Raw genomic sequence first — 108,425 nt, forward strand, 5'->3', positions numbered from 1 at the left:
CGGTCCCGGCGCACCGGGAGACGATCGAGCCGCTGCTGTACCCGCTGTCCGAGGTCACCCTGCACCTGCCCTTCGAGGTGGCGGACTACGTCGACTTCTACGCCTCCGAGAACCACGCCCGCAACGTAGGACAGATCTTCCGCCCGGACGCGGAGGACTCCCTCACCCCCAACTGGAAGCACCTCCCGATCGGTTATCACGGGCGGTCCGGCACGGTCGTCGTGTCGGGGACCGACGTGATCCGTCCGTCGGGCCAGCGCAAGGCACCCGCGGACGCCGCGCCGGTCTTCGGTCCGTCCGTCCGCCTGGACATCGAGGCGGAGGTCGGCTTCGTCGTCGGGGCGCCCTCCGAACCGGGCACCTCCGTCCCCCTGTCGGCGTTCCGCGACCACGTCTTCGGCCTCTGCCTCCTCAACGACTGGTCGGCGCGCGACATCCAGGCCTGGGAGTACGTGCCGCTCGGCCCCTTCCTCGGCAAGTCGTTCGCCACCTCGGTGTCGGCGTGGATCACCCCGCTCGACGCGCTGGAGGACGCGCGGGTGGCACCGCCGGAGCGCACGCACCCGCTGCTGCCCTACCTGGACGACGCCTCGGAGGACCCCGGCGGCTACGACCTGCGGATCTCCGTCGCGATCAACGGCCACCAGGTCTCCGAGCCGCCGTTCTCCAGCATGTACTGGACGGCGGCGCAGCAGCTGACGCACATGACGGTCAACGGGGCGTCCCTGCGGACCGGCGACCTGTACGGCTCCGGGACGGTGAGCGGTCCCGCGGAAGGCGAGCGCGGTTCCCTGCTGGAGCTGACCTGGAACGGCCGCGACGCCCTCGAAGTCCCCGACGGCAACCGGACGTTCCTCCAGGACGGCGACGAGGTGACCCTCACGGCCTGGGCGCCGGGGCCGGGCGGGACCCGGGTGGGCCTCGGCGAGGTGACCGGCAGGGTCGTACCGAGGAACTGACCCGGGCCGGTCGCGGTGGGGCGCGTCCTGCCCCGCCCGCCGCCGCTACATCCAGTCCTCCGGCTCGGGCTCGAACCCCTCGTCCATCTCGGGCCAGTCCGGGTCGGGGGCACCGGCGGAACCGGAGCCCCGGCCGGAGTCAGGGCCCGGCGCGGAACCGGAGCGCCGGCCGGAGTCCGGGCCGGGTTCCGAACCGGAGTCCGGGCCCGGTTCGGCAGCGGCGGCCGTCGCACCCGGGCCGGGTTCGGCGGCCGGAGCACCGCTCACGGACGCGAGCGCCGCGAGGACTCCCTCCCCGTACGTCGCCAGCTTCTTCTCGCCGACGCCGCTGATCCCGCCCAGCTCCGCGACCGAGGCCGGCGCCGCGGTGGCGATCTCCCGGAGGGTGGCGTCGTGGAAGATGACGTACGCCGGGACGCCCTGCTCCTTCGCCTGGGCCGCGCGCCAGGAGCGCAGCGCCTCGAAGACGGGGACCAGCTCGGCGGGCAGCTCGGCCACCGCGGCCTTGGACTTCCTCTCCCCCCGGCCCGACCCGGACCGGGACGTGACCGGCTTCGGCGCCTCCTTGCGCAACGGCACCTGGCGCTCGCGCCGCAGCACCGTCCCGCTGGCCTCGGTCAGCACCAGCGTGCCGTAGTCCCCCTCGACCGCGAGCAGGCCCTGGGCCAGCAACTGCCGGACGACACCGCGCCATTCGGACTCCGAGAGATCCTCGCCGATGCCGAACACGGACAGCTGGTCGTGGTCGAACTGGATCACCTTGGCCGTCCGCCGGCCCAGCAGGATGTCGACGATCTGGACCGCCCCGAACTTCTGCCCCCGCTCCCGCTGCAACCGGACGATCGTCGAGAGGAGCTTCTGCGCGGCGACCGTCCCGTCCCAGGTCTCCGGCGGGGCCAGGCAGGTGTCGCAGTTGCCGCAGCGGTCCGCCTGGGGGTCCTGGCCGAAGTAGGCGAGGAGCTGGGAGCGCCGGCACTGGACGGTCTCGCACAGCGCCAGCATCGAGTCCAGGTGGGCGGCCGCCCGGCGGCGGAACGCCTCGTCGCCCTCGCTGCCCTGGATGAGCTTGCGCTGCTGCACCACGTCCTGCAGCCCGTACGCCATCCAGGCCGTGGACGGCAGTCCGTCGCGGCCCGCGCGGCCCGTCTCCTGGTAGTACCCCTCGACGGACTTGGGGAGGTCGAGGTGGGCGACGAACCGCACGTCCGGCTTGTCGATGCCCATGCCGAATGCGATGGTCGCGACGACGACGAGCCCCTCCTCCCGGAGGAAACGCGACTGGTGCGCCGCGCGGGTGCCCGCGTCGAGCCCCGCGTGATAGGGCACCGCCTCGATGCCGTTGCGCGAGAGGAACTCGGCCGTCTTGTCGACCGAGTTGCGCGAGAGGCAGTAGACGATGCCCGCGTCGCCCGCGTGCTCCTCGCGCAGGAAGGACAGCAGCTGCTTCTTGGGGTCGGCCTTGGGGACGATGCGGTACTGGATGTTGGGCCGGTCGAAGCTCGCCACGAAGTGACGGGCGTCCGGCATGCCCAGACGCTGGGTGATCTCGCGGTGCGTCGCGTCGGTGGCCGTCGCGGTCAGCGCGATGCGGGGGACGTCGGGCCAGCGCTCGCCCAGCAGGGAGAGGGCCAGGTAGTCGGGGCGGAAGTCGTGACCCCACTGGGCCACGCAGTGCGCCTCGTCGATCGCGAAGACCGAGATCTTGGCACGCGACAGCAGATCCAGCGTGCCCTGCAGTCGCAGCCGCTCCGGAGCCAGATAGAGCAGGTCCAGCTCTCCGGCCAGGAACTCCGCCTCGACGACGCGCCGCTCGTCGAAGTCCTGCGTGGAGTTCATGAACCCGGCCCGCACGCCGAGCGCCCGCAGCGCGTCCACCTGGTCCTGCATCAGCGCGATGAGGGGGGAGACGACGACCCCCGTGCCCGGTCTGACCAGGGCCGGGATCTGGTAGCACAGGGACTTGCCGCCGCCGGTCGGCATGAGGACGACGGCGTCACCGCCGTCGACCACGTGGTCGATGACGGCGCCCTGCTCGCCGCGGAAGGCCTCGTACCCGAAGACCCGGTGGAGCGTGGCCAGTGCCTCGCTCGCCGCCGGTCCCGCCGTCACGTCCGCTCCGGTCACCACAGCTGTCCCGCCCATCCCGCTCATCGCCCGTCGTCCCCCGTATGTCGTGCTTCGCCCACGACAGCCACCATAGGGCTACGCACCGACAGCCCCGGGAGTTGTCCACAGGCTGCGACCGTTCCGTTCCGTTGCGCCACGCACATGTGTTCCACGAACACCGCGGCGCGGCGCGCGCGGGCGGCTCCGGTCCTCCGTCCTTCCGTACGCACGCGGGCGGGGCAACCCGTACGCCGCGCGGGCCCCGGTCCTCCGTACGCGCGCGGGCCCCGGTTCTCCGGGGGGAGGCCGGGGCCCGGCACGTACGCGGTCGCTCTAGCGGACGAAGACTCCCGCCTGGCCCGCCAGGTCCAGGAAGTACTGGGGCGCCACACCCAGCACCAGCGTGACCGCCACGCCGACCGCGATCGCCGTCGTGGTCAGCGGCGACGGCACGGCGACCGTCGGGCCCTCCGGGCGCGGCTCGCTGAAGAACATGAGCACGATCACCCGGATGTAGAAGAAGGCCGCGATCGCCGACGAGATCACACCGACCACGACGAGCGCGCCCGCGCCGCCTTCCGCCGCCGCCTTGAACACGGCGAACTTCCCGGCGAACCCGGAGGTCAGCGGGATACCGGCGAAGGCCAGCAGGAAGACCGCGAACACGGCCGCCACCAGTGGGGACCTGCGTCCGAGGCCCGCCCACTTGGACAGGTGTGTGGCCTCGCCGCCCGCGTCCCTGACCAGGGTGACGACCGCGAAGGCACCGATCGTCACGAACGAGTACGCGCCCAGGTAGAAGAGCACGGACGAGACACCGTCGGGCGTCGTCGCGATGACACCCGCGAGGATGAAGCCCGCGTGCGCGATGGACGAGTACGCGAGGAGCCGCTTGATGTCGGTCTGGGTGATCGCGACGATCGCGCCGCCCAGCATGGTGACGACCGCGACGCCCCACATGACCGGCCGCCAGTCCCAGCGCAGGCCCGGCAGGACCACGTACAGGAGGCGGAGCAGGGCGCCGAACGCGGCCACCTTGGTCGCCGCCGCCATGAAGCCGGTGACCGGGGTGGGCGCGCCCTGGTAGACGTCCGGGGTCCACATGTGGAACGGCACCGCGCCGACCTTGAACAGCAGTCCCATGACGACCATCGCGACGCCGATGAGCAGCAGCGTGTCGTTGCCCATGGTGCCGGCGAGCGCGGGATCGACGTTCTGCACGGTGCCGTCGACGACCTGCGCGACGGTCGCGTACGACACCGAGCCCGCGTAGCCGTACAGCAGGGCGATGCCGAACAGGGTGAACGCGGAGGCGAAGGCGCCGAGCAGGAAGTACTTGACCGCGGCCTCCTGCGACAGGAGCCGCTTGCGGCGGGCCAGGGCGCACAGCAGGTACAGCGGGAGCGAGAAGACCTCCAGGGCGACGAACAGCGTCAGCAGGTCGTTCGCCGCCGGGAAGACCAGCATGCCGCCGATCGCGAAGAGCAGGAGCGGGAACACCTCGGTGGTGGTGAACCCGGCCTTCACGGCGGCCTTCTCGCTGTCGCTGCCGGGCACGGACGCGGCCTGCGCGGCGAAGGAGTCGACGCGGTTGCCGTGCGCCTCGGGGTCGAGCCGCCGCTCGGCGAAGGTGAAGACGCCGAGCAGTCCGGCCAGCAGGATCGTGCCCTGCAGGAAGAGGGCGGGGCCGTCGACGGCGACCGCGCCCATGGCGGCGATGTGCGCCTTCGTCGTGCCGTACCCGCCGGCCGCGAGCGCCACGACCGCGGCGAAGGCGGCGGCGAGCGCGACGACGGACAGGAACACCTGCGCGTAGTAGCGGGACTTGCGAGGCACGAACGCCTCGATCAGGACCCCGGCGACAGCCGCCCCGATGACGATCAGGGTGGGGGACAGCTGCCCGTATTCGATCTTCGGCGCGTCGATCTTCGAGATCGGGTCGGCCGCGGTTGTCCACAGGCTGTGGACGGCTACTGCGCTCACTTGGCCGCCTCCACCTCGGGCTTGGGGTCCTTCTTGTGTACATCTGACATGGTCTGCTGCACCGCCGGGTTCACGATGTCGGTGAGCGGCTTCGGGTAGACGCCCAGGAAGATCAGCAGCGCGATCAGCGGGGCGACGACCAGGAGCTCACGCACCCTGAGGTCGGGCATCTCGGCGACCTCCGCCTTCACCGGGCCCGTCATCGTCCGCTGGTAGAGGACGAGCGTGTAGAGCGCGGCGAGGACGATGCCGAGGGTGGCGATGATGCCGATGACCGGGTAGCGCGAGAACGTGCCGACCAGGACCAGGAACTCGCTCACGAAGGGCGCGAGTCCGGGCAGCGAGAGGGTCGCCAGGCCACCGATCAGGAACGTGCCCGCGAGCACCGGGGCGACCTTCTGCACTCCCCCGTAGTCGGCGATCAGGCGCGAACCGCGCCGCGAGATCAGGAATCCGGCCACCAGCATCAGGGCGGCGGTCGAGATCCCGTGGTTGACCATGTAGAGCGTCGCACCGGACTGGCCCTGGCTGGTCATCGCGAAGATGCCGAGGATGATGAAGCCGAAGTGCGAGATCGACGCGTACGCCACCAGCCGCTTGATGTCCCGCTGGCCGACCGCGAGCAGCGCCCCGTAGATGATGCTGATCAGCGCCAGTACGAGGATGACGGGCGTCGCCCACTTCGAGGCCTCCGGGAACAGCTGGAGGCAGAAGCGCAGCATCGCGAACGTGCCGACCTTGTCGACCACCGCGGTGATCAGCACGGCGACCGGGGCCGTGGCCTCGCCCATGGCGTTCGGCAGCCAGGTGTGCAGCGGCCACAGGGGCGCCTTCACCGCGAACGCGAAGAAGAAGCCGAGGAACAGCCACCGCTCGGTGTTCGTCGCCATGTCCAGCGTGCCGGCGGCCCGGGCCTCGGCGATCTCCTGGAGCGAGAAGTTCCCGGCTACCACGTACAGACCGATGACGGCGGCCAGCATGATCAGGCCGCCGACCAGGTTGTAGAGGAGGAACTTCACGGCGGCGTACGAGCGCTGCGTGGCCGCCGCCGCGTCGCCGTGCTCGTGGGCCCGGTCCCCGAAGCCGCCGATGAGGAAGTACATCGGGATCAGCATGGCTTCGAAGAAGATGTAGAAGAGGAAGACGTCGGTGGCCTCGAAGGAGAGGATCACCATCGCCTCGACGGCCAGGATCAGGGCGAAGAAACCCTGGGTCGGCCGCCAGCGGCTGCTTCCGGTCTCCTGCGGGTCGGCGTCGTGCCAGCCGGCCAGGATCACGAACGGGATCAGCAGGGCGGTCAGCGCGACGAGCGCCACCCCGATGCCGTCCACACCCAGCTCGTACCTGACCCCGAAGTCGGCGATCCAGGAATGGGACTCGGTGAGCTGGTACCGGTCGCCGCCGGGTTCGAAACGGACCAGGACGACCGCGGCCAGGACGAGCGTGACGAGCGAGACGAACAGCGCCAGCCACTTGGCCGCGACGCGACGCGCGGCCGGCACCGCGGCCGTGGCGATCGCCCCGAGGGCCGGGAGCGCCGCCGTCGCTGTCAGCAGGGGGAAGACTGTGTTGGATCCAGACATTCGGTATCAGACCGCCCTCATCAGCAGGGTCGCGGCGATGAGGACCGCCGCACCGCCGAACATCGAGACCGCGTACGAGCGCGCGTAGCCGTTCTGCAGCTTGCGCAGCCGTCCGGAGAGGCCGCCGACCGAAGCCGCCGTGCCGTTGACGACGCCGTCGACCAGGGTGTGGTCGACGTACACCAGGGAGCGCGTGAGGTGCTCCCCGCCGCGCACCAGCACGACGTGGTTGAAGTCGTCCTGGAGCAGGTCGCGCCGGGCCGCCCGGGTGAGCAGGGACCCGCGCGGGGCGACCGCCGGGACGGGCCGGCGCCCGTACTGCGCGTACGCGACGGCGACGCCGACGACGAGCACGGCCATCGTGGCGAGGGTGACCGTCAGGGCGCTGACCGGGGAATCGCCGTGGTCGTGCCCGGTGACCGGCTCCAGCCAGTGCAGGAAGCGGTCGCCGATGCTGAAGAAGCCGCCCGCGAAGACCGACCCGAAGGCCAGCACGATCATGGGGATCGTCATGGACTTCGGCGACTCGTGCGGGTGGGGTGCACCCGTCGCGGCAGCGGCATGACCGGAAGCGGCCTCGCCGCTGTGCTCCGCCACGGGTTCCACGCTCGGCTCGGCCGGGGACGGCGTCGGCGCGTCGCGCCAGCGCTCTTCACCGAAGAACGTCATCAGCATCACGCGCGTCATGTAGTACGCGGTGATGGCCGCGCCCAGCAGGGCCGCGCCGCCGAGGATCCAGCCCTCGGTGCCGCCCTTGGCGAACGCCGCTTCGATGATCTTGTCCTTGGAGAAGAAGCCGGACAGGCCGGGGAAGCCGATGATGGCGAGGTAACCGAGGCCGAACGTGATGAAGGTGACCGGCATGTACTTGCGGAGGCCGCCGTACCTGCGCATGTCGACCTCGTCGTTCATGCCGTGCATGACCGAACCGGCACCGAGGAAGAGCCCGGCCTTGAAGAAGCCGTGCGTCACCAGGTGCATGATCGCCCAGACGTAGCCGATGGGGCCGAGGCCCGCGGCCAGCACCATGTAGCCGATCTGCGACATGGTCGAGCCGGCCAGCGCCTTCTTGATGTCGTCCTTCGCGCAACCGACGATCGCACCGAACAGGAGCGTGACGGCACCGACGACGGTGACGACCAGCTGCGCGTCCGGCGCGGCGTTGAAGATCTCTCCGGAGCGGACGATCAGATAGACGCCCGCGGTCACCATGGTCGCGGCGTGGATGAGGGCGGAGACCGGGGTCGGGCCCTCCATCGCGTCGCCCAGCCAGGACTGGAGCGGCACCTGGGCGGACTTGCCGCAGGCGGCGAGCAGCAGCATCAGGCCGATGGCCGTCAGTTTCCCCTCACCGGAGTCGTCCACGCTGTTGAGCACCGGCCCGAAGGCGAAGGTCCCGAAGGTCGTGAACATCAGCATGATGGCGATCGACAGGCCCACGTCACCGACGCGGTTGACCAGGAAGGCCTTCTTCGCGGCGGTGGCGGCGCTGGGCTTGTGCTGCCAGAAACCGATCAGCAGGTACGAGGCGAGGCCGACGCCCTCCCAGCCGACGTACAGCAGGAGGTAGTTGTCGGCGAGGACGAGCAGCAGCATCGCCGCGAGGAACAGGTTCAGATAGCCGAAGAAGCGGCGGCGGCGCTCGTCGTGCTCCATGTACCCGATCGAGTACAGGTGGATCAGCGAGCCGACACCGGTGATCAGCAGCACGAACGTCATCGACAGCTGGTCGAGCTGGAAGGCGACGTCCGCCTGGAAGCCCTCGACGGGCACCCAGCTGAACAGGTGCTGGGCCATGGCCCGGTGCTCCTCGTCCTGCCCCAGCATGTCGGCGAAGAGGACCGCGCCGATCACGAAGGAGGCGGCCGCGAGGGCCGTGCCGATCCAGTGCCCGACGGCGTCCAGCCGCCGGCCGCCGCACAGCAGGACGGCCGCTCCGAGCAGCGGCGCCGCTACCAGCAGCGCAATCAGATTCTCAGCGTTAGACACGGTTCAGCGACCCCTTACAGCTTCATCAGGCTGGCGTCGTCGACCGAGGCCGAGTGGCGGGAACGGAACAGCGACACGATGATCGCGAGCCCGACCACGACCTCCGCGGCGGCGACGACCATCGTGAAGAAGGCGATGATCTGGCCGTCGAGATTGCCGTGCAGCCGGGAGAAGGCGACGAACGCGAGGTTGCAGGCGTTGAGCATCAGCTCGACGCACATGAACACCACGATCGCGTTGCGCCTGATGAGCACGCCGGTGGCGCCGATCGTGAACAACAGGGCGGCGAGATACAGGTAGTTGACCGGGTTCACTTGGGCCCCTCCCCTGTCTTCGTGCGCTCCAGGCGCTCTTCGGCACGCTGCTCCAGGGCCTTCAGGTCGTTCAGCGCGTCGGTCGACACGTCCCGGATCTGGCCGCGGTCCCGCAGCGTCTTGTTGACCGTCAGCTCGGACGGGGTGCCGTCGGGCAGCAGGCCCGCGATGTCCACCGCGTTGTGCCGGGCGTAGACACCGGGCGCCGGCAGCGGCGGCAGGTGCTTGCCCGCGCGGACGCGCTCCTCGGACATCTCGCGCTGGGTCCTGGCCCGCTCGGTGCGCTCGCGGTGCGTGAGCACCATGGCGCCGATGGTGGCCGTGATGAGCAGCGCGCCGGTGATCTCGAAGGCGAACACGTACTTCGTGAAGATGAGGGAGGCGAGGCCTTCCACGTTGCCGTTCGCGTTGGCCTCGGCGAGGCCGTTGAAGTCCTTGACGGAGGCGTTCCCGATGCCCGCGAAGAGCAGGATGCCGAAGCCGAGGCCGCACATCAGGGCCAGCCAGCGCTGGCCCTTGATGGTCTCCTTCACAGAGTCCGCCGCGGTGACACCGACGAGCATGACCACGAAGAGGAACAGCATCATGATCGCGCCGGTGTAGACGACGATCTGCACGACGCCCAGGAAGTACGCCCCGTTGGCGAGGTAGAACACCGCCAGGATGATCATGGTCCCGGCGAGGCAGAGCGCGCTGTGCACGGCCTTCTTCATGAAGACGGTGCACAGGGCGCCGAGCACGGCGACGGTGCCCAGCACCCAGAACTGGAAGGCCTCTCCGGTGGAGGTGGAGTAGGCGGCGAGAGGCATCATGGGCGGATCACCTTCTCCGACGCCGGCTCGTCCGCGCCGAAGGTGGAGGCGGCCTCCTGCGGCACCTCGCCGCGGGAGACGGCCACCTGGCGCTCCGTACCGGGTGCGGCCTCGGTGACCAGTCCCCGGTAGTAGTCCTGCTCGTCCGTGCCGGGGAAGATCGAGTGCGGGCTGTCGACCATGCCCTCCTCGAGTCCGGCGAGCAGCTGCTCCTTGGTGTAGATGAGGTTGGCGCGGCTGCTGTCGGCCAGCTCGAACTCGTTCGTCATCGTCAGCGCGCGCGTGGGGCACGCCTCGATGCACAGGCCGCACAGGATGCAGCGGGCGTAGTTGATCTGGTAGACGCGGCCGTACCGCTCGCCCGGCGAGTAGCGCTCCTCGTCGGTGTTGTCGGCGCCTTCCACGTAGATGGCGTCGGCGGGGCAGGCCCAGGCGCACAGCTCGCAGCCGACGCACTTCTCCAGGCCGTCCGGATGGCGGTTGAGCTGGTGCCGGCCGTGGAACCGCGGAGCGGTGGTCTTCGGCTGCTCCGGATACTGCTCGGTCAGCCGCTTCTTGAACATGGCCTTGAACGTCACGCCGAAGCCGGCGACGGGGTTCTGGAAACCGGGTTTGGTCTCCTTCGGCTCCTCAGCCATCGGACCCCTCCTTTCCGTCACGAGTCCCGCCAAGTGATCCGTCACTCGCAGTATCGGACCCACCACTGACAATCAACTCCCGCTGGCGCGGGCGGCGCCGCGGAACCGGCGGCAGTTCCTGGCCGGGCAGCGGCGGCACGGGGAATCCGCCGGCCATCGGGTCGAAGGCGACGGGCTCGGCCTTCGCCTCCTGCTCCTCGGCGCCCCGGTCGCGGAAGACGTCCGCCACGAACGAGAGCAGCAGCAGGACAAGGACACCGCCGCCCACGTACAGGGCGATGTCGGCGAAGTCGTAGTTCTCGTTGCGCAGGGTCCGTACGGTCGCGACGAGCATCAGCCAGACCACGGAGACCGGGATCAGGACCTTCCAGCCGAGCTTCATCAGCTGGTCGTAGCGCACCCGCGGGAGGGTGCCGCGCAGCCAGATGAAGAAGAACAGCAGCAGCTGCACCTTCACCGTGAACCAGAGCATCGGCCACCAGCCGTGGTTGGCGCCCTCCCAGAAGGTGCTGACCGGCCAGGGGGCCCGCCAGCCGCCCAGGAACAGCGTCGCGGTGACGGCCGAGACCGTCACCATGTTCACGTACTCGGCGAGCATGAACATCGCGAACTTGATCGACGAGTACTCGGTGTTGAAGCCGCCGACCAGGTCGCCCTCGGACTCCGGCATGTCGAACGGGGCCCGGTTGGTCTCACCGATCATCGTCACGACGTAGATCACGAAGGAGACCGGCAGCAGCACGATGAACCAGCGGTCGTGCTGCTGTTCGACGATCGTCGACGTCGACATCGAACCGGAGTACAGGAAGACCGAGGCGAACGCGGCGCCCATGGCGATCTCGTACGAGATCATCTGGGCGCACGAACGCAGACCGCCGAGCAGCGGATACGTCGATCCCGAGGACCACCCCGCGAGCACGATCCCGTAGATGCCCACCGAGGCGACCGCGAGGATGTAGAGCATCGCGATCGGCAGGTCGGTGAGCTGCATCGTGGTGCGTTGGCCGAAGATCGAGATCTCGTTGCCCGCGGGCCCGAAGGGGATCACCGCGATCGCCATGAACGCCGGGATGGCGGCGACGACCGGCGCGAGGACGTAGACCACCTTGTCCGCGCGTTTGACGACGAGGTCTTCCTTGAGCATCAGCTTGATGCCGTCGGCGAGCGACTGGAGCATGCCCCAGGGGCCGTGCCGGTTGGGGCCGATGCGCAGCTGCATCCAGGCGACGACCTTGCGCTCCCACACGATGGAGAAGAGCACGGTGATCATCAGGAAGGCGAAGCAGAAGACCGCCTTGACGACGACCAGCCACCAGGGGTCGCGGCCGAACATCGACAGGTCTTCAGCGGCGAGGTACGGAGTCATGCCTCCACCTCCTTGGGGGCCTCGGCGGCGAGCGTCGCCGGGCCGATGTGGACGAGTGCGCCGGGCAGCGCCCCGGTGTCGGAGGCGACGCCCCCGCCGGTGGAGTTCAGCGGGAGCCAGACCACACGGTCGGGCATCTCGGTCATCCGCAGCGGGAGTTCCACGACTCCGGAGGGTCCGGTGACGGCGAGGAGGCCGCCCTCCGCGACGCCCGCCTCGGCGGCCGTCGCGGCCGACACACGCGCGTGTGCGGCGTGCCGGGTCCCGGCGAGCGCCTCGTCGCCCTCCTGGAGGCGGCCCAGGTCGAGCAGCAGCCGGTGGCCCGCGAGCACGGCCTCCCCGGCGGCGGGCCGCGGCAGCAGGGCCGCCGTCTCCAGCGGGTCGGTGGCCCGCGGCCCGTCCCAGGCGCCGAGCCGGTCCAGCTCGGCGCGCGCGGTGCGCAGGTCCGGCAGCCCGAGGTGGACGTCCATGGCGTCGGCCAGCATCTGCAGGACGCGCGCGTCGGTGGGCGCCAGCCGGCGGGTCATCTGGTCGGGCTTGAGCGCCGCCTCGAAGAGCCGGGCCCTGCCCTCCCAGTTGAGGAACGTGCCCGCCTTCTCGGCGACCGCCGCGACCGGCAGGACGACGTCCGCGTGGTCGGTGACCTCGCTCGGGCGCAGTTCGAGCGACACCAGGAAGCGCACCTCGGCGAGTGCCGCACGCGCGCGTACCGGGTCCGGGAGGTCGTTGACCTCGACGCCGGCCACCAGCAGGGCCTGCAGCTCACCGCCGGCCGCGGCGTCGACGATCTGCCCCGTGTCACGGCCATGGCGGTGCGGGAGCTCGGCGACGCCCCAGGCGGCCGCGACCTCGTCCCGCGCGCGCGGGTCGGTGGCCGGCCGGCCGCCCGGCAGCAGCGACGGCAGCGCGCCCGCCTCGATCGCGCCGCGCTCCCCGGCCCGGCGCGGGATCCACACCAGCCGGGCGCCGGTCGCGGCCGCGGCCCGGACGGCCGCGGTGAGGCCGCCCGCGACGGCGGCGAGCCGCTCGCCGACCGCGATGACCGCGCCCTCGGTGCGCAGCGCCTCGGCGGCCAGTGCGCCGTCGCCCTCGAGGCCGGAGCCGTCGGCGAGGGCGTCGAGCCACTCGGTCTCGGTGCCGGGCGCGGCGGGCAGCAGCGTGCCGCCCGCCTTCTCCAGGCCGCGGGTGGCGTGCGTGGCGAGCGCGAAGGTCCGCTGGCCGTGTCCCCGCCAGGCCTTGCGCAGCCGCAGGAAGACGCCGGGTGCCTCCTCCTCGGACTCGAAGCCCGCGAGCAGGACGGCGGGTGCCTTCTCCAGCGAGGTGTAGGTGACACCCGTGCCGTCGAGATCCCGCCCGCGTCCGGCGACGCGGGCCGCCAGGAAGTCGGCTTCCTCGCCGCTGTGCACGCGCGCGCGGAAGTCGATGTCGTTCGTGTCGAGGGCCACGCGCGCGAACTTGCTGTACGCGTAGGCGTCCTCGACGGTGAGCCGGCCGCCGGTCAGCACGCCGGCCCGGCCCCGGGCGGCCGACAGTCCGCGCGCCGCCGCCTCCAGCGCCTCCGGCCAGGACGCGGGCTCCAGCTCGCCGGAGGCGCCGCGCACCAGGGGGGTGGTGATGCGGTCGGGCCGCTGCGCGTACCGGAATCCGAACCGGCCCTTGTCGCAGATCCACTCCTCGTTGACCTCGGGGTCGTCGGCGGCCAGGCGCCGCATGACCTTGCCGCGCCGGTGGTCGGTGCGCGTCGCGCAGCCGCCGGAGCAGTGCTCGCACACGGACGGCGAGGAGATCAGGTCGAAGGGGCGGGAGCGGAAGCGGTAGGCGGCCGACGTCAGCGCGCCCACCGGGCAGATCTGGATCGTGTTCCCGGAGAAGTACGACTCGAAGGGGTCGCCGTCGCCGGTGCCGACCTGCTGGAGCGCGCCCCGCTCGATCAGCTCGATCATCGGGTCGCCCGCGATCTGGTTGGAGAAGCGGGTGCAGCGCGCGCACAGCACGCACCGCTCGCGGTCGAGCAGCACCTGGGTGGAGATCGGGACCGGCTTCTCGTACGTCCGCTTCCTGCCCTCGAAGCGGGACTCGGCCTGTCCGTGGGACATGGCCTGGTTCTGCAGCGGGCACTCGCCGCCCTTGTCGCAGACCGGGCAGTCCAGCGGGTGGTTGATGAGCAGCAGCTCCATCACCCCGTGCTGGGCCTTCTCGGCGACGGGCGAGGTGAGGTGCGTCTTGACGACCATCCCGTCGGTGCAGGTGATCGTGCAGGACGCCATGGGCTTGCGCTGGCCCTCTACCTCGACGATGCACTGGCGGCAGGCGCCGGCCGGGGCGAGGAGGGGGTGGTCGCAGAACCGGGGGATCTCGATGCCGAGCTGTTCGGCGGCCCGGATGACCAGGGTGCCCTTGGGCACGCTGATCTCCACGCCGTCGATGGTCAGGGAGACCAGGTCCTCCGGCGGGATCGCCGCCTCGCCGCCTCCGGAGGGAGCGCTGGTGGTCACTGTCATGCGTTCACCTCCGTGTGCTTGTCCGCCCAGGCGGTCGACTTGGCCGGGTCGAAGGGGCAGCCCCGGCCGGTGATGTGCTGCTCGTACTCCTCGCGGAAGTACTTGAGCGAGGAGAAGATCGGTGAGGCGGCGCCGTCGCCGAGGGCGCAGAAGGACTTGCCGTTGATGTTGTCGGCGATGTCGTTCAGCTTGTCGAGGTCGGACATGGCGCCCTTGCCGGCCTCGATGTCGCGCAGCAACTGCACGAGCCAGTACGTGCCCTCCCGGCACGGGGTGCACTTGCCGCAGGACTCATGGGCGTAGAACTCGGTCCAGCGGGTGACGGCCCGGACGACGCAGGTGGTCTCGTCGAAGCACTGGAGCGCCTTGGTGCCGAGCATGGAGCCGGCGGCGCCGACGCCCTCGTAGTCCAGTGGGACGTCGAGGTGCTCGTCGGTGAACATCGGGGTCGAGGAGCCGCCCGGTGTCCAGAACTTCAGCCGGTGTCCGGGGCGCATCCCGCCGCTCATGTCGAGGAGCTGGCGCAGGGTGATGCCGAGCGGCGCCTCGTACTGGCCGGGGCTCGCGACGTGGCCGCTGAGCGAGTACAGCGTGAAGCCCGGGGACTTCTCGCTGCCCATCGACCGGAACCACTCCTTGCCCTTGTGCAGGATGGCGGGAACCGACGCGATCGACTCGACGTTGTTCACGACGGTGGGGCACGCGTAGAGACCCGCGACGGCCGGGAAGGGGGGACGCAGTCGCGGCTGGCCGCGGCGGCCTTCGAGCGAGTCGAGCAGCGCGGTCTCCTCACCGCAGATGTACGCGCCCGCGCCCGCGTGGACGGTGAGTTCGAGGTCGAGTCCGCTGCCCAGGATGTTCTCGCCGAGGTACCCGGCGGCGTAGGCCTCGCGGACGGCCTCGTGCAGCCGCCGCAGCACGGGGACGACCTCGCCGCGCAGATAGATGAAGGCGTGCGAGGACCGGATCGCGTAGCAGGCGATGACGATGCCCTCGATGAGGCTGTGCGGGTTCGCGTACAGGAGCGGGATGTCCTTGCAGGTCCCCGGCTCCGACTCGTCGGCGTTGACGACCAGGTAGTGCGGCTTGCCGTCCCCCTGGGGGATGAACTGCCACTTCATCCCGGTGGGGAATCCGGCGCCGCCGCGGCCGCGCAGACCGGAGTCCTTGACGTACGCGATGAGGTCGTCCGGGGACATGGCGAGCGCCTTGCGCAGCCCCTCGTACCCGTCGTGCCGGCGGTAGACGTCCAGCGTCCAGGACTTCTCCTCGTCCCAGAAGGCCGACAGCACGGGGGCGAGGAGCTTCTCGGGGCTGCTCCCGCCGCCTGCCTCGGGCTGGGAGGTGCCTCCGTACTGAGTGGACAAGGTCATCACTCCCCCTCCTCGGCGACAGGACCCGCCGGGTGGGCCGGGTCGGAGGCCGACGTGTCCTGCGGCGCGTCGTGCGAGCTGAGGTGTTCGGACGGCGACGGCTCGTGCGGGGTTCCGTCCTGGGGTCCGCCGGATCCGCCGGAGCCCCGCGGGTGCACCACGCGGGCGGCGCCGGTCTCGCCCTTGGCCAGCCGCAGGCCGGTCAGTGACGCGGGGCCCGCGCTGCCGCCGGCCTCCACGGCGCCGTCCCGCTCGTCGGGGAAGCCCGCCAGGATCCGGGCGGTGTCCTTGAACGTGCAGAGGGGGGCGCCGCGGGTGGGCTCGACCTGTGCTCCGGTGCGCAGGTCGTCGACGAGGCGCTTGGCGGAGGCGACGGTCTGGTTGTCGAAGAACTCCCAGTTGACCATCACGACCGGGGCGAAGTCGCAGGCCGCGTTGCACTCGATGTGCTCCAGGGTGACCTTGCCGTCGTCGGTGGTCCCGCCGTTGCCGACGCCCAGGTGGTCCTGGAGGGCCTCGAAGATCGCGTCACCGCCCATCACCGCGCACAGGGTGTTGGTGCAGACGCCCACCTGGTAGTCGCCGCTCGGCTTGCGGCGGTACATGGAGTAGAAGGTGGCGACCGCGGTGACCTCGGCGGTGGTCAGGCCGAGCACGTCGGCGCAGAACCGCTGTCCGGTACGCGTGACGTGGCCCTCCTCCGACTGCACGAGGTGCAGCAGCGGCAGGAGCGCGGACCGGGAGTCCGGGTAGCGGGCGATGATCTCTCGCGCGTCGGTCTCGAGCCGGGCCCGGACGTCGTCCGGGTAGTCGGGCGCGGGCAGTTGCGGCATGCCCAGGCTGACGCCCTCGGGAGTGGTGGTCACCGGTCGACGCCTCCCATCACGGGGTCGATGGACGCGACGGCGACGATGACGTCGGCGACCTGGCCGCCCTCGCACATCGCCGCCATGGCCTGGAGGTTGGTGAAGGACGGGTCGCGGTAGTGGACCCGGTAGGGGCGGGTGCCTCCGTCGGACACGGCGTGCACGCCCAGCTCGCCCCTGGGCGACTCGACGGCCGCGTACGTCTGTCCCGGCGGGACGCGGAAGCCCTCGGTCACCAGCTTGAAGTGGTGGATGAGGGCCTCCATGGAGGTGCCCATGATCTTCTTGATGTGGTCGAGCGAGTTGCCGAGACCGTCGGGGCCGAGCGCGAGCTGGGCGGGCCAGGCGATCTTCTTGTCGGCGACCATGACCGGGCCGGGCTGGAGCCGGTCCAGGCACTGCTCGACGATCCGCAGGGACTGGCGCATCTCCTCGAGGCGGATCAGGAACCGCCCGTAGGAGTCGCAGGTGTCGGCGGTCGGGACCTCGAAGTCGTAGGTCTCGTAGCCGCAGTACGGCTGGGCCTTGCGCTGGTCGTGCGGCAGGCCCGCCGAGCGCAGCACCGGGCCGGTGACGCCGAGGGCCATGCAGCCGGCCAGGTCGAGATAGCCGACGTCCTGCATACGGGCCTTGAAGATGGGGTTCCCGGTGGCGAGCTTGTCGTACTCGGGAAGGTTCCTGTGCATCTTCTTCACGAACTCACGGATCTGGTCCACCGCGCCGGGCGGCAGGTCCTGGGCGAGTCCGCCGGGGCGGATGTACGCGTGGTTCATCCGCAGGCCGGTGATCAGCTCGTAGATGTCGAGGATGAGTTCGCGGTCACGGAAGCCGTAGATCATGATCGTGGTCGCGCCCAGCTCCATGCCGCCGGTGGCGATGCACACCAGGTGGGAGGAGATCCGGTTCAGCTCCATCAGGAGCACCCGGATGACCGAGGCGCGGTCGGGGATCTGGTCCTCGATGCCGAGGAGCTTCTCGACCGCCAGGCAGTACGCCGTCTCGTTGAAGAACGGCGTCAGGTAGTCCATGCGCGTCACGAACGTGGTGCCCTGCGTCCACGTCCGGTACTCGAGGTTCTTCTCGATGCCGGTGTGCAGGTAGCCGATGCCGCAGCGGGCCTCGGTGACCGTCTCGCCGTCGATCTCCAGGATGAGCCGGAGCACGCCGTGCGTGGAGGGGTGCTGCGGCCCCATGTTGACGATGATGCGCTCGTCGTCGGACTTGGCCGCGGCCCGGGCGATCTCGTCCCAGTCCCCGCCGGTGACCGTGTAGACGGTCCCCTCGGTGGTTTCGCGGGGGGAGGCGGCTGATGCCCCGGAAGGGGTCTGCGTGCTCACGAGTACGACCTCCGCTGGTCCGGAGCCGGGATCTGGGCGCCCTTGTACTCGACGGGGATGCCGCCGAGGGGATAGTCCTTGCGCTGCGGGAAGCCCGGCCAGTCGTCCGGCATCATGATCCGCGTCAGCGCCGGGTGACCGTCGAAGACCAGCCCGAAGAAGTCGTACGTCTCGCGCTCGTGCCAGTCGTTCGTCGGGTAGACGGAGACCAGCGAGGGGACGTGCGGATCGGCGTCCGGGGCGCTGACTTCGAGGCGGATCAGCCGGTTGTGGGTGATCGAGCGCAGGTGGTAGACGGCGTGCAGCTCGCGGCCCTTGTCCTCGGGGTAGTGCACGCCACAGACGCCGGTGCACAGCTCGAAGCGCAGGGCCGGGTCGTCGCGCAGGGTCCGGGCCACGCGCAGCAGGTGCTCGCGCTCGATGTGGAAGGTCAGCTCACCCCGGTCGACGACCGTGCTGCCGATCGCGTTCTCGGGGACGAGTCCCTGTTCCTCCAGGGCGCCCTCCAGCTCGTCGGCGACCTCGTCGAACCAGCCGCCGTAGGGGCGGGTGGCCGGGCCGGGCAGCCGGATCGAGCGGACCAGCCCGCCGTAGCCGGAGGTGTCGCCGCCGTTGTTCGCGCCGAACATGCCGCGCTGGACGCGGATCTCCTCGCCCTGGTCGCCGCGCTGACCGGGCAGGTTGGACGCGCCGAGGTCCTTCTCCGGGTTCACGCCGTTGCCGGCGCCGTTCGCGTCGCTCACCTCAGCAGGCCCTTCATCTCGATGGTGGGAAGCGCCTTCAGTGCCGCTTCCTCCGCCTCGCGGGCCGCCTCCTCGGCGTTCACGCCGAGCTTGGAGGTCTGGATCTTCTGGTGGAGCTTGAGGATCGCGTCCATCAGCATCTCGGGCCGCGGCGGGCAGCCGGGCAGATAGATGTCGACCGGGACGATGTGGTCGACGCCCTGCACGATGGCGTAGTTGTTGAACATGCCGCCCGACGAGGCGCAGACCCCCATGGAGATCACCCACTTCGGGTTCGGCATCTGGTCGTAGACCTGCCGCAGCACCGGCGCCATCTTCTGGCTGACCCGTCCGGCGACGATCATCAGGTCGGCCTGGCGCGGTGATCCGCGGAAGACCTCCATGCCGAAGCGGGCCAGGTCGTAGCGGCCCGCGCCGGTCGTCATCATCTCGATGGCGCAGCAGGCGAGTCCGAACGTGGCCGGGAAGACGGACGACTTGCGCACCCAGCCCGCGGCCTGCTCGACGGTGGTCAGCAGGAAGCCGCTCGGCAGCTTTTCTTCGAGTCCCATGGCTTAAGGCCCCTCAGTCCCATTCCAAGCCGCCGCGCCGCCATACGTACGCGTACGCGACAAAGACGGTGAGCACGAAGAGCAGCATCTCCACGAGCCCGAAAACACCCAGGGCGTCGAAGGTGACGGCCCAGGGGTAGAGGAAGACGATCTCGATGTCGAAGACGATGAAGAGCATCGCCGTCAGGTAGTACTTGATGGGGAAGCGCCCGCCGCCGGCCGGCGTGGGGGTCGGCTCGATGCCGCACTCGTATGCCTCGAGCTTGGCGCGGTTGTACCGCTTCGGACCGATCAGCGTGGCCATGACCACGGAGAAGATCGCAAAGCCTGCCCCGAGGGCTCCCAGTACGAGGATGGGCGCATACGCGTTCACCGCTCCTCGCTCCTCTCAGTCGGCACTGACTGCTGGCGGTTGCGTCGGACGAGCCTCCCGCCCCACCTGTCCCACGAACCCCGTGCGTCCCGACGAAGATCGCGTACATGTGAAGCAGGTCACAAGCCCAACTGCCCCGCATCTTATGCCTGCCGGTCTGTGATCTGCGACACGGGGGTCACCAAGTACTTTGTGATCTCCACCACCAGGCGAAGGATCATGAAGTCGGATGAGCGGTGATCTTCGTACGCGAAGCAGTCGAGTGATCACCAAGAGGTGACATTTTCACTCGTCACCGCTGGTCGGAGCGTTGGCGCATTATCAAGCCACGGGCGTGGCGGGCAAATTGGCGCTGGACCAGATCCCTTGATAAAGGGGCCCGTTCACACATCAGGGGGACCGGGGCGGACGGATGTGGACACGTGCACCCGTTCACGAGCCGGAGGCCGTCGCGACTCCCGCGCGGGACGCGCTCGCCGAGGCCGCCGTTCCGTGACGTGCGCCACACCGGGGCAGGCTCCGAAAAAGCGGGGCTTGGCCACTGGCCTCAACCAGTGGTAGGCGCGGGGCAATTCGGGCGTAATTCGGATAACCCATGATCACAGCTGTGATCAACTTCGCCCACAATGCCCGTTACGGCGTCAATAGGCGGCGACGCGCCCGAGATTCGGGCTCCCATTGAACAACTGTGGCGCACCACACGTTTCTTGAAGGTATGGAGGAGCCCCTGGTACCGGTTGTACCCATGTCCCACACCGCTCACATACGCAGCCACCGGAAGCCCCGCCGCAACGCGTCGAGTCTCGCGATGCGCGCCGGAGTTGCCGGTGGCGTTCTCAGCACCCTGGCCGTGGCCGGGGCGTCGGGTGCGGCGCAGGCCGCCGAGCCCGTGACGCAGACCCTCGAACTGCCGACCCTGACGGCCGATCTGGCCACCCAGGTCGCGCAGTCCGCGGACGCCACCCAGCAGGCCGCGGCGAACTACGAGCTGCAGGCGGAGCGCGACGCGGCCGCAGCCAAGGCGGCCAAGCAGGCCAAGGCCGACCTGGCCGAGGCCAAGAAGAAGGCGGAGGCCAGGAAGAAGGCGGAGGCCGAGCGCAAGGCCGCCGCCACCCAGGCGGCCTCGCGGTCGTCCCAGCGCACCACCCTCGCGGCGCCCGCGACCGCGGACGCCCCCGTTCCGGCGGCCAGTGGCAGTGTCGGCACGGTCATCGCCTTCCTGAAGGCGCAGGTCGGTGACGCCTACGTCATGGGCGGCACCGGCCCCAACGCCTGGGACTGCTCCGGGCTCGTCCAGGCCGCGTTCAAGCAGGTCGGCGTCGACCTGCCGCGCGTCTCGGAGGCCCAGTCGACCGCAGGTACGCCCGTCCCGCTCTCCAGCGTGCAGGTGGGGGACATCCTGTACTGGGGTTCGGCCGGCTCGGCGTACCACGTCGGCGTGTACATCGGCAACGGCCAGTACCTGGACGCCGCCAACCCCTCCAAGGGCGTGGTGATCCAGGACCTTTCGGGCTACCCGGCCACCGGAGCGGTGCGGGTGCTGTAACCCGATCACGCGTGCGCCGAGGGCCACCTTCCGGGCGGGAGGGTGGCCCTCGCGCGCGTCCGCCCCGCCCGGCACAGCCGCCTCATGGGCCTCAGACGGCCCTCAGCGGGCCCTCAGCCGCTCCCGGAGCCGACGAAGGGGACGGGTGCCCTCCCGGGCGTACACCGTCCCCTGGGCCCTGTGGGCGGCCCGCGCCCGCAGCCGCCCCGGCTCAGCCCTGCGTCACGCCTTCGGCGCGACCTTCGACAGGCCGTTGATGATCCGGTCCATCGCGTCGCCGCCCGTCGGGTCGGTGAGGTTGGCCAGCATCTTGAGCGTGAACTTCATCAGCATCGGGTGGCTGAGGCCGCGCTGGGTCGCGATCTTCATGACCTTCGGGTTGCCGATGAGCTTCACGAAGGCGCGGCCCAGGGTGTAGTAGCCGCCGTAGGTGTCCTTCAGGACGCGCGGGTAGCGCTGGAGCGCCAGTTCGCGCTGGGCCGGGGTCGACCGCGCGTGCGCCTGGACGATGACGTCGGCGGCGATCTGGCCGGACTCCATGGCGTAGGCGATGCCCTCGCCGTTGAACGGGTTCACCAGGCCGCCCGCGTCACCGACGAGCAGCAGGCCCTTGGTGTAGTGGGGCTGGCGGTTGAAGGCCATGGGGAGGGCGGCGCCGCGGATCGGGCCGGTCATGTTCTCCGGGGTGTAGCCCCAGTCCTCCGGCATCGAGGCGCACCACGCCTTCAGGACCTCGCGCCAGTCCAGCTCCTTGAAGGAGTCGGAGGTGTTCAGGACGCCGAGGCCGACATTGGAGGTGCCGTCGCCCATGCCGAAGATCCAGCCGTAGCCCGGCAGCAGGCGGTCCTCGGCGCCCCGGCGGTCCCACAGCTCCAGCCAGGACTCCAGGTAGTCGTCCTCGTGCCGGGGGCTGGTGAAGTACGTACGGACGGCGACGCCCATCGGGCGGTCCTCGCGGCGGTGCAGGCCCATCGCGAGGGACAGCCGGGTGGAGTTGCCGTCGGCCGCGACGACCAGCGGTGCGTGGAAGGTGACCTCGCGCTTCTCCTCGCCGAGCCTGGCGTGCACGCCCGTGATGCGGCCCGTGCGGTCGTCGAGGACCGGGGCACCGACGTTGCAGCGCTCGTACAGCCGCGCTCCCGCCTTCTGCGCCTGCCGGGCCAGCTGCTCGTCGAAGTCGTCCCGCTTGCGGACGAGTCCGTAGTCGGGGAAGGAGGCGAGATCCGGCCAGTCGAGCTGGAGCCGGACCCCGCCGCCGATGATGCGGAGGCCCTTGTTCCGCAGCCAGCCGGCTTCTTCCGAGATGTCGATGCCCATCGACACGAGCTGCTTGGTGGCACGCGGGGTCAGACCGTCACCGCACACCTTCTCCCGCGGGAACGCGGTCTTCTCGAGCAGCAGGACGTCGAGTCCGGCCTTCGCCAGGTGGTACGCCGTCGCGGAACCGGCTGGCCCGGCCCCGACGACGATGACATCGGCGGTGTTTTCGGAGAGGGGCTCGGTCACGGCGGGTTCTCCCCAAGGTTCGGAATCTGCGTGCTGACGGGCATGGGACATGGGCAGTCTATGCAGCGGTACTGATCACCCGGATGAAGGGCTGCCCCCCGTGAACCGAGCTCTCCCCGCAGTGCAGCTGCGCGTGCCCACCGACGAGGACGCCTTCGCCTGGCACCGGATCTTCGCCGACCCGGAGGTGATGGAGTTCCACGGAGGCGGAGCGGCCGAACTGTCGGTGTACGAGGAGCTCACCGCGCGGCAGCGCCGGCACGACGCCGAACACGGCTTCTGTCTGTGGACGGTGACCGGCGCCGACGGCGAGGTGCTCGGCTTCACCGGCGCCCAGCCGTGGCCGCACCCGTGGGGACCGGCGGGGGAGATCGAGATCGGCTGGCGGCTCGGCCGGCGGCACTGGGGGCAGGGGTACGTCACCGCCGCGGCGCGCACCACGCTCGACCGGCTGCGCGCGGCGGGCGTACCGGGCGTGGTCGCCCTGGTCCACGCCCGCAACGAGCGGTCCATCGCGGTGACCGGCCGCCTGGGCATGGAACTCGCCGAGCGGTTCACGACCCCGCGCTCGCGGCAGGAGGCCCACTGCTACCGGCTGGCCCTGTGACGGTCACCGTGCGGTGACCGCCACCGCACGGTGCGCGAACGGGACGGACCGGGCGTCCCGTTCGCGGCGACGCTCAGGCGAGTTCCCAGGACTCGAGGGCGACCTGGAAGGTCTTGGCGAGGTCGCCCTCCCACAGCTCGTCGTGGCCGACGATCATGATCGCGTACTCCGTGCCGTCGTCGGCGACGTAGCCCTGGTCCTTCGCGTGGACCGTCCGGCCGGACTCGTCCGTGTACGTGTACTCCCAGACCGCGCCCGCGCGCCCCTGGAAGGTGTTCCGCTCCAGCTTGATCCGGTGGTAGCCGGTGTCCTTCCGCTTCGCCGTCTTCTCCAGGGTCACGAAGTTGTCGTACGAGGTGTAACCGGCGTTCGCGATCACGCCGACCTGGAGGTGCTCGATGCCGGTCGATCCCGCGTACGTCACCTGCGTGCCGTTCTTGACGCCCTCGCGTGCCCACACGTCCGGGACGGCGAAGGAGAAGCCCATCGGGTCGGCCAGCCGGTGGTAGCCGTCCGGGAGTCCGGAGGCCGCCGCGGCCCCTTCCGTGGGTCCACCGGACGGCTCCGGGTCGCCGGTGACCCCAGGGGACGGAGTGCGGCCGTCGGCCGTCGGTGAGGATGCGGGCGTGGGCGTCGCCCTGCTCCGTGCCTTGTTCGACGTGCCGTCCGACTCCATGTCCTGCCAGGCCAGCACTCCGGCCGCGGCCCCGCCCCCGACGGCGAACGCGGCCACGAGCGTGACCACCCAGACGATCGCCCGGCTCCGGGGCTTCGCGGTGACGGCCGGGGCGGCGGGGCTGTACGCGGGCGCGAGGGCGGGGGCGTACGGCGGTGCGGGGACGGGGGACGAGTCCGGAGCGTGCGGAGGGGCGGCGGGAGCGTGCGCGGGGGCGGCCGGTGCCTCGTGTCCGAGCCGCACGGTGTGGGGGTCGCCGGCGGCGGACGCGTGCGGCCGGGGAGCCGGATGTCCGGCGGGGGTGTTCGGCATAGGCGGGACCGGCGGTGCGATCACCGCCGTCCGCGCCCCGGCCAGCTGGAGGAGGTATGGCGCGAGAAGCGCCGCGGCGAAGATCCACAGCAGCCCGAGGAGCAGCGCGTCAGGGACGCTCACCCCGATGCCGAAGCTGCCGGTGAGGGCGTCCCCGGAGCCGGAGCCGAACCCGTGGCCGGACCCCTCGGACGGGCCGCCCGCCACCTCGAAACGAAAGCCGCCGGTCCCGGCCAGCAGCAGGAACAGCCCGAAGAAGATCCCCGCCGCCAGCAGCCGCTCGCGCCGGTCGGCCGAGCGCCGTGCGGCCGACAGCCCCAGGGTGAGCGCGCAGACCAGGCCGAGGGCCAGCGCGCCCACGACCGCCCAGGAGTCGGCGGCGTCGCCGAGTTCGGAGAGGCCGAAGGCCTGGTGCTCGTACCCGCCGCCGTAGGGCGTGCTTCCGCGGGCCTCCACCTCGACGGGTGCGCCCCAGGACAGGCCGAGGGCCAGCACCGCCAGGTTGGGCAGCAGGAGCAGCACGATCAGGAAGGGCGACACTCCGGAAGCGTCCAGGTCGGAGGTGTCACCGCGATCGTCGCCCAGCGCGTAGCAGACGAGGACGACGAGGGCGCAGAGCACCAGGACGACGGCGAGCGCACGCAGCGCGGTGCCCGTCGCCCGTACGCAGGCCCGCGCGCCCGGCCGGGCGGCGAGCCACTGGCTCAGACCGTCGCGGTGCAGCACCCCGCAGGCGACGGCGAGGCCGAGCAGCAGCGCGCCGAGCGCGGCGAGCCACGGCGAGGTCGAGATCTCGACCTCGTCCGCGACGGTCGGCTGCGCGAACAGCCCCGTCACGAACACGGCGCCGGTCATCAGCAGCGCGACCCGCACGGCCGCTTCGAGGCCCGCGGTCGTGCCGTGCGGTGCCCGCGGGGCCGACCGGGTGCGCAGCATCCGTACGCCGGCGTAGCACGCGGCGATCCACAGCGCGGTGACGGTCAGCGGGATCAGCGACAGCTGTCCGCCGCCGCCGAACTCGGAGGCGAAGCCGCCGCCGTCCCCTCCCCCGAACACCGAGTCGGACGCCTCCTTCACCTCGAAGCCGCCGCCGAGCGCCTGGAGCAGCACCGCCAGGGCGATCCGCATCCGGTCGGCGAAGCCGACGACCACCTCGTCGTCCTGCCCGTAGGACGGGATCGCCAGCGCCACGGCCGTGACCAGCAGCAGTCCGACCGGCCAGAGCGCGGCCTTCGCGGCCCCGGCCCAGTCGCCCCGGAAGGTGCGGCCGAGGAAGGCGCCGAAGGGGGACGGCCCGGCGGGCACGGGCGCGTGGACGGGCGGGGGCGGCGGCCCCGGCGGCAGGGCTCCCGGCGGCGGAGTGCCGGGCGCGGTCACCGGCGCCGGGGCGGGCGGGGCGGGCGGCGGCTGCGGGGGCCTTCCCGGCAGGGCCGGTTGCCCCGGTGCGGCGCCGGGGGCGGCCGGGCCCTCCGGAGCCGATGGGACCTCGGCGGCGGGCGCCGGGACCCGTTCCCGGCCGCACGTCATGCAGAAGCGCGCCTCGTCGGGGGCGGGGGCTCCGCAGTGCGGGCAGTACGACGCCATGGGAACGCTCCGTCAATGAGAGAACTCGTGCCGTGACCGGACGAAGTCAGGCGTAAGGAACGGACACGAGTTTCCCATTGACCGGTTCCGGACAACGCCCCCTTCGTACGGGTGAATTGGCGCGCTGCCGGCCGGCCGGGCGTGTCAGCCCTGCTTGCGGCCCCGGTGCAGGGCCACGACGCCGCCGGTCAGGTTCCGCCAGGCGACCTTCGACCAGCCAGCCTTCTGCAGGCGTTCGGCGAGGGCGGGCTGGTCGGGCCAGGCGCGGATGGACTCGGCGAGATAGACGTACGCGTCGGGGTTGGAGGACACCGAGCGGGCGACCGGCGGCAGCGCCCGCATCAGGTACTCGGTGTACACCGTCCGGAAGGGCGCCCAGGTGGGATGCGAGAACTCGCAGATCACGACCCGGCCGCCGGGCTTGGTGACCCGGTACAGCTCGCTCAGTGCCGCGTCCGTGTCCTGCACGTTGCGCAGCCCGAAGGAGATCGTCACCGCGTCGAAGGTGTCGTCCTTGAAGGGCAGCTTCGTCGCGTCGCCCGCCGTCAGCGGCAGCCAGGGATTGCGCCGCTTGCCGACCTGGAGCATGCCGAGCGAGAAGTCGCAGGGCACCACGTAGGCGCCGGTGCGGGCGAAGGGGAGGGAGGAGGTGGCGGTGCCGGCGGCCAGGTCCAGGATCTTCTGGGCGGGCCGGGCGTCGACCGCCTTCGCGACCTCCTTGCGCCAGAGCCGGGCCTGGCCGAGTGACAGCACGTCGTTCGTCAGGTCGTACCGTTCCGCCACGTCGTCGAACATCGAGGCGACTTCGTGCGGCTGCTTGTCCAGGGATGCGCGGGTCACGGTCCCATTGTGGCAGTACGGGCCGGGCTCGTGCCGGGCGCCCGGCCCCGTACACCGGTCAAGAGGCCGCCGCTCAGGGCAGCAGCTTCGGTTTCTTCTTCGCCGCCATGTCCTCCACCCACCCCGCGAGCGGGAGCGCGATCCAGACCAGCACCCAGCCGACGGCGAACATGAACCACTGGCTCTGAAGCGGCAGATACGCCTCGAAGGCGGGCACCTTCCAGAACTGGTCGATCAGCGGGACCGCCAGCACCAGCGCGATCTCGTGCCAGAGATAGATCGTCACCGCCCGCCCGTTGAAGACCGTCACGATCCGGTCGAGCCGCCTGAACCGGGCGAGCCGGGCGAAGTCGACGCCGTAGTACGCCTTGAAGTACATCAGCAGGGTCACGAACCCGGCCGACCAGAAGGCCTGGGCGAGCGGGATGTCGTCCAGGTCGTACGTACCGGTCTCCGCCTGGTGCGCGAGGGCGTACCAGCCGCCGTACACCAGGGCGGCCAGTGACAGCAGGACCACCGCGGCCGGTTTCAGCCGCTGGAGGACGCCCTCGCGGTGCGCGAAGCCGCACAGCCAGCAGAACGAATAGGTGGCGAGGTCCGTCAGCGCGGCGCCGAACCGGTCGCCCGGCGGCTGCCAGGCGTACTGGAACACGACGATCGGCGCGAGGGACAGGAGCAGCACCGCGACGGGCGCCGTGCGGAAGATCCGCAGCAGCACCGGCGACAGGAGGACGAACCAGAGGTACGTGCGCAGGTACCAGAGGATCTCCCAGGCCTGCTGCCCCCAGGCGTTGCCCGGCGGGTCGCCGAGGGGTACCACCCAGAACACGATCTGCCAGCCCGGCATCCAGCCGTGGACGAGCATCGCCACCACGACGAACGCGCCCCAGAACCAGAACGGCGGCAGCAGCCGTCGCACCCGGCTCCTGACGACCTGGAGCGCGGGCCGTTCCAGGGACTTGGCCATCAGGGTGCCGGCGAGCGCGAACATCACGCCCATGGACGGGAACACCATGCCCGCCCAGGCCCAGCCGAAGGTGTGGTACGTCACGACGCGGACCAGCGCGACGGCCCGCAGCGTGTCGAAGTACCGGTCCCGGCCGCCGGCCGCCGCCGGTCCGGACCCCCGGTTCTCCGCGGGCGGGGCCGCGACCGGGCCGGGCTCCGGCGGCGCGGTGGCCGGCGCGGACGTCGGCTCCCCGGGAGCGGGATGCCCCGGGTACCCCGGCTCCTGCGGGTACTCCCAAGGCCGCTGCGCGTACGCATCCGGCGGCTCGGGGTGCGCGTACGGCTCGGGCGGCTCGGGCGGCTCGGGCGGCGCGTACTGATCCGGCGGCACAGGCGGCGCGTACGGCTCGGGCGGCGCGAACTGATCCGGCGGTGCGGGCTGCGCGTACGGCTCGGGCGGCGCGTACTGATCCGGCGGCACAGGCGGCGCGTACGGCTGCGGCGGCGCGTACGGCCCGGGCTGCGGGTACCCGTGGTCGTACCCGTGGCCCTGCTGCTCCGGGCCCCAGCTCATCGGCCCGCTCCCGTCGGGGTGCCGACCTCACCGGTGCGCTTGAGCTTCTGCCAGCGGAGGCGGCCGCCGGTGAGGGCCGTGACGCAGGAGTGGATCAGGACCAGGTACATCATCTGGCGGTACGCGAGCTGCTGGAGGGGCAGCATCGCGAGGTAGCGGTACTTCTCCCGGTCCAGCCGGAACGCGTACGCCGCGCAGACGAGCTGGACGGCGAGGACGGCCAGCCAGGCGAGCAGCGCCGCCCAGAAGTCCACGAAGAGCATCGAGTAGACGGTGAACACGTCGATGAGCGGGGCGAAGACCGGCGTGAAGACCTGGAAGAGCACGACCAGCGGCATGCCCACGCGGCCGAAGCGGCCCGAAGGCCCCTTGTCCGTCAGGGACTTGCGGTGCTTCCACAGCGCCTGCATGGTGCCGTAGCTCCAGCGGTAGCGCTGGCTCCACAGCTGCTTGAGCGAGCCGGGCGCCTCCGTCCACGCCCTGGCGTGCTCCTGGTAGACGACCCGCCGGCCCGCCCGGTGCATCGCGATGGTGATGTCGGTGTCCTCGGCGAGCGTGTCCTCGCTCATGCCGCCGACCTCCAGCACCGCGTCCCTGCGGAACGCGCCGATCGCGCCAGGGATGGTGGGCATGCAGCGCAGCAGGTCGTACATACGGCGGTCGAGGTTGAAGCCCATCACGTACTCGATGTGCTGCCAGGCGCCGATCAGGGTGTCGCGGTTGCCGACCTTGGCGTTGCCGGCGACGGCGCCGATCTCCGGGTCGGCGAACGGCTGCACGAGCTGGTGCACGGCGTCCGGTTCGAAGACGGTGTCGCCGTCCATCATCACGACGATGTCGTGACGGGCGTTGCGCACACCGTTGTTGAGCGCGGCCGGCTTGCCCGCGTTCTCCTGCCGGATGACGCGGACGTTCGGCATGCCGAGCGACTCGGCGATCTCGGAGGTGTTGTCGGTCGAGCCGTCGTCGACGACGACGATCTCGATCGGATGGGTGCTTCTCGCCAGTGATTTCAGGGTGTTGGCGATGCATTCCTTCTCGTTGTAGGCGGGCACGATCACGGTCACCGGCCGGGTGACCGCAGGACCCCAGCTGAACTTCCCGCCCCTGCCGCGTTTCCTGTTGCGCTGCCTGTGATGGCGGCGGGCGAGGACGAGCATCATTCCGAAACGTCCCAGGACGGCGACGCCCACGACGGCCAGGAACCAGGCGAGGCCGGGCACCACCCACTCGGCCACCGCGACCGCCGCGACGAGGGCCCTGCCCTCGTAGAGCACGGCGCCGGAGGCCGTGCGGTGGGCCGCCTGTTCCGCGTTCGCGGCGGCCGTTTCGCCCGCGCCCGGGTTCTGCTGCCCCTGCGGAGCGCCGGACGGCTGCGGTCCGGTCCCGGCCGCGCCGGTCTGCCCGGTGTCCTTCTGCGCGTTCTGCCGGGCGAGTTCGGCCCGGGCGCCGCTGACCGTGGTGAAGGTGTAGCCCTTCGCCTTCATCTTCTTGATGTACGTGTCCAGCGCCTCGACCGTCTGCGCGCGGTCGCCGCCCGCGTCGTGCATGAGGACGACGGCGCCCTTGTTCTTCTTCGGCGTCGCCCACTGGACGATCTTCGAGACGCCCGGCTTCTTCCAGTCGTCGCTGTCGGTGTCGACGAAGACGCTGGTGTAGCCCAGGCCGCCGACCTCCTTGTAGACGGGCCAGCTGTAGTTGTCGACGGCGTTGATCTCCGAGGAGTACGGGGCGCGGAACAGGGTCGTGGTGATCCCGGCCGCGCCCGCCAGCGCGAGCTGCGTCTGCTGGAGCTCGCGCCGGAGCCGGGCGGTGCTCTGGTAGGAGAGGTCGACGTGGGTGAAGGTGTGGATGCCGACCTCGTTGCCCTGGTCGACGAGGTCGTCCACGACACCCGGGTAGCGGGTGACCATCGAGCCGACCACGAAGAAGGTGCCCTCGACGTCGTTGTCCTGCAGCACCTTCAGAATCTCGGGCGTCCAGGTCGGGGTAGGGCCGTCGTCGAAGGTGAGCGCGATGGTCTTCTCCGGCATCGACCGGGTCGTCGCCCTGCCGCCGTCGAAGGTGAGCAGGGGTCCGCCGTCGAGGATCTTCTGGGGGACCTTGTCGTAGGCCGCGCCGTCGCGCACCCGTGCGTCGTTGCCGATCTCGGAGCGCAGATAGCCGTCGAGCAGCATCACGCTGATGAGGCCCAGCAGGATCAGCAGGGCGAGGATCACGCGGGGTTTCTGGAGGGCCGCGGCCTTGCCGGCCGCCCGCTCCATCCTGGTGGGGGCGCGTCGGCGACCGCGCGAGGACGTCGTCGTAGTCATGAGGGTGGGTGTGTTCCGTCAGTTGGCGCCGGTGGAGGCGGACACGGAGGGGGACGGGGACGCGCCGGTGGCGGTGGGCGTAGCCCCGCCGGGCAGCGCGGGCGGGGTGCCGAGGCCGCCCTCGGGGCGGGCGCCGCCGGGGCCGGAGTTCCGGGTGCCGGCCGGGCCGCCGCCGAAGGGCAGCAGCGAGGACGGGGTCAGCGAGGTGCCCCAGCCCATGAAGGCCATGCCGAGCACGACCGCGTACCCGAGACAGACGACACCGACGAGCATGCCGATCCGGCGCAGCAGGCGTGCTCTGCGCCCGGAGCTGTCAACGAACACGGGGCCCTCGGCGGGCCCGTCGCCGCTCTTGCGGCGGCGGGCGCGCGAGGAAGTGCGGTTTTCGATGGCGGACTCGGATTGCATTCCCCGGACATTAGAACTTCTCCATGTGCCGAGAACTCGGTTTCTCATGTGAGGACCCCATGAGAACGCGCCGACCCTGTCCTTTCCCTGAGAGAATTCCGGCCCGCCCGTCGCACGAACCGCCACCGCTTGTGGGACGTTCGTCCCGAATTCGTGACCGATTGGCCCGATTCGTGAACCGCAAGGCCGTCGTGTCTGTGGATCCGCTGTATTCAGGATTCACGACCCGGTGTGCCACATTCCTCCGCGGGAAGTCAATTCAGTTCCCCTTCCGAGACGGACATCACGAGAGCGGGTGCACGGGCAATGCGGAGTTTCCTGAAGCGGGGTGCCGGACTCGTCTGTCTGGCGGCACTGGCCTGCGCCGGCTGTTCCTCGGGCGGGGACGGCACGCCGGACGCGCCGCCGGGAGCCGGCACGCCGACGGCCTCCTCCACCGCGCGGGCACGGACGTCGGGCACCGCCTACGAGCCGTACGTGAGCGCCACGACCGCCGCGGCCGGCCTGGACACCGCCGGCTCACCGTCGGCGTACAACCTGGCGTTCGTGATCTCCGACGGCAGCGACTGCACGCCGAGGTGGAACGGGACGCACGCCCTCGGCGACTCGGCGGTGAAGTCCCGCATATCCGCCCTCACGGACACCGGTGCGGCGGTCCGCGTCTCCTTCGGCGGCGCCTCCGGCAAGGAGCTGGCGGCCACCTGCGACAGCGCCTCCGGACTGGCCAGGGCCTACGGCGCCGCGCTGGACGCGGCGGGGGCGACCCGGGCCGACTTCGACATCGAGGGCGACGAGCTGACGGACTCCGCCTCGGTCACCCTGCGCTCCGAGGCCATCGCACTGCTCCAGAAGGAACGCACCGGCCTGGAGGTCTCCTTCACCCTGCCGGTGATGCCCTCCGGCCTGGACGCCGACGCGCTGGCGCTCCTGGAGTCCGCGAACGACCACGCCGTGAAGGTCTCCAGCGTCAACATCATGACGATGAATTACGGCAGCTCGTACGCCGGTGACATGGGCGACTACGCCAGGACGTCGGCCGAGGCCGCGCACGACCAGCTGGCGGACGTCTTCGGTCTCTCGTCGACAGCGGCCTGGCAGGGACTCGCGCTCACCTCGATGATCGGCGTCAACGACGTCGACAACGAGACGTTCACCCTCGCCGACGCGGCCGAGGTCCGCTCGTTCGCCGAGAGGAAGGGCGTCGCCTGGGTGTCCATGTGGTCCACCTTCCGCGACCGGAGCTGCGAGGACGGCGACTCGGCGTCCGACGACGCGGCCACCGACTGCAGTGGCGTGAAACAGAGTTCGGGCGCCTTCGCCGAGGCCTTCACCGGCTGAGCGGGCGGTGCGGGCCGTGCGGGCCGTGCGGGCGGTGCCGGCGGCACCGCTCAGCGGCGCCGGTGGACCAGGCGGCCCGCGCAGACGGTGGCCACGCAGACGCCGTCCGGGGTGAACACGGCCAGGTCGGCCCGTCCGCTCTCGCGGACGGTGCCGGGCCGCGCGTGCGGGAGCACGACGACGTCGTTGCGGGCCGCCGCGGCACGCAGGTCCGCGCTGTCGGCGTACTCCGCGAGGACCGCGGTGCCGCCCGACTTCAGCACCGCGTGGATCCGCTCACGGGGCGAGGGCGCCTCGGGCAGCGGGCCCTCGTGCACGAGCGCAGGCCCGAGCCCCCCGGGCCACCGCCGCACACGCGCCCCAGGGAAGCGCTCCAGCAGCTCCCCGAGCGGACCCGCCCCGGCGACGCGGTCACCCTCGACGGCGACCGCGCCGTCCTGCACGGGCTCCGCGTCCGGGCCGGTGCGCAGCTCGTCCGCGGCGTGGATCGTCAGCACCGGCGCGTCAGTTGGAGGCGAGCAGCTTCAGCTCGGGGTGAGCCGTGCCGCCCTCGATCGCGGTGGACGAGATGTGCGAGACGACGCGCTCGTCGACGGGGTCGTCCGCCGGGTCGTCGTGCACCACGATGTGCTCGTACGTCGTGGTCCGCTGCGCCGGGACGCGGTCCGCCCTGCGGATCAGGTCGATGATCTCCATGCGGTTGGAGCGGTGCCTGGCACCGGCGGAGGAGACCACGTTCTCCTCCAGCATGATCGAGCCGAGGTCGTCGGCGCCGTAGTGCAGCGACAGCTGGCCGACCTCCTTGCCGGTGGTGAGCCAGGAGCCCTGGATGTGCGCGACGTTGTCGAGGAACAGCCGGGCGATGGCGATCATCCGCAGGTACTCGAAGAGCGTGGCCTGCGTCTGGCCCTTCAGGTGGTTGTTCTCGGGCTGGTAGGTGTACGGGATGAACGCGCGGAAGCCGCCGGTGCGGTCCTGCACGTCACGGATCATCCGCAGGTGCTCGATGCGCTCGGCGTTCGTCTCGCCCGTGCCCATGAGCATGGTGGAGGTGGACTCGACGCCCAGGTTGTGGGCGGTCTCCATGATCTCCAGCCAGCGCTCGCCGCTCTCCTTCAGCGGGGCGATGGCCTTGCGCGGGCGCGCCGGGAGCAGCTCCGCGCCGGCGCCCGCGAAGGAGTCCAGCCCGGCGGCGTGGATGCGCTGGATGGCCTCCTCCACCGACACCTTGGAGATGCGGGCCATGTGCTCGACCTCGGAGGCGCCGAGGGAGTGGATGACCAGCTGCGGGAACGCCTGCTTGATCGCGCCGAAGTGCTTCTCGTAGTACTCGACGCCGTAGTCCGGGTGGTGCCCGCCCTGGAACATGATCTGCGTGCCGCCGAGCTCGACCGTCTCCGCGCAGCGGCGCAGGATGTCGTCGAGGTCGCGCGTCCAGCCCTTGGCGGTGTCCTTGGGGGCCGCGTAGAACGCGCAGAACCTGCACGCCGTGACGCACACGTTCGTGTAGTTGATGTTGCGTTCGATGATGTACGTCGCGATGTGCTCGGTGCCCGCGTACCGGCGGCGGCGCACCGCGTCGGCGGCGGCGCCCAGCGCGTGCAGCGGGGCGTCGCGGTAGAGGTCGAGTGCCTCTTCGGGAGTGATCCGCCCACCCTCGGCGGCACGGTCGAGGACGGACTGGAGGTCGGCCTTCTCGGTCACCGGGTGTGTCCCTTTCATAAGGGTGTGGACAGACCCGACCACCCTACGCCAGCCCCCTCGGGAGCCCGACGTCAGGCCGCGTACGCCCCGATCAGCAGGCCCACGAAGGCTCCCGCGATCAGGAACGGGCCGAAGGGCATCGACGTCCTGCGTCCGGCGCGCCGCACGACCACGAGCGCCAGCCCGTACAGCCCCCCGAACAGGAACCCGGCGAACGTCCCGAGGAACAGCACGCTCCACCCGTACCAGCCGAGCACGGCGCCGAGTCCCAGCGCGAGCTTCACGTCCCCGAACCCCATGCCCTGGGGGCTGATGAGGAAGAGCACGAAGTACGCGCCGCCGAGCGCGAGCGAGCCAGACAGCGCGGTCGGCCAGTCGCCCGCGTGCCCGGGTGCCAGGGCGGCCCCGCCGAGCAGGGCGAGGGCGGCGCCCGCGAGCGGCAGGGTGAGCGCGTCGGGCAGCCGCTGCACCCGGAAGTCCACGACGGCCAGCAGCACGGCGAGGGGGGCGAGGAGCAGCCAGACGACGAGTTCCGGCCGGATCCCGGTGGCCGGCGCGAGAGCGGCGCAGACGAGGGCGGTGGCGAGGCAGACTGCGGGGGTGCCGGGCCCGTACCGGTCGCCTTCCGCGCAGCGCGCCCGGCCGAACCAGCCGCCCGCGGCACCGGTGATCGCGTGTCCGGCGGGGCAGCGGTCCCGCCGGGGCTCGTCCGGGTCGACGGCGAGACGGTAGGCGGCCCTCGGCACCAGCAGCCCGGCGGCCGCACCCCACCCGGCGGCGACGGCGGTCAGCACCCCCACGTCGAGATCCACGCACACACCCTACGCAGGCGGGCCGCCCGGCGGCAGTGAGAAGGTGTTCGCCTACGCGGGGCGGCAGTTGACACGACGAGGGGGGCGGCCGGCGTGAGCGGATCGGCCAGGCCGAAGCGGCGCAGGGCGGCGGCGCCGGGGCTGCGGTACCGCCGTTCCCCCGGGCGCGGGACCCGGGCGCCGGTACGCACGAACCGGCGGGACACGGCCCTCGGCTGTCTCGTCGTGGCGGCCGTCGCAGCGGCACTGATCGCCTTCGCCCTCGCGGTGTCCTCGTGGGGAAGGGCGGTCTGGGGCGGCGCCGCTCCCGGCTGGCCCGGCGGCGGCTACGGATTCGCGGTCACCGTCGGTGCGGCGCTGCCCTGGGCGGCGGCTGCCGCGATCGCGCCGCTGACGCACGTGAACTGGCGCCGCGACAAGGCGCGTTCGCTGGCCTGGGCCTCGGCGTCCCTGCCCGGCGCGGCGGGGACGGTACTGCTGCTGCTCGTCGTCTTCGGGTCGCTGACACCCAAGAGGCGTCACCGCTACGGCAGTTGCGGCACCGAGGGCGGCCCCTGCTGGGTCCAGGCGCAGTATCCGTACGTCTGGGCCGTGGGCCTGGCCGCGACGCTCGCCGGCGCGGCGCTGCTCGTCGCCGTACTCGTCCGGTACCTCCCGCGGAGGAACCCCGGTGGCTCCCCTTCGTCACCTGCCTGACCCTGGACGTCCCTCACTTCACCTTGGACATCCGCGCGGTCGGGTTGCCCGCCGCCTGGTTGTCCGTCTCGTAGGACAGGTCGTCCCCGACCGGTGTCAGGCGCACCGCGTGTCTGCCCGTCGTGCACTGCGAGCCGTTGCTCTTCCTGGCCACGCTGGTGGCGACGAGCTGCTTCGGTGTGACCTTCTTCAGGATCAGGACGTCGTCGCAGACACCGCCGATCTGGTCGGTCTGCCGGAACGTGCCGAACTCCTCGCCGGGCTCCGCCTGGCGGACGGTGACGCGGATGGTGCCGGCTGGGAGGGCGCCGTCGAGCGCGAGAGCCTTCCCCTCCCAGGTGCCGAGGTAGGAGGCGGGGATGCCGGACGCGTCGCTCCCGGCGTCGGGCGCGCTCCCCGAGGCCGACGGGCTCCCGCCCGCCGTGTCGTTCCCGCCCGAGCCGCCGCCCTGCATCAGCTGGAACAGGAACACGGTACCCACCGTCACCGCGGCCAGCGCCCCGGCGACCGCCAGCGCGACCGTGCAACTCAGCTTCCGGCCGCGCCCGTTCGCGCCGGGCGCGGAGGCCGCGGCCACGCTCACGGACAGCCTGCCCGGCGTCGGCCCGGCGGCCGCCCCGTCCGGGTGCGCGTCCTGGGGCGGCGCGGTGCCCTCGGCTCCCGCGGTGTGCTCCGGCCGCGACCGGGGGACACGCGGCACGGCCGGATACGCGGACGCCGGCATCACGGGCGCCGGTCCGAACGCCCCCGCCGGCGGCGGTCCGAACGCCCCGTCGCCCGCCGGACTTGCGCCGTCAAAGGGCCCGGCATCCCGGACGGACCCCGCTTGCGCCGACGGTCCCGGCCCCGCGCCGGACACCGCTCCCGACGTCCCGGGCACCGACGGGCTGGTGAACCCCACGAGCCCCGAGGGCGCCGTCCCCGCGGCCTCCAGGTTCAGCAGCTGGACGGCGCTGCGGCTGACCTGTTCCACGAGCGGTCCAGGCAGCCAGCCCGCCGCCACCAGACGGGCCGCCCCGTGCGGGGCCAGCCGCCCGGCGACCTCCCGCGGGGCGGGGCGGTCGCCGGGGTCCTTCGCCAGGCAGCGGGCCGCCAGTTCCCGCAGTTCGCCCGCCAGTTCGCCGAGCACCGGCTCCTCGTGCACCACCTTGTAGAGGAGGGAGGCGGACGAGTCGCCGGGGAAGGGCGGCTGCCCGGTCGCCGCGTACGCCAGTACCGCGCCCAGCGAGAAGACGTCCGCGGCGGCCGTGACCCGCCTGCCGAGGATCTGTTCGGGCGACATGTAGCCGGGCGAGCCGACCGACACCCCCGTCGAGGTCAGGGAGGCCGTGCCGTCCGTGGCCCGGGCGATGCCGAAGTCGATCAGCAGCGGGCCGTCGAGGGTCAGCAGGACGTTGGACGGTTTGACGTCACGGTGGACGAGGTCCAGGGCGTGCACGGCTTCGAGCGCCTCGGCCAGGCCGGCGCCCAGGACCCGTACGGAGTGCTCCGGCAGCGCGCCGCGCTCCGCGACCGCGCCCGAGAGCGAGGGCCCCGCCGCGTACCCGGTGGCCACCCAGGGCACGGGTGCCTCCGGGTCGGCGTCCAGTACCGGGGCCGTCCAGGCGCCCCCGACCCGGCGCGCGGCGTCCACCTCGCGCCGGAACCGGGCGCGGAACTCCTCGTCGAGCGCGAAGTGCGGGTGCACCATCTTGACCGCGACCGTACGGCCGCCCGCGCTGCGGCCCAGATAGACCCGGCCCATACCGCCCGAGCCGAGCCGGCCGAGCAGCCGGTAGGGCCCCACGACGGTGGGCTCGCCCACATCCAGCGGCCGCATGGCCCCCACCCCTCCCCCGTACGCTGTGCGTTCCCCAGCAGGGTAGTGCCGCCGGGCCCGGGAGCCTCAGGGCCTCAGCAGCTCCACCGTCACGTCCGCCGGGAACCCGGTCGTGGGTCCGACCCGGCGGGCGAACTCCGCGACGGCCTCCAGCTGCGGGCCGCCGAAGCGGAAGTCGAGCGTCGTGAAGTACTGCTCCAGGACCCGCTCGTCGAAGGCCTCCCAGCGGGCCGCCTGCTCGGCGACCTTGCCGACCTCGTCGAGAGAGAGGTCCCGGGAGGCGAGGAAGGCCTCGTGGACCTTGCGGGTGACGGCGGGCTCACGCTCCAGGTAGTCGCGCCGGGCCGCCCACACGGCGAAGACGAACGGCAGGCCCGTCCACTCCTTCCACAGGGCGCCCAGGTCGTGCACCTCAAGGCCGAATTTCGGGCCGTCGAGGAGGTTGGCGCGCAGCGCCGCGTCGCCGATGAGGACGGCGGCGTCGGCCTCCTGCATCATCAGGCTGAGATCGGGCGGGCACGTGTAGTACGACGGCTCGACGCCGACCTTCTCGGCCAGCAGCAGCTGGGCGAGGCGGACGGACGTGCGCGAGGTGGAACCGAGGGCGACCCGGGCGCCGTCCAGTTGCTCCAGCGGAACCTGCGAGACGATCACGCACGACATCACCGGGCCGTCGCAGCCGACCGCGATGTCGGGGAAGGCAACCAGTTCGTCGGCGTGCCGGAGGAATTCGACGAGCGTGATCGGCCCGATGTCGAGGTCGCCCCGCACCAGCTTCTCGCTGAGCTTCTCCGGGGTGTCCTTCGTGAGCTCGAAGTCGAGGAGCGTGCCGGTTCTCGCGAGCCCCCAGTACAGGGGCAGGCAGTTCAGGAACTGGATGTGGCCGACGCGCGGCCGGGTGCGAGAATTGTCCACATCGCGAGGCTAGCCCCCATGCGGTACGGTGCAGGCTCCGGGTCCCCGAGTGGTGTGTGAAACCCTCCCGACCTCTTGTGTCAACCCTCGCGACAGCGAGTCGGCACCGCGACGTCAACCCAGACCGGACAGCGGTCAAACATCCGGGTGACGTGATCTTCACCTCTGTTGCTTTCGGCTGCCCGCGTGCTAGGCTCGCCGCACGTTGCAGTTTGGTTTCCCTTGCAGTACAGAGCCTGCGGAGCATGTGACCGCGGGCTCTCGTCTTATTCAGATAAATGCAGTTGTTAACACGCAGTTGTTTACACCTTGCAGGTTCTGGAGCAGGGCAACCCTTTGGGCCCAAGGAGGGCTTATGGCTACCGGAACCGTGAAGTGGTTCAACGCCGAAAAGGGCTTTGGCTTCATTGCCCAAGAAGGCGGCGGCCCGGACGTCTTCGTCCACTACTCCGCCATCAATGCGAACGGCTTCCGTTCTCTCGAAGAGAACCAGGCCGTTTCCTTCGACGTCACGCAGGGCCCGAAGGGTCCGCAGGCGGAGAACGTCACCCCGATGTAAGCCTTCGGCTCCCAGAGCCGATGCTTTGATCCGGAACGAAGAGCAGTACCCAAGGAGCCCCGCACCGGCCTGGTGCGGGGCTCCTGCCTCTGTCCGGCCCGCCGGTCACTGCGCGTACATCGCCTCCACCTGCCGGGAGAAGTCCCGCAGGATCGCCTCGCGGCGCAGTTTCATCGACGGCGTCAGATGTCCGGCCTCCTCCGTGAACGCGCCGGGCAGGACGGCGTAGCGGCGGATCGACTCCGGGCGGGAGACGAGTCTGTTGGCCTCGTCGACCGCGCGCTGGAGCACGGCTTGCAGGTCCGGGTCGTCCAGCAGGAGTTCCGGCGGGACGCCGTGCTTGCCGTTCATCCGGCGCCAGTGGGTGATGCCCTCGGGGTCCAGGGTGATGAGGGCGGTGACGTAGGGGCGGCGGTCGCCGAGGACCAGGCACTGGGCGATCAGGGGATGCGCGCGCAGCCAGTCCTGGAGCGGGGCCGGGGCCACGTTCTTGCCGCCGGCCGTGATCAGGATCTCCTTCTTGCGGCCGGTGATCGTCAGATAGCCGTCGTCGTCCAGTTCGCCGATGTCGCCCGTGGCGAACCAGCCGTCCGGAGCAGCGGGGACGACCCCGCCCGCGTGCGGGTCCCAGTAGCCCCGGAACAGCTGCCCGCCGCTCAGCAGCACCTCGCCGTCGCCCGCGATGCGCACCCGGGTGCCGGGCATCGGCCGGCCGACGGTGCCGAGCCGGGGTTTGAGCGGCGGGGTCACGGTGGCGGCCGCGGTGCTCTCGGTCAGGCCGTACCCCTCGTAGATCTCGATGCCGGCGCCGGCGTAGAAGGCGGCCAGGCGGCGGCCGAGCGGGGAGCCGCCGCAGATCGCGTGCCGGACCCGGCCGCCCAGGGCGTTGCGGATGCGGCGGTAGACGAGCGGGTCGTACAGGGCGCGGGCCGCGCGCAGACTCCGGTCGGGGCCGGGACCCGTGCCGTGCTGCCGGGCCTCCAGGGCCTCGCCGTAGCGGCACGCGATGCGCGTTGCCCGGTCGAAGGAGGAGCCGCGGCCCAGTTTCTCGGCGGTCGCGCGGCCGGTGTTGAAGACCTTCTCCAGGACGTACGGGATGGCCAGCAGGAAGGTGGGCCGGAAGCTCGCCAGGTCGGCGAGGAGATCCTCCGTGCGCAGGCTCGGGGCGTGGCCCAGTCTCACCCGCGCCCGCAGGCAGGCGATCGCGACCATCCGGCCGAAAACGTGCGAGAGGGGCAGGAAGAGCAGGGTGGAGGCGGCCTCCGAGGTCTTCGCCTTGAAGATGGGGTGGAGCATCTCGATCGCGTTGTCGATCTCGGCGAAGAAGTTGCCGTGCGTGAGGACGCAGCCCTTGGGGCGGCCGGTGGTGCCCGAGGTGTAGATGAGGGTGGCGAGGGTGTCGGGCCCCAGCACCCCCCGGCGTACGGCGACCTCCTGGTCCGGCACGTCCCGGCCCCGTTCGGCGAGCCGGTCCAGGTGGCCCTTGTCGAAGACCCACATGTGTCGCAGGTCGGGTATCCGGTCGCGCTCGGGGCCGAGGGCGGCGGCCTGGGTGACGGACTCCACGGCGAGGGCGACGGCTCCCGAGTCCTGAAGGATCCAGCGGGTCTGGAAGGCGGAGGAGGTCGGGTAGACGGGGACGGTGACCAGGCCGGCCGCCCAGGCGGCGAAGTCGAGGAGCGTCCACTCGTACGTCGTCCGCGCCATGATGGCGATGCGGTCGCCCGGTGCCAGACCCTCGGCTATCAGGCCCTTCGCGACCGCGAGCACCTGGGCCGCGAAGTCGGCCGCGCTCACGTCGCGCCAGCCGCCGTCCGCGTCCTTGCGGCTGAGGACGGCGTCCCCGGGGGCCGCGCTCGCGTTGTCGAACGGGATGTCCGCGAGCGAACCGTGGGTGACGGGGGTTACGAGCGGCGGCAGGAACACCTCGCGCACGACGCCGTCCAGCCGCTTGATCTCCGGTTCCGGCAGCGGGGACGGGGACGCGTACGGGCTGGACACGGGGCGGCTCCTTGACTGCGGGGACCCGGGCCGGGCGAGGGTCGTGCGTTCTCATACGGCGCTGGGGAGCGGGGAGTTCAGGCGGGCGGGGCGGCGTCGGCCACCGGGTGAGACGGGGATCGTACGGGGCCCGCGTGTGGGGTGTGTGGGGCTCCGGGGCGGGCGACGTGCGGGTTACCGCCGGTAGGTGTGGGCGGCCGGAGAGGGCGGAACGGTCTCCGGCCGGCCCCGGGGCGTCACGGGCGCTCCAGGATCGCCGTCACCCCCTGGCCGCCGGCCGCGCAGACGGAGATCAGGCCGCGGCCAGGGGTGCCCCGTTCCGCCAGGAGGGCGGCGAGGGTCGCGACGATGCGGGCACCGGTCGCGGCGAAGGGGTGGCCGGTGGCCAGGGACGAGCCGGCGACGTTGAGGCGGGCGCGGTCCACGGGGGCGAGCCCGCGTTTCTCCCAGGCGGCCAGCGTCGCGAGGACCTGGGAGGCGAACGCCTCGTGGATCTCGACGAAGTCGAAGTCCCCGATGCCGAGCCCGGCCCGCTCCAGCATGCGCGGCACCGCGTACGCGGGGGCCATCAGCAGTCCGTCCGCACCGCCCGCCACGTCACCGTCACCGCCGGCGAAGTCGACCGCGGCACTCTCGTACGCCGTCAGGTACGCGAGCGGCTCCAGCTCCCGCGCCGCCGCCCACTCCTCGCTCGCCAGCAGGACGACGGCCGCGCCGTCCGTGAGGGGTGTCGAGTTGCCCGCCGTCATCGTCGGACCGGGAGCGTCGGTACCGAACACCGGCTTCAGGGTGGCGAGTTTCTCGACCGTGGACCCGGGCCGCAGGTTCTGGTCGCGGGCGAGGCCCCGGAACGGCACCACCAGGTCCTGGAAGAGGCCGCGTTCGTACGCCGCCGCCAGCCGCCGGTGGCTCGTCGCGGCGAGTTCGTCCTGCGCCTCGCGGGTCACCCCCCAGGCGCGGGCGGTGACGGCGGCGTGCTCACCCATCGACAGGCCGGTGCGCGGCTCGGCGTTGCGGGGGATGTCCGGGACGAGGTGGGCGGGCCGGATCCGGGCCAGCGCCTTCAGCCGCGCCCCCGCCGACTTCGCGCGCCGTGCCTCCAGGAGGATGCGGCGCAGCCCGTCGTTGACGCCGAGAGGCGCGTCGCTCGCCGTGTCGGCGCCGCCCGCGACGGCGGACTCCGTCTGCCCGAGGGCGATCTTGTTGGCGGCGGCGATCACCGCCTGGAGACCGGTGCCGCAGGCCTGCTGGATGTCGTACGCGGGAGTGCGGGCGTCCAGGGCCGAGCCGAGCACGGTCTCGCGGGCGAGGTTGAAGTCGCGGCTGTGCTTGAGGACGGCGCCGGCGACCAACTCTCCCACCGCGCCGGGCTCCTGAAGCCCGAACCGCTCCGCCAGACCGTCGACGGCCGCGGTCAGCATCTCCTGGTTGGAGGCCGTCGCGTACGGGCCGTCGGAGCGGGCGAAGGGGATGCGGCAACCGCCGATCACCGCGACGGGGCGCGGGGTCGCCGCACCGGGGTGCGCCGTTGCCGGACCGAGGGGGTTCATCTCGACCTTCTCCTGACCCTGCCGTAGCCTTACCATCGGTAACCTTACTCTGGAGTAAAGTAACGTCCCCGCTGGGAGTTGGACAATGGCCGACCGCTATCTGGGCTTCGCCGGCACCGCGCCGGGCCGCTTCCTGACCCGCAGGCTCGGACTGCCGCAGCCCGCCGCACTGCACCGCTGGTCGGCCGGACGGCCCACACTCGAGGGGCCGTTGCTGCACCTGACGGCGGGCAAACCGGTGCTCGACCCGGCAGACGTGCCGGCCCGCACGGGTCTGCGGGTGCGGACCGACGCCGAACGGCCCGCTGCCGTGCTCCTCGACGCCACCGGTGTCACCGACGTCGGCACGCTCGCCGAGGTCCACGCGGCACTGCACCCCGTGGTCCGCTCGGTCGCCGCCAGTGGACGGATCGTGGTCCTCGGAGCACCGCTCGACCCCGCCGACCACCATCAGGCCGCCGCCCAGCAGGCGCTGGAGGGGTTCGTGCGCTCGCTGGCCAAGGAGATCGGCCGGGGCCGCACGGTCACGCTGGTCCGCGTCCACGGCACGGCGACGGCCCCCGCCCTCGAATCGACGCTCCGCTTCCTCCTCTCCCCCAGGTCCGCCTACGTCAGCGGACAGGTGATCGAGGTCGGCGCGGGCGAGGTGACCGCGCCCGGGGACTGGACGCGGCCCCTCGCCGGACGGACCGCGCTCGTCACGGGAGCCGCGCGCGGCATCGGCGAGGCGGTCGCCGCGACCCTGGCCCGCGACGGAGCCGCGGTGGTGTGCCTGGACGTGCCCTCGGCACAGGCGGAGCTGACCTCGGTCGCGGAGCGGCTCGGCGGGAGGGCGCTCGCGCTCGACATCACCGCCGGTGACGCGGTCGCCCGGATCGCGGACGCGCTGCCCGACGGGCTCGACGTCCTCGTCCACAACGCGGGGATCACCAGGGACCGGCGGCTCGCCAACATGTCCGCCGAGCGCTGGAGTTCGGTGCTCGACGTGAACCTCGCGAGTGTGCTCCGCACGACGGACTCGCTGCTGGCCGCCGGGGTGCTGCGGCACGGCGGCCGGATCGTGGCCACGGCGTCCATCGCGGGGATCGCCGGGAACGCGGGTCAGACGAACTACGCCGCGAGCAAGGCCGGGATCGTCGGGCTGGTACGGTCGCTGGCGCCGCGTGCCCTTGCCGAGCACGGGGTCACGGTGAACGCGGTCGCCCCCGGGTTCATCGAGACCCGGATGACGGCCGCCGTTCCCCTTCTCATCCGTGAGGCGGGCCGCCGGATGAACTCCCTCGGGCAGGGGGGACTTCCGGTGGACGTCGCCGAGGCGACGGGCTATCTCGCCCATCCCGCGTCCGGCGGGGTGAACGGGCAGGTGCTCCGGGTGTGCGGGCAGAGCCTGCTCGGAGCGTAGGGCTTACGCGCCCGGCCCGCCGGAACGCCTGGCCCGGGGTCGGCCGGGTGCCGTCGGGGTGGGCGCACCACCCTCTGCGCATCAGCACCGGGCGCGGCAGCTGGGGCCGGGTGGAACGGCGAGCCCGGCGCCGACGGGCTGCCCGCACCTGGAGCGGCCCGGGCCCGCCCGGCACGCCTGCCCGCACCGCAACCGGTACGGTCCGCACCCGCCCTCCCGCCGAAGGGGCCGTGCCGGTACGTCAGATGCCCGTTGCAGGCCGGGCGGACATCCCGGCGCTCGTGCAACGCGGCTGGTCGCCCGGCATGCAACGGGCGGATGCACCGGCACGGCCCCGACCCACCCACCGGACCGACCGCGCGCCCGGCAGCAAGCCGGCCCAACCCCCTGGAGCCCCCGTGCAGACCCGGACCGTCCTCGACGCGCCGCCCGCCCTCACCCCCCTCCTCGCCCGCGGCGCCGCCCTCTCCCCGGTGAAGCGGCGCCCCCGCCCCGGGGCCACCGCCCCCCGGACCCGCCTCGTCCTGCCGGGCGTCCGCATCGACCTCGCCCGGCTGGCCGCGTACGAGCGGGTGTGCGGCTTCGCGACCGGCGTCGACGCGCTGCCGGTCACGTACCCGCACGTCCTCGGCTTCCCGCTCGCCATGCGGCTCATGGCGGCCCGCGCGTTCCCGCTCCCGCTCCTCGGCCTGGTCCACACGTCGATCGAGATCACCCGCCACGAGGCGCTCAGCACCACGGGCGAATACCAACTGGACGTACACGTGGCCGAGTTGCGGCCGCACCGCCGCGGCACCGAGGCGTTCGTGGTCACCGAGGCCAGGACCGCCGACGACACCGTCGCCTGGGAGTCCCGCAGCACCTACCTCGCCCGGCACCGCACGGTGACACCACCGGCCCCGCCCGGGCAGCCCGCTCCCGGACCCAGGCCGCCCGCGTCACCCGGCCGGGAAGACCTGCCCGCGACGGCCGCCTGGCGCCTCACCGCCGGCCTCGGCCGCCGCTACGCCGCCGTCTCCGGCGACCGCAACCCGATCCACCTGCACCCCCTGACCGCACGCCTCTTCGGTTTCCCCCGGGCCATCGCGCACGGCATGTGGACGGTCGCCCGCTGCCTGGCGGAACGCCCCGCGGACGGCCCGGTGCGTGTGCGCGCCGAGTTCAGGGCCCCCGTCCTGCTCCCGGGCACGGTGACGTACGCGTCGAAGGGCCCCGCCTTCGAACTACGCGGAGACGAGGGCCTGCACCTCACAGGAGAGGTGCACCTCCTCGACCGCTAATGCTCGGGCGGCGACCAGGGGTGCCCTTCCATGAGTTCGCCGAGGCCCGCCCAGGCGAAGTTCATGAGGGTCGCCGCCGCCTGCTTGGCGGAGACGCCCGGCGTGGCGTTGGCCCAGGCCGCGAGCGACTCGGCGGCACCGACGAGGGCTTCCGCGAGCCCGGCGACCTCCCGCTCGGCGAGCGAGGGATCCCGGTGCGCCTCCCGCGCGGCGATGACGATCAACTGGGTGACGAACGCGACGAGCTCCTCCCGCATCGCGGTGACCTCTGCGGCGAACGGTTCCCCGTGCGTACGGGCCTGCCGGTGCAGCACGGACCAGCCGTCGGGGTTCTGCGCGGTGTGCGTGAAGAACGCCCGCAGTCCCTCCCAGAGTTGACGGTCGGCGGCCAGCCCCGGCCGCACCCCCGCGCGCACCGCCTCGGTCAACGCCTTGGCCTCACGCCGGATGCACGCCGTGAACAGGTCTTCCTTGGAGTTCAGGTAGAGGTAGACCAACGGTTTGGACACGCCCGCCAGATCGGCGATCTCGTCCATCGACGCGGCCCGGTACCCCCGCTGACCGAAGGTCCGTACGGCGGCGTCGAGCATCTGCCGCTCCCGCACCGCACGCGGCATCCGCTTGTTCTTCACAGCACCCATACGGGCAAGCGTACGATCGGCCGCGCACGGCCGGGTGACGCGGAACGGAACGTCAGGAAGTGTGGCCCTGCGCGCCCCGGGCGGCGTCGTCGACGACGTCCTCCTGGTTGCGGTTGCGCTCCAGGTTGGCCTTGGCGCGGTCGACCCGGGCCACGACCTGCGCAGAGGCGCGGTCGCGCTCGCCGCGGAGCACGACGAAGCTGATGGGCGCGGAGATCACCAGGGCGAGCAGGACGACCCACATGTAGTTGGAGTCGCCGAGGCCGCGCGGCGCGATGCCGGAGTGGACGAGGCCCCAGACGACCACGAAGCAGCCCGCGAAGATCCCAAGGCGCATCAGTGTGTAGCGGAGCATCTCAATCCACTCTTCCGTTCCGTGGGGCTCCCCCAGTTCGGCGGAGCCGAGAGAGCGGGGAAGTTCCCAAAGGGCATTCTCCAGTGAAGCACGGCCGAAAGCGGATCTTTCGCCGGGGGCTCAGTTCCCGGAGAGGGCCAGCGGCAGCAGCATCGTGATGTCGTCCCGGTCGTCGCCGGACGCGACCCGGATCGCGCCCGGCACCCGCCCGACCTCCTTGTAGCCGCAGGAGGCGTAGAAGTGCTCCAGGCCCTCGCCGCCGCGGCAGGTGAGCCGGATCGCCTCGATCCCGGGAAGGGACGCGGCGGCCTCCTCGGCGGCGGCCAGCAGATCGCGGCCGTACCCCCTGCCCTGGTGGCGGGGGTGCACCATCACCGTGCAGAGCCACAGCCAGTGCCTCATCAGCCGGTGCGTGTTGAGGGCGAGGAAGGCGGTGGCGGCGACGGCACCGTCCTCGTCGTGGCCGACGAGGAGACGGGTGCGCCGCTCGGTCATCGCGGCGAGGTGCTTGAGCCACTCGGGCCGGATGTCCTCGGCCGTCACGGGCGGTACGAAGCCCACGGAGCCGCCCGCGTTGGAGACGTCCGTCCACAGCGCGAGCACGCCGTCACGGAGTTCCGGGCCCACGGGCGGGTCCAGGCGGAAGGTCAGCGCCATCGCAGGGTCAGACCCGCATCGGCTGGGGGGACTCGCGGCGCGCCGGGTCGGGACCGTCGTACTCGCGGATGATCTCGTAGCGCGTGTTGCGCTCGACCGGGCGGAAGCCGGCGTCGCGGATCAGGTCGAGCAGGTCCTCGCGGGTCAGCTTGTTCGGCGTGCCGTAGTTGTCCGCGTCGTGCGTGATCTTGTACTCGACGACCGAGCCGTCCATGTCGTCGGCGCCGTGCTGGAGGGCGAGCTGGGCGGTCTGCACGCCGTGCATGACCCAGAACACCTTCACGTGCGGCACGTTGTCGAAGAGGAGCCGGGAGACCGCGAAGGTCTTGAGGGCCTCGGCGCCGGTCGCCATCCGCGTGCGCGCCTGGAGCCGGTTGCGGACCTTGCCGTCCTTGACGTCCACGAAGTCGTGCTGGTAGCGCAGCGGGATGAAGACCTGGAAGCCGCCGGTCTCGTCCTGGAGTTCACGCAGGCGCAGCACGTGGTCCACGCGGTGGCGGGGCTCCTCGATGTGGCCGTACAGCATCGTGCACGGGGTCTTGAGACCCTTCTCGTGCGCGAGGCGGTGGATGCGCGACCAGTCCTCCCAGTGGGTGCGGTGGTCCACGATGTGCCGGCGGACCTCCCAGTCGAAGATCTCGGCGCCGCCGCCGGTCAGCGACTCGAGACCGGCGTCGATCAGCTCGTCGAGGATCTCGGAGGCCGACAGCCCGGAGATGGTCTCGAAGTGGTGGATCTCCGTCGCCGTGAAGGCCTTCAGGGAGACCTCCGGGAGGGCCTTCTTCAGCTCGCTCAGGGAGCGCGGGTAGTAGCGCCACGGCAGGTTCGGGTGCAGGCCGTTGACGATGTGCAGCTCGGTGAGGTTCTCGCCCCGCATCGCCGTGGCGAGACGGACGGCCTCCTCGATGCGCATCGTGTACGCGTCCTTCTCGCCCGGCTTGCGCTGGAACGAGCAGTACGCGCACGAGGCGGTGCACACGTTCGTCATGTTCAGGTGGCGGTTGACGTTGAAGTGGACGACGTCGCCGTTCTTCCGCGTCCGCACCTCGTGCGCGAGGCCGCCGAGCCAGGCCAGGTCGTCCGACTCGTACAGCGCGATGCCGTCCTCGCGGGTCAGCCGCTCACCGGCCCGGACCTTGTCCTCCAGCTCGCGCTTGAGCCCGACATCCATGCGTGCACCTCTCCCTGTGACGAACCGTGTCCACGGTACTCCCCCGCACTTCGCGGGCGAGCGGCCCCCGTCAGGCGCTTCGCGCCCTACTCCTCCTCGGGCAGTTCGCCGACGCGGTTCTCCCACTTCGTGGAGAGCACGATGGTCGTACGGGTCCGGGAGACGCCCCTGGTGCCGGACAGCCGGCGGATGGTCTTCTCCAGACCGTCCACGTCGCTGGAGCGCACCTTGAGCATGAACGAGTCGTCGCCGGCGATGAACCAGCAGTCCTCGATCTCCGTGAGGTCCTTGAGCCGGCGCGCCACGTCCTCGTGGTCGGCGGCGTCGGAGAGCGAGATGCCGATCAGGGCGGTGACGCCGAGGCCGAGCGAGGCGGAGTCGACCGTCGCGCGGTAGCCGGTGATGACACCGGCGGCCTCCAGCCGGTTGATGCGGTCGGTGACGCTGGGCCCCGAGAGTCCGACGAGGCGTCCCAGCTCCGCGTAGGAGGCCCGGCCGTTCTCCCGCAGGGCCTGGATGAGCTGTCTGTCCACCGCGTCCATGCGATCGATAGCCTTCCGCTGAAGAGATCCTGAAAGTTGATGACGTGCTGTGCTCAGGTGGTGGAGCGGGAACCGCCGCCGAGTTCGCCCTCCCAGCGGCGGTAGAGCCCGTGCTCGACGCCCGCCGCGTCGAGGACCCGTCCCGCGACGAAGTCCACCAGGTCCTGGATGTGCGTGGCGCCCGCGTAGAACGCCGGTGAGGCGGGGACCACGGCCGCGCCCGCGTCGTCCAGCGTGACGAGATGCCGCAGTGTCTGCCCGTTCAGCGGGGTCTCGCGGACGGCGACCACCAGCCTGCGTCCCTCTTTGAGGGTCACGCTCGCCGCCCGCTGGAGCAGGTCCTTGGAGAGGCCGAGGGCGACTCCGGCGACGCAGGCGGTGGACGCCGGCACGATGATCATGCCCTTGGAGGCGTACGAGCCGGAGGACGGTCCGGCCGCCAGGTCACCGGCGCTCCAGTGCCGCACGGCGTCGAGGCGGTCCTCGAAGGCGTCGAAGGTGCCGGGCTTGCCGTCGGCTCCCCGCGCCAGCCAGGACCGCAGGTCGTCCCGCCAGTGCGCGTCCCGGAAGGCGAGGCCCGTCTCGTCGAGCAGGGTGAGCCGGGAGGCCCGGGACACCACCAGGTCGACGCTCTCCCCCGCCGCCAGCAGCGCACGCAGCACGGCGGCGGCGTACGGCGTACCGGAAGCGCCCGACACCCCCACGATCCAAGGCCGGCGCTGCGTCTGTCCTGGCTTCATGATGTCGAGCCTATCCGCCGGGCGCCGGTAATCAGACCGTGAGCCCGCGCATCAGCAGGTCCAGCAGGGCGCAGACGAACAGCGCGATGCCGATGAAACCGTTGACTTGGAAGAACGCGCGGTCGAGCCGGGACAGGTCGTGCGGGCGCACGATGGAGTGCTCGTAGAGGAACGCGCCCGCCACGATCACCAGGCCGAGCCAGAAGAAGACACCGGCGCCGGTGGCCGCCCCGTACCAGACGAAGAGGGCGGTGGTGACGGCGTGACAGGCACGGGCCCCCCGGATCGCGGCCGGGATGCCGAAGCGGGCCGGCACCGACTTCACGCCCACCTCGCGGTCCGTCTCGACGTCCTGGCAGGCGTAGATCAGGTCGAAGCCGCCGATCCAGACGCCGACGGCCAGGCCCAGGATCACCGCGTCCCAGGACCACTCGCCGGTGACGGCCAGCCAGCCGCCGATCGGGCCCATCGCCTGGGCGACACCGAGGATGGCCTGCGGGAAGTTCGTGAACCGCTTGCCGTACGGATAGACCACCATCGGGACGACCGCGACGGGGGCGAGCGCCAGGCACAGCGGGTTGAGCAGCGCCGCGGCGCCCAGGAAGAGGACGAGGGCGACCAGCGCGCCGGTCCAGGCGTGCTTCACCGACATGGCGCCGGTGACCAGTTCGCGGTGGGCGGTGCGGGGGTTGCGGGCGTCGATCTCGCGGTCGATGATCCGGTTCGCGGCCATGGCGAACGTCCGCAGCCCGACCATCGCGACGGTGACGAGCAGCAGCCGCACCCAGTGGATGTTCTCGTCCAGGCCGTACATCGCCGTCAGCGCCGCGATGTAGGCGAAGGGCAGGGCGAAGACGGAGTGCTCGATCATGACGAGGCGCAGGAACGCCTTGGTGCGCCCCGGCTGCGGGAGCGCCGCTGATGCGCTGCTCACGAGAGTCCGTACTCCTTCCAGCGGCGGTCGACCTTCGCCGCCGTCTCCGGGTCGGACAGCACCATCTCGGGCCAGCCGCCGTCCCGGGTGTAGCCCTCCTCGGGCCACTTCCGCGTCGCGTCGATGCCCGCCTTGCCGCCCCAGAACTGCTGGTACGAGGCGTGGTCGAGGTGGTCGACCGGTCCCTCGACGACGGTGAGGTCACGGGCGTAGTCCGTGTTTCCGAGGGCGCGCCAGGCGACCTCGTGCAGATCGTGGACGTCGCAGTCGGAGTCGACGATCACGATCAGTTTGGTGAGGGACATCATGTGGGCGCCCCAGACGGCGTGCATCACCTTCTGGGCGTGCTTCGGGTACTTCTTGTCGATCGAGACGATCGCGCAGTTGTGGAAGCCGCCCGCCTCGGGGAGGTGGTAGTCCACGATGTCCGGGACGATGATCTTGAGGAGCGGCAGGAAGAAGCGCTCCGTGGCCCGGCCGAGCGGCCCGTCCTCGGTCGGCGGCCGGCCGACCACGATCGACTGGAGCAGCGGCCTCCTGCGCATGGTGACGCAGTCGATCGTCAGCGCCGGGAAGGGCTCCTGCGGGGTGTAGAACCCGGTGTGGTCGCCGAACGGCCCCTCGGGGAGCATCTCGCCGGGCTCCAGCCATCCTTCGAGCACGACCTCGGCCTGCGCCGGCACCTGGAGCGGCACCGTCCTGCAGTCGACCATCTCGATCCGCTTGCCCTGCACGAACCCGGCGAACAGGTACTCGTCGATGTCACCGGGCAGCGGGGCGGTCGAGGCGTACGTCACGGCGGGCGGGCAGCCGAAGGCGATCGCGACCGGCAGGCGCTCGCCGCGCCGGGCCGCCACCTGGTAGTGGTTGCGGCTGTCCTTGTGGATCTGCCAGTGCATGCCGATGGTGCGCCTGTCGTGGCGCTGGAGGCGGTAGAGCCCGAGGTTGCGGATGCCGCTCTCGGGGTCCTTGGTGTGGGTGAGCCCGAGGTTGAAGAACGAGCCGCCGTCCTGTGGCCAGGTGAAGAGGGCGGGCAGCGCGTCGAGGTCGACGTCGTCGCCGCGCAGGACGACCTCCTGGACGGGAGCGTCCTTCACCTTCTTCGGCGGTACGTGGGTCATCGCGCCGAGCTTGCCGAACGCCTCGCGCACCCCGACGAAGCCGTGCGGGAGCTCGGGCCTGAGCAGTCCGCCGATCTTGTCGCTGATGTCGGCGTACGACTTCAGGCCGAGGGCCTTGAGGAGGCGGCGGTCGGTGCCGAAGACGTTCATCGCGAGCGGCATCGCGGAGCCGCGCACGTTCTCGAAGAGGAGTGCAGGGCCCTGGGCCTTCTGGACCCGGTCGACGATCTCCCCGACCTCCAGATACGGGTCGACCTCGGCCTTGATGCGCTTGAGGTCGCCCTCGCGCTCCAGCGCCCGGAGCAGGGAGCGAAGATCGTCGTAAGCCATGCGTCCCAGTATCGCCGAGGCCTCTCCGCTCCCCGCGCGCGCCCCACCCGGCGCGGGCGGGCACGCCCGCTCGGCCCGGGACAGCGCGCCCGGTCAGGCCCGGGACAGCGCGCCGGGGCGGGCCTACGCACCCGCTACCCTGTGGCCGTCACCGGGGCCCCGCGTCGCCCCGCCGCCGTTCAGTGGGGGATCGTCCGGTCATGCTGAGGTATCTGCCGTTCCTGTTGGTTCTGGCGCTGTGGATCTACGCGTTCGTCGACTGCCTTAACACGCCGGAGGAAGAGGTCCGCGGGCTGCCGAAGGTCGTCTGGGTCATCATCATCCTGCTCTTCGGCGAGGTACTGGTCGGCCCGGTCGCCTGGCTCGTGGCCGGCAAGGTGCGCCACGCCCCCGCGAACGGCTCCACCCCCTCCCGGTGGCACCGCGACCACCGCACCCGGCAGCTCGCGCCCGACGACGACCCCGAGTTCCTGGACTCCCTGAAGGCCGGCGGGAAGCAGGACGAGGCACTCCTCAAGGACTGGGAGGCCGACCTGCGACGCCGCGAGGAGGAGCTGCGGCGGCGCGAGCGGGACGGGGACGCCAGGGAGTGACGCCCCCGCGGGAGGTGACCCGGCCGCTCGCTCCCGCCGCGCGCTGCTGCTGCGGGTGAGCGGCTGAGACCGTGCTCCCCGCGCCGTAGGCAGTTGCGTGTTCAGCCCTTCGTCGGGGGTCCGTAGACCATCGGCGGACGCCCGGAAGGGGGGCCGTTTCCCAGACTGGGGCCACGACGACACGGGGAGGCGCGATGCGGGACATCGGTCGGGCACGGTTTCTGGGAATGGCGGCGGGGGCCTGCGCCGCGCTGGCACTGCCCACGGGTTCGGCGGCCGGAGCGGCGGACACCCGGCCGGCGGCCGACGGGGGGCCGCCGGGGCTGAGGTACCGGGGAGTGGCGTACGAGGTCGGGGAGGGCGAGACGCCCGGCACCGCCTGGAGCGCGGCGCGGATGCGCCGGGACATCCGGGCCGTCCGGCACGACCTGCACGCCGATTCCGTCAAGGTCACCGGGGACGGCGTCGAGCGGCTCACCGCCACCGCCGCCGAGGCGGCCGAACGCGGGCTGCACGTCTGGCTGGAGCCCACGACGGCCGACGTGCCGCAGCGGGAGATCCTCGACCGGCTGGCGGAGACCGGCCGGTTCGCCGAACAACTGCGGCGCCAGGGTGCCGACGTGCACCTGAGCGTCGGCTGCGAGTTCGTCCTGTTCGTGCCCGGCATCGTGCCCGGCGCGACCGTCCTGGAGCGCGTCGAGAACCTGCTCAGCGGCAACTTCGACCCCGTGCGTACGGCACGCCGGCTGCGCCGCTTCACCGCGCGGGCCGCGGCCGTCGGCCGGTCCGTCTTCCATGGGCGGCTGACCTACGCCGCCGCCCAGGACGAGGACGTCGACTGGGACCTCTTCGACATCGTCGGCATCGACTACTACAGCTTCTTCCGGCGCCGCCGCGACCACGTACGGGAGCTCGCCGGGTACACCCGGTTCGGCAAGCCGCTGGCCGTCATGGAGTTCGGCTGCTGCACCTTCGAGGGCGCACCGGAGCGGGGCGGCATGGGCTGGGACGTCGTCGACCGGTCGAAGGAACCCCCGGAGATCGAGGGCGGCCTGGTGCGCAGCGAGCGCACCCAGGCGGCGTATCTGACGGACGTGCTCCGGGTGTTCGAGTCGATGAACCTGTACGCGGCGCACGCGTACACCTTCGTCACCCCCGACGCCCCGCACCGGCGCGAACCGCGCCTGGACCTGGACATGGCGAGCTACAGCATCGTGAAGACGGTCGAGGACCGCCCCGGCGACCCGGCCTCCGATTGGCACTGGGAGCCGAAGGAGGCCTTCCACGCCCTGGCCCGCCAGTACGCAAGGGCGCGGCACCGCTGACACCTCTCTCCCCGCGGGGGAGAGTGGGCGGATGGAGCGCTTCGATCAGGCACAGGCCCGGGCGTGGCTCGCCACCGCGGTCGCGGAGGCCCGCGCCGGGCTCGCCGAGGGCGGCATCCCCGTCGGGGCGGCGCTGTACGGCGCGGACGGCGTCCTCCTCGGCCGCGGCCGCAACCGGCGCGTGCAGGAGGGCGACCCGTCGCTGCACGCGGAGACGGCGGCCTTCCGCGCCGCCGGGCGGCAGCGGTCGTACCGCGGCACGACGATGGTGACGACCCTGTCGCCGTGCTGGTACTGCAGCGGGCTGGTGCGCCAGTTCGGGATCTCCCGCGTCGTCGTCGGAGAGGCGGAGAACTTCCACGGCGGCCACGACTGGCTCGCGGAGCACGGCGTGCGGATCGTCCTCCTCGACGACCCCGAGTGCGTGGCCCTGATGCGCGGCTTCGTCCGCAGCAACCCGGCGCTGTGGCACGAGGACATCGGTGCCTGAGCGCCGGACCGGCTTTCCCGCGCGCCCCCGGGAGCGGCCGTACCCGGTCATTTCCGGCCGGCCGGCAAAAGCGTTGCGTCGTCCGACGGACATCGCGCGCCCGACTCCGAAGCAACTCCCCCGTTTGCGCCCCGCTGCTGATACACCTCACCTCAGCCATGACAGGGGCAGCGGCGGGACCGGCGGCGACCGGTGGGGCTGGTGCCGCGACGGGGGGAGACGCGGTGCACACAGGGCTGCACGGAGGGGCCGCGCTGTTCGGTACGGAGCCGCCCGGGCTCGCTCCACGCCTGGTCGGACTGCAGCCCCACCAGCACCGCTCGTCACCGCTGGAACACCCGCGCGAACTCCCGTTCGTGGTGCTGGCGGGCGGCCGGGGGCTCGGCAGGAGCGCGGTCCTGGACGAGCTGCGGGACTGCTACCGGGGCCACACGCCGGTCGCGCTGATCGATGGCGCGGAACGACGGCCCGGCGGGCGGCCATCGCAGCGGCCGCCCGCGTCCTGGTCGCCGGTCGCGGACGCCCTCACCACCGTCGCCGAGCAGCTCGCGGAGCCGGTGACGGGCGCGGGACGGATCATCTTCCCGCGCCTGGCGACCGGGCTCCTCGCCGTCGCGGCGGGCGGCTGGAGCGAGCGCGACGTGACGCGCGTCCGGCGGGAGGCCGAGCGGATCCTGCTGCTGAACGACTCCGCCTCCCGGCTCGCCGGGAGCTGGGTCGACAGGGTCGTCGCCCGGCTGACCGCCTCCCTGCCCGGCACCGGCCCGGTCCTGGAACCGGTCATCGAGGCGACCCTGGAGGCCTTCTCGGAAGGGGTCTCCCCCACCCGTCTGCGACTGCGCAAGGGCGCGACCTGGTACCGCGGCCATCCGGACGCGGGCGGCAGCCCCAGGCTCGGGCTGACCCTGCTCTCCGGCCGCTTCCGGGCGGGCGGCGACTCCCGCACCCACGCCGAGCGTCACCTCGTGCGGGCCCTGCTGGCCGACCTGGACGACGCGTACGCCGGACCGCTCCGGGGCACGAGGCGGATCGGTCGGCCCCTCGTCCTGATCGACAACGTGCAGGAGCCGCCGGGCCGCGGGCTCATGGAGGCGGTGCTGCGCGACCGCGCCGACGGCATCGCCGACCGCACCGCCTTCTTCGCCGCCCTGCGCGGCTCCGCGCACCCCGCGCTGCGAGGCGCCGTCCGCCGGACGCTCCCGGAGGTCGCCCGGCACAGCGGCTGGACGCCGGACACGTCCCCGTCCTCGCGCGCCCTGCTCGTCTCCCTGCCGTCGCTGTCACCCGGCGACGGGGACGGCGCCGGTGACTGGACGCCCGGGGATCAGACCCCGGCGTAGGAGTGCTTGCCAGTGACGAAGATGTTGACCCCGTAGTAGTTGAACAGCCAGCAGGCGAAGGCGATCAGCGCGATGTACGCGGCCTTGCGGCCCTTCCAGCCGGCCGTCGCCCGGGCGTGCAGGTAGGAGGCGTACGCGACCCAGGTGATGAACGACCAGGTCTCCTTGGGGTCCCAGCCCCAGTAGCGGCCCCACGCGTCACCCGCCCAGATCGCGCCCGCGATGATCGTGAACGTCCACAGCGGGAACACCGCGGCGTTGACCCGGTAGGAGAACTTGTCGAGCGAGGCCGCCGCGGGCAGCCGCTCCAGCACGGAGGTCGCGAACCGGCCGGGCTGCCCGCCGTTCGCCAGCTTGTTCTCGTACGAGTCCTTGAAGAGGTACAGCAGGGTGCCGACCGCGCCCACGTAGAAGACCGCGCCGCAGAAGATCGCGGTGGAGACGTGGATGTACAGCCAGTACGAGTGGAGCGCGGGGACCAGCTGGTCGCTAGCGGTGTACAGGACGGTGACGGCGAGCCCGAGGTCGAGGAGGACCGTCGTGACCAGCGGGAGGCCCAGCCAGCGGACGTTCTTCTTCAGCGCCAGCAGCGCCAGGTACACCCCGACGGCGACGGTGGAGAAGGTGATGTTGAACTCGTACATGTTGCCCCACGGCGCCCGCCCCACGGACAGCGCGCGGGCGAGCACACCCGCCGCCTCCACGGCGAAGGCGAGCACGGTGAGGGACACGGCGATCCGGCCGTACAGGTCGCCCTGCTCGTCGCCGCCGTGCGCGCCGGGGCCGTCCGGGACGTCCCGGGCACCGGCCGCCGAGCGGACGACGACCCGGGGCCGGTCCAGGACGGCGGTTCCGCCGGCCGACTGCACGGTGACCGCGGGCGCCTGCGCGCCGCTCTTCCGCGTCAGCGCGGCGGCCGTACGGCCGACCTTGCTGCGGCTGCCGAAGAGCCATTCGGCGATGTGGGCGAAGAAGGCCAGGGTGTAGACGGCCATCGCGGAGTAGATCAGCGTGTTGCTGACACTGGCGAGGTTCTCGTTCGTTGCGGCGGCGAGAGTCACTGCTTCTCAGCCCCTTCGGCGGCAGATACGGCGTGAGGTTCGGAGGTGTCCGGATCGGGCCCGGGGGTGGCGGGGCCGGGGGCGCTCGGCGCCCGGTCGTGCACGAGCGCCGCCAGATCGCCGAGTTCCTCGGGGAGCTTCGCGGACTCGCTGCGGCCGAGGCCGGCCATCTCGACGACGGTCACCCCGTCCGCCCCGGTGGTGGCGCGCACCCAGACGCGGCGGCGCTGGATGAACAGGGAGCCGGCGAGGCCGAGGATCGCGGTGACGGCACCGGCCAGCGCCCAGTCACTGCCGGGCTGCTGGGTGACCTGGAAGCCGGCCCACTCCTTGATCTCCTTGTCGAAGGTGATGGAACCGGCGCCGTCCGGGAGCTTCATGGTCTCGCCGGGCCGCAGCCGCTTCTTGAGGATCTGACCCTCGGAGTCCTTGAACTGCTTCAGCTTCGAGGTGTCGAGCTGGTACACGTTCTGCGGGACGCCCGAGTCGACGCCCAGACTGCCGTGGTAGCCGGACAGCGCGAGCACCGGGTAGTCCAGCGCCGGGAACTGGGAGAACATCGTGCCCTTGCCCGCACCGGCGAACGTCGGGACGAAGAAGGCGGAGAAGCCGAGCTGCTCGCTGACGCCCCGCGCGTTCCGGTAGCCGTCCATGACCTTGACCGCGCCCTGCGAGGTCACGTTGGAGTCGAGCGGCAGCAGCGGCACGGCCTGGTGGAAGACGACCTCGCCCCGGCCGTCCCGGACGGTGACCACCGGCGCGTAGCCGTGGCTGACCAGATAGACCTTCGAGCCGCCGATCTCCAGCGGCTCGTTGACCTTGACGGTGGTCCGCTTCTCCTTGCCGTAGGCGCCCTCGCGGTAGGTGATGTCCGCCTGGTAGGTGCGGGGAGTGCCCTTGTTGGGCCCGGTCCGCTCGTACGTGCCGGTGAACTTCTTCAGGTCGAAGCTGAACGGCGTCAGGTCGTCGTTGTCGAAGAGGCTGCCGGACTTGAAGTCGTCGTACTGCAGGAGCGTGTTGGCGAAGCCGTCGCCCTCGACGACCAGCTTGTTGCCCTCGGACTTGAAGAGCTGGCCGCAGGCGAAGGCGACCAGCATCACGATCAGCGCGATGTGGAAGAGCAGGTTGCCGGTCTCACGCAGATAGCCCTTCTCGGCGGCGACGGCGTCCCCGGCGACGTGCGCCCGGAAGCGCCGCTGCCGCAGCACCGTGAGCGCGGCCTCGCGGACCTGCTCGGGCCCTGCCTCGGTGCGCCAGGTGGTGTAGGCGGGCAGCCGGGTCAGCCGCCTGGGCGCGCCCGGCGGGCGGCTGCGCAGCTGCCCCACGAACTGCCAGGTGCGCGGCACGATGCAGCCGATCAGCGACACGAACAGCAGGATGTAGATCGCCGAGAACCACACCGAGCTGTAGACGTTGAAGAGGCCGAGCTTCTCGTAGAGGGGTCCGAGCGTGGCGTGCGCCTGCCGGAAGTCGGCGACCTTCGTCTCGTCGGACGTGGACTGCGGGATCAGCGAGCCGGGGATCGCCCCGAGCGACAGCAGGAAGAGCAGGATCAGGGCGACCCGCATCGAGGTCAGCTGACGCCAGAACCAGCGGGTCCAGCCGACCACCTCGCGGCCGGTCCAGGCGAGCCATCCGGCGGCGCCGGGGGCCCGGGTCCCGCCGAAGGAGCCGGGCACCACCGTCTCCGTGGGGGCGGTGGACAGCTGGGACCCGGCCGCGCCGAGGTCGCCCTCCGCGTCCGCGCCGCCGTCGGCGGCCCTGCCGGTGTCGGTCGTGCTCATGGCTCAGATCCCTACCGTGAAGCCGTCGGACCAGGTCTGCATCTCCTGCACGATGCTGTCCCACGCGCCGGTCAGCAGGAGCAGCCCGGTCACGATCATCATGCCGCCGCCGATCCGCATCACCCACGCGTAGTGGCGCTTGACCCACCCGAAGGCACCGAGCGCCTTGCGGAAGGCGACCGCGGCGAGGACGAAGGGGATACCGAGACCCAGGCAGTACGCCACGGTCAGTATCGCGCCCCGGCCGGCGCTCGCCTGGTTGATCGCCAGAGCCTGCACCGCGGCGAGCGTCGGACCGATGCAGGGCGTCCAGCCGATCCCGAACAGCGCGCCGAGCAGCGGGGCGCCCACCAGACCGGCCACCGGCCGCTGGTGGAAGCGGAATTCGCGCTGGGTCATCCAGGGCATCAGCCCCAGGAAGAAGACGCCCATCAGGACCATGAGTACGCCGAGCACCTTGGACAGCGTGCCCTGGTGCTCGTACAGGGTGGAGCCGAAGAACCCGAAGAGCGCGCCGCCGGAGACGAACACCACCGTGAAGCCGAGGACGAACAGGCCCGCGCCCGCGGCCATCCGTCCCCGTCTGGCCTCCGCCAGGTCAGTGCCGCTGACCCCGGTGACGTACGACAGGTAGCCGGGCACCAGCGGCAGCACGCACGGCGAGAAGAAGGAGACGAGGCCGCCGAGCACGGCGATCGGCAGGGCGGCCAGCAGCGCGCCGCTGTAGACGGTCTCGTTGCGGCCGGTGGCCTCGGCGAGAGTGGTGGCGAGGAGGGACACGTCGGATCACTTCTCCGCGAGGACCGGGGCGAGCATCTTGCGCAGCCTGTCCTCGCTGAGTGCCTGGAGCGTGCGGGCCGCGACCTTTCCGTCCCGGTCGACGACGAGCGTGGACGGGATCAGCTGCGGGTTCAGCGTGCCCTTCTTGAAGCGGAGCATCAGCCTGCCCGTCGGGTCGTACAGGCTGGGGTACGTGATCCCGTGTTCCTTCTCGAACGCCTCGGCGGCGGCGGTGCCGGGGTCGCGGGTGTTGATGCCGACGAACTGCACGCCCTGGCTCTTCGTGTCCTGGTAGACCTTCTCGAAGTTCTCGGCCTCGGCGCGGCAGGGTGCGCACCAGGAGCCCCAGATGTTCAGGACGACGACCTTTCCCCGGTAGTCGTCGACGTCGATCCGCTTGCCGTCGACGGTCTTGCCGGAGAGGTCGGGGACGGTGGCCCGCTCGCCCTTGGCCACGGTGTCGACGCCGTTCTTCCCCGCCACGAAGTTGGTGTTGCCCGAGCCCCCGTGCGTGCCCCCGGAGCCGCACGCGGTCAGGACGAGGGCCGCGACCGCCGCCCCGGCGGTGAGCAGGGCGGCTCGGCTACGGGCGCGGTTCGCGCGGGGGAAGCGCTGACGGACGCGGCAGGCGGCACTCATGTGAAAAGTTTCGCATGTCCGCTCCGGGGATCTTGCCCACCCCCCTTGCGGGCGGAAAACCGCATATCAGGCGGCCTTTCCGGCCCCCGCGGAGGACCCCTTGCCGGCCCTTTCGACGAGCCCCTTCCAGCCGTCGGCCGGCTTCTGTCCCACGTCCAGCGACTGCAGGCCGGCCAGCACCTCGGGCCGCTGCACGTCCAGCCAGTCGACGAACTGCCGGAAGGAGACGAGCCGCACGTCGCCGCCCTTCTCCTTCTCCCGCGCGATGTGCTTGAACGCCTTCTCGACGGCGTCCATGTAGATGCCGCCGTTCCACTCCTCGAAGTGGTTGCCGATGAAGAGGGGAGCCCGGTTCGTCTCGTACGCGCGCTGGAACCCCGCGATGTACGCCCCGGCGGACTGGGTGCGCCAGCCGGGATAGTTGTACGACGGCGCCTTCGTCGAGTTGACCGACTGGTTGGCGAGCATGTTGTAGTCCATCGACAGCACCTCGAAGCTGTGCCCCGGGAACGGGATCGCCTGCAGCGGCAGGTCCCACACGCCCTGGGTCTTGCGCGGCCAGCGCTGGCGGCCGCCGGGCGAGGAGGCGTCGTAGCGCCAGCCCAGCTCCCGGGCGGTGGGCAGCAGGTTGCTCTGGCCGAGCAGGCAGGGCGTGCGGCCGCCGACGAGCTCCTTGTCGTAGTCGAAGGGCAGTGACGGCAGGTCGGTCCAGCCCGTGTTGGTCCGCCACTCCTTCACGAAGGACTTCGCCTGGTGGATCTCGCTGCGCCACTGCTTGGGGGTCCAGTTGGCGACCGTGCCGTAGCCGGAGCAGAAGTGGCCGTTGAAGTGCGTGCCGATCTCGTGGCCGTCGAGCCAGGCGCGGCGGACGCCCTTGAGCGTCATCCTGATGTGCTCGTCGGTCAGGTAGCCGATGTCGGAGGCGCCCGGCGCGTTGTTCGGAGGCAGGTAGAGGCGCTTCTTCGACTCGGGCAGCAGATAGAGCCCCGACAGGAAGAACGTCATGTGGGCCTGGTGGGCCTCGGCGAGGTCGAGGAAGCGCTCGAAGAGACCGGTCCCGACCTCGCCGGCGCCGTCCCAGGAGAAGATCACGAACTGCGGCGGCGTCTCGCCGGGCTCCAGCGGCACGGGCCGGCCGGGCTGCCTGGGCTGCTTGCCGGTGAAGGCGGTCGACCCGTCACCCAGGGGGCGCGCGGGGATCTTGGGGGCACCGGGATCCCCGCTGTGGGAACCGCCGGGGGTGCTGCCGCCCTCTTCGTGAGCGGTACCGCAGGCACCAAGACCCAGCGCGGCCGCGGCACCCGCCCCCATTCCGATCATTCCGCGTCGGCTGACGTCCCGCATATCGTCCCCATTTCGTCGCACCCTCTCAGCCGGCTCTCAGCCGGCATCTCATGAGAGGGCGCGACGAAGACGGGGGTTCCGCCCTACACGCACATATTTATATTATTTTACGAACATCACCTCGAATGGTGTGATGATGCACGCTTTGTGACGGTGTGTACGCAACGCCCCCGCCGGGCCGGACGGCTCCAGGCCCCTCGGGCGTCCCCTTCTAGGCCCCGAAAGCCTTGCCCTGCCCCTGCACCGGCTTGGCCCCGGCGAGGAGATGAGCGGGCACCAGATCCCGCGCGGGCTCGCTGTAACCCACCGAGACGATCCTGTCGCCGCGGTAGGTGAAGGTCGTCAGCGAGGCCAGCGTGCACTGCCGCTTGCGCGGGTCGTGCCACAGCCGCCGCCGTTCCACGAAGGACCGCAGGATCCAGATCGGCAACTGGTGGGACACGCACACTGCTTCATGCCCGCGCGCCGCGTCCTTGGCGGCGTCCAGCGCCCCCATCATCCGCACGACCTGCTCCAGGTACGGCTCGCCCCAGGACGGCTTGAAGGGGTTGACCAGGTGCTTCCAGTTCTCCGGCCGGCGCAGCGCACCGTCCCCGACCCCGAAGGTCTTGCCCTGGAAGACGTTCTCCGCCTCGATCAGCCGCCCGTCGGTCGCCAGGTCCAGCCCGTGCGCCTTGGCGACGGGCGTCGCGGTCTCCTGCGCCCGCTCCAGCGGCGAGGCCACGACGTGCGTGACGTCCCGCGCGGACAGGTGCTCGGCGACCCGGTCGGCCATCCGCCGCCCGAGGTCCGACAGGTGGTAGCCGGCCAGCCGCCCGTACAGGACCCCGTCCGGGTTCTCGACCTCACCGTGCCGCATCACATGCACGACGGTGAGGTCACTGTTCTTCCGCTCGGCTCCCGTGCCGGTCATGCCGTGGCCTCCGCCGCTGCCCGTGCCGCCGCCGGAAGGGCGTCGGCGATCCGCTGAACCGCCCGCTCGTCGTGCGCCGTGGACACGAACCACGACTCGAACGACGAAGGCGGCAGATAGACGCCCTGCGCGAGCAACGAGTGGAAGAAGGCGGTGTACCGGAAGGACTCCTGCGTCTTCGCGTCCTCGTAGTTCCGCACCTCCCGCCCGGTGAAGAAGACCGAGAACATGCTGGACGCGTTCTGCAGCCGGTGCGCCACGCCCTCCTTGGTGAGCGCCTCGGTCACCAGCGTGCGGATCTGCAGGGACACCGCGTCGACCGTCTCGTACGCGGCGTCGTCCAGCAGCCGCAGCTGCGCGAGTCCGGCGGCGGTCGCCACCGGGTTGCCCGACAGCGTGCCCGCCTGGTAGACCGGCCCCGCCGGAGCGAGGTGGCCCATGACGTCCGCCCGCCCGCCGAACGCGGCGGCCGGGAACCCGCCGCCCATCACCTTGCCGAAGGTCATCAGGTCGGGGCGGACACCGTCCACCCCGTACCAGCCGGCCCTGCTGGTCCGGAACCCCGTCATGACCTCGTCGGAGATGTACAGCGCGCCGTTCTGCGCGCAGGCGTCCTTCAGCCCCTGGTTGAACCCGGGACCCGGCGGCACGACGCCCATGTTCCCGGGCGAGGCCTCCGTGATGACGCAGGCGATCTCACCCGGGTGCGCCCGGAAGGCGGCGTGCACGGCGTCGAGGTCGTTGTACGGCAGGACGATGGTGTCCCCGGCCTGCGCGCCGGTGACGCCCGGGGTGTCGGGGAGGGCGAACGTCGCCAGCCCGCTGCCCGCGGCGGCCAGCAGCGAGTCGACGTGCCCGTGGTAGCACCCGGCGAACTTGATCACCTTGGCGCGCCGGGTGAACCCGCGCGCCAGACGGATGGCGGACATCGTCGCCTCGGTCCCGCTGGAGACGAGGCGCACCTGCTCGACCGGCTCGACGCGCGCGACGATCTCCTCGGCCAGCTCGACCTCACCCTCCCCCGGCGTACCGAAGGAGGTGCCGCGCGAGACGGCCTCCTGGACCGCGGCGATCACCTCGGGACGGGCGTGCCCGAGAATCATCGGCCCCCAGGAACAAACGAGGTCGACGTACTCCCTCCCGTCGGCGTCGGTCAGATAGGGACCGCTCCCGGACACCATGAAACGGGGCGTACCGCCCACGGCGCGGAACGCGCGCACGGGCGAGTTCACACCGCCCGGTGTCACGGCAGCCGCACGGTCGAAAAGAGTCTGCGAAACTGGGGCTTCGTACTGATAGGTCACACAAGCCATGGTGTCAGAGGCCGCGAAGATCCTGCGGACAGGTGTTTCAGCCCACGTTTCGCCGAGCGGCCGTGGGGGAGGTCACTGACACGATGATCGGGTTGCGCGGCGGGGGTCGCGCGGCCTAGAAAAGCAGTCGGGTGGAGATATGCATCGCGGTGGCGGACTGGGCGAGGGGACCGATGACCTCGGTCCTCGGCGTGCCCGGCGGGGGAGGCACCGGCGCGAGGCGGAGGAAGCCGCCGAGTCACGGCAGGCACAGGCGCAGGGTTCACAGGGTTCGCAGGGCGAGCCTGAGCGGATCGAGCAGTCGGCCCGTATGGACGGTATGGACTACACGGACCGTGGAGCAGACCGGCTCAGGGCAGGGAGCGGGAATGGTGGCCGGGTGGGGGTGACGTACAAATACTTCGGCGCGCCCGACGGCGCGACGGCAGCGCGGGTCCCGATCTCGATGCGCCCCGAGGAACTCGGCGGGGACGAGCTCGGGATGAACGGCATGTTCACCAAGATCAAGCCGGAGACGATGGCCGCGATGGTCCTCACCGGCATCGAGGGCGTGCCCCTGCACAAGGTGCCTCCGCTGGAACTCGTCGTCCTCCACCCCGACTACGCCGTCGTCAAGCTCCCCATGACGGTCGTCGACCCGCTGCGCGGCATAGGCGAGGAAGCGGTGGGTGCGGCCGCCTTCATCTGGTCGACGGTCCCGGACCGCGGAGGCCCCCGCGACGCGTTCAACGTCTACCAACTGCTGCACGAGTGGCAGGACTTCAGCCACCGGTTGCATGAGGCGGGGCATCAGCCGTACTGCTTGGTGTGGCCCTGACCTGGAGCTTCGTGAGGTGCGGGCGGGGTTTTCGGACCCCGCCCTTTTCATGCGACGACACCGCGCTCGCGGATTTCCCGTCGGCGCACCGGTGATCCGGTCCGCCAACCCGCTGGAGCGGTTGCACGGGGAGCAGGACAGCATCCCGGGACGCGGGTCGGTGCAACTCGTCACGTTGGCCGGAACTTGACCTGCCTGTCATGACCACCGTCTGTGATGATCTTTGCCCATCCGCGGCCAAGGGGGTCGTGGCGAGGGAGGGACCAGCATGCGAGTTGCACGCATGGGCGCCGGAACAACAGTCGCCGTCACCGCCGTTCTCGGGCTGGGTCTGGGAACCGCCGGCCCCGCCGCGGCTGCGGACGGCGGCACCTGGCGTGCTTACGGCAACACCAATCCGATCACCTCCAGCTCCAGCACGTGGCGTTGCGCCGGCTCCAAGGAGGTCGCCGACGATGTGCACGCGCAGGTCTGTGCGATCAGGTCGTCAGGCGGAGGCGGCGTGCAGGCGGCAGTGATCGTGCGCAACGACCGGTCCAGCCTCTACAGTGCGGCAGCGCACATGGACCTGCGCACCTCCTCCGCCGGCCTGGGCAGTTGGACGTGCGCGTCATCGGGTGTCGGGGCGAACTCCTGGTCGGTGTGCTTCGGAAAGACCCTCACCCAGAGCAGCCCGGTGAACTCGGCAGGGTCCGCAGAGGCCATATCCCTCGGCGTGTCACCGACTGTCTGAACCTGAGCCCGTCGTTCGAAGGAACCGAGGGTCGCGGCGAACTCGGACGGGGCCCTGGGCGCGCATTGGCTCTGCAACCGGGCAGCCATCGGCGCGTTCACGAACCTCGACCGGCCACACCACTCGCCGGGTCACCGTCGGGCGAGCGCGGTCCGGGCGACGGTCACCGCCCGCGGGCGGGCGCTCCGCGGCCGGGCCGGGGCGCGTTCGCCCGGTCCGGCAGCCGTGACCGGCGCCTTCGGCCCGAAGGCTCCTCTTCGCGCCGACAATATCTGTGCCGGCGATATAAGAATTGGCCGTAACACGCCGTGAGGATTTCACGTCCGCCCGGCGGAAGGGAATTACTTAGCGTGCATGCCGGGGCTGGACGTGCTACTGTCGGTCAAAGTTGAAGTTGTGATTCCCAAAAAATTCAAGCGCCCCCGACGGCTCGAACGCGTCGGGTGGGAAGTGCTTTTGTATTTCCGGTCATTTCCGGACGGGGCCAATCATCGCGACAACACGGAGTCCGCACAGTGCGAATTCCGAGAATGCCCCGAAGGAGATTTGACATGGCTACTGGTACCGTGAAGTGGTTCAACGCGGAAAAGGGTTTCGGCTTCATCGAGCAGGACGGTGGCGGCGCTGACGTCTTCGCCCACTACTCGAACATCGCCGCCCAGGGCTTCCGCGAGCTGCTGGAAGGCCAGAAGGTGAACTTCGACATCGCGCAGGGCCAGAAGGGCCCGACCGCCGAGAACATCGTTCTCGCCTGACGCGACGCTCACTTCGCAGCTGGGGCCCGCACCTTGGGGTGCGGGCCCCGGCTCGTTGCCGCTCGCTCCTGGAGCGCGGCGGCCGTGCATGAAATCCTCCCCCCTGCCGTGGAATCTTCTCCGCGACACGGTTTGAGGACTGTTATCGAAAAGGCGCAGGCCCCGGGTTCATCTCCGCGGCTGGATTCGCCTCCGTTTTTCACTGGGCGCGTCCCTGCGATTCTCCGTGCTGCTTTTCAGGCCGGGAATTCCTTGATGCGTGCCGCGTCATGGAAGGTCCCCTTGAACCGCACTCGTACGAACACCCGCTCCACCACCGCCCGCAATCGCGCCGGTGCCGCCGCCGCGAGCAGGGGCGGCGCGCGCTTCGGTACGGCCTACGCCGGCCGCAGCGGCTCCAGCCCCTCCGGCCGCTCCGGTGGCCCGAGCCGCTCGAGCGCCCCGAGCCGTTCCGGCGGCTACGGACGCCGGTCCGCCCCTCAGGGCGAGTTCGCCCTGCCGGTGACCGTCACCCCCGCACTTCCCGCCGTCGAGGCGTTCGCCGACCTCGACATGCCGGCGCCGCTGCTGGCCGCGCTGACCGCAGAGGGCATGACCACCCCGTTCCCCATCCAGGGGGCGACCCTGCCGAACTCCCTCGCCGGCCGTGACGTGCTCGGCCGCGGCCGCACCGGCTCCGGCAAGACGCTCGCCTTCGGCCTCGCCATGCTGGCCCGCACCGCCGGCCGGCGCGCCGAACCCCGCCAGCCGCTGGCCCTGGTCCTCGTGCCCACCCGTGAGCTGGCCCAGCAGGTGACGGACGCGCTCACCCCGTACGCCCGTTCCGTGCGGCTGCGGCTGACCACGATCGTCGGCGGCATGTCGATCGGCCGTCAGGCCGGCGCGCTGCGCTCCGGCGCGGAGATCGTCGTCGCCACCCCCGGGCGCCTGAAGGACATGGTCGACCGCGGCCACTGCAGCCTGGACCAGGTCGCCGTCACCGTCCTCGACGAGGCCGACCAGATGACGGACATGGGCTTCATGCCGCAGGTCACCGGCATCCTGGACCAGGTGCGTCCCGACGGGCAGCGGATGCTGTTCTCGGCGACCCTGGACCGCAACGTCGACCTGCTGGTCCGCCAGTACCTGTCCGACCCGGTGGTCCACTCCGTCGACCCGTCGGCGGGCGCGGTGACCACCATGGAGCACTACGTCCTCCATGTGCAGGGTGCCGACAAGCAGCGCACGACCACCGAGATCGCGGCCCGCGACGGCCGCGTGATCATGTTCCTGGACACCAAGCACGCGGTGGACCGGCTGACCGGGCACCTGCTGGAGAACGGCGTCCGCGCCGCGGCCCTGCACGGCGGCAAGTCCCAGCCCCAGCGCACCCGCACCCTGGCCCAGTTCAAGACCGGGCACGTGACGGTGCTGGTGGCCACCAACGTCGCGGCACGCGGCATCCACGTCGACGACCTCGACCTCGTGGTGAACGTGGACCCGCCGAGCGACCCCAAGGACTACCTGCACCGCGGCGGCCGTACCGCCCGTGCCGGCGAGTCCGGCAGCGTGGTCACCCTGGTGACGCCCAACCAGCGCCGCGAGATGAGCCGCCTCGTGACCGCCGCGGGCATCGTCGCCCACACGGCGCAGGTACGGTCCGGCGAGGAGGAGCTGAACCGGATCACCGGTGCCCAGACCCCGTCCGGGATCCCCGTCGTCATCACCGCCCCGCCCGCGGAGCGCTCCCGGCGCAGCACGTCCTCGTCGCCGCGTGGCCGCCGGAGCCGTACCGGCCAGGACGGCCGCGGCATCCAGGGCACGCGCGCCGGACAGGCTCCGCGCCGGTCGTCGGCCCAGCGGCCGCCGGCCGCCTTCGACGCGGCCGCCTGAGCTTCCTCGTGTGCCGGCGGACGAGTTCGTCCGCCGGCGGGCGCCGGTCGTCCGTCATCCCCTCTTCGCAGGAGACACCTTTGACGCTGGTTGACACACAGTCGCGACCGACGGATTGCGCCGTCGGGCATACGGCCGCCACTTCGGAGGCGTCCGCACCGCACGTCCGTGACGACATGACCGTCGAGGTCGCCCTGTCCGTCATGGCGAGTGCCCGTACCGGCCATCTGCTCATCTGCGACGAGGACGACCAGCTCACCGGCCGGGTCACCCGCGCCCAGCTCACCAGCGTCCGCGAGAGCCCCGGTTACACGGACCGGGTCCGCCTGCGGGACGTCTGCGAAGACCACGCGAGCCGCCCGGGACACCCGGGCCCCGCATGCCAGGGAGACCGCGGGGACCGCGGAGCGACCCCGGCCTCTCCGACCGCCCGGCGTCGCCCGGGCGGACCGTTCTCCTTCTCCCTCTCCCTGTGAGGCCCTCATGCGCTGCATCATCGCCCGTTTCCCGTTCGACCTCTCCAAGGCCTCCGTGCTGGAGTCGATGAAGGGCGTCAAGCCCGAGCCGATCACGGGTGAGTCCGTGATCGTCGGACGCCGGCACTACCCCGTCAAGCAGGTGGGCCAGGTCGTCACCCGGCAGGACCGCCGCGACTTCACTGCCGCCGAGGTCACCCGCGCCATGACCCAGCTCGGCTTCACGTGCCGTCCCTACCTGCCCGAGGCCGCGCCCGAGAGCGCCCTCTCCCCGTTCGAGAACGCGTCGGTACTGCTGGGTGCCCCCGCGGCCGTGTGACCCGGACAGCACAGCGATGAGGGCCCCGCCGGCACGTGCCGGCGGGGCCCTCATCGCTGTGCTCGGGCGGCTCAGTGGTCGGAGTAGCTGAAGTCGCCGACCGTCCAGGCGGTGACGTCCTGGATCGCGACGCGGTACATCCCCCCCGTCTCGGGGATCCCCATGGTGCCCTGCAGGATGCGGGCGACGTGGAAGTGCAGATGGGTGGGCTTCTCCCCGGGGCCGGAGGGGCTCTGCTCCTCGCCCCCCGTGAAGATGGCGGCGAACGGGCCCAGCTGGTCCGAGTCCACCAGAACCTCCGCCACCCGCTGTCGCCATACGGCCTCGGGGGCCAGCCGGCCGGTGATGACAGCGCCGCCGGAGACCACGGTCAGGGACATCTGCGTGCTTTTCTCGGCCTCCACCAGGGCGGCGATGCCGATGAGGAGTTCGTCAGGGTTCGACATGAGTGCGGATTCTATGCAGCGGCCCGGCCGCGCCCCACCCTGGACCGGGGAAAACGTGCACGAACCACAAAACCGGGGCCGCGGGCTCGTCAAAATCTACCGTGGCGGGAGTAGACATTGCCCGGCTGCCTGGTTACGATTTCTTGCGTAGTCACAGTCGAGCAAGACCCGGCAGACACGAACTGCCTGGTAGTCGTACCGGTTTTGGCACATGCAGGATCCAGCGAACGGACGGAGGACCTGACGCCATCAGGATCGCCCGGGCGTGAGAAGGATTCGGCTCGGGTACCGCAAGACCCCGGAACGGAAGGTGGTCCCCGGTCACGCATCCAAGATCCCCGCTCCTCGGTCCCTCTCCCGGGCCGGACGGCGGTAACAGAAGGTCGGCACCGCGTTAGGGCCGACAGATGGTGTTGAATTTCCTTCGGGGCCCTGGTGCCGTACGGCGCCAGGGCCCCTCGAGGCGTTGTACTACGAGGTGAGATGACAGCAGACAACCCGCTCGGTAATCGTCTGGACGACGACGACTACCCCGCGTACACCATGGGACGGGCCGCCGAGATGCTCGGTACGACGCCCGGATTCCTGCGTGCCATCGGAGAGGCCCGCCTGATCACGCCGCTCCGCTCGGAGGGCGGCCACCGGCGCTACTCGCGCTACCAGCTGCGGGTCGCCGCCCGGGCGCGCGAGCTGGTCGACCAGGGCACGCCCATCGAGGCCGCCTGCCGCATCGTCATCCTCGAGGACCAGCTCGAGGAGGCCCAGCGCATCAACGCCGAGTACCGCCGCTCCGCGGCCGGCTCGCCGAAGGCCGCACACTGACTCCGGGGCCGTCGGCCGGTGGGCGGAGTCAGTCGCGGCCGTCGTCCTCGGGGCCACCGGCGTCCACGGTGACCCCGATCACCGCCCCGCCACCCTCCCCGCGGAGGGCGAAGGCCGTCCATCCGTGCGACGTGGCGGCCTCCCGCACTACGGAGAGTCCGAGCCCGGAGCCCGGACGACCGCGGCGTCGGCCGCCCGGTAGAAGCGGCCGAAGACACACGCCGTCGCCTCGGCGATCCCGGGCCCCGGGTCCAGCACCTCGACCCGCACCGCGCCACGCCCCCGCCCGACCCGGAACCCCGGCCCGCGTGCCCGCCCCTGAGCCCAGGCCCGCCTGCCCGCCTGCCCTCCTGCTCGCCTGCTCGCCTGCCGAGCCACCGCCGGTCGCCGGCTGCGTCGGAGAGGACGCAAAGCCCGGTACCAGGAACGGCGGCGCGCACGACGGAACCGCGGGTCCCGACAGTCGCCATCCCTGCAGCGGAAGCGCGCCGCCACCCCCGTACGACGGGACCGCGGGGCAGGCCGGAGGCGGCGTTCCCACCCCTCCGGTCGGCCTGTCCCCCGACCGGCAGCGCGCGGAACACGACGGCACCGGTCGCGGACGAGAGCGCCCGCCCCGCCCGCGGCAGGGGCACCGCCTCACCCTCGGCCTCCCCGCCCCGGTAGGCCTGCCGGTGCCTGCCCCGGCCGGTCACAGTGACCCCGTGAGCGGCCGGGTGCCGTCACCTCGTGCGCAGGGCAGCGAGCCGCTCCTCGAAGGGGATCACCGTCGTGGCCCCCGTCGCCCGTACCGGCCCGCCGTCCCCGGACCGGCCGGCCGCCGGCCCGTGGTGTCCAGGCCCGTCGGACACGGGCCCGTGATGGCCCGGCCCGTCGGCCCGCCGACCGGACACGGGCCCGGCGCCAGCCCGGCCACCGACCGCGCCCATGAGCGTCGCCAGCTCGCCCGCCGCCCGCTCGATCCGCTCGGACAGTCCCTCGGCACCCCAGTCCTCCGAGGCCGCGTACACCCCGGTGGGCACGACCACGGCCCGCAGGTACGCGAAGAGCGGGCGCAGCGCGTGGTCGAGCACCATCGAGTGCCGGGCCGTGCCGCCGGTCGCCGCGACGAGGACCGGCTTTCCGGCGAGCGCCTCCTGGTCGCCGGCGCTCAGCACGTCGAAGAAGGACTTGAACAGTCCGCTGCAGGAGGCCGAGAAGACGGGCGTGACGACGATCAGGCCGTCCGCCGCGCTCACCGCCTCGAAGGCGTGGCCGAGTGCCCGCCCGGGGAATCCGTTGGTGAGGTTGTGGGCGATCTCCACGGCCAGGTCGCGCAGTTCGACGACCTCGACGACCGCCGGGGTCCGTCCCGCGGTCGCGGCGGCCAGCCGGTCGGCCAGCAGCCGCGTGGACGACGGGACGCTCAGTCCCGCCGAGACGACGACGAGCTTCATGCGCTCGGCACCTCCTCCTGGGTACGGGCCGCGGCGAGCCGCGCCGCGTGCGTCGGGGCGTCCGGCACCCCGGCCGGGCGCCTTCTGGCGAACTCCTCGCGCAGCACGGGGACGACCTCCTCGCCGAGCAGGTCGAGCTGTTCCAGCACGGTCTTCAGCGGCAGTCCCGCGTGGTCCATCAGGAACAGCTGACGCTGGTAGTCGCCGGCGTACTCGCGGAAGGCGAGCGTCTTCTCGATCACCTGCTGCGGCGAGCCGACGGTCAGCGGCGTCTGGTCGGTGAAGTCCTCCAGCGACGGACCGTGCCCGTACACCGGCGCGTTGTCGAAGTACGGGCGGAACTCCCGTACCGCGTCCTGCGAGTTGTGCCGCATGAACACCTGCCCGCCGAGCCCGACGATCGCCTGTTCCGGCGTGCCGTGCCCGTAGTGGGCGTACCGCTCCCGGTAGAGCTCGACCATTCGCCTGGTGTGGTCGGCCGGCCAGAAGATGTTGTTGTGGAAGAAGCCGTCGCCGTAGTACGCGGCCTGCTCGGCGATCTCGGGCGAGCGGATCGACCCGTGCCAGACGAACGGCGGTACGCCGTCCAGCGGGCGCGGCGTCGCCGTGAACGACTGGAGCGGCGTGCGGAACTTCCCCTCCCAGGTCACCACGTCCTCGCGCCACAGGCGGTGCAGCAGGGCGTAGTTCTCCACGGCGAGGTTGATGCCCTCACGGATGTCCTTGCCGAACCAGGGGTAGACCGGGCCGGTGTTGCCGCGGCCCATCATGAGGTCCATGCGGCCGTCCGCGAGGTGCTGGAGCATCGCGAAGTCCTCGGCGATCTTCACCGGGTCGTTGGTGGTGATCAGCGTGGTGGAGGTGGACAGGACCAGCTTCTCGGTGCGCGCGGCGAGGTAGCCGAGCATCGTGGTGGGCGACGAGGGCACGAAGGGCGGGTTGTGGTGCTCGCCGGTCGCGAAGACGTCGAGGCCCACCTCCTCGGCCTTCTGCGCGATGGCGACCATGGCCTTGATGCGCTCGTGCTCGGTCGGCGTACGGCCGGTCGTCGGGTCCGGTGTCACATCGCCGACGCTGAAGATCCCGAACTGCATGGTCGCTCACCCTCCACAGGTTGTTTATGATTCAACTATACCTGCAAACGGCGCGGCCCTCGTACGTATTCCTCGCTCCGGCACCGCGGGTCCCCGGCCACTGTCGTACCCCCGGCCTACGATCGCGTCATGGCCGCCCCACGCCGTGACACGCGCGGCATCGTCGACGCGGCGGAGCTGTTCTCGCGCGTACGCTTCCGCCGCCACGAGCCCGCCGAGCCGCTGCGCCCCTACCTGGAGCACTACTGGCTGATCGACTGGGACCTCCCCGAGCCGTACGCCTCGCACGTCGTGCCGCACCCCTCGGTGAACGTGGTCTTCCAGCGGTACGCGGGCCAGGAGCCCTTCGGCGAGGTCTCCGGCATCGGGCTCGGACTGTTCACGCAGAAGCTGGAGGGGTGCGGACGGGTGTGCGGGATCCAGTTCCGGCCCGGCGGTTTCCGTCCCTTCGCGCCGGACCGGTCCCTTGCCTCGCTGACCGGCCGGCGGCTCGCGCTGGACGCGGTGTTCGGCCCGGCGGAGGGTGCCGCCGAGGCCGTACTGGCCCCGGACGACGAGCGGGCCCGGGTGGCCGCACTCGACGCGTTCCTGCTGGGACTCGGTCCGCGGCCGGACCCCCGGGCCGAGCTCGCGACGGCCCTGGTCGACCGCGTCCGGCACGACCGCACCGTCCGCCGCGTCGCGGACTTCGCCCGCGCGGAGGGGATGTCGGTCCGCGCCGTGCAGCGCCTGTTCGCCGCGCAGGTCGGCGTCGGCCCCAAGTGGATCATCCTCCGGTACCGCATCCACGAAGCCCTGGAGCACGCGGAGACCTCCCGGGACGTGGACTGGGCGGCACTCGCGGCCGAGCTCGGCTATGCCGACCAGGCCCACCTGATCAGGGACTTCACGGCGACGGTAGGAGTGCCGCCGACGGCGTACGCGGTCGGCGGCCGGCGGACGTAGCCGCACTTCGGCAATCCGGTTGACGCGACACTCCCGCATGCCGCACATTTAGCTGCGTGACGCAGATTCTTCCTGACACAACTAAAATGGACCATCCGCCCGCCAGGACCCGCTGGGCGATCCTCGCCGTCGTTCTCGCGGCCGACGTCCTGGACCTCCTCGACGCCACGATCACCAACATCGCCGCCCCGACCATCGCCCGGGACCTCGGCGGCGGTCCCGCCCTCATCCAGTGGCTCGGCGCCTCCTACGCCCTCGCGCTGGGCGTCCTGCTCGTCGTGGGCGGCCGGCTCGGCGACAAGTACGGGCGGCGCCGCCTCTTCCTCGCCGGACTCGCCGGGTTCACCGCCGCCTCCATCGCCTGCGGCCTGGCCGTGAACCCCGAGACCCTCGTCGTCGCCCGGCTCGCCCAGGGCGCCTTCGGCGCGCTCGTCATCCCGCAGGGCTTCGGAATCCTCGGCGCCGCCTGGCCCCGTGACCAGATCGGCAAGGCCTTCAGCCTCTTCGGCCCGGTCATGGGACTGTCCGCGGTCGGCGGCCCGGTCCTCGCCGGGTTCCTGGTCGACGCCGACATCGGCGGACTGGGCTGGCGCCCGATGTTCCTCATCAACCTGCTGCTCGGCGGGGCCGCACTCCTCGCCGCCATCCGGCTCCTGCCCCGCGACACCGGCGACCGCACGGTCTCCGTCGACGGCCCGGGGTCCGCCCTGCTCGCCGGCGCGATGCTCGGCCTCCTGGCCGGCCTCATCAAGGGCTCGGCCGACGGCTGGACCGCGGCCCCGGCCCTGCTCCTGGTCGCCGGACTCGCCCTGTCCACCGCGTTCTGCCACCGCCAGCGCACCGCCGTGAACCCGCTGATCCAGCCCTCACTGCTGCACAACCGCGGCTTCACGTCGGGCCTCTTCGTCGGCGCCGTCTTCTTCGCCGCCGTCGCCGGGCTCCTCTACGTCGTCTCCCTCTTCCTGCAACAGGGACTCGGCCGCTCCCCCACGGGCGCCGCGCTCGGCCTGCTGCCCCTGTCCGCGGGCATCGTCGTCGCGTCGATCGTCTGCTACCGCCTGATCGGCAGGTTCGGCCGCCGGCTCGTCCTCGCCGGCCTGCTGATCACCCTCGCCGGCACGTCCTGGCTGCTCGCCCTCGTCGCCGCCGCCGGCACGGACACCGCCGGCTGGGCGCTCGTCCCGCCGCTGCTCGTCGTGGGAATCGGCATGGGCACCTGCTTCGGCACGGTCTACGACGTCGCGCTCGGCGACATCGCCCCCGACGAGGCGGGCAGCGCGGGCGGTTCGCTCGGCGCGGCACAGCAGCTCGCCAACGCGGCCGGGGCGGCGGCCGTGACCTCCGTCTACTTCACCGCGGGCGGCGGACAGGCGCACGCCACCACGGTGGCCCTCGCCGTGGTCGCCGCGGGCACGCTCGTGTGCTGCCCCCTCGTAAGGCTCCTGCCGCGCAGGGCACCGGACAGGCACCAGTGACCCGAGTCGGAAACGCAGGTCACCGGGGGGTGTCGAGCGCGCCGCTCCTGAGCCGGGCGATCTGCTTCCCGGTGAACTCGACGGTCCGGCGCATGTGGCCGATGATCAGGGCGAGTTCGGCGTCGTCCAGTCCCTCGAAGAGGGTGTACCAGCCGGCGCCCAGCCGGTCCCACATCCGGCCGAACTCGGCGAGCTTCTCGGGCACGGTCACCACGAGGACGCGCCTGCGGTCGGCCGCGTCCCTCTCCCGTACGACGTAGCCGGCCTTCTCCAGCCGGTCCACCAGCCGCGTCGCCGAGCCGGTCGTCAGCCCCGTCAGCTCCGCGATCCGGCCCGTCGTGACCGGCCCCTCCTCCAGGCTGAGCAAATTCAGGCACTGGAGATCCGTGGGGTGCAGCTTCAGGTGGTCGGCGACGGCCTGATTGAACAGGGCGTACGAGGCCATGTAGCGCCGCGACTCGACCGACAGCTCCGCCGTCAGCCGCTCCCGCCCGTTCCCGCCCATCACGCCCGCCTTCCGCACGAACCGCACATGCTACGCCGCGGACGGCACCCGACGCGGCCCCCTCAAGCGGGGCTTCCCCCGTCACCCCGAGCAGCACACCCGCCCGCACCCCAGCCGGAACAACCCGCACCCGCCCTCCCGCAGAAGGGGCCGTGCCGGTACATCAGATGCCCGTTGCAGGTCGGGCAGCCGACCCGGGGACACCCCCGTAACGAGCGCGTCCGCCCGACCTGCAACGGGCGGATGTACCGGCGCGGCCCCGACCCACCCACCGGAGCGTGGGCGCACCGACGCCCACCGCAGCAGGCGCCCGTCGGGCAAGCCCACCAGCCACGGCGCCCGTCGGGCGAGCCCGCCGCATGTCAGAGTGACCGCATGTCCGTGCTCCGTTCAGGCGTCCTCTTCCTCCTCGCCGCCCTTTTCGAGATCGGCGGTGCCTGGCTGGTCTGGCAGGGCGTACGCGAGCACCGCGGCGCCCTGTGGATCGGCGCCGGCGTGATCGCCCTCGGTGCCTACGGCTTCGTCGCCACACTCCAGCCGGACGCCGAGTTCGGCCGCATTCTCGCCGCGTACGGCGGAGTCTTCGTCGCCGGCTCGCTCGCCTGGGGCATGGCCGCGGACGGCTACCGCCCCGACCGCTGGGACATCTCGGGCGCCCTGGTCTGCCTCGTCGGCATGGCGATCATCATGTACGCCCCCCGGGGCGGCAGTTGACACCGGTCCACGCGACCAACGGGAAGGGCGGCGGCCCGGGCCCCGGCCGGCCCCCCGCACCGCCCGCCTATCCTGGCCGCACACCGAACAGCACCCCGCAGACCGCAGACCGCAGACCGCACCGAGGAGCAGCCGTATGACCCCCGCCGCCGCGTCACGTATCGCCGTCATCACCGGCGCGAGCAGCGGCATCGGTGCCGCCACGGCCCGCCGGCTCGCCGCGGCGGGCTACCGCGTCGTGCTGACGGCACGCCGCAAGGACCGCATCGAGGCGCTGGCGGAGGAGCTCACCGCGGCGGGCCACCAGGCGACGGCGTACGCGCTGGACATCACGGACCGCGCGGCGGTCGACGAGTTCGCGAGCGCCTTCCGGACGATCGGCGTCCTGGTCAACAACGCGGGTGGCGCGCTCGGCGCGGACCCGGTCGCCACCGGTGACCCCGCGGACTGGCGCCGGATGTACGAGACGAACGTGATCGGCACCCTGAACGTCACGCAGGCCCTGCTGCCGGCGCTCACGGCGAGCGGTGACGGCACGGTCGTGGTGCTCTCCTCGACGGCCGGCCACAGCACGTACGAGGGCGGTGGCGGCTACGTCGCCGCGAAGCACGCCGAGCACGTGCTCGCCGAGACCCTCCGCCTGGAGATCGTCGGCACGCCGGTCCGGGTCATCGAGGTGGCGCCGGGCATGGTGAAGACGGACGAGTTCGCGCTGACGCGTTTCGGCGGGGACGCGGAGCGGGCGGCGAAGGTGTACGCGGGCGTCGCGGAACCGCTGACGGCGGACGACGTGGCGGACACCATCACCTGGGCGGTCACCCGCCCCAGCCACGTCAACATCGACTTGCTGGTCGTCCGCCCCCGCGCCCAGGCCTCGAACACGAAGATCCACCGGCAAGCGTGATGCCGCACGAGCCGCGGCCCGCCCCGGCCCCGGGAGCACCACACGCCCCAGTCCCGGGGACCCCGCCAGCCCGGGAACCACGGGCGTCACCCGCCCCGGAACCAGGGACACCGTCCACTGCGGAGCCGAGGACACCGCTCGACCCGGAGCAACGGCGCCTGGCGAGGAGACGAAGAACGAGCGCTACGTCTGGTGGTACCTCGCCTACTTCCTCTTCGGCATCCACATCGTCGCGTTCGTGATGATCTACGCCGGGATGCACGCCGAGTAGGCCCGCCGCGCCCGCGATCGCGGCGCGGCGAACTCCCGCTGCACGCTGGCGCGTGGTGAACAGATACATACCCTTTGCCCGGCTGCACAACTTCCGCGACCTGGGCGGGTACACCACCGCCGACGGCAGGACCGTACGCCGCGCCCTCACGTTCCGGGCGGACCCGCTCGGCAAGCTGGCCGGCGACGGCGAGGTGACCCGCGCCGACCGGGACCCGGCCCGTACCTCGCGGAGCGCCACGCAGAGGTCGCCGAGGACGGCACGCGGGAACTCGGCAAGGTGCTCCAACTGATCCCGGAGGCAGGCGAGTCGGATGCCCCGCTGGTCTTCCGCTGCGCGTCCGGCAAGGACCGCACGGGACTGGTGGCGGCCCTGGTCCTGTCCCTCCTGGGAATCCGGGAGAAGACGGCTGTGGAGGACTTGGCCCTGGCGGAACGCGCGACGGACCGGCTGGTCGCGGACTGGCGTGCGGGCAACCCGGACCGGGAACCGGCCTCGCCGGGGTACGGCAGGGCCCCGGCCCACGCGATGACCCTGTTCCTGGCATCCCCGAACGCCCGCTACGGCTCGGTGCGGTCGTACGTCACCCACACCCTGAACCTGGCCCCCACCGTCACGGAAAACACTCCGGGCGATGTTCCTGGACTGTGCGCCCGCGTCCTCTCGGGACGGCGCTCGTCGCGCCCGACGACGCCCCCGCCTCGGTGAACTTGCCGGACCAGCACGGTCGCCCCGTAACCCACACGCGTGAACGGAGTCGATCACTCGGACAACGGCAGAACACGCGACCTAGGCTCGCACACACCGGAACCGACCGCCTTCGCCCGGGCTTCCGTCCCGCCCGAGGGCTCGGCCGACAGGAAGGCCCGCTCACTCATGGACGAACGCGAACCTGACACGCTGGATCACACCCTGACAGACGTCGCGGGTGTCGACCCCCCGCGATTCATGGACCTGCGAAACCCTGAGTACGCCTACATGTTCGGCTTCCTCCAGGCCGACGGACACCTCGCCGCGGGCACGGGGCAGAAGGGCCGTCTGACGGTCGAAATCAGCGCCCGTGACGTCGGGATCCTCCGGGAGTTCCAGCGGCTGACTCCGTACAGCAGCAGTATCACCGGACGTACTCGTGCGACGAACTTCTCGGCTTCGCACAAGTCAGTGACCTGGTGTCTGTGTGCCCTGGAGGCGCGGACCCGACTGACCGAACTCGGTCTGCCCCAAGGCCGTAAGTCGTCGGTCATCAGGCCGCCGCGTGTCGAGTTCTCACGGCGTGACTATCTCCGGGGTGTGATGGACGCCGACGGATCGGTGGGGTTCACGGGCCGGGGTCTCCCTTTCGTCTCCCTGACCACCGCCAGCACGGCGATCGGCGCCTACTTGTGCTTCTACGTCAGGAAGCTCACGGGCGCCGAGCGGTCGATGAGGCGCAACGCCCGCGACAGCATCTACAACCTCGTCTACACGAAGGAAGCGGCCCAGGAACTGGCAGCCCACCTGTACTACCCGGGATGTCTCGCACTGGACCGCAAGCGGGATGCCGCCGCGTCCCTCGGCTCCTGGTCGCGCCCCGTCGGCATGCGTGTCGCGCCCGACCGCCGACGCTGGACCGCATCCGAGGACCGGATGCTGCTGGCGTCGGGCGACGACGTCACCGCAGCGGCGAAGCAGCTCGGCAGGACCGAGAAGAGCTGCGCCATCCGCCTCTGGCGCCTGCGCACCGGCAGGACGCCCCCGCCCTCCGGCATCTATCCGACCTGACGTGCGAGGCCACCGCTTTTCGGGGCCTCGCAGCATCAGCCCTTCACACAGATGAACTGCTTCAGCTTCGCCACGACCTCCACGAGGTCACGCTGCTGCTCCATCACCTGCTCGATCGGCTTGTACGCGGCCGGGATCTCGTCCACGATGCCCGAGTCCTTACGGCACTCCACCCCCCGCGTCTGCTCCTCCAGGTCCTTCGTCGTGAAGCGGCGCTTCGCGGCGTTCCGGCTCATGCGGCGACCCGCCCCGTGCGAAGCGGAGTTGAAGGCCTTCTCGTTGCCGAGGCCCTTGACGATGTACGAGCTGGTGCCCATCGAACCGGGAATGATCCCGAACTCCCCGTTTCCTGCGCGGATGGCGCCCTTCCGCGTGACGAGCAGGTCCATACCGTCGTACCGCTCCTCCGCCACGTAGTTGTGGTGGCAGGAGATCTCCTGCTCGAAGGTCGGCTTCGCCTTCTTGAACTCCTTGCGGATGACGTCCTTCAGGAGCGCCATCATGAGTGTGCGGTTGTACTTGGCGTACTCCTGCGCCCAGTAGAGGTCGTTCCGGTAGGCGGCCATCTGCGGGGTGTTGGAGACGAACACGGCCAGGTCGCGATCGACGAGACCCGCATTGTGCGGGAGCTTCTGCGCGACACCGATGTGGTGCTCGGCCAGTTCCTTGCCGATGTTCCGCGAACCGGAGTGCAGCATCAGCCAGACCGCGCCCGACTCGTCCAGGCAGGTCTCGATCATGTGATTCCCCGAGCCGAGCGTCCCCATCTGCTTGGTCGCCCGGTCCTGACGGAACTTCACCGCTTCGGCGACGCCGTCGAAGCGCCCCCAGAAGTCGTCCCACCCGGCCGTCGCCAGGCCGTGGAAGCCACCGGGCTCGACCGCGGAGTCATGCATCCCGCGGCCCACCGGAATGGCCTCCTCGATCTTCGACCGGAGCCGGGTCAGGTCCCCCGGCAGGTCGTTGGCGGTGAGCGAGGTCCTGACCGCGGACATCCCGCAGCCGATGTCCACCCCCACCGCCGCAGGACACACCGCGTCCCGCATGGCGATGACGGAACCGACCGTCGCGCCCTTGCCGTAGTGCACGTCAGGCATCACGGCGAGGCCCTTGATCCACGGCAGCGTCGCCACGTTCTGGAGCTGGCGCAGTGCGCCGTCCTCGACCGAGGCGGGGTCGGCCCACATACGGATGGGAACCTTCGCGCCCGGCAGTTCCACGTACGACATCTCGTCCTCATTCCCCCGGAAAACCAACAGAAGCCTCAGACCGCAAAACCGGTGCCTAGGTCGACGTATGGGACAACGGACCAGCGTCCACGGCTGTGCGTGCGATACACATTGTTCCCAGCGGCCGCCCCCGTGCGGCAAGCGAATAACCACAGGACACCGCCCGGCACCGGATCGCGGGCGCCGTCGAGAGGAGTCTGACCGTGCAGCGGAAGGCGTACGTACCGGGCGCCGCCGTGCTCCTCGCGGCCCTGCTGGCCGGCTGCACCGGCGGCTCGGACGACGGTGGCACACCCCCCGACTCGAAGGCCGGCGACTCCGCCGCGACGACGGCGGCCGCCCAGCCCGGCAGGTACCGCACCCTCCCCGAGCCGTGCGGAGCTATCGGCCACGAGACCCTCGACGCGCTGCTCCCGGGGATCGTGGAGATCACGGACGCGCAGCGGCGCGAGAAGGCGTACGCGGGCGAGGCGACGCTGACGTTCGACACGGACCGCAAGGTCGGCTGCCGTTGGAAGGTCGAGTCGGCGGACGCGACGGACCACCTCCTCGTCGATTTCGAGCGGGTGGTGTCCTACGACAGCACCGTCAGCGACGACAGCAGGGCCGCGAAGGTCTACGGCGCGCTGGAGGAGGCGGCGGATCTTCCCGAGCCGTCCTCCTCAAACGCCTCCGACTCCGGATCCACGACGGAGGACGCCACGGCTGAGGACGCCGAGCCGGAGAAGTCCGCGACCAAGGGCCCCGCGTCGAAGGGCGCCTCGTCGGACGCCCCCTCGTCCGGGAGCTCCGGCGACGAGGACACCGCGACCGGTTCCGCGGACGACACCCCCTCCGGGTCCGCCACGGCGACCGGAACCCCGGCCGCCCTCCCGCCCCGCACGCTCGACGGTCTCGGCGACGAGGCGTTCCTCGACGACGAGGTGAGCGCGGCCGGTTCGACGGTCCGGCAGCGCACGGTGACTGTGGTGTTCCGCACGTCCAACGTGGTCGTGACCATCCGGTACGAGGAGCAGCCGGTCCGGGTGGGCGTCGTCCCGGACAGCGAGGAAATGCAGGACAGGGCCCGGAAACTGGCCGAGAGCCTCGCCGATTCGCTCAACTCCTAGCGTGCGGCGCGCGCCCCGCGTCCATCCCGCCGAACTCCGTGAAGCGGGCCGCGCTCCACGCTCACCGCGTACCGTGGCCCCTCGGACCGGACGGTCGCACGACCCATGTGCGTCCGCACCACGAGCGTCATGAGTGAAGGAACCATGCACCGACCAGCACAGCGAGCCCCGCGAGACCAGCGAGTACTGCGACTTCCCCGCATCCTTGTGTGTGCCGCCGCCGTCCCGGTGATGCTCGTCGCCGCCGGCTGTTCCTCGGACTCCGGCTCCGGCGACGACGCGAAGAAGAGTGCCGGGCAGAGCGCGAAGCCGTCGGCGAGCGCCTCGGCGGACGCGATCGAGCCGGCCGCGTACGCGAAGCTGCCCGAGCCGTGCTCGGCGGTGTCGGGGAAGACCCTGGGTGATCTGGTCCCCGAGGCCGGGAAGTCGGGCAGGGAAGGCAAGTCGGACGACCTGTCGGTGCGCGGCAACTGCTACTGGGACAGCCTGGACAGCAACGGTGTGAAGGGCTCGCAGTACCGCTGGCTGAACGTGGCCATGCTGCGTTTCGACTCGGACGCGCGCGGCGGGGGCGACGAGCTCGCGCACGACTACTTCGAGAAGCAGGTCGCGGGCGCGCAGGCGGTGTCCGGGGCGAAGAACACGAAGTCGGAGCCGGTGTCCGGGACGGGCGACGAGGCGACGGCCGTGCGGTACGAGCTGAAGAAGAAGGAAGGCTCGTTCAGGCAGCAGACGGTCGTGACGCGCGTGGAGAACGTCGTCATCACCCTCGACTACAACGGCGCGGGCCTCGCGGGTGACAAGGCGCCGGACGCCGCCGGCCTGGTGAAGGACGCGCAGAAGGCGGCCAAGGAGGCGGTGGCCGCGGTGGCCGCCGCGAACGGGGACGGGGGCGGGGAGAGCGCCTCTCCGTCCAAGTCGGCCTCGAAGTCGCCCTCCAAGCCGGCGTCGAAGTCGCCTTCGAAGTCCGCGTCGAAGGCGCCCGGCGAGTCGGCGTCCAAGTCGCCCTCCCCGTCCAGGTCCGTGAGCAAGGCCGCCGCCAGGAAGGCGTGACGAGTCCGGCGACAGGGCGCTGATCCGCCCCCGGTCCGCGATCCGCGTGCCGGGCCGCTCCCTGTCGCTCAACTCGTCGGCCGGACCGGGCAGTTGCGGGAGCCCGGGTCCTGCGCGGACCGGGCCCCCGACGGACCGGCCACCCGTTCGCCGTACACATGTGCCACCCTGTTGCGCGCAACAACACGCAAGGGGAGGGGATCACGGGTGGCCGCGCCACTGCAGCTCACACGGATGCACCGCATTCTCATCGGCGTGGTCGTCGCCGGAGCGGTGGTCATCGCCGGAATCGGCTTCGCCGGTTCGTACGCGGCCGTCCGCGAGCTCGCCCTGCAGAAGGGCTTCGGGAACTTCAGCTACGTCTTCCCGGTCGGCATCGACGCGGGCATCTGTGTGCTGCTCGCCCTCGACCTGCTGCTGACCTGGATCCGCATCCCCTTCCCGCTGCTGCGCCAGACCGCGTGGCTGCTGACGGCGGCGACGATCGCGTTCAACGGCGCGGCGGCCTGGCCCGACCCGCTGGGCACCGGCATGCACGCGGTCATCCCGATCCTGTTCGTGGTGTCGGTGGAGGCGGCCCGGCACGCCATCGGCCGGATCGCGGACATCACCGCCGACAAGCACATGGAGGGCGTCCGGCTCACCCGCTGGCTGCTCTCCCCGCTGCCGACCTTCCTGCTGTGGCGCCGGATGAAGCTGTGGGAGCTGCGCTCCTACGAGCAGGTGATCAAGCTGGAGCAGGAACGTCTCGTCTACCAGGCCCGCCTGCGGTCCCGCTTCGGCCGGGGCTGGCGCCGCAAGGCCCCGGTGGAGTCGCTGATGCCGCTGCGCCTGGCGCGCTACGGCGTCCCGCTCGCCGAGACCGCGCCCGCCGGCCTCGCCGCCGCGGGCATCGAGCCCGTCCTGCTGCCCCCGGCCCCGCAGCGGCCGCAGCAGGACGCCCCGGCCGAGGTGGCCGCGGACCGGCCGGCGGTCGCCGCCCCCGCCCTGGGGCCTGCCGCGCCCGGGGACGGGCCGTACCGGCAGCCCGAGGGTGCCCGCGGGAACGGCGGCCGCCCGGACCGCGTACCGGAGCCGGAGCCGGAGGAGAGCCCCTGGTTCACCGCCCCCGCCCCCACGGAGGTCGTCTACGAGGGCGGATACGACCCCACGTACGTGCCCGAGGAGCAGTACGAGCAGTGGTACGAGGAGCAGCAGTCGCAGCAGTACGAGCCCGGTCCTGAGGAGACGGGCAGCTTCCCGATCCCGTCGGGCCCGGGCCGGACCCGGCAGCTGGGTGAGGGCGGCGGCCCGGACCCGGAGCAGCTGCCGATCCCCGCGCCGCGCGAGGGGCGTTCGCCGCTCACCGACGAGAAGTCCCGCGAGGAGGGCCTCTACCAGGTGTTCCGGCAGTCGATCAACGGCCAGGGGCTGCCCACCAAGGGCGAGTTCGGCAACAACGTCGAGGCCACGTACGGCGTGACCCTCACCGACAGCGAGCTGAAGCGCTACATGAACCGCTTCCAGAACCGTTTCAACGCGGAACTGGAGGAGGACCACATCGCGTAGCACCTGAATGACGAGAGAGGGGGGCGCCCGGTGATCACCGGGCGCCCCCTCTCGTCGTACGGGCGGTCAGGCCCCGAGCAGCTTGCGCACCCGGTCCTGGCCCACCGCGAGCAGCAGTGTGGGCAGGCGCGGCCCGGTGTCCCGGCCGACCAGCAGGTGGTACAGGAGGGCGAAGAAGGTGCGCTGGGCGACCTTGATCTCCGGCGGGAGCTCCCTCGGGGTGGCGTCGGCGGAGAAGCCGGCCCGGACCTTCGGGACGCCGTAGACCAGGTGGGTCAGGCCGTCCAGCGACCAGTGGCCGTCGAGGCCCTCCAGGAGCAGGCGCAGCGACTCGCGGCCCTCGTCGTCGAGGGAGGCGAGCAGCTCGGCGTCGGGCTCCTCGCGGACGACGGTGCGCTGCTCGGCGGGGACCTGGGTGTTGATCCACGCCTCGGCCCTGTCGAGCCGGGGCCTGACGACGTCCAGCGAGGTGAGCGGGTTGCCGGGGTCGAGTTCGCTCAGGATCCGCAGCGTCTGGTCCTCGGCGCCGGCGGTGATGTCGGCGACGGAGGCGAGGGTGCGGTACGGCAGCGGACGCGGGGTCTTCGGCAGCTCCCCGGCGGCGGTGCCGACGGCCCGGGTGTGGGCGGCGGCGTCCGCCGGGAGGGCGGTGCCGTCCGCGACCTTGGCGGCGAGCTTGTCCCACTCGTCGTAGAGCCGCTGGATCTCCTGGTCGAAGGCGATCTTGAAGGACTGGTTGGGCCGGCGGCGGGCGTAGAGCCAGCGCAGGAGCTGCGGTTCCATGATCTGGAGCGCGTCGGCCGGGGTCGGCACGCCGCCCTTGGAGGACGACATCTTCGCCATGCCGCTGATGCCGACGAACGCGTACATCGGGCCGATCGGCTGCTTGCCGCCGAAGATCCCGACGATCTGCCCGCCGACCTGGAAGCTCGACCCGGGCGAGGAGTGGTCGACGCCGCTGGGCTCGAAGACGACGCCCTCGTACGCCCACCGCATGGGCCAGTCGACCTTCCAGACCAGCTTGCCGCGGTGGAACTCGCTCAGCCGGACGGTCTCGGCGAAGCCGCAGGCCGAGCAGGTGTAGGCGAGTTCGGTGCTGTCGTCGTCGTAGGAGGTGACCGTCGTCAGGTCCTTCTCGCACTGCCCGCAGTAGGGCTTGTACGGGAAGTACCCGGCGGCGGAACCGCTGCCGTCGTCCTCGTCGGCCGCGCCGGAGCCCTCGGCGGCCTCCAGCTCGGCCTCGTCGACCGGCTTCTGCGACTGCTGCTTCTTCGGCGGGGCCTTCTTGGTGCGGTACTGCTCGAGGATCGCGTCGATGTCCCCGCGGTGCTTCATCGCGAACAGGACCTGGTCGCGGTAGACGCCCGAGGTGTACTGCTCGGTCTGGCTGATCCCGTCGTACTCCACGCCGAGCTCGGCGAGCGAGTCGGTCATCGCCGCCTTGAAGTGCGCGGCCCAGTTCGGGTGCGCGGAGCCGGCGGGCGCGGGTACGGAGGTGAGCGGCTTGCCGATGTGCTCGGCCCAGGACGCGTCGACGCCCGCGACGCCGGCCGGGACCTTGCGGTAACGGTCGTAGTCGTCCCAGGAGATCAGGTGGCGCACGGTGTACCCGCGGCGGCGGATCTCGTCGGCGACCAGGTGCGGGGTCATGACCTCGCGGAGGTTGCCGAGGTGGATCGGGCCGGAGGGGGAGAGTCCGGACGCGACGACCACTGGTTTGCCCGGGGCCCGACGCTCCGACTCGGCGACGACCTCATCCGCGTAACGGGAGACCCAGTCGGTGGTCTCGGTGCTCTGAGCCACGATCGGCACGTCCTTCTTTCTCATACGCCAGTACGGCTGACGCCACCATTCTCCCAGCTCGGGCCGGAACCGCGAAAACGGCTTTTCACCGCATGGGATACTGGGGCTTTCCGTCCTTGCACCTCCTGGAACCCGAGCAGAACGGCATCACTCCATGGCCTCGGTCACGTCCCTCACCGCTTCCGTCCACCAGCGCCTCGCGGACGCCCTCTCGGCAGCACTGCCGGAGGCGGGTTCCGCGGACCCGCTGCTGCGACGAAGCGACCGGGCCGACTTCCAGGCCAACGGGATCCTGGCGCTGGCGAAGAAGGCGAAGGCCAACCCGCGCGAGCTGGCGACGCAGGTCGTGGCGCGGGTCGAGTCCGGTGCCTTGATCAAGGACATCGAGGTCTCCGGGCCCGGCTTCCTGAACGTCACGGTCACCGACGCGGCGATCACCGGGAACCTCGCGGCCCGCGCCGCGGACACCGAGGGCCGCCTCGGCGTCCCGCGCGCCGAGCACCCGGGCACCACGGTCATCGACTACGCGCAGCCGAACGTGGCCAAGGAGATGCACGTAGGCCACCTGCGCTCCGCGGTGATCGGCGACGCGGTGGTGCAACTCCTGGAGTTCGCGGGCGAGTCGGTCGTACGGCGTCACCACATCGGCGACTGGGGCACCCAGTTCGGCATGCTCATCCAGTACCTGATCGAGCACCCGCACGAGCTGGACCACAAGGGCGGCGAGGTCTCCGGCGAGGAGGCCATGTCGAACCTGAACCGGCTGTACAAGGCCTCGCGGGCGCTGTTCGACTCCGACGAGGAGTTCAAGACGCGGGCCCGCCGCCGGGTGGTCGACCTCCAGGCGGGCGACGCCGAGACGCTGGCGCTGTGGCAGAAGTTCGTGGACGAGTCGAAGATCTACTTCTACTCGGTCTTCGAGAAGCTGGACATGGAGATCCGCGACCCGGACGTGGTCGGCGAGTCCGGTTACAACGACATGCTGGACGAGACGTGCCGCCTGCTGGAGGAGTCCGGTGTCGCCGTCCGCTCCGAGGGCGCCCTGTGCGTGTTCTTCGACGACGTCAAGGGCCCGGACGGCAACCCGGTCCCGCTGATCGTGCGCAAGTCCGACGGCGGTTACGGGTACGCGGCGACCGACCTCTCCGCGATCCGGGACCGCGTCTTCCGCCTGAAGGCCTCGACCCTGCTCTACGTGGTCGACGCCCGCCAGGCGCTGCACTTCAGGATGGTCTTCGAGACCGCGCGCCGGGCCGGCTGGCTGAACGACGACGTGGACGCCGTCCAGCTCGCCTTCGGCACGGTGCTCGGCAAGGACGGCAAGCCGTTCAAGACCCGTGAGGGCGAGACGGTCCGGCTGGTCGACCTGCTGGACGAGGCGATCGAGCGGGCGACGGCGGTCGTCCGCGAGAAGGACACGCAGGGGCAGCTGTCCGAGGAGGAGATCGCCGAGCGCGGCACCCAGGTCGGCATCGGCGCGGTGAAGTACGCGGACCTGTCGACGTCCGCGAACCGCGACTACAAGTTCGACCTGGACCAGATGGTCTCGCTGAACGGCGACACCAGCGTCTACCTCCAGTACGCGTACGCCCGGATCCAGTCGATCCTCCGCAAGGCGGGCGACGTCTCCCCGGCGGCGCACCCGGAGCTCGAACTGGCCCCGGCCGAGCGCGAGCTGGGCCTGCACGCGGACCGGTTCGCGGAGGCGGTCGCCGAGGCCGCCGCCGAGTACGCCCCGCACAAGCTGGCGGCGTACCTGTACCAACTGGCCTCGCTGTACACGACGTTCTACGACAAGTGCCCGGTCCTGAAGGCGGACAGCCCCGCCCGGGTCGAGAACCGCCTGTTCTACTGCGCCGTCACGGCCCGCACGCTCCACCAGGGCATGGCGCTCCTGGGCATCAGGACCCCCGAGCGTCTCTGACCGGCCCACGGGCCCGGCCACCGCACGGCGACGGCCCCGGCAGGACGGCCCCGGCCGTCCCACCGGGGCCGTCGGCCTGCCGGGCGTCGGCCTGCCGGGCGTCGGCCTGCCGGGCCCCGCCCCTTGTCAGGCGTAGTAGTGGATGGTCCCCCGCAGGGCGGGATCGCCGCCCTCGCAGTGCTGGACGAAGGTCGCCGCGAACGCCCGCACGGCGCCGTCGTCGCCGCGCGCGAGCCGGGTGACGGTGAACTCGCCCGCGGTGGCGTTGCAGCCGCGCCCGTTGCCCTGCACGTCGAGTCCGGCGACGCCTTCCCCGGCGGCGCGCTCCGCCCGGTAGGTGCGTCCCGCCTCCAGCTGTTCGCCGGCGGGCGGGGTGAGCAGCGCCGTGAAGTACTCCCGTCGGCCGGACACGTCGTACTGGACGCCGTCGCCCCACGCGCGCAGGCCGAAGGTGCTCGTGGCGCCGGTGTGCGTGAGGCTCGCGCCCCGGCCGATGCCGTCTCCGGGGTCGCTGGTGTAGGCGTAGGACAGCGGCAGGGCACGGTACTTGACGACGCCCTTGAGCGCCGGGGCGTCCGCACTTTCGCAGCGCTGGGTGTACGTCGCGTCCAGGACGGTGACCTCGCCCGACGCGTCCGTCTCGATCTGGTTGACCGAGAACTGCCCGTAGACCTCGTTGCAGCCGCGCCCGTCGCCGGACACGTCGAGGCCGGGAGCGCGGCCGGTGCGGGTCGCGGCCCGTTCGGCGTCGCGGTAGACACCGGGCCGCAGCTTCTCGCCGGTCGGCGCGGCGAGTTCGACGTCCCACCAGGTGCCGGCGGTGGACACGCGTACGCGTACCGACTCCGCGGTGCCCCGCGCGGTGATGGAGGCCGTCCTCGGCGTGAACGCGGCGCTGCCGCCCTGGCCGATGTAGTCACCGGCCTGGCTGGTGTGGCTGTACCTGGTCACGGGCGTCGGTGTGCCGACGGCCGCCCCGGCGGGTGCCGTCTGCGCCGTGACGAGCCAGACCGTCGCGGTCAGGGCGGTGGCCCCGCCGGTCCATACGCGTCGCCATCCTGTGCTGCGCACGGATGTCTCCCCCTCCGTGAGAACGGGCGTCCCCGCTGGACACCCGCTCCCCTGTTGTAACTCCCGCCACCGCCTTCCGGCTGCTGGAAACCGGCCAACTCCCCGCACCTTGTGCGGTGTTGAACGGTGATCCACCCGCTGCCGGGCCATTGTCAGTGGCTCCCCCTACAGTCACCGGCATGGCGACACTTCCGAATCCGCTGCCGAAGCTGAAGGTCGACCCGAGCGGTCGCGTGCTCGGGCTCGAACTCCCGCCCGGGACCCTGGTCGACGAGACGGTCGACGGTCCCTGGCACGAACCGCTTCTGTGGTGCGCCGACGGGCCGGCCGCCCCCGGCGACTGGCTGCGGCTGTCGGCCGCGCGGCGGACGGTCGGGCTGCACCCCGTGCTCATCGCCTCCGGGGAGAAGGACGAGGGCGGGCCCGCCGCCTGGGACCTGGGCCCGGCGAGGACGTCGTACGCGGGCGACCACGACGCGGAGGACGTGCTGGCGGACCTCTGGGAGGAGTACGCGGCCGACGAGCTCGCCGACGTCACGGACTACCCCGGCCAGGGCGGGGTGGAGGAGGTCTTCGGTCCCCCCGCGACCTACGACGAGACGGTCGCCCCCTTCGGCCCCCTGTGGCCCGGACTCGCGCCGGCCGGCCCGCTGGACGCCGATCCGGACGCCCGGGCCGGCGAGGTCGCCGACTCCCTCGCCGGCGGTGACTCGTGGCTGAAGGAGCCCCGGCCGGCACTGGTCCCCGCCCGCCGCAGCGCGGACCTCCCGGCGGCCATCGGCTGGTCGGGCGCGGTCAATCACGAGAACGACGTCGCGCGGCTCTCGGCGGTGCTGCGCTCGTGGGAGGACCGCTTCGGGATACGGGTGGTCGCGCTCGCCTCCGACCGGCTGGTCCTGTCCGTGGCGGCCCCGCCGGCCACCACGGCCGACGCCGAGGCGGTCGCCGCCGAGCACTTCGCCCTCTGCCCGGACAACATCACCCGCGGCGGTCACGAGACGCTGCGCGCGTACGCGGCGCACGAGGTGCTCGGCAAGCGGGTCTGGTCCTTCGGGTGGGACTGACGGGGACCGCCCGGGCCCGGGCGGTCCCCGCACCCCGTCGGGCCACCAGGCCCTCGGGCCGTCAACCCCGCAGGCCCCGCCCCAGCCTCCCCAGACCCTCGCCGATCTCCCCCGGGGCCTGCGTGACGAAGCAGAGTCGACGCGGGGCGGCGCCCCACGTTGCTGCCGCCGGACGACTCGCTCGGCTACCGAGCGACGGCCACCGGCCCGGCGGTCACCGCAGCTGCCGGGCGACCTCGGTCGCCCAGTACGTGAGGATGTTCCGGGCGCCGGCGCGCTTGATGCCGGTCAGGGCCTCCAGGATCGCCTTGTCGCGGTCGATCCAGCCCTTCTCCGCGGCGGCCTCGATCATCGCGTACTCGCCGGAGATCTGGTAGGCGGCCACGGGCACGTCGACGGCGTCCGCGACCCGGGCGAGGACGTCCAGGTAGGGGCCCGCCGGCTTGACCATCACCATGTCGGCCCCCTCCTCCAGGTCGAGGGCCAGCTCCCGCAGGGACTCCCGCAGATTGGCCGGGTCCTGCTGATACGTCTTCCGGTCGCCCTCCAGGGACGAGCCGACGGCCTCCCGGAAGGGACCGTAGAAGGCGGAGGAGTACTTGACGGTGTACGCGAGGACCGCGACGTCCTCCCGGCCGATCTGGTCGAGGGCGTCCCGGACGACCCCGATCTGACCGTCCATCATCCCGCTCGGCCCCACGACATGGGCACCGGCGTCGGCCTGGACCTGGGCCATCTCGGCGTAGCGCTCCAGGGTCGCGTCGTTGTCGACCCGCCCTTCCGCGTCCAGCACACCGCAGTGCCCGTGGTCGGTGAACTCGTCGAGACACAGGTCGGACATGACGAGCAGGTCGTCCCCGACCTCGGCCCGCACGTCGCGCAGGGCGACCTGGAGGATCCCGTCGGGGTCGGTCCCGGCCGTGCCCTGGGCGTCCTTCTTCCCGTCCTCCGGCACACCGAAGAGCATGATCCCCGAGACCCCGGCCTCCAGCGCCTCGACGGCCGCCTTCTTCAGGCTGTCGCGGGTGTGCTGCACGACCCCCGGCATCGCCTTGACCGGCACCGGCTCGCTCACGCCCTCCCGCACGAACGCGGGCAGGATGAAGTCGGCGGGGTGCAGGCGGGTCTCGGCGACCATGCGCCGCATGGCGGGCGTCGTACGCAGCCGCCGCGGCCGCGTACCGGGGAAGGATCCGTACTTGGTCATGGACCTACGCTACGCCCGCCCCCGGCATGCCCTTGCCGACACCGTGCCGGTACCCGGCCCGCGGCACGCCGGGCCGATCGGGAGCAGTCCGGGCACCCTCAGCGCAGTCCGTGCACCCTCACCGCAGGACCGGCGTGCCGCCCGGCACGAGGACGTCCGCCGGTACGGCCCGCGCCCACGACTAGGGAGCCGCAAAGGGGCGGCACCGGAGGATTCCGGTGCCGCCCCTTTGCGTAGGGCCGGCTCACGATCCGGTGCGTGACGGGCGATGTCGCCTCCCGCGCACCGGGGCGCTGTTACGTGGTGCGCCGCCGCCGCGACCCAGGCCGCCGCTCGCTGGGCCGCGTCACCGGGTCCCCGGCGTCCAGCGCGGCCGCCCGCCGCCGGAGCCCGAAGTCCGCCAGCGCCTCCGCCAGCTTGAGCACGGACGGCTCGGGAGCCATCACGTCGACCCGCAGCCCGTGCTCCTCCGCCGTCTTCGCGGTGGCCGGGCCGATGCAAGCGATCACGGTCACGTTGTGCGGCTTGCCGGCGATGCCGACCAGGTTCCGCACGGTCGACGACGAGGTGAACAGCACCGCGTCGAACCCGCCGCCCTTGATCGCCTCACGCGTCTCCGCCGGCGGCGGCGACGCCCGCACGGTCCGGTAGGCCGTGACGTCGTCGACCTCCCAGCCCAGCTCGATCAGCCCCGCGACCAGCGTCTCGGTGGCGATGTCGGCGCGCGGCAGGAACACCCGGTCGATCGGGTCGAAGACCGGGTCGTACGGCGGCCAGTCCTCCAGCAGCCCGGCCGCGGACTGCTCACCGCTCGGCACCAGGTCCGGCTTCACACCGAACGCGACGAGTGCCTTGGCGGTCTGCTCGCCCACCGCCGCGACCTTGATACCGGCGAAGGCGCGGGCGTCGAGCCCGTACTCCTCGAACTTCTCGCGCACGGCGCGCACCGCGTTCACCGAGGTGAAGGCGATCCACTCGTACCGCCCGGTCACCAGGCCCTTGACCGCGCGCTCCATCTGCTGGGGCGTGCGCGGCGGCTCGACGGCGATGGTGGGCACCTCGTGCGGCACCGCTCCGTACGAACGCAGCCGGTCGGAGAGCGACACCGCCTGCTCCTTCGTCCGCGGCACGAGCACCTTCCAGCCGAACAGCGGCTTGGACTCGAACCAGGACAACTGGTCGCGCTGGGCGGCGGCGGAACGCTCACCGACCACGGCTATGACCGGGCGTCCGCCGTCCGGCGACGGCAGCACCTTCGCCTGCTTCAGCGTCTGCGCGATCGTCCCGAGCGTCGCGGACCAGGTCCGCTGCCGGGTCGTCGTACCGGCGACCGTCACGCTCATCGGCGTATCGGGCTTGCGCCCCGCGGCGACCAGCTCGCTCGCGGCGGCGCCGACCGAGTCCAGCGTCGCCGACACCACGAGGGTCCCGTCCGACACCCCGACCTCGGTCCAGCAGCGGTCCGAAGCCGTACGCGCGTCGACGAACCGCACGTCCGCGCCCTGCGCGTCCCGCAGCGGCACACCGGCGTACGCGGGCACGCCCACGGCGGCGGCGACACCCGGCACGACCTCGAAGGGCACACCCGCGGCGACGCAGGCCAGCATCTCCTCGGCGGCGTACGCGTCGAGGCCGGGGTCTCCGGACACCGCGCGCACGACCCGCTTGCCGCCGCGTGCGGCCTCCATGACAAGATTGGCCGCACCCCTCGAAGCGGGGGCACCAGCGGTCGTTGACGAGCCGTCAACCACCGCCAGCCTAGGCGTGCCTGAGCCCGATCGGGCATCCGGGGACGCGCCTGCGGACGCGGCCACGGACACCCCCGAAGGCGCGCCGGCAGCGGCGTCCGTGTCCAGCACGGCGACGCCCTGCCTGGCGTGCGTGCGCACCACGTCGAGCACCTCGTGCTCGGCGACGAGTACGTCCGCGTTCGCCAGCGCCTCGACGGCGCGCAGGGTCAGCAGTCCCGGATCCCCGGGTCCGGCACCGAGGAAGGTGACGTGCCCGTGATCGAGTCCGGCGGAAAGGTTGGTGGGGCTCACAGTGCTCGCTCCCCCATCAGACCGGCCGCGCCCTTGGCGAGCATCTCGGCGGCGAGTTCACGGCCGAGTTCCATTGCCTGCTCGTATGTCCCGGGCACGGGACCGGTGGTGGACAGCTGCACCAGCGAGGAGCCGTCGGTCGTGCCGACGACGCCGCGCAGGCGCATCTCCTTGACAGTCTGCCCGTCGGCCAGCAGGTCGGCGAGCGCACCCACGGGTGCGCTGCAGCCGGCCTCCAGGGCGGCGAGCAGTGATCGCTCGGCGGTCACGGCGGCCCGCGTGAACGGGTCGTCGAGCTCGCCGAGCGCCGCGACGAGGTCCGCGTGGTCCGCGGCACACTCGATCGCGAGGGCCCCCTGGCCGGGGGCGGGCAAAACGGTGTCGACCGACAGGAACTCGGTCACTTCGTCGCTGCGGCCGATCCGGTTCAGGCCGGCGGCGGCCAGCACGACGGCGTCGAGCTCACCGTCGCGCACGAACCCGATCCGCGTGTCGACGTTGCCTCGGATGGCGACCGTCTCGATCGACATCCCGTGGCTGCGGGCGTACGCGTTCAGCTGCGCCATGCGGCGCGGTGAACCGGTGCCGACCCGCGAGCCGTCGGGCAGCCCGGCGAAGGTGAGCCCGTCGCGGGCGACGAGGACGTCGCGCGGATCCTCGCGCACCGGCACGGCGGCCAGGGCGAGGTCGTCGGGCTGTGCGGTCGGCAGGTCCTTGAGGGAGTGCACGGCGAAGTCGACCTCGCCGCGCAGCAGCGCCTCACGCAGCGCGGTCACGAAGACACCCGTGCCGCCGATCTGCGCGAGGTTCTCGCGGGACGTGTCGCCGTACGTGGTGATCTCCACGAGTTCGACGGCACGCCCGGTCACCCGGCTCACGGCCTCGGCCACCTGCCCGGACTGGGCCATGGCGAGCTTGCTGCGCCTGGTCCCGAGCCTCAGTGGCCCTGTTTCGTCTGCTCGCCCGGGGGACGGTGCGGCCGGCCCCTTCGGCTCACGCGGCTCACTCATGCTCGCCCTCGGTTCTCGGCGTTCTCGGTGCTGATGTCTTGGGAGGCCCGGGAGACGGCGGCGACCGTCTCCTGGTCCAGGTCGAAGAGGGTGCGCAGCGCGTCCGCGTACCCGGCGCCGCCGGGCTCGGCGGCCAGCTGCTTGACCCGTACGGTCGGCGCGTGCAGCAGCTTGTCGACCACCCGCCGTACGGTCTGGGTGATCTCCCCGCGCTGCTTGTCGTCGAGGTCCGGCAGCCGTCCGTCGAGCCGCGCGATCTCGTTCGCGACGACGTCGGCGGCCATGGTGCGCAGGGCGACGACGGTGGGGGTGATGTGGGCGGCCCGCTGGGCGGCGCCGAAGGCGGCCACCTCGTCGGACACGATCCGGCGCACCTGGTCCACGTCGGCGGCCATCGGCGCGTCCGCCGACGCCTCGGCGAGCGACTCGATGTCGACGAGCCGCACGCCGAGCAGCCGGTGCACGGCGGCGTCTATGTCGCGCGGCATCGCGAGGTCCAGCAGGGCGAGCACGGGCGCGGGCCGGGTGGCCTCGACCGGCTCGAGCCTGCGCCGCTCGGGCACCCGCCCGATGGTGGCGGCGGTGGCGGCCAGCGCGGTGATGAGTGCGGCCTCGGCCTCGGGTGTACGGCGGTTGTCGCGCCGCTCGCCGGGGGCGTTGTCCACCCAGGCCGCGTGCTGTTCCAGTGTGGCGGCGTCCAGACCGGCCACCGCGGCCTCCCCCATCACGGAGAAGGGGGTGGCGCCCTGCACGGCCGGCAGGTCGAGGGGGCAGCCCTCCTCGGTGCCCGCGCCGGCGGGTGCGAGGCCGCGCGCCGGCCCGGCGGGCGCGGCTTCGCGGAGTCCGGCGGGCGTGCCCGTGCGCCCTTCGACGGCGGTCGCGACCGTGTCCGCCGTCAGGACGAGTCCGGTCGCGCCGGTGCAGGAGACGGCGATGTCGGCACGTGTCAGCTCGCGCGGCACCGAGTCCATCGGTACCGCGCGGGCCAGCACGTCCGTGTCGTCGCCCTGCGCCAGGATCTGCGCGAGCCGCTCGGCGCGGTCCAGCGTGCGGTTGGCCACGACGACCTCGGCGACCCCGGCGCGCGCCAGCGTCGCCGCGGCCAGCGAGGACATGGAGCCCGCGCCGATCACCAGTGCCCGCTTGCCCTTGGCCCAGCTGTCGACGGCGGCGCCGGACGAGAGCTGCTCCAGGCCGAAGGTGACCAGGGACTGGCCCGCGCGGTCGATGCCGGTCTCGGAGTGGGCGCGCTTGCCGACCCTGAGGGCCTGCTGGAACAGGTCGTTCAGCAGCCGGCCCGCGGTGTGGAGTTCCTGCGCGGTGGCGAGGGAGTCCTTGATCTGACCGAGGATCTGGCCCTCGCCGACCACCATCGAGTCCAGGCCGCAGGCCACGGAGAAGAGGTGGTGGACGGCCCGGTCCTCGTAGTGCACGTACAGATAGGGGGTGAGCTCGTCGAGCCCGACCCCGCTGTGCCGGGCGAGCAGGGTGGACAGCTCGGCGACGCCTGCGTGGAACTTGTCCACGTCGGCGTACAGCTCGATGCGGTTGCAGGTGGCGAGCACCGCGGCCTCGGTGGCCGGCTCGGCGGCGAGGGTGTCCTGGAGCAGCTTGACCTGCGTGTCCGCGGGCAGCGTGGCCCGTTCCAGGACGCTGACCGGAGCGCTGCGGTGGCTCAGCCCGACGACGAGGAGACTCATGCCGGCATCACGGCGGGGAGATCCCCGTCCGGTCCCTTCTCGGTCTCCGTCGGGGCCGGGGCGACGGCCTCGGCCGCGGCTTCCTCGCCGGCCTTGCGCTGCTCGTGGAAGGCGAGGATCTGCAGCTCGATGGAGAGATCGACCTTGCGCACGTCGACGCCGTCCGGGACGGACAGGACGGTCGGCGCGAAGTTCAGGATGGAGGTGACTCCGGCGGCGACGAGGCGTTCGCAGACCTGCTGGGCCGCGCCCGCGGGCGTCGCGATCACGCCGATCGAGACACCGTTCTCGTCGATGATCTTCTCGAGCTCGTCCGTGTGCTGGACGGGGATGCCGGCGACCGGCTTGCCGGCCATCGCGGGGTCGGCGTCTATCAGCGCGGCGACCCGGAAGCCCCGGGAGGCGAACCCGCCGTAGTTGGCGAGCGCGGCGCCGAGGTTGCCGATCCCGACGATCACAACCGGCCAGTCCTGGGTCAGGCCCAGCTCGCGGGAGATCTGGTAGACGAGATACTCGACGTCGTACCCCACACCGCGGGTCCCGTAGGAGCCGAGGTAGGAGAAGTCCTTGCGCAGCTTCGCGGAGTTGACCCCCGCGGCGGCCGCGAGCTCCTCGGAGGAGACCGTGGGCACCGAGCGCTCCGACAGGGCGGTGAGGGCTCGGAGGTACAGCGGAAGGCGGGCGACGGTGGCCTCGGGAATCCCTCGGCTGCGGGTCGCCGGTCGGTGAGTTCGGCCAGTTGCCACGGTGCTCCTGCGGGTAGAGCGGGGCTGCAGGCGGCCACACGTTCCCGGACCGCCCCGTCTAAAGCAGGCTATGTCTTTGTGAACGCGTGCACAAAGATGGTGTCCGATTTGCCCGGCCAACGTGACCGGGGTCACGCGCCCCCGGCGCATGCGTACGGAACCGGCGCGCGCGCACCTTCGTTCCTCGCTGGATGGGGGCAAAGCCGTACACACTCCTTACGCGTCCCGCCCCCGAGATCTGAACCACCCTCGATCCTAAGCGACTTTCCGGACCACTTGGACTGATCAGTCAGTCACGCTCAGCGCAGCGGGACCCGCGGGAACCGGCCATCCCTCACGCGGTCAGGGCCTTGCGCAGACGCTGCTCGTCGACCCGCCAGAAGGTGTGCTGGGCACCGTCCACCAGCACGACCGGGATCTGCTCCCAGTACTGACGGTTCAGCTCCTCGTCCTGGGTGATGTCCTTCGCCTCCCAGGGGACCCCGGTCTCCGCGCAGACCTTCTCGACCACCACCTGTGCGTCATCACACAAATGGCACCCGGGCTTCCTGATGAGGGTGACCAAACGCTCGCGCGGCGCCTTCGTCATGTCCGTCTTCTCCTCACGGCGGTCACTGCGCCGGAACATGGGACTCATGCCGGCCATTCTCGCCCCGCCGCGGGCCGGACGCCCCCGACCAGGCCCCCGTACCCCCGCCCGCGCGAGGACGCGGCCGCGGCGCGCCGGAACGCCCTTCCCTTTCACGGCACGGTCGCGGAGAGTTCACAGCCCCGCATCCTCTCGACTCCGGAACGACCGAACAGACTGGCTATGCTCACGGCATGGCCGCTCTCGGATGGCTCACTCCCCGTAGGCGCTCCGCCACGGCGCGGAGCGTGTTGGCAGGCGAGGCCTCGGCGGAGGCAGCACGCAAAACCTCCCAGGAGCTGGGAGACCTCGCGGACCTCACGCACGGGGCCGCGCCCGACGGCGCCGTGGAGGAACCGGCGTTCCCGGTGCTCGGCGACGTGCGAGCCGCCGCCTTCTTCGACCTCGACAACACCGTCATGCAGGGCGCCGCGCTGTTCCACTTCGGCCGCGGGCTGTACAAGCGGAAGTTCTTCGAGACGCGCGACCTCGCCCGGTTCGCCTGGCAGCAGGCGTGGTTCAGGCTGGCCGGGGTCGAGGATCCCGAGCACATGCAGGACGCCCGCGACTCGGCCCTCTCGATCGTCAAGGGCCACCGCGTGGCCGAGCTGATGTCGATCGGCGAGGAGATCTACGACGAGTACATGGCCGAGCGGATCTGGCCGGGCACGCGGGCACTGGCCCAGGCGCACCTCGACGCCGGCCAGAAGGTGTGGCTGGTCACCGCCGCGCCCGTCGAGATCGCCACGGTGATCGCCCGCCGGCTCGGGCTGACCGGGGCGCTGGGTACCGTCGCGGAGTCCGTCGACGGCGTGTACACCGGCAAGCTGGTCGGTGAGCCGCTGCACGGACCGGCGAAGGCGGAGGCCGTCCGCGCGCTGGCGGCCGCGGAGGGGCTGGACCTCTCCCGTTGCGCCGCCTACAGCGACTCCCACAACGACATCCCCATGCTGTCCCTGGTGGGCCACCCCTACGCGATCAACCCGGACGCCAAGCTGCGCAAGCACGCCCGGTCCTTCGAGTGGCGGCTGCGGGACTACCGCACGGCACGCAAGGCCGCCAAGGTCGGCATTCCGGCGGCCGCCGGGGTCGGCGCTGTCGCGGGCGGCACGGTCGCGGCGATCGCCCTGAGCCGGCGCCGGCGCTAGGTCGGTGTCCGCAAAGCCCCGTCGTCCGCCCGGAGGGCGGGTTCCGGGCCGCTAGGCGGGACTTTGCGGAGACGACCTAGCGCGCCTCACCCCTCCCACCGGTACGGCCGCGTTGACGCCGCCGTACAGAAGTGCGCGCGAACACGGGTTCCGGGCGGGTGCGGGAAGGGGTAATCCCGCTGTTTACCCCGCAGCGTCCCCGCCAGTCCCGACGTACGCACACGAGCACAACATGCCCCGCACCCAGGCGGAAGTTGAACTCATTCGGTCAACAACTGATCAGTAATCGGTACTTGATCAGACGTCGATCAGTTAGAGAAGCGACGTAATCGATGATTTGAGCAACTGGGTGTAGTGCTGCCTGTACGAAGCGTTATTCTCCTCAAACGCATGACGGACGCCACCAGTCGCTACGACGGGTGAACGATCCGGCACTGCACGTGATGGAAGCTCTGCCTCTGGGAGTCCCGTGTACCCACACGTCGGGGTTGACGCCTCGGGCCTGGCTACGCTGCGCGCGACGGTCCTCGACCGCCTGCGCGGCTTCGTCCCCACCGCGTACGCCGTCCCCGCCCTCGCTGTCTCCGCCGCACCCGTCGGCCCGTGCTACGCACTGGCCGAGGGCAGCGCCGCGGTCGGCAGACGAGGCCGCTCGGCCGCCACGCCCACCGCGCGCCGCCCGGCCGCGGACAGTGACAGCGCCCGGATGATGGATCTCGTCGAGCGGGCCCAGGCCGGCGAGGCCGACGCCTTCGGACGCCTCTACGACCAGTACAGCGACACCGTGTACCGCTACATCTACTACCGCGTCGGGGCCAAGGCGACCGCGGAGGACCTCACGAGCGAGACCTTTCTGCGGGCACTGCGGCGCATCGGCACGTTCACCTGGCAGGGCCGCGACTTCGGCGCCTGGCTGGTCACCATCGCGCGCAATCTGGTCGCCGACCACTTCAAGTCGAGCCGCTTCCGGCTCGAAATCACGACCGGCGAGATGCTCGACGCGAACGAGGTCGAGCGCAGCCCCGAGGACTCCGTCCTGGAGTCGCTGTCCAACGCGGCACTGCTGGACGCCGTACGGCGGCTGAACCCCCAGCAGCAGGAGTGCGTGACCCTGCGTTTCCTTCAGGGCCTGTCGGTCGCGGAGACCGCGCGCGTGATGGGCAAGAACGAGGGCGCGATCAAGACCCTCCAGTACCGGGCCGTGCGCACCCTCGCACGGCTCCTCCCGGACGACGCCCGCTGACCCAAAAAGATCACACAGCGGCCCCACACGCTCAGCGACGGCCAACTCACTTTGTGCAAGAGTCCGTTGACTTCGCGGTCCGGTCATCCGTCGTCCGTAACCCAAGTGCCGCGACGCTCGTTGTGCGGGATACAGGCTCCCTGTGGTCACACCCTGACCTCCGCCGATCACCCGATCGTGTCGGTGCGCTCAGGGCGTGCCACCCTCAGGACCCCCTGGGGAGCCGACCGTCATGACGAGAGGAGGTGCCGCCAGTGATCGCGAACGTATCGGCGCACCGGCGGGCGAACGCCTTCGCCCAGGCCCTGGAGGAGCAGTCCGACCGGGGCACGGCGGCCGAGCAGCCAGATGGATCGGCACCGCCCCCGGCTGCTGCGGAACAGACCGAGCAGGGCCTCATGCTGGCCCTCGCGACGGGTCTCGGCGAGCTGCCCAAACCCGTACTGGACCCTGAGGTCAAGGTCGTCCAGCGGGCTCAGCTCGTGGCCGCGATGGAGGCCATGCTGCTGGACGGCACGGCTCCGCTGGGCGAAGCGAGGGATTCTTCGGTACCCGAGCAGCGCTCCCACCGCAGGGGCGCCCATCGGGCCACCGGCCTAGGGAAGCTGCGACCGCGGTCCCGGCTGTCCAAGGGCCTTGCCGCGGGCGGGCTCACCGTCGGTGTGGCCGCCGGAGCGTTCGGCGGTGTCGCCGCCGCCAGCTCCGACGCCCTGCCCGGAGACTCGCTCTACGGGCTCAAGCGCGGGATGGAGGACATCAAGCTGGGGCTGGCCGACGACACCGGCGACCGCGGACAGATCTACCTCGACCACGCCTCCACGAGGCTGAACGAGGCCCGCCGGCTGATGGAGCGGGGCCGCTCCGGCCCGCTCGACCACGAGTCACTGGGCGAGATCCGCCGGGCCCTGTCCCTCATGCGGCACGACGCGTCCGAAGGGCACCGCCTGCTGCACGAGGAGTACGAGCGGGACGGCTCACTGGCCCCCATCCAGGCCCTGTCCGCCTTCTCCCAGACGCATCGTGAGGCCTGGGGCGCGCTGCGCGACCGGCTGCCCGTGCAGCTCGGCGACGTCAGCGACCAGGTGTCGTCGGTCTTCGACGCCATGGACGAAGAGGTCGAGCCGCTGCGCGCGCTGCTGCCGCAACCGCCCGCGAAGCACCGACCGGACAGGCGGACCCCCGACGAGACCTCCACGGACTCGTCGGACACGGGCCGTCCGGCGCCCGGCGCCACCGGCGGTTCCGCCGACAGCCGCCACTCCAGCGGCGGCAAGCCCAAGCCGTCCACGTCGGACAGCGAGGGCGAGGGCCTGCTCGGAGGCGACACGGGTGGTCTGCTCGACCCGCCCGAGGAGGACACCAGCTCGTCCCCCTCGGCCGGCCGGACCGGCCCGGCCGCCGAACCGGACGTCACGCTGCCCCCGCTCCTCCCGGGTCTCCTCCCGGGACTGGGCATCGACAGCGAGGACGACAGGTAACGCGCGTACGGCGAGGGGGCCCCTGTTCACCGGGGGTGTCCCCTCGCCGTATGCGTCAGAAGAACACCGACCGCCGCTGCACCAGCAACTTGTACAGGGTGTGCTGGATCTGTTCCCTGACCTGGTCGGTCAGGTTGAACATCAGCATGGGGTCCTCGGCCGCCTCGGGCGGATAGCCGTCCGTGCGGATCGGCTCGCCGAACTGGATCGTCCACTTGGTCGGCAGCGGTACCGCACCGAGCGGTCCGAGCCAGGGGAAGGTGGGCGTGATCGGGAAGTACGGGAAGCCCAGCACCCGGGCGAGCGTCTTCGCGTTGCCGATCATCGGGTAGATCTCCTCCGCCCCGACGATCGAGCACGGGATGATCGGGGTGCCCTGCCGCAGCGCGGTGGAGACGAAGCCGCCCCGGCCGAAGCGCTGGAGCTTGTACCGCTCGCTGAAGGGCTTGCCGATGCCCTTGAAGCCCTCGGGCATCACCCCGACCAGTTCGCCGCGCGCCAGCAGCCGCTCGGCGTCCTCGGCGCAGGCGAGGGTGTGACCGGCCTTGCGGGCCAGCTCGTTGACGACCGGCAGCATGAAGACCAGGTCGGCCGCGAGCAGCCGCAGATGACGGCCCGTGGGGTGGTTGTCGTGGACGGCGACCTGCATCATCAGGCCGTCCAGCGGCAGCGTCCCGGAGTGGTTGGCGACGATCAGCGCCCCGCCCTCGGACGGGATGTTCTCGATGCCCTTCACGTCGACCCGGAAGTACTTCTCGTAGACCGGGCGGATCAGGGACATCAGGACCTGGTCGGTGAGTTCGGCGTCGTAACCGAAGTCGTCGACCTCGTAGTCGCCGGTCAGCCGACGGCGCAGGAAGGCGAGGCCGCCGGCGATCCGCCGCTCCAGACCACCGCCCGGTGCCTGCTCCGGCGCCTGCGGGCTCTCTCGCGTCACGGGATCATCATCCCGCGCGGGCGCCGGGCCGGGCAGGGGCTGGACCTCGTGGACCGCCGAGGGCTCGCCCCTGTGCCTGCTCCCGGCACCCCTGCGGCGCGGCGGGCGCTGCACAGCGCCGCCGCGTGACCGGTCGTCGTCGAACGGAATGACCTTGGCGTCCGCCATCGTTGATGCGCTCCTCAGTTGGCGCTCTGCGTCGGGGATGAGCCGCCGCCCAGGGCGGGCAGCGCGGCGATCCGGTCGACGGCCCCCGCGAGGGCCTCCGGAGGCAGGAGTCCGGGCCCCCGGCTCCGTGCGAAGTCCGCGAAGGTCTCCGCCGTCGTGTACTTCGGCCGGTACCCGAGGGTGTCGCGCATCTGGTCCGTCTCCACGACCCGTCCGTGTGTGAGCAGCCGCAGTTGCTCCGGCGAGAAGTCCGTCACGCCCAGCGTACGCAGCGCCGTCCCCACCCAGCTGACCGCGGGCATCAGCAGCGGCACGGTGGGCCGGCCGAGGCGCCGCGCGCACTGCGAGAGCAGCAGGACGCCGTCCCCGGCGATGTTGAACGTGCCGCTGTTGAGCGTCCCGCGCTCGGCCTCGTGCGAGGCCAGGCGCAGCACCTCGATCACGTCGTCCTCGTGCACGAACTGCAGCCGCGGATCGTAGCCGAGGACGGTGGGCAGCACGGGCAGCGAGAAGTACGAGGCGAGCGGTGAGTCCGCGCTCGGGCCCAGGATGTTGGCGAACCGCAGGACGCACACGGCGACGTCGGGCCGGCGGCGTGCGAAGCCCCTTACGTAGCCCTCGACCTCGACGGTGTCCTTGGCGAAGCCGCCGCTCGGCAGTGACTTGGGCGTGGTCGTCTCGGTGAAGACGGCCGGATCGCGCGGCGCGGACCCGTACACGTTCGTACTGGACTTCACGGCGAGACGCTTGACGGTCGGGGACTTCTGGCAGGCACCGAGCAGCTGCATGGTGCCGATGACGTTGGTCTCCTTGACCGAGGTCCGGCTGCCGCTGCCCAGCGGGGTGCCGGTCACGTCCAGGTGGACGACCGTGTCGACGGAGTGCTCCGCGAGCAGGCGTGCGATCGAGGGCTGCTGTATGTCCGCCTGGACGAAGTCGGCGCCTCCCAGGTGGTGCTCGGGCGGGATCGCGTCCACGGCGATCACCCGCTCGACCTCCGGGTCGCGCTGGATCCGCCGGACGAACCGGCCCCCCAGCTGACGGGCCACTCCGGTCACGAGCACGACCTTCCCCAAGATCAGCGCCTTCCTTCCCGCCTCGTCCCGCACCGGGTACGGCTGCTCGTACCCTGCCGGGTTCGTCGCCGTGTGCCGCCAACCTAGCGGGTCGGTGTCGCGCTGTGATGACCGCCCGATGCGTCACGTCACGACAGCCCCGCACGTGCGACCGGACCCAGCCATTTGCCGCACAGGGTCCCGTCCACGGCCCGGACGTCCGGACATGACTGTGGCCCCCCACCTGACGGTGGGGGGCCACAGAGCGCGCTGTTGCAGCGGTCGCGCAACCGTAAGGACGATCCCCCGCGTATGCGGGGACGGCCTTACTTCTTGTTGCGACGCTGAACGCGAGTGCGCTTGAGCAGCTTGCGGTGCTTCTTCTTGGCCATCCGCTTGCGCCGCTTCTTGATAACAGAGCCCACGACTACCCTCGCTCACTTCTCTTCACTCGGTGCTGGGCGCCGGGGCCCACACGACCTACGAGGGGCTAGCCTACCCGTCCGAGCGCTGAGGTCGTAATCGAGGTCACCCGGGGCTCCCCGGAGGGGCCGCGAGGGCCCCCCGGGGAACCCGCGGGGCCGCCGTCAGGCGGTCTCCACCCCCACGTAACTCTCGCGGAGGTACTCATGAACCGCTTGCTCCGGCACCCGGAAGGACCTCCCCACCCGGATCGCCGGCAGATGACCGCTGTGCACCAGTCGGTACACGGTCATCTTCGACACTCGCATCACCGAGGCGACTTCCGCCACGGTCAGGAACTGAACCTCGTTCAGAGGCCTCTCGCCAGCTGCAGCCATGACACACCTGAACCTTCCGCACTCGACGGCCACCGGCTTCCCCTTCCGGTGACACTTCGTCGTTGCGTGCTCACTCCCCAGAGTAGGGGCGGGTGATGCGAGTGGGGAAGAGGAGCTGCCATCGGCGGCCTACTGTGACAGACACGCTCGATTGAGTACATAGCGAGTAAGCGGTCGGTAGTAAGGAGACCGCACAGCGTCATCGAGGGGGACGGCGACGGACACCCGCCCCTCCGCCTCCCCGACGAACAGCGCGGGATCGTTCGTATCCGCCAGCCCGATGGCCTCGAACCCCAGCTGACCTGCCCCGCAGACCCATCCGTGGTCGCCGACGACCAGTTCGGGAAGCGGGCCCCCGGCCTCCGCCGCGGCCGCCAGCACGGTCCGGACCGGCAGCGGTGAGTGCGTGTGCGCGCCGGTCGTGCGCCCGGGGGCCTGCGGCCCGGGTTCCCGCACCAGCGCGACTCCTCGTACGTAGTCCACGTGGTACGTGCGTAGGCCGAACCGGGTCGTTATGTCGACAGAGCTACCCTGCGCCGGGGTGAGGACAGTACATCCCGCCGCCGACATGGCGTCCGCCAACGCGGCGTAGAAATCCATCAGCCGGTGCGGGTGTCCGGTGCCGAACAGCACCGGTGCCCGGCGCTCGGCGACCCTCCCGAGCCGCTCGGCGAACGCCTGCAGCGCGGTCAGAGTCCGCTCCGGGTCGATCACATCATGCCCTGAGGTGTCTCCGGGATCGGCCGATACCCCGCACTTGTCGGCCATCAGCCCGATCAACTCCCGCTGCCCCCAGATCCCCTCGGGATCGAGCCCGATCATCACGCGGGGGTCGCGGGCCGCGAAGAGCCGATAGCTGCGCAGGCTCTCCTCGCGCGAGGTGGCGACGGGCCCGGCCAGCCGGGCGGCCAGCAGATGCGCACGCAATGCTCCGGTGCTCAACACGCCAGCGATGCTGACGCATCACGGCCCACCACACCCCGAAAACCCCGGAAACACCGCACAGTCGGCGTAACAGCCCGACCGGTGAGACGCCGGCCCGGGGGAAACCCGTTCCGTCGCCCGTCTAGGCGAGCAGCCCCCGCAGGGGGAAAACGGCCCGCCTTGCGGCCAGCACGGCCTGGTCCAGCCGGTCGGCCGGGTCGTACCCCGCCTCCCACTCCCGCCAGCCCACCGGCCACCGCCCGTCAGTCATCCGCATCGGCCCCAACTGCCGCGTGCGGGCGAACACTTCCTGCCGCCAGCTCTCGGGAATCACCGACTCGGGTGCCACCGGCCGCCCCGCCGCCACCCCCACCAGATGCGTCCAGGACCGCGGCACCACGTCGACCACCGCGTAGCCCCCGCCCCCGAGCGCGACCCATCGCCCGTCGGCGTGCTCGTGCGCCAGTTCGTGACAGGCGACCTGCACGGCCAACTGCGCGTCGAGCGACACCGCGAGATGCGCCAGCGGATCCTCGAAGTGGGTGTCGGCACCGTGCTGGGTGACGATCACCTGCGGCCGGAAGTCGGCGAGCAGCTCCGGCACCACGGAGTGGAAGGCCCGCAGCCACCCCGCGTCCCCGGTCCCCGCGGGCAGTGCCACGTTCACGGCGGAGCCCTCCGCACAGTCCGCGCCGGTCTCCTCCGGCCACCCGGTCTGCGGGAACAGCGTCCGCGGATGCTCGTGCAGCGAGATCGTCAGAACCCGCGGATCCTCCCAGAAGGCCGCCTGGACCCCGTCGCCGTGATGGACGTCCACGTCGATGTAGGCGACCCGCTCGGCACCCAGTTCCAGCAGGCGGGCGATGGCGAGCGACGCGTCGTTGTAGATGCAGAACCCCGACGCACCGCCCGGCATGGCGTGGTGCAGCCCGCCCGCGAAGTTCACCGCGTGCAGCGCGTCCCCGCGCCACACCGCCTCCGCCGCTCCCACGGACTGCCCCGCGATGAGCGCGGACACCTCGTGCATCCCGGCGAACGCGGGATCGTCCGCCGTCCCGAGGCCGTACGACGCGTCCGCCGCCGCGGGGTTCCCGGACGCGGCCCTGACCGCCTCCACGTAGTCCTCGCGATGGACGAGCCGCAGCGTCGACTCCCCGGCCGGCTTCGCGGCGACCACCTCGATCTCCCGGTCGAGCCCGAAGGCGCCGACCAGCGACCGGGTCAGCGTCAGCCGGACCGGATCCATCGGGTGGTCCGGGCCGAAGTCATAGCCCGTTACTGCCTCGTCCCACATCAGCTGTGCGCGGCCGCTCATGCCCGTCACCGTATCGGTCCGGTTCAGCGGTGAACGAGCTGGCATACCTCAGCGTCAGCAGAACCAGCACCATCGGTACGAGCATGGCTCCCCGGTAGTTCCACGCGTCCCCCAGCGCCCCCACCAGGGGGGAACCGATCAGGAACCCCACGTAGTTGAAGATGTTGAGCCGTGCGATCGCCGTGTCGGACGCGCCGGGGAAGAGCCGCCCCGCCGCCGCGAAGGTCTGCGGCACGATCACGCACAGCCCGAGCCCCAGCAGCGTGAACCCCACCATCCCGGCCCACGGCCCCGGCGCCACCGCCACCACCCCGAACCCGAGCGCCGCCACCACCGCACCGAGCCGTACGACGGCCGCGGCCCCGAACCGCCGCACCCCGACGTCCCCGATCGTCCGCCCCAGCAGGGTGGTGACCATGTAGACGTTGTACGGAACGGTCGCCAGCTGCTCGGAACTGCCCAGCACGTCCTGGAGGTACTTCGCACTCCAGTTGGAGACCGTCGAGTCCCCGATGTAGGCGAAGGTCATCACCAGACACAGCGGCAGCAGCAGCTTGAAGACGACGGGACCGGCCTCCGCCGGGGCGCCGCCCGCACCCTCCTGCGTCCGCTGCTTCCCGGGGGCACCCCCGTCGACGTACCACCGGCTGCCCACCAGGGCCGCCGGCAGCAGCGCCGCCACCGGCAGGTACGACACGAACAGCGACAGATGCCAGTGCGCTCCCGCCCACGCGAGGGAGGCGCCGACGATCCCGCCCAGGCTGTACGCGGCATGGAAGCCCAGCATGATGCTGCGCCCGTAGGTTCGTTGCAGGCTCACGCCGAGCATGTTCATCGAGGCGTCGAGTGCACCGACCGCGAGCCCGAAGACCCCCAGCGCGACGGCGACCTGGGCGATCCGGTCGCCCGCCCCGACACCCAGCAGGGCCAGCAGCACGACCGGCTGGGACCACCTCAGCACGCGGCTGGGCGGCACCCGCTTGACCAGCTGCTCGGTGCAGACGCTGCCGACCCCGGCGAGGATCGGCACGGCGGCGAGGAAGACGGGCAGCAGGCCGTCGGATATCCCGTACCGGTCCTGGATCGCCGGGATGCGTGTCACCAGCAGCGCGAAGGCGACGCCCTGGGCGAGGAAAGCGAACGCCAGCGAGGCCCTGCCGCGCCGCAGCACATCTGTCATGGCGGCGAGCGTAGGGCCCCGGCCTACCCGTGGGTAGATCAAGCAGAAGATGAATTCTGTTCAGCTCTTGGTGCGCACGGTCACTTCGTGTCCGTCCCGGCGCACAGCTCCTCCTTCAGCATCATCTTCATCGGGACGACCGCGAGCGCGCCGCTGACGAGGAACCCCAGCGCCATGGAACCGATCATGATGACGGTGCCGAGCCAGACCATGGTGTCGACCGGCAGCGTGTAGGCACCCACCACGCGGACCACGCACTCGCCGAGCAACGTCACGCCCCAGACGACGGAGAACGTGCGCTCGGCCCGGCGGAATCGCTCCGACCCGCTGATCAGCCGGTCCCACGCGGCGGACTTCGCCGTGTCCCCCTTGATGACGAACGGTGCCATGGCCGCGGTCATCATGGGCTTCCCGAGCAGCACGGAGACCAGGACGCCGATGCCGACGACACTGCTGATCGCGCTGTCCTTGGCCAGCATCAGCCGAGGGTCACCGGCCACCGACCCGAGCACCAGCCCGGCGACGTTGACGACCAGGATCAGCGCGGCGAGACCGTTCAGGCTCCGGTCCCGCACCGCGCTCCACAGGGTCCGCACCGCCGGCAGCACACTGCTCCAGCCGAGCGCGGCCACCGTGCTCAGTCCGAGCCCGTCCTTGAGGAGGTAGAACGACGCGAGAGGCACCGCCACGTCCACGATCAGCGGCAGAAAGCTGCGCGCCGAGCCCCGGTCCTTCACCGCGGGCGTCGCGGCGACAGGCGCTTCGGTGCGGCTCGCGGTGGCAGTGAGGCTCATGATCGGATCCCTCCGTAGGCACTGTGTACGTCCCGTTCTCGACGTACACAGCTTGGCGCCCCGACCCGGGCCGGCAGTAGGAACGATCGTCCGGATCCGGGGATGACAAATGTCAGCGCCGGAGGGTGACACCGTCAGGCGAGCAGGCCCGCCAACTCGCCCATGTCGGCGAAGAGTCCGGTCGCACCGGTCAGCCTCTCGGCGGGCGTCATCGCGGTGAACCCGTACACGTCCATGCCGGCCGCGTTCGCCGCCCGTACCCCGAGCGGGCTGTCCTCGACGACGGCACACCTGGCCGCCGGCACGCCCATGCGCTCGGCCGCGTACAGGAAGAGGTCGGGCGCCGGTTTGCCCCGTCCGACGTCCTGCGAACTGAAGAGCCGCCCGTCGTCGAACCACCGGTCGAGCCCGGTCTTGCGGTGCCCCACCCGAATCCGCTCATGGGTCCCGGAGGAGGCGACGCAGTGCGGCACCCCGTCCGCGGCCAGCTTCTCCAGCACCTGCACGGCCCCGGCGACGGGCTGCAACTCCCGCTCGAAGGCCGCGAACACCCGCGCGTGGAAGACGTCGTCGAAGTCCGCGGGGAGCTGCTGCCCGGTCCGCTCCGCCACGAGGTCGTGGACGCGGTGCATCGCGGCGCCCATGTAGTCGCGCAGGGAGTCCTCGTACGAGGTGGGGTGCCCCAGCTCGGTGAGGTACGCGGCCAGGAGCTTGTTGGAGATCGGCTCGCTGTCCACGAGGACGCCGTCGTTGTCGAAGATGACCAGGTCGTAGCGCATGGGGTCGACAATAAACGACCCCGGAAAACCCGAAAGGCGCCGGAAACGCAGAAAACCCCCGTACCGGTATCCCGGTACGGGGGTTTTCTCCAAAAGTTGTTCGGCGGCGTCCTACTCTCCCACAGGGTCCCCCCTGCAGTACCATCGGCGCTGTAAGGCTTAGCTTCCG

Annotated in this window: 98 protein-coding genes, 1 rRNA gene and 2 pseudogenes (1 of these 101 cut by a window edge); 34 read left to right on the plus strand and 67 right to left on the minus strand. The window is 71.5% G+C overall.

Annotation, left to right across the window (positions count from 1 at the left end; all coding sequences use genetic code 11):
* Positions 1-959, plus strand: partial view of a fumarylacetoacetase gene (fahA, locus tag AC0ZLC_RS21175; protein ID WP_476753516.1) — the 3' portion only. Its footprint begins 295 nt before the window's first position; only the last 959 of its 1,254 coding nucleotides appear in the window; the start codon falls outside the window, past its left edge; its stop codon occupies positions 957-959.
* Positions 960-1,004: 45 nt separating this feature from the next.
* On the opposite strand, the gene recQ is transcribed toward fahA, so the two are convergent.
* The 15 genes from recQ to AC0ZLC_RS21250 all read right to left on the minus strand — a co-directional run bounded on the left by recQ (position 1,005) and on the right by AC0ZLC_RS21250 (position 19,494).
* Positions 1,005-3,101: a DNA helicase RecQ gene (gene recQ, locus AC0ZLC_RS21180; RefSeq protein WP_476753517.1), complete on the minus strand. Its 2,097-nt coding sequence runs from the start codon at positions 3,099-3,101 to the stop codon at positions 1,005-1,007.
* Between the two features lie 297 nt (positions 3,102-3,398).
* Positions 3,399-5,048 carry an NADH-quinone oxidoreductase subunit NuoN gene (nuoN, locus tag AC0ZLC_RS21185; protein ID WP_476753518.1) on the minus strand — a complete coding sequence of 550 codons (1,650 nt, stop codon included), beginning with the start codon at positions 5,046-5,048 and terminating at the stop codon, positions 3,399-3,401.
* Positions 5,045-6,631: an NADH-quinone oxidoreductase subunit M gene (locus AC0ZLC_RS21190; protein ID WP_476753519.1), complete on the minus strand. Its 1,587-nt coding sequence runs from the start codon at positions 6,629-6,631 to the stop codon at positions 5,045-5,047. Before AC0ZLC_RS21190 ends, nuoN begins: the two co-directional genes overlap by 4 nt.
* A gap of 6 nt (positions 6,632-6,637) precedes the next feature.
* Entirely contained in the window at positions 6,638-8,620 is a 1,983-nt protein-coding gene (gene nuoL, locus AC0ZLC_RS21195) for an NADH-quinone oxidoreductase subunit L (protein ID WP_476753520.1), read from the minus strand.
* 14 nt (positions 8,621-8,634) lie between these two features.
* Positions 8,635-8,934: an NADH-quinone oxidoreductase subunit NuoK gene (nuoK, locus tag AC0ZLC_RS21200; RefSeq protein ID WP_006133113.1), complete on the minus strand. Its 300-nt coding sequence runs from the start codon at positions 8,932-8,934 to the stop codon at positions 8,635-8,637.
* Positions 8,931-9,746 (minus strand): NADH-quinone oxidoreductase subunit J, encoded by an 816-nt coding sequence (locus tag AC0ZLC_RS21205; protein ID WP_476753521.1) that lies wholly within the window; start codon positions 9,744-9,746, stop codon positions 8,931-8,933. The genes nuoK and AC0ZLC_RS21205 overlap by 4 nt, the downstream gene beginning before the upstream one ends.
* Positions 9,743-10,384 (minus strand): NADH-quinone oxidoreductase subunit NuoI, encoded by a 642-nt coding sequence (nuoI, locus tag AC0ZLC_RS21210; protein WP_476753522.1) that lies wholly within the window; start codon positions 10,382-10,384, stop codon positions 9,743-9,745. The genes AC0ZLC_RS21205 and nuoI overlap by 4 nt, the downstream gene beginning before the upstream one ends.
* On the minus strand, positions 10,377-11,750 hold the full coding sequence (nuoH, locus tag AC0ZLC_RS21215) for an NADH-quinone oxidoreductase subunit NuoH (protein ID WP_476753523.1): 1,374 nt from the start codon (positions 11,748-11,750) through the stop codon (positions 10,377-10,379). The genes nuoI and nuoH overlap by 8 nt, the downstream gene beginning before the upstream one ends.
* Positions 11,747-14,251 carry an NADH-quinone oxidoreductase subunit G gene (locus AC0ZLC_RS21220; RefSeq protein ID WP_476753524.1) on the minus strand — a complete coding sequence of 835 codons (2,505 nt, stop codon included), beginning with the start codon at positions 14,249-14,251 and terminating at the stop codon, positions 11,747-11,749. Before AC0ZLC_RS21220 ends, nuoH begins: the two co-directional genes overlap by 4 nt.
* Positions 14,248-15,624: an NADH-quinone oxidoreductase subunit NuoF gene (gene nuoF, locus AC0ZLC_RS21225; RefSeq protein ID WP_358850963.1), complete on the minus strand. Its 1,377-nt coding sequence runs from the start codon at positions 15,622-15,624 to the stop codon at positions 14,248-14,250. Before nuoF ends, AC0ZLC_RS21220 begins: the two co-directional genes overlap by 4 nt.
* Complete coding sequence (gene nuoE / locus AC0ZLC_RS21230; protein ID WP_476753601.1) at positions 15,624-16,457, minus strand: NADH-quinone oxidoreductase subunit NuoE; 834 nt, start codon at positions 16,455-16,457, stop codon at positions 15,624-15,626. Before nuoE ends, nuoF begins: the two co-directional genes overlap by 1 nt.
* Before the next feature lie 29 nt (positions 16,458-16,486).
* The gene (locus AC0ZLC_RS21235) at positions 16,487-17,827 is read right to left on the minus strand and encodes an NADH-quinone oxidoreductase subunit D (protein ID WP_476753525.1); all 1,341 of its coding nucleotides are present in this window, start codon (positions 17,825-17,827) and stop codon (positions 16,487-16,489) included.
* On the minus strand, positions 17,824-18,570 hold the full coding sequence (locus tag AC0ZLC_RS21240) for an NADH-quinone oxidoreductase subunit C (RefSeq protein ID WP_476753526.1): 747 nt from the start codon (positions 18,568-18,570) through the stop codon (positions 17,824-17,826). Before AC0ZLC_RS21240 ends, AC0ZLC_RS21235 begins: the two co-directional genes overlap by 4 nt.
* The gene (locus tag AC0ZLC_RS21245; protein ID WP_010041554.1) at positions 18,567-19,121 is read right to left on the minus strand and encodes a NuoB/complex I 20 kDa subunit family protein; all 555 of its coding nucleotides are present in this window, start codon (positions 19,119-19,121) and stop codon (positions 18,567-18,569) included. The genes AC0ZLC_RS21240 and AC0ZLC_RS21245 overlap by 4 nt, the downstream gene beginning before the upstream one ends.
* Positions 19,122-19,134: 13 nt before the next feature.
* Positions 19,135-19,494: an NADH-quinone oxidoreductase subunit A gene (locus AC0ZLC_RS21250; RefSeq protein WP_007383963.1), complete on the minus strand. Its 360-nt coding sequence runs from the start codon at positions 19,492-19,494 to the stop codon at positions 19,135-19,137.
* A gap of 715 nt (positions 19,495-20,209) precedes the next feature.
* On the opposite strand from AC0ZLC_RS21250, the gene AC0ZLC_RS21255 reads away from it, so the two are divergent.
* Complete coding sequence (locus tag AC0ZLC_RS21255) at positions 20,210-21,040, plus strand: C40 family peptidase (protein WP_476753527.1); 831 nt, start codon at positions 20,210-20,212, stop codon at positions 21,038-21,040.
* A 222-nt stretch (positions 21,041-21,262) separates the two neighbouring features.
* On the opposite strand, the gene AC0ZLC_RS21260 is transcribed toward AC0ZLC_RS21255, so the two are convergent.
* Complete coding sequence (locus tag AC0ZLC_RS21260) at positions 21,263-22,597, minus strand: geranylgeranyl reductase family protein (RefSeq protein WP_476753528.1); 1,335 nt, start codon at positions 22,595-22,597, stop codon at positions 21,263-21,265.
* A gap of 49 nt (positions 22,598-22,646) precedes the next feature.
* Between AC0ZLC_RS21260 and AC0ZLC_RS21265 the strand changes: the two genes are divergently transcribed.
* Positions 22,647-23,153 (plus strand): GNAT family N-acetyltransferase, encoded by a 507-nt coding sequence (locus AC0ZLC_RS21265; RefSeq protein ID WP_476753529.1) that lies wholly within the window; start codon positions 22,647-22,649, stop codon positions 23,151-23,153.
* A gap of 73 nt (positions 23,154-23,226) precedes the next feature.
* Here AC0ZLC_RS21265 and AC0ZLC_RS21270 read toward each other — a convergent pair whose 3' ends face one another.
* From AC0ZLC_RS21270 to AC0ZLC_RS21290, 5 genes are all read right to left on the minus strand, one after another.
* Positions 23,227-25,725: a zinc ribbon domain-containing protein gene (locus tag AC0ZLC_RS21270; RefSeq protein ID WP_476753530.1), complete on the minus strand. Its 2,499-nt coding sequence runs from the start codon at positions 25,723-25,725 to the stop codon at positions 23,227-23,229.
* A 144-nt stretch (positions 25,726-25,869) separates the two neighbouring features.
* On the minus strand, positions 25,870-26,565 hold the full coding sequence (locus tag AC0ZLC_RS21275) for a demethylmenaquinone methyltransferase (protein ID WP_358850971.1): 696 nt from the start codon (positions 26,563-26,565) through the stop codon (positions 25,870-25,872).
* Between the two features lie 73 nt (positions 26,566-26,638).
* A complete protein-coding gene (locus AC0ZLC_RS21280; RefSeq protein ID WP_476753531.1) occupies positions 26,639-28,087 on the minus strand; it encodes an acyltransferase family protein in 1,449 nt (482 codons plus the stop codon).
* Entirely contained in the window at positions 28,084-30,399 is a 2,316-nt protein-coding gene (locus AC0ZLC_RS21285; protein WP_476753532.1) for a bifunctional polysaccharide deacetylase/glycosyltransferase family 2 protein, read from the minus strand. Before AC0ZLC_RS21285 ends, AC0ZLC_RS21280 begins: the two co-directional genes overlap by 4 nt.
* Positions 30,400-30,417: 18 nt before the next feature.
* Entirely contained in the window at positions 30,418-30,807 is a 390-nt protein-coding gene (locus AC0ZLC_RS21290; RefSeq protein ID WP_476753533.1) for a hypothetical protein, read from the minus strand.
* 306 nt (positions 30,808-31,113) lie between these two features.
* On the opposite strand from AC0ZLC_RS21290, the gene AC0ZLC_RS21295 reads away from it, so the two are divergent.
* Complete coding sequence (locus tag AC0ZLC_RS21295) at positions 31,114-32,145, plus strand: chitinase (RefSeq protein WP_476753534.1); 1,032 nt, start codon at positions 31,114-31,116, stop codon at positions 32,143-32,145.
* A 50-nt stretch (positions 32,146-32,195) separates the two neighbouring features.
* Here AC0ZLC_RS21295 and AC0ZLC_RS21300 read toward each other — a convergent pair whose 3' ends face one another.
* The 3 genes from AC0ZLC_RS21300 to AC0ZLC_RS21310 all read right to left on the minus strand — a co-directional run bounded on the left by AC0ZLC_RS21300 (position 32,196) and on the right by AC0ZLC_RS21310 (position 34,661).
* Positions 32,196-32,642 (minus strand): imidazolonepropionase-like domain-containing protein, encoded by a 447-nt coding sequence (locus AC0ZLC_RS21300; RefSeq protein ID WP_476753535.1) that lies wholly within the window; start codon positions 32,640-32,642, stop codon positions 32,196-32,198.
* A gap of 7 nt (positions 32,643-32,649) precedes the next feature.
* The gene (gene mqnC / locus AC0ZLC_RS21305) at positions 32,650-33,849 is read right to left on the minus strand and encodes a cyclic dehypoxanthinyl futalosine synthase (protein ID WP_476753536.1); all 1,200 of its coding nucleotides are present in this window, start codon (positions 33,847-33,849) and stop codon (positions 32,650-32,652) included.
* Positions 33,850-33,920: 71 nt separating this feature from the next.
* Positions 33,921-34,661, minus strand: a complete 741-nt coding sequence (locus tag AC0ZLC_RS21310) for a prepilin peptidase (protein WP_476753537.1) — start codon at positions 34,659-34,661, stop codon at positions 33,921-33,923.
* A gap of 93 nt (positions 34,662-34,754) precedes the next feature.
* Here AC0ZLC_RS21310 and AC0ZLC_RS21315 point away from each other — a divergent pair, with 93 nt between their 5' ends.
* The gene (locus AC0ZLC_RS21315) at positions 34,755-35,357 is read left to right on the plus strand and encodes a hypothetical protein (RefSeq protein ID WP_476753538.1); all 603 of its coding nucleotides are present in this window, start codon (positions 34,755-34,757) and stop codon (positions 35,355-35,357) included.
* A 13-nt stretch (positions 35,358-35,370) separates the two neighbouring features.
* On the opposite strand, the gene AC0ZLC_RS21320 is transcribed toward AC0ZLC_RS21315, so the two are convergent.
* The gene (locus AC0ZLC_RS21320; RefSeq protein WP_476753539.1) at positions 35,371-37,176 is read right to left on the minus strand and encodes a serine/threonine-protein kinase; all 1,806 of its coding nucleotides are present in this window, start codon (positions 37,174-37,176) and stop codon (positions 35,371-35,373) included.
* A 66-nt stretch (positions 37,177-37,242) separates the two neighbouring features.
* On the minus strand, positions 37,243-38,091 hold the full coding sequence (locus AC0ZLC_RS21325; RefSeq protein ID WP_476753540.1) for a menaquinone biosynthetic enzyme MqnA/MqnD family protein: 849 nt from the start codon (positions 38,089-38,091) through the stop codon (positions 37,243-37,245).
* A 355-nt stretch (positions 38,092-38,446) separates the two neighbouring features.
* On the opposite strand from AC0ZLC_RS21325, the gene AC0ZLC_RS21330 reads away from it, so the two are divergent.
* Positions 38,447-38,650, plus strand: coding sequence for a cold-shock protein (locus AC0ZLC_RS21330; protein ID WP_006138897.1), 204 nt, complete (start codon positions 38,447-38,449; stop codon positions 38,648-38,650).
* Between the two features lie 105 nt (positions 38,651-38,755).
* On the opposite strand, the gene AC0ZLC_RS21335 is transcribed toward AC0ZLC_RS21330, so the two are convergent.
* Positions 38,756-40,651 carry an AMP-dependent synthetase/ligase gene (locus AC0ZLC_RS21335; protein ID WP_476753541.1) on the minus strand — a complete coding sequence of 632 codons (1,896 nt, stop codon included), beginning with the start codon at positions 40,649-40,651 and terminating at the stop codon, positions 38,756-38,758.
* 236 nt (positions 40,652-40,887) lie between these two features.
* Positions 40,888-42,201 carry an acetyl-CoA C-acetyltransferase gene (locus AC0ZLC_RS21340; protein WP_476753542.1) on the minus strand — a complete coding sequence of 438 codons (1,314 nt, stop codon included), beginning with the start codon at positions 42,199-42,201 and terminating at the stop codon, positions 40,888-40,890.
* Positions 42,202-42,286: 85 nt separating this feature from the next.
* Here AC0ZLC_RS21340 and AC0ZLC_RS21345 point away from each other — a divergent pair, with 85 nt between their 5' ends.
* Positions 42,287-43,603 carry a 3-oxoacyl-ACP reductase gene (locus AC0ZLC_RS21345; RefSeq protein WP_476753543.1) on the plus strand — a complete coding sequence of 439 codons (1,317 nt, stop codon included), beginning with the start codon at positions 42,287-42,289 and terminating at the stop codon, positions 43,601-43,603.
* Between the two features lie 398 nt (positions 43,604-44,001).
* Positions 44,002-44,883: a MaoC family dehydratase gene (locus tag AC0ZLC_RS21350; protein WP_476753544.1), complete on the plus strand. Its 882-nt coding sequence runs from the start codon at positions 44,002-44,004 to the stop codon at positions 44,881-44,883.
* On the opposite strand, the gene AC0ZLC_RS21355 is transcribed toward AC0ZLC_RS21350, so the two are convergent.
* The 8 genes from AC0ZLC_RS21355 to AC0ZLC_RS21390 form a co-directional block, all read right to left on the minus strand.
* Positions 44,880-45,524: a TetR/AcrR family transcriptional regulator gene (locus tag AC0ZLC_RS21355; protein WP_476753545.1), complete on the minus strand. Its 645-nt coding sequence runs from the start codon at positions 45,522-45,524 to the stop codon at positions 44,880-44,882. The genes AC0ZLC_RS21350 and AC0ZLC_RS21355 overlap by 4 nt on opposite strands.
* A gap of 52 nt (positions 45,525-45,576) precedes the next feature.
* Positions 45,577-45,879 carry a DUF4229 domain-containing protein gene (locus tag AC0ZLC_RS21360; protein ID WP_476753546.1) on the minus strand — a complete coding sequence of 101 codons (303 nt, stop codon included), beginning with the start codon at positions 45,877-45,879 and terminating at the stop codon, positions 45,577-45,579.
* A 120-nt stretch (positions 45,880-45,999) separates the two neighbouring features.
* On the minus strand, positions 46,000-46,536 hold the full coding sequence (locus AC0ZLC_RS21365; RefSeq protein WP_476753547.1) for an N-acetyltransferase family protein: 537 nt from the start codon (positions 46,534-46,536) through the stop codon (positions 46,000-46,002).
* 7 nt (positions 46,537-46,543) lie between these two features.
* A complete protein-coding gene (gene mqnE / locus AC0ZLC_RS21370; RefSeq protein WP_476753548.1) occupies positions 46,544-47,707 on the minus strand; it encodes an aminofutalosine synthase MqnE in 1,164 nt (387 codons plus the stop codon).
* An 86-nt stretch (positions 47,708-47,793) separates the two neighbouring features.
* The gene (locus AC0ZLC_RS21375; protein ID WP_358850989.1) at positions 47,794-48,249 is read right to left on the minus strand and encodes an Lrp/AsnC family transcriptional regulator; all 456 of its coding nucleotides are present in this window, start codon (positions 48,247-48,249) and stop codon (positions 47,794-47,796) included.
* A gap of 53 nt (positions 48,250-48,302) precedes the next feature.
* Positions 48,303-48,989, minus strand: a complete 687-nt coding sequence (locus AC0ZLC_RS21380; RefSeq protein WP_476753549.1) for a UbiX family flavin prenyltransferase — start codon at positions 48,987-48,989, stop codon at positions 48,303-48,305.
* A 31-nt stretch (positions 48,990-49,020) separates the two neighbouring features.
* The gene (mqnP, locus tag AC0ZLC_RS21385; protein WP_476753550.1) at positions 49,021-49,923 is read right to left on the minus strand and encodes a menaquinone biosynthesis prenyltransferase MqnP; all 903 of its coding nucleotides are present in this window, start codon (positions 49,921-49,923) and stop codon (positions 49,021-49,023) included.
* Positions 49,920-51,374, minus strand: a complete 1,455-nt coding sequence (locus tag AC0ZLC_RS21390) for a menaquinone biosynthesis decarboxylase (protein ID WP_476753551.1) — start codon at positions 51,372-51,374, stop codon at positions 49,920-49,922. Before AC0ZLC_RS21390 ends, mqnP begins: the two co-directional genes overlap by 4 nt.
* Before the next feature lie 200 nt (positions 51,375-51,574).
* Between AC0ZLC_RS21390 and AC0ZLC_RS21395 the strand changes: the two genes are divergently transcribed.
* From AC0ZLC_RS21395 to AC0ZLC_RS21410, 4 genes are all read left to right on the plus strand, one after another.
* Positions 51,575-51,967 carry a PLD nuclease N-terminal domain-containing protein gene (locus tag AC0ZLC_RS21395; protein WP_476753552.1) on the plus strand — a complete coding sequence of 131 codons (393 nt, stop codon included), beginning with the start codon at positions 51,575-51,577 and terminating at the stop codon, positions 51,965-51,967.
* 194 nt (positions 51,968-52,161) lie between these two features.
* Positions 52,162-53,292: an abortive phage infection protein gene (locus AC0ZLC_RS21400; protein ID WP_476753553.1), complete on the plus strand. Its 1,131-nt coding sequence runs from the start codon at positions 52,162-52,164 to the stop codon at positions 53,290-53,292.
* Positions 53,293-53,323: 31 nt separating this feature from the next.
* Positions 53,324-53,782, plus strand: a complete 459-nt coding sequence (locus AC0ZLC_RS21405; RefSeq protein ID WP_476753554.1) for a nucleoside deaminase — start codon at positions 53,324-53,326, stop codon at positions 53,780-53,782.
* A gap of 224 nt (positions 53,783-54,006) precedes the next feature.
* Positions 54,007-55,122: a hypothetical protein gene (locus tag AC0ZLC_RS21410; protein WP_476753555.1), complete on the plus strand. Its 1,116-nt coding sequence runs from the start codon at positions 54,007-54,009 to the stop codon at positions 55,120-55,122.
* Here the strand turns inward: AC0ZLC_RS21410 and ccsB are convergent.
* The 7 genes from ccsB to hemL all read right to left on the minus strand — a co-directional run bounded on the left by ccsB (position 55,107) and on the right by hemL (position 62,956).
* Positions 55,107-56,183 carry a c-type cytochrome biogenesis protein CcsB gene (gene ccsB / locus AC0ZLC_RS21415; RefSeq protein WP_476753556.1) on the minus strand — a complete coding sequence of 359 codons (1,077 nt, stop codon included), beginning with the start codon at positions 56,181-56,183 and terminating at the stop codon, positions 55,107-55,109. The genes AC0ZLC_RS21410 and ccsB overlap by 16 nt on opposite strands.
* Entirely contained in the window at positions 56,180-57,967 is a 1,788-nt protein-coding gene (gene resB, locus AC0ZLC_RS21420; protein ID WP_476753557.1) for a cytochrome c biogenesis protein ResB, read from the minus strand. The genes ccsB and resB overlap by 4 nt, the downstream gene beginning before the upstream one ends.
* 3 nt (positions 57,968-57,970) lie before the next feature.
* On the minus strand, positions 57,971-58,747 hold the full coding sequence (locus tag AC0ZLC_RS21425) for a cytochrome c biogenesis CcdA family protein (RefSeq protein WP_476753558.1): 777 nt from the start codon (positions 58,745-58,747) through the stop codon (positions 57,971-57,973).
* Positions 58,748-58,753: 6 nt separating this feature from the next.
* Positions 58,754-59,386: a TlpA family protein disulfide reductase gene (locus AC0ZLC_RS21430; RefSeq protein WP_476753559.1), complete on the minus strand. Its 633-nt coding sequence runs from the start codon at positions 59,384-59,386 to the stop codon at positions 58,754-58,756.
* Positions 59,387-59,452: 66 nt separating this feature from the next.
* Positions 59,453-60,730: a polysaccharide deacetylase family protein gene (locus tag AC0ZLC_RS21435; RefSeq protein WP_476753560.1), complete on the minus strand. Its 1,278-nt coding sequence runs from the start codon at positions 60,728-60,730 to the stop codon at positions 59,453-59,455.
* Positions 60,731-60,941: 211 nt separating this feature from the next.
* Entirely contained in the window at positions 60,942-61,643 is a 702-nt protein-coding gene (locus AC0ZLC_RS21440; RefSeq protein WP_476753561.1) for a histidine phosphatase family protein, read from the minus strand.
* A complete protein-coding gene (gene hemL / locus AC0ZLC_RS21445) occupies positions 61,640-62,956 on the minus strand; it encodes a glutamate-1-semialdehyde 2,1-aminomutase (RefSeq protein ID WP_476753562.1) in 1,317 nt (438 codons plus the stop codon). Before hemL ends, AC0ZLC_RS21440 begins: the two co-directional genes overlap by 4 nt.
* Before the next feature lie 379 nt (positions 62,957-63,335).
* Here hemL and AC0ZLC_RS21450 point away from each other — a divergent pair, with 379 nt between their 5' ends.
* From AC0ZLC_RS21450 to AC0ZLC_RS21475, 6 genes are all read left to right on the plus strand, one after another.
* Positions 63,336-63,773, plus strand: coding sequence for a hypothetical protein (locus AC0ZLC_RS21450; RefSeq protein ID WP_003974483.1), 438 nt, complete (start codon positions 63,336-63,338; stop codon positions 63,771-63,773).
* Between the two features lie 268 nt (positions 63,774-64,041).
* Entirely contained in the window at positions 64,042-64,506 is a 465-nt protein-coding gene (locus AC0ZLC_RS21455; protein ID WP_476753563.1) for a hypothetical protein, read from the plus strand.
* A gap of 551 nt (positions 64,507-65,057) precedes the next feature.
* Positions 65,058-65,261 carry a cold-shock protein gene (locus AC0ZLC_RS21460; RefSeq protein ID WP_003974279.1) on the plus strand — a complete coding sequence of 68 codons (204 nt, stop codon included), beginning with the start codon at positions 65,058-65,060 and terminating at the stop codon, positions 65,259-65,261.
* 282 nt (positions 65,262-65,543) lie between these two features.
* Positions 65,544-67,133 carry a DEAD/DEAH box helicase gene (locus AC0ZLC_RS21465; RefSeq protein WP_476753564.1) on the plus strand — a complete coding sequence of 530 codons (1,590 nt, stop codon included), beginning with the start codon at positions 65,544-65,546 and terminating at the stop codon, positions 67,131-67,133.
* A 176-nt stretch (positions 67,134-67,309) separates the two neighbouring features.
* Entirely contained in the window at positions 67,310-67,609 is a 300-nt protein-coding gene (locus tag AC0ZLC_RS21470) for a CBS domain-containing protein (RefSeq protein ID WP_476753565.1), read from the plus strand.
* Positions 67,610-67,616: 7 nt separating this feature from the next.
* Entirely contained in the window at positions 67,617-67,928 is a 312-nt protein-coding gene (locus AC0ZLC_RS21475; RefSeq protein WP_358851014.1) for an SCO5918 family protein, read from the plus strand.
* A 71-nt stretch (positions 67,929-67,999) separates the two neighbouring features.
* Here AC0ZLC_RS21475 and AC0ZLC_RS21480 read toward each other — a convergent pair whose 3' ends face one another.
* A complete protein-coding gene (locus AC0ZLC_RS21480) occupies positions 68,000-68,374 on the minus strand; it encodes a hypothetical protein (RefSeq protein ID WP_476753566.1) in 375 nt (124 codons plus the stop codon).
* A 483-nt stretch (positions 68,375-68,857) separates the two neighbouring features.
* Between AC0ZLC_RS21480 and AC0ZLC_RS21485 the strand changes: the two genes are divergently transcribed.
* A complete protein-coding gene (locus tag AC0ZLC_RS21485; RefSeq protein ID WP_358851016.1) occupies positions 68,858-69,196 on the plus strand; it encodes a MerR family transcriptional regulator in 339 nt (112 codons plus the stop codon).
* A gap of 28 nt (positions 69,197-69,224) precedes the next feature.
* Here the strand turns inward: AC0ZLC_RS21485 and AC0ZLC_RS21490 are convergent.
* The 3 genes and pseudogenes from AC0ZLC_RS21490 to AC0ZLC_RS21500 all read right to left on the minus strand — a co-directional run.
* Positions 69,225-69,472, minus strand: a pseudogene (locus AC0ZLC_RS21490) (sensor histidine kinase); the annotation flags it as partial.
* A 446-nt stretch (positions 69,473-69,918) separates the two neighbouring features.
* On the minus strand, positions 69,919-70,632 hold the full coding sequence (locus tag AC0ZLC_RS21495; protein ID WP_476753567.1) for a CE1759 family FMN reductase: 714 nt from the start codon (positions 70,630-70,632) through the stop codon (positions 69,919-69,921).
* Entirely contained in the window at positions 70,629-71,726 is a 1,098-nt protein-coding gene (locus AC0ZLC_RS21500) for an LLM class flavin-dependent oxidoreductase (RefSeq protein WP_476753568.1), read from the minus strand. The genes AC0ZLC_RS21495 and AC0ZLC_RS21500 overlap by 4 nt, the downstream gene beginning before the upstream one ends.
* A 129-nt stretch (positions 71,727-71,855) precedes the next feature.
* Here AC0ZLC_RS21500 and AC0ZLC_RS21505 point away from each other — a divergent pair, with 129 nt between their 5' ends.
* Positions 71,856-72,671: a DUF6597 domain-containing transcriptional factor gene (locus tag AC0ZLC_RS21505; RefSeq protein WP_476753569.1), complete on the plus strand. Its 816-nt coding sequence runs from the start codon at positions 71,856-71,858 to the stop codon at positions 72,669-72,671.
* Positions 72,672-72,757: 86 nt separating this feature from the next.
* Positions 72,758-74,146: an MFS transporter gene (locus AC0ZLC_RS21510; RefSeq protein WP_476753570.1), complete on the plus strand. Its 1,389-nt coding sequence runs from the start codon at positions 72,758-72,760 to the stop codon at positions 74,144-74,146.
* Between the two features lie 19 nt (positions 74,147-74,165).
* Here the strand turns inward: AC0ZLC_RS21510 and AC0ZLC_RS21515 are convergent, their stop codons facing one another.
* Positions 74,166-74,651 carry a MarR family winged helix-turn-helix transcriptional regulator gene (locus AC0ZLC_RS21515; protein WP_476753602.1) on the minus strand — a complete coding sequence of 162 codons (486 nt, stop codon included), beginning with the start codon at positions 74,649-74,651 and terminating at the stop codon, positions 74,166-74,168.
* 375 nt (positions 74,652-75,026) lie between these two features.
* Here AC0ZLC_RS21515 and AC0ZLC_RS21520 point away from each other — a divergent pair, with 375 nt between their 5' ends.
* From AC0ZLC_RS21520 to AC0ZLC_RS21540, 5 genes and pseudogenes are all read left to right on the plus strand, one after another.
* Positions 75,027-75,365, plus strand: coding sequence for a YnfA family protein (locus tag AC0ZLC_RS21520; protein WP_476753571.1), 339 nt, complete (start codon positions 75,027-75,029; stop codon positions 75,363-75,365).
* A gap of 136 nt (positions 75,366-75,501) precedes the next feature.
* The gene (locus tag AC0ZLC_RS21525) at positions 75,502-76,269 is read left to right on the plus strand and encodes an SDR family NAD(P)-dependent oxidoreductase (RefSeq protein WP_476753572.1); all 768 of its coding nucleotides are present in this window, start codon (positions 75,502-75,504) and stop codon (positions 76,267-76,269) included.
* 326 nt (positions 76,270-76,595) lie between these two features.
* Positions 76,596-76,832 (plus strand): tyrosine-protein phosphatase, encoded by a 237-nt coding sequence (locus AC0ZLC_RS21530; RefSeq protein ID WP_476753573.1) that lies wholly within the window; start codon positions 76,596-76,598, stop codon positions 76,830-76,832.
* Positions 76,802-77,248: pseudogene (locus tag AC0ZLC_RS21535) on the plus strand (tyrosine-protein phosphatase); the annotation flags it as partial. The gene AC0ZLC_RS21530 and the pseudogene AC0ZLC_RS21535, both read left to right, overlap by 31 nt.
* 240 nt (positions 77,249-77,488) lie before the next feature.
* Positions 77,489-78,301, plus strand: a complete 813-nt coding sequence (locus tag AC0ZLC_RS21540; RefSeq protein ID WP_476753574.1) for a hypothetical protein — start codon at positions 77,489-77,491, stop codon at positions 78,299-78,301.
* Positions 78,302-78,336: 35 nt separating this feature from the next.
* Here AC0ZLC_RS21540 and AC0ZLC_RS21545 read toward each other — a convergent pair whose 3' ends face one another.
* A complete protein-coding gene (locus AC0ZLC_RS21545; protein ID WP_476753575.1) occupies positions 78,337-79,530 on the minus strand; it encodes an RtcB family protein in 1,194 nt (397 codons plus the stop codon).
* A 203-nt stretch (positions 79,531-79,733) separates the two neighbouring features.
* Between AC0ZLC_RS21545 and AC0ZLC_RS21550 the strand changes: the two genes are divergently transcribed.
* The 3 genes from AC0ZLC_RS21550 to AC0ZLC_RS21560 all read left to right on the plus strand — a co-directional run bounded on the left by AC0ZLC_RS21550 (position 79,734) and on the right by AC0ZLC_RS21560 (position 83,240).
* The gene (locus AC0ZLC_RS21550) at positions 79,734-80,639 is read left to right on the plus strand and encodes a DUF3558 domain-containing protein (RefSeq protein ID WP_476753576.1); all 906 of its coding nucleotides are present in this window, start codon (positions 79,734-79,736) and stop codon (positions 80,637-80,639) included.
* 129 nt (positions 80,640-80,768) lie between these two features.
* Positions 80,769-81,692 (plus strand): DUF3558 domain-containing protein, encoded by a 924-nt coding sequence (locus AC0ZLC_RS21555; protein WP_476753577.1) that lies wholly within the window; start codon positions 80,769-80,771, stop codon positions 81,690-81,692.
* Positions 81,693-81,899: 207 nt separating this feature from the next.
* A complete protein-coding gene (locus AC0ZLC_RS21560; RefSeq protein WP_476753578.1) occupies positions 81,900-83,240 on the plus strand; it encodes a DUF2637 domain-containing protein in 1,341 nt (446 codons plus the stop codon).
* Positions 83,241-83,306: 66 nt separating this feature from the next.
* Here AC0ZLC_RS21560 and lysS read toward each other — a convergent pair whose 3' ends face one another.
* Entirely contained in the window at positions 83,307-85,052 is a 1,746-nt protein-coding gene (lysS, locus tag AC0ZLC_RS21565) for a lysine--tRNA ligase (RefSeq protein ID WP_476753603.1), read from the minus strand.
* A gap of 145 nt (positions 85,053-85,197) precedes the next feature.
* Here lysS and argS point away from each other — a divergent pair, with 145 nt between their 5' ends.
* Positions 85,198-86,967, plus strand: a complete 1,770-nt coding sequence (argS, locus tag AC0ZLC_RS21570) for an arginine--tRNA ligase (RefSeq protein WP_476753579.1) — start codon at positions 85,198-85,200, stop codon at positions 86,965-86,967.
* A gap of 126 nt (positions 86,968-87,093) precedes the next feature.
* On the opposite strand, the gene AC0ZLC_RS21575 is transcribed toward argS, so the two are convergent.
* On the minus strand, positions 87,094-88,038 hold the full coding sequence (locus AC0ZLC_RS21575; protein WP_476753580.1) for a hypothetical protein: 945 nt from the start codon (positions 88,036-88,038) through the stop codon (positions 87,094-87,096).
* 179 nt (positions 88,039-88,217) lie between these two features.
* Between AC0ZLC_RS21575 and AC0ZLC_RS21580 the strand changes: the two genes are divergently transcribed.
* Positions 88,218-89,102 carry a DUF4253 domain-containing protein gene (locus tag AC0ZLC_RS21580; protein WP_476753581.1) on the plus strand — a complete coding sequence of 295 codons (885 nt, stop codon included), beginning with the start codon at positions 88,218-88,220 and terminating at the stop codon, positions 89,100-89,102.
* 214 nt (positions 89,103-89,316) lie between these two features.
* Here AC0ZLC_RS21580 and hemB read toward each other — a convergent pair whose 3' ends face one another.
* From hemB to AC0ZLC_RS21610, 6 genes are all read right to left on the minus strand, one after another.
* A complete protein-coding gene (gene hemB, locus AC0ZLC_RS21585; RefSeq protein ID WP_476753582.1) occupies positions 89,317-90,309 on the minus strand; it encodes a porphobilinogen synthase in 993 nt (330 codons plus the stop codon).
* Between the two features lie 296 nt (positions 90,310-90,605).
* A complete protein-coding gene (locus AC0ZLC_RS21590) occupies positions 90,606-92,351 on the minus strand; it encodes a bifunctional uroporphyrinogen-III C-methyltransferase/uroporphyrinogen-III synthase (protein ID WP_476753583.1) in 1,746 nt (581 codons plus the stop codon).
* Complete coding sequence (hemC, locus tag AC0ZLC_RS21595; protein ID WP_476753584.1) at positions 92,348-93,361, minus strand: hydroxymethylbilane synthase; 1,014 nt, start codon at positions 93,359-93,361, stop codon at positions 92,348-92,350. Before hemC ends, AC0ZLC_RS21590 begins: the two co-directional genes overlap by 4 nt.
* Positions 93,358-95,061: a glutamyl-tRNA reductase gene (locus AC0ZLC_RS21600; protein ID WP_476753585.1), complete on the minus strand. Its 1,704-nt coding sequence runs from the start codon at positions 95,059-95,061 to the stop codon at positions 93,358-93,360. The genes hemC and AC0ZLC_RS21600 overlap by 4 nt, the downstream gene beginning before the upstream one ends.
* Positions 95,058-95,807 (minus strand): redox-sensing transcriptional repressor Rex, encoded by a 750-nt coding sequence (locus tag AC0ZLC_RS21605; protein ID WP_476753586.1) that lies wholly within the window; start codon positions 95,805-95,807, stop codon positions 95,058-95,060. The genes AC0ZLC_RS21600 and AC0ZLC_RS21605 overlap by 4 nt, the downstream gene beginning before the upstream one ends.
* A 334-nt stretch (positions 95,808-96,141) precedes the next feature.
* Positions 96,142-96,453 (minus strand): glutaredoxin family protein, encoded by a 312-nt coding sequence (locus AC0ZLC_RS21610; RefSeq protein WP_476753587.1) that lies wholly within the window; start codon positions 96,451-96,453, stop codon positions 96,142-96,144.
* 176 nt (positions 96,454-96,629) lie between these two features.
* On the opposite strand from AC0ZLC_RS21610, the gene AC0ZLC_RS21615 reads away from it, so the two are divergent.
* The 3 genes from AC0ZLC_RS21615 to AC0ZLC_RS21625 all read left to right on the plus strand — a co-directional run bounded on the left by AC0ZLC_RS21615 (position 96,630) and on the right by AC0ZLC_RS21625 (position 100,304).
* A complete protein-coding gene (locus AC0ZLC_RS21615; RefSeq protein WP_476753588.1) occupies positions 96,630-97,583 on the plus strand; it encodes an HAD family hydrolase in 954 nt (317 codons plus the stop codon).
* Positions 97,584-98,052: 469 nt separating this feature from the next.
* Entirely contained in the window at positions 98,053-98,826 is a 774-nt protein-coding gene (locus AC0ZLC_RS21620) for an ECF subfamily RNA polymerase sigma factor, BldN family (RefSeq protein ID WP_476753589.1), read from the plus strand.
* Positions 98,827-99,080: 254 nt separating this feature from the next.
* Complete coding sequence (locus AC0ZLC_RS21625; RefSeq protein ID WP_476753590.1) at positions 99,081-100,304, plus strand: DUF5667 domain-containing protein; 1,224 nt, start codon at positions 99,081-99,083, stop codon at positions 100,302-100,304.
* A 55-nt stretch (positions 100,305-100,359) separates the two neighbouring features.
* Here the strand turns inward: AC0ZLC_RS21625 and AC0ZLC_RS21630 are convergent, their stop codons facing one another.
* The 10 genes from AC0ZLC_RS21630 to rrf form a co-directional block, all read right to left on the minus strand.
* Positions 100,360-101,409: a lysophospholipid acyltransferase family protein gene (locus AC0ZLC_RS21630; RefSeq protein ID WP_476753591.1), complete on the minus strand. Its 1,050-nt coding sequence runs from the start codon at positions 101,407-101,409 to the stop codon at positions 100,360-100,362.
* Positions 101,410-101,423: 14 nt separating this feature from the next.
* A complete protein-coding gene (locus AC0ZLC_RS21635) occupies positions 101,424-102,485 on the minus strand; it encodes an NAD-dependent epimerase/dehydratase family protein (protein WP_358855292.1) in 1,062 nt (353 codons plus the stop codon).
* Between the two features lie 305 nt (positions 102,486-102,790).
* Positions 102,791-102,889: a 30S ribosomal protein bS22 gene (locus tag AC0ZLC_RS21640; protein WP_003948845.1), complete on the minus strand. Its 99-nt coding sequence runs from the start codon at positions 102,887-102,889 to the stop codon at positions 102,791-102,793.
* A 162-nt stretch (positions 102,890-103,051) separates the two neighbouring features.
* Positions 103,052-103,264 carry a helix-turn-helix domain-containing protein gene (locus AC0ZLC_RS21645; RefSeq protein ID WP_004984898.1) on the minus strand — a complete coding sequence of 71 codons (213 nt, stop codon included), beginning with the start codon at positions 103,262-103,264 and terminating at the stop codon, positions 103,052-103,054.
* A gap of 129 nt (positions 103,265-103,393) precedes the next feature.
* The gene (locus AC0ZLC_RS21650) at positions 103,394-104,209 is read right to left on the minus strand and encodes a phosphatase (protein WP_476753592.1); all 816 of its coding nucleotides are present in this window, start codon (positions 104,207-104,209) and stop codon (positions 103,394-103,396) included.
* A gap of 121 nt (positions 104,210-104,330) precedes the next feature.
* Complete coding sequence (locus AC0ZLC_RS21655; RefSeq protein WP_476753593.1) at positions 104,331-105,503, minus strand: acetoin utilization protein AcuC; 1,173 nt, start codon at positions 105,501-105,503, stop codon at positions 104,331-104,333.
* Positions 105,454-106,683 carry an MFS transporter gene (locus AC0ZLC_RS21660; protein WP_476753594.1) on the minus strand — a complete coding sequence of 410 codons (1,230 nt, stop codon included), beginning with the start codon at positions 106,681-106,683 and terminating at the stop codon, positions 105,454-105,456. Before AC0ZLC_RS21660 ends, AC0ZLC_RS21655 begins: the two co-directional genes overlap by 50 nt.
* An 80-nt stretch (positions 106,684-106,763) precedes the next feature.
* Entirely contained in the window at positions 106,764-107,477 is a 714-nt protein-coding gene (locus AC0ZLC_RS21665; RefSeq protein ID WP_476753595.1) for a VC0807 family protein, read from the minus strand.
* A gap of 134 nt (positions 107,478-107,611) precedes the next feature.
* Complete coding sequence (locus AC0ZLC_RS21670) at positions 107,612-108,256, minus strand: HAD family hydrolase (protein WP_476753596.1); 645 nt, start codon at positions 108,254-108,256, stop codon at positions 107,612-107,614.
* 98 nt (positions 108,257-108,354) lie between these two features.
* Positions 108,355-108,425, minus strand: a 5S ribosomal RNA gene (gene rrf / locus AC0ZLC_RS21675); the annotation flags it as partial.

The organism is Streptomyces sp. GLSS-08 (assembly GCF_056387915.1).

Coding starts and splice junctions, on each gene's coding strand:
- AC0ZLC_RS21435 (WP_476753560.1), bottom strand. CDS start 60,730: ATGCGGGACGTCAGCCGACGCGGAATGATCGGAATGGGGGCGGGTGCC.
- AC0ZLC_RS21260 (WP_476753528.1), bottom strand. CDS start 22,597: ATGTCCCATGCCCGTCAGCACGCAGATTCCGAACCTTGGGGAGAACCC.
- hemL (WP_476753562.1), bottom strand. CDS start 62,956: ATGGCTTGTGTGACCTATCAGTACGAAGCCCCAGTTTCGCAGACTCTT.
- nuoH (WP_476753523.1), bottom strand. CDS start 11,750: ATGACTCCGTACCTCGCCGCTGAAGACCTGTCGATGTTCGGCCGCGAC.
- AC0ZLC_RS21190 (WP_476753519.1), bottom strand. CDS start 6,631: ATGTCTGGATCCAACACAGTCTTCCCCCTGCTGACAGCGACGGCGGCG.
- AC0ZLC_RS21395 (WP_476753552.1), top strand. CDS start 51,575: ATGCTGAGGTATCTGCCGTTCCTGTTGGTTCTGGCGCTGTGGATCTAC.
- AC0ZLC_RS21430 (WP_476753559.1), bottom strand. CDS start 59,386: ATGAGTGCCGCCTGCCGCGTCCGTCAGCGCTTCCCCCGCGCGAACCGC.
- AC0ZLC_RS21500 (WP_476753568.1), bottom strand. CDS start 71,726: ATGCAGTTCGGGATCTTCAGCGTCGGCGATGTGACACCGGACCCGACG.
- AC0ZLC_RS21330 (WP_006138897.1), top strand. CDS start 38,447: ATGGCTACCGGAACCGTGAAGTGGTTCAACGCCGAAAAGGGCTTTGGC.
- AC0ZLC_RS21515 (WP_476753602.1), bottom strand. CDS start 74,651: ATGGGCGGGAACGGGCGGGAGCGGCTGACGGCGGAGCTGTCGGTCGAG.
- AC0ZLC_RS21615 (WP_476753588.1), top strand. CDS start 96,630: ATGGCCGCTCTCGGATGGCTCACTCCCCGTAGGCGCTCCGCCACGGCG.
- AC0ZLC_RS21505 (WP_476753569.1), top strand. CDS start 71,856: ATGGCCGCCCCACGCCGTGACACGCGCGGCATCGTCGACGCGGCGGAG.
- AC0ZLC_RS21600 (WP_476753585.1), bottom strand. CDS start 95,061: ATGAGTCTCCTCGTCGTCGGGCTGAGCCACCGCAGCGCTCCGGTCAGC.
- AC0ZLC_RS21400 (WP_476753553.1), top strand. CDS start 52,162: ATGCGGGACATCGGTCGGGCACGGTTTCTGGGAATGGCGGCGGGGGCC.
- AC0ZLC_RS21280 (WP_476753531.1), bottom strand. CDS start 28,087: ATGAGCTGGGGCCCGGAGCAGCAGGGCCACGGGTACGACCACGGGTAC.
- AC0ZLC_RS21345 (WP_476753543.1), top strand. CDS start 42,287: ATGGCCGACCGCTATCTGGGCTTCGCCGGCACCGCGCCGGGCCGCTTC.
- AC0ZLC_RS21405 (WP_476753554.1), top strand. CDS start 53,324: ATGGAGCGCTTCGATCAGGCACAGGCCCGGGCGTGGCTCGCCACCGCG.
- AC0ZLC_RS21495 (WP_476753567.1), bottom strand. CDS start 70,632: ATGAAGCTCGTCGTCGTCTCGGCGGGACTGAGCGTCCCGTCGTCCACG.
- AC0ZLC_RS21270 (WP_476753530.1), bottom strand. CDS start 25,725: ATGGCGTCGTACTGCCCGCACTGCGGAGCCCCCGCCCCCGACGAGGCG.
- AC0ZLC_RS21285 (WP_476753532.1), bottom strand. CDS start 30,399: ATGACTACGACGACGTCCTCGCGCGGTCGCCGACGCGCCCCCACCAGG.
- AC0ZLC_RS21555 (WP_476753577.1), top strand. CDS start 80,769: ATGAGTGAAGGAACCATGCACCGACCAGCACAGCGAGCCCCGCGAGAC.
- AC0ZLC_RS21220 (WP_476753524.1), bottom strand. CDS start 14,251: ATGACAGTGACCACCAGCGCTCCCTCCGGAGGCGGCGAGGCGGCGATC.
- hemC (WP_476753584.1), bottom strand. CDS start 93,361: ATGAGTGAGCCGCGTGAGCCGAAGGGGCCGGCCGCACCGTCCCCCGGG.
- AC0ZLC_RS21665 (WP_476753595.1), bottom strand. CDS start 107,477: ATGAGCCTCACTGCCACCGCGAGCCGCACCGAAGCGCCTGTCGCCGCG.
- AC0ZLC_RS21645 (WP_004984898.1), bottom strand. CDS start 103,264: ATGGCTGCAGCTGGCGAGAGGCCTCTGAACGAGGTTCAGTTCCTGACC.
- AC0ZLC_RS21470 (WP_476753565.1), top strand. CDS start 67,310: ATGACCGTCGAGGTCGCCCTGTCCGTCATGGCGAGTGCCCGTACCGGC.
- AC0ZLC_RS21440 (WP_476753561.1), bottom strand. CDS start 61,643: ATGACCGGCACGGGAGCCGAGCGGAAGAACAGTGACCTCACCGTCGTG.
- mqnE (WP_476753548.1), bottom strand. CDS start 47,707: ATGGATGTCGGGCTCAAGCGCGAGCTGGAGGACAAGGTCCGGGCCGGT.
- AC0ZLC_RS21480 (WP_476753566.1), bottom strand. CDS start 68,374: ATGTCGAACCCTGACGAACTCCTCATCGGCATCGCCGCCCTGGTGGAG.
- AC0ZLC_RS21510 (WP_476753570.1), top strand. CDS start 72,758: ATGGACCATCCGCCCGCCAGGACCCGCTGGGCGATCCTCGCCGTCGTT.
- AC0ZLC_RS21455 (WP_476753563.1), top strand. CDS start 64,042: ATGCGAGTTGCACGCATGGGCGCCGGAACAACAGTCGCCGTCACCGCC.
- resB (WP_476753557.1), bottom strand. CDS start 57,967: ATGAGCACGACCGACACCGGCAGGGCCGCCGACGGCGGCGCGGACGCG.
- hemB (WP_476753582.1), bottom strand. CDS start 90,309: ATGACCAAGTACGGATCCTTCCCCGGTACGCGGCCGCGGCGGCTGCGT.
- AC0ZLC_RS21320 (WP_476753539.1), bottom strand. CDS start 37,176: ATGCGGCCGCTGGATGTGGGCGAGCCCACCGTCGTGGGGCCCTACCGG.
- AC0ZLC_RS21460 (WP_003974279.1), top strand. CDS start 65,058: ATGGCTACTGGTACCGTGAAGTGGTTCAACGCGGAAAAGGGTTTCGGC.
- AC0ZLC_RS21360 (WP_476753546.1), bottom strand. CDS start 45,879: ATGCTCCGCTACACACTGATGCGCCTTGGGATCTTCGCGGGCTGCTTC.
- nuoF (WP_358850963.1), bottom strand. CDS start 15,624: ATGACCTTGTCCACTCAGTACGGAGGCACCTCCCAGCCCGAGGCAGGC.
- AC0ZLC_RS21630 (WP_476753591.1), bottom strand. CDS start 101,409: ATGGCGGACGCCAAGGTCATTCCGTTCGACGACGACCGGTCACGCGGC.
- AC0ZLC_RS21655 (WP_476753593.1), bottom strand. CDS start 105,503: ATGAGCGGCCGCGCACAGCTGATGTGGGACGAGGCAGTAACGGGCTAT.
- AC0ZLC_RS21365 (WP_476753547.1), bottom strand. CDS start 46,536: ATGGCGCTGACCTTCCGCCTGGACCCGCCCGTGGGCCCGGAACTCCGT.
- AC0ZLC_RS21375 (WP_358850989.1), bottom strand. CDS start 48,249: ATGGACGCGGTGGACAGACAGCTCATCCAGGCCCTGCGGGAGAACGGC.
- AC0ZLC_RS21255 (WP_476753527.1), top strand. CDS start 20,210: ATGGAGGAGCCCCTGGTACCGGTTGTACCCATGTCCCACACCGCTCAC.
- AC0ZLC_RS21670 (WP_476753596.1), bottom strand. CDS start 108,256: ATGCGCTACGACCTGGTCATCTTCGACAACGACGGCGTCCTCGTGGAC.
- nuoE (WP_476753601.1), bottom strand. CDS start 16,457: ATGCCGCAACTGCCCGCGCCCGACTACCCGGACGACGTCCGGGCCCGG.
- nuoI (WP_476753522.1), bottom strand. CDS start 10,384: ATGGCTGAGGAGCCGAAGGAGACCAAACCCGGTTTCCAGAACCCCGTC.
- AC0ZLC_RS21545 (WP_476753575.1), bottom strand. CDS start 79,530: ATGTCGTACGTGGAACTGCCGGGCGCGAAGGTTCCCATCCGTATGTGG.
- AC0ZLC_RS21610 (WP_476753587.1), bottom strand. CDS start 96,453: ATGGCCGGCATGAGTCCCATGTTCCGGCGCAGTGACCGCCGTGAGGAG.
- AC0ZLC_RS21540 (WP_476753574.1), top strand. CDS start 77,489: ATGGACCTGCGAAACCCTGAGTACGCCTACATGTTCGGCTTCCTCCAG.
- AC0ZLC_RS21580 (WP_476753581.1), top strand. CDS start 88,218: ATGGCGACACTTCCGAATCCGCTGCCGAAGCTGAAGGTCGACCCGAGC.
- AC0ZLC_RS21520 (WP_476753571.1), top strand. CDS start 75,027: ATGTCCGTGCTCCGTTCAGGCGTCCTCTTCCTCCTCGCCGCCCTTTTC.
- AC0ZLC_RS21660 (WP_476753594.1), bottom strand. CDS start 106,683: ATGACAGATGTGCTGCGGCGCGGCAGGGCCTCGCTGGCGTTCGCTTTC.
- AC0ZLC_RS21390 (WP_476753551.1), bottom strand. CDS start 51,374: ATGGCTTACGACGATCTTCGCTCCCTGCTCCGGGCGCTGGAGCGCGAG.
- AC0ZLC_RS21245 (WP_010041554.1), bottom strand. CDS start 19,121: ATGGGACTCGAAGAAAAGCTGCCGAGCGGCTTCCTGCTGACCACCGTC.
- AC0ZLC_RS21525 (WP_476753572.1), top strand. CDS start 75,502: ATGACCCCCGCCGCCGCGTCACGTATCGCCGTCATCACCGGCGCGAGC.
- AC0ZLC_RS21485 (WP_358851016.1), top strand. CDS start 68,858: ATGACAGCAGACAACCCGCTCGGTAATCGTCTGGACGACGACGACTAC.
- AC0ZLC_RS21205 (WP_476753521.1), bottom strand. CDS start 9,746: ATGATGCCTCTCGCCGCCTACTCCACCTCCACCGGAGAGGCCTTCCAG.
- AC0ZLC_RS21340 (WP_476753542.1), bottom strand. CDS start 42,201: ATGAACCCCCTCGGTCCGGCAACGGCGCACCCCGGTGCGGCGACCCCG.
- AC0ZLC_RS21295 (WP_476753534.1), top strand. CDS start 31,114: ATGCGGAGTTTCCTGAAGCGGGGTGCCGGACTCGTCTGTCTGGCGGCA.
- AC0ZLC_RS21290 (WP_476753533.1), bottom strand. CDS start 30,807: ATGCAATCCGAGTCCGCCATCGAAAACCGCACTTCCTCGCGCGCCCGC.
- recQ (WP_476753517.1), bottom strand. CDS start 3,101: ATGGGCGGGACAGCTGTGGTGACCGGAGCGGACGTGACGGCGGGACCG.
- AC0ZLC_RS21475 (WP_358851014.1), top strand. CDS start 67,617: ATGCGCTGCATCATCGCCCGTTTCCCGTTCGACCTCTCCAAGGCCTCC.
- AC0ZLC_RS21380 (WP_476753549.1), bottom strand. CDS start 48,989: ATGAAGCCAGGACAGACGCAGCGCCGGCCTTGGATCGTGGGGGTGTCG.
- argS (WP_476753579.1), top strand. CDS start 85,198: ATGGCCTCGGTCACGTCCCTCACCGCTTCCGTCCACCAGCGCCTCGCG.
- AC0ZLC_RS21355 (WP_476753545.1), bottom strand. CDS start 45,524: ATGGGTGCTGTGAAGAACAAGCGGATGCCGCGTGCGGTGCGGGAGCGG.